General features: G+C 68.7%; 88 protein-coding genes and 1 tRNA gene (1 of these 89 running past the window's edge). 53 read left to right on the forward strand and 36 right to left on the reverse strand.

All coding sequences use genetic code 11. The features are described 5' to 3' along the window. Window positions 1–238: 238 nt before the first annotated feature. The 11 genes from J2Y70_RS03305 to J2Y70_RS03355 all read left to right on the forward strand — a co-directional run bounded on the left by J2Y70_RS03305 (window position 239) and on the right by J2Y70_RS03355 (window position 11,416). Entirely contained in the window at window positions 239–2,203 is a 1,965-nt protein-coding gene (locus tag J2Y70_RS03305; protein ID WP_309913290.1) for a peptidoglycan-binding protein, read from the forward strand. Window positions 2,204–2,552: 349 nt separating this feature from the next. Further along, a complete protein-coding gene (locus J2Y70_RS03310; RefSeq protein WP_309913294.1) occupies window positions 2,553–3,110 on the forward strand; it encodes a lysozyme inhibitor LprI family protein in 558 nt (185 codons plus the stop codon). 49 nt (window positions 3,111–3,159) lie between these two features. Beyond that, window positions 3,160–4,539 (forward strand): peptidoglycan-binding domain-containing protein, encoded by a 1,380-nt coding sequence (locus J2Y70_RS03315; protein WP_309913297.1) that lies wholly within the window; start codon window positions 3,160–3,162, stop codon window positions 4,537–4,539. A 311-nt stretch (window positions 4,540–4,850) separates the two neighbouring features. After that, window positions 4,851–5,522, forward strand: coding sequence for a M15 family metallopeptidase (locus J2Y70_RS03320; protein WP_309914657.1), 672 nt, complete (start codon window positions 4,851–4,853; stop codon window positions 5,520–5,522). 29 nt (window positions 5,523–5,551) lie between these two features. Next, window positions 5,552–5,749 (forward strand): CPXCG motif-containing cysteine-rich protein, encoded by a 198-nt coding sequence (locus tag J2Y70_RS03325; protein WP_309913299.1) that lies wholly within the window; start codon window positions 5,552–5,554, stop codon window positions 5,747–5,749. A 199-nt stretch (window positions 5,750–5,948) separates the two neighbouring features. After that, window positions 5,949–6,338, forward strand: coding sequence for a hypothetical protein (locus tag J2Y70_RS03330; protein ID WP_309913302.1), 390 nt, complete (start codon window positions 5,949–5,951; stop codon window positions 6,336–6,338). Window positions 6,339–6,563: 225 nt separating this feature from the next. Beyond that, window positions 6,564–6,920: an EF-hand domain-containing protein gene (locus J2Y70_RS03335; RefSeq protein ID WP_263395996.1), complete on the forward strand. Its 357-nt coding sequence runs from the start codon at window positions 6,564–6,566 to the stop codon at window positions 6,918–6,920. Between the two features lie 246 nt (window positions 6,921–7,166). Continuing rightward, on the forward strand, window positions 7,167–7,580 hold the full coding sequence (locus J2Y70_RS03340; protein ID WP_309913307.1) for an EF-hand domain-containing protein: 414 nt from the start codon (window positions 7,167–7,169) through the stop codon (window positions 7,578–7,580). Window positions 7,581–7,602: 22 nt separating this feature from the next. Next, window positions 7,603–8,370, forward strand: coding sequence for an HAD family hydrolase (locus J2Y70_RS03345; RefSeq protein WP_309913310.1), 768 nt, complete (start codon window positions 7,603–7,605; stop codon window positions 8,368–8,370). 608 nt (window positions 8,371–8,978) lie between these two features. Beyond that, a complete protein-coding gene (locus tag J2Y70_RS03350) occupies window positions 8,979–9,521 on the forward strand; it encodes a hypothetical protein (RefSeq protein WP_309913314.1) in 543 nt (180 codons plus the stop codon). A 533-nt stretch (window positions 9,522–10,054) separates the two neighbouring features. Then, entirely contained in the window at window positions 10,055–11,416 is a 1,362-nt protein-coding gene (locus J2Y70_RS03355) for a VOC family protein (RefSeq protein WP_309913317.1), read from the forward strand. 500 nt (window positions 11,417–11,916) lie between these two features. Here J2Y70_RS03355 and J2Y70_RS03360 read toward each other — a convergent pair whose 3' ends face one another. The 3 genes from J2Y70_RS03360 to J2Y70_RS03370 form a co-directional block, all read right to left on the reverse strand. Next, window positions 11,917–15,048 carry an efflux RND transporter permease subunit gene (locus J2Y70_RS03360; RefSeq protein ID WP_309913320.1) on the reverse strand — a complete coding sequence of 1,044 codons (3,132 nt, stop codon included), beginning with the start codon at window positions 15,046–15,048 and terminating at the stop codon, window positions 11,917–11,919. A gap of 160 nt (window positions 15,049–15,208) precedes the next feature. Beyond that, window positions 15,209–18,430: an efflux RND transporter permease subunit gene (locus tag J2Y70_RS03365; RefSeq protein WP_309913323.1), complete on the reverse strand. Its 3,222-nt coding sequence runs from the start codon at window positions 18,428–18,430 to the stop codon at window positions 15,209–15,211. Between the two features lie 141 nt (window positions 18,431–18,571). After that, the gene (locus J2Y70_RS03370) at window positions 18,572–19,825 is read right to left on the reverse strand and encodes an efflux RND transporter periplasmic adaptor subunit (protein WP_309913326.1); all 1,254 of its coding nucleotides are present in this window, start codon (window positions 19,823–19,825) and stop codon (window positions 18,572–18,574) included. 287 nt (window positions 19,826–20,112) lie between these two features. Between J2Y70_RS03370 and J2Y70_RS03375 the strand changes: the two genes are divergently transcribed. The 4 genes from J2Y70_RS03375 (at window position 20,113) to J2Y70_RS03390 (ending at window position 23,436) form a co-directional block, all read left to right on the forward strand. Beyond that, a complete protein-coding gene (locus J2Y70_RS03375) occupies window positions 20,113–21,423 on the forward strand; it encodes a M20 family metallopeptidase (RefSeq protein WP_309913329.1) in 1,311 nt (436 codons plus the stop codon). Window positions 21,424–21,622: 199 nt separating this feature from the next. Next, a complete protein-coding gene (gene queF, locus J2Y70_RS03380; protein WP_309913332.1) occupies window positions 21,623–22,441 on the forward strand; it encodes an NADPH-dependent 7-cyano-7-deazaguanine reductase QueF in 819 nt (272 codons plus the stop codon). Between the two features lie 111 nt (window positions 22,442–22,552). Beyond that, a complete protein-coding gene (locus J2Y70_RS03385) occupies window positions 22,553–22,846 on the forward strand; it encodes a LysM peptidoglycan-binding domain-containing protein (protein ID WP_263395986.1) in 294 nt (97 codons plus the stop codon). Window positions 22,847–22,905: 59 nt separating this feature from the next. Beyond that, window positions 22,906–23,436 carry a hypothetical protein gene (locus J2Y70_RS03390; protein WP_309913338.1) on the forward strand — a complete coding sequence of 177 codons (531 nt, stop codon included), beginning with the start codon at window positions 22,906–22,908 and terminating at the stop codon, window positions 23,434–23,436. A 32-nt stretch (window positions 23,437–23,468) separates the two neighbouring features. Here J2Y70_RS03390 and J2Y70_RS03395 read toward each other — a convergent pair whose 3' ends face one another. Further along, a complete protein-coding gene (locus J2Y70_RS03395) occupies window positions 23,469–23,897 on the reverse strand; it encodes a hypothetical protein (protein ID WP_309913341.1) in 429 nt (142 codons plus the stop codon). 186 nt (window positions 23,898–24,083) lie between these two features. Here J2Y70_RS03395 and J2Y70_RS03400 point away from each other — a divergent pair, with 186 nt between their 5' ends. Together J2Y70_RS03400 and J2Y70_RS03405 are read left to right on the forward strand one after the other, a co-directional pair. Next, on the forward strand, window positions 24,084–26,315 hold the full coding sequence (locus J2Y70_RS03400; protein ID WP_309913343.1) for an NADP-dependent isocitrate dehydrogenase: 2,232 nt from the start codon (window positions 24,084–24,086) through the stop codon (window positions 26,313–26,315). A 186-nt stretch (window positions 26,316–26,501) separates the two neighbouring features. Beyond that, window positions 26,502–27,158, forward strand: coding sequence for a dihydrofolate reductase family protein (locus J2Y70_RS03405; protein ID WP_309913346.1), 657 nt, complete (start codon window positions 26,502–26,504; stop codon window positions 27,156–27,158). A gap of 35 nt (window positions 27,159–27,193) precedes the next feature. Here J2Y70_RS03405 and J2Y70_RS03410 read toward each other — a convergent pair whose 3' ends face one another. Then, complete coding sequence (locus tag J2Y70_RS03410; RefSeq protein WP_263395982.1) at window positions 27,194–27,421, reverse strand: hypothetical protein; 228 nt, start codon at window positions 27,419–27,421, stop codon at window positions 27,194–27,196. A 95-nt stretch (window positions 27,422–27,516) separates the two neighbouring features. Here J2Y70_RS03410 and J2Y70_RS03415 point away from each other — a divergent pair, with 95 nt between their 5' ends. The 4 genes from J2Y70_RS03415 (at window position 27,517) to fos (ending at window position 31,581) form a co-directional block, all read left to right on the forward strand. Continuing rightward, window positions 27,517–28,449 (forward strand): LysR substrate-binding domain-containing protein, encoded by a 933-nt coding sequence (locus J2Y70_RS03415; RefSeq protein ID WP_263395981.1) that lies wholly within the window; start codon window positions 27,517–27,519, stop codon window positions 28,447–28,449. Window positions 28,450–28,458: 9 nt separating this feature from the next. Continuing rightward, a complete protein-coding gene (aceK, locus tag J2Y70_RS03420) occupies window positions 28,459–30,201 on the forward strand; it encodes a bifunctional isocitrate dehydrogenase kinase/phosphatase (RefSeq protein ID WP_309913352.1) in 1,743 nt (580 codons plus the stop codon). Window positions 30,202–30,286: 85 nt separating this feature from the next. Continuing rightward, on the forward strand, window positions 30,287–31,156 hold the full coding sequence (locus tag J2Y70_RS03425) for a TonB family protein (RefSeq protein WP_309913355.1): 870 nt from the start codon (window positions 30,287–30,289) through the stop codon (window positions 31,154–31,156). 8 nt (window positions 31,157–31,164) lie between these two features. Beyond that, window positions 31,165–31,581, forward strand: coding sequence for a fosfomycin resistance glutathione transferase (fos, locus tag J2Y70_RS03430; protein WP_309913358.1), 417 nt, complete (start codon window positions 31,165–31,167; stop codon window positions 31,579–31,581). Window positions 31,582–31,680: 99 nt separating this feature from the next. Here fos and rho read toward each other — a convergent pair whose 3' ends face one another. Together rho and trxA are read right to left on the reverse strand one after the other, a co-directional pair. Continuing rightward, window positions 31,681–33,525: a transcription termination factor Rho gene (gene rho, locus J2Y70_RS03435; RefSeq protein WP_309913360.1), complete on the reverse strand. Its 1,845-nt coding sequence runs from the start codon at window positions 33,523–33,525 to the stop codon at window positions 31,681–31,683. Window positions 33,526–33,767: 242 nt separating this feature from the next. Next, on the reverse strand, window positions 33,768–34,109 hold the full coding sequence (gene trxA, locus J2Y70_RS03440; RefSeq protein WP_263112168.1) for a thioredoxin TrxA: 342 nt from the start codon (window positions 34,107–34,109) through the stop codon (window positions 33,768–33,770). A gap of 201 nt (window positions 34,110–34,310) precedes the next feature. Here trxA and rhlB point away from each other — a divergent pair, with 201 nt between their 5' ends. The 6 genes from rhlB to rpoH all read left to right on the forward strand — a co-directional run bounded on the left by rhlB (window position 34,311) and on the right by rpoH (window position 40,493). Further along, the gene (gene rhlB, locus J2Y70_RS03445; protein ID WP_263395976.1) at window positions 34,311–36,089 is read left to right on the forward strand and encodes an ATP-dependent RNA helicase RhlB; all 1,779 of its coding nucleotides are present in this window, start codon (window positions 34,311–34,313) and stop codon (window positions 36,087–36,089) included. Window positions 36,090–36,162: 73 nt separating this feature from the next. Next, window positions 36,163–36,849 carry a cell division ATP-binding protein FtsE gene (gene ftsE, locus J2Y70_RS03450; protein WP_263112170.1) on the forward strand — a complete coding sequence of 229 codons (687 nt, stop codon included), beginning with the start codon at window positions 36,163–36,165 and terminating at the stop codon, window positions 36,847–36,849. Continuing rightward, complete coding sequence (ftsX, locus tag J2Y70_RS03455; protein WP_309913367.1) at window positions 36,846–37,793, forward strand: permease-like cell division protein FtsX; 948 nt, start codon at window positions 36,846–36,848, stop codon at window positions 37,791–37,793. The genes ftsE and ftsX overlap by 4 nt, the downstream gene beginning before the upstream one ends. A gap of 7 nt (window positions 37,794–37,800) precedes the next feature. Then, entirely contained in the window at window positions 37,801–38,643 is an 843-nt protein-coding gene (locus tag J2Y70_RS03460) for a response regulator (protein WP_263395974.1), read from the forward strand. A 22-nt stretch (window positions 38,644–38,665) separates the two neighbouring features. Next, entirely contained in the window at window positions 38,666–39,394 is a 729-nt protein-coding gene (gene ung / locus J2Y70_RS03465) for a uracil-DNA glycosylase (protein WP_263395973.1), read from the forward strand. Between the two features lie 220 nt (window positions 39,395–39,614). Beyond that, entirely contained in the window at window positions 39,615–40,493 is an 879-nt protein-coding gene (gene rpoH, locus J2Y70_RS03470) for an RNA polymerase sigma factor RpoH (protein ID WP_309913373.1), read from the forward strand. 135 nt (window positions 40,494–40,628) lie between these two features. On the opposite strand, the gene J2Y70_RS03475 is transcribed toward rpoH, so the two are convergent. Both J2Y70_RS03475 and J2Y70_RS03480 read right to left on the reverse strand, forming a co-directional pair. Next, window positions 40,629–41,249, reverse strand: a complete 621-nt coding sequence (locus J2Y70_RS03475) for a trimeric intracellular cation channel family protein (RefSeq protein ID WP_309913378.1) — start codon at window positions 41,247–41,249, stop codon at window positions 40,629–40,631. 55 nt (window positions 41,250–41,304) lie between these two features. Continuing rightward, window positions 41,305–42,612 (reverse strand): NAD(P)/FAD-dependent oxidoreductase, encoded by a 1,308-nt coding sequence (locus J2Y70_RS03480; protein WP_309913381.1) that lies wholly within the window; start codon window positions 42,610–42,612, stop codon window positions 41,305–41,307. A gap of 248 nt (window positions 42,613–42,860) precedes the next feature. On the opposite strand from J2Y70_RS03480, the gene J2Y70_RS03485 reads away from it, so the two are divergent. Beyond that, a complete protein-coding gene (locus J2Y70_RS03485) occupies window positions 42,861–44,528 on the forward strand; it encodes a VanW family protein (RefSeq protein WP_309913384.1) in 1,668 nt (555 codons plus the stop codon). 30 nt (window positions 44,529–44,558) lie between these two features. Here the strand turns inward: J2Y70_RS03485 and J2Y70_RS03490 are convergent, their stop codons facing one another. Further along, entirely contained in the window at window positions 44,559–46,748 is a 2,190-nt protein-coding gene (locus J2Y70_RS03490) for a primosomal protein N' (protein ID WP_263395968.1), read from the reverse strand. A 463-nt stretch (window positions 46,749–47,211) separates the two neighbouring features. On the opposite strand from J2Y70_RS03490, the gene J2Y70_RS03495 reads away from it, so the two are divergent. From J2Y70_RS03495 to sppA, 3 genes are all read left to right on the forward strand, one after another. Then, complete coding sequence (locus tag J2Y70_RS03495) at window positions 47,212–48,672, forward strand: hypothetical protein (protein WP_309913388.1); 1,461 nt, start codon at window positions 47,212–47,214, stop codon at window positions 48,670–48,672. Between the two features lie 163 nt (window positions 48,673–48,835). Next, window positions 48,836–50,203, forward strand: coding sequence for an MATE family efflux transporter (locus J2Y70_RS03500; RefSeq protein WP_309913391.1), 1,368 nt, complete (start codon window positions 48,836–48,838; stop codon window positions 50,201–50,203). Between the two features lie 75 nt (window positions 50,204–50,278). Continuing rightward, the gene (gene sppA, locus J2Y70_RS03505) at window positions 50,279–52,177 is read left to right on the forward strand and encodes a signal peptide peptidase SppA (RefSeq protein WP_309913394.1); all 1,899 of its coding nucleotides are present in this window, start codon (window positions 50,279–50,281) and stop codon (window positions 52,175–52,177) included. A gap of 79 nt (window positions 52,178–52,256) precedes the next feature. Here sppA and J2Y70_RS03510 read toward each other — a convergent pair whose 3' ends face one another. Further along, window positions 52,257–52,484, reverse strand: a complete 228-nt coding sequence (locus tag J2Y70_RS03510) for a hypothetical protein (RefSeq protein WP_309913398.1) — start codon at window positions 52,482–52,484, stop codon at window positions 52,257–52,259. Between the two features lie 63 nt (window positions 52,485–52,547). Between J2Y70_RS03510 and J2Y70_RS03515 the strand changes: the two genes are divergently transcribed. Continuing rightward, window positions 52,548–53,321: an SDR family oxidoreductase gene (locus J2Y70_RS03515; protein ID WP_263395963.1), complete on the forward strand. Its 774-nt coding sequence runs from the start codon at window positions 52,548–52,550 to the stop codon at window positions 53,319–53,321. Between the two features lie 177 nt (window positions 53,322–53,498). On the opposite strand, the gene J2Y70_RS03520 is transcribed toward J2Y70_RS03515, so the two are convergent. The 9 genes from J2Y70_RS03520 to J2Y70_RS03560 form a co-directional block, all read right to left on the reverse strand. Continuing rightward, entirely contained in the window at window positions 53,499–54,170 is a 672-nt protein-coding gene (locus tag J2Y70_RS03520; RefSeq protein ID WP_309913403.1) for a DUF4124 domain-containing protein, read from the reverse strand. Between the two features lies 1 nt (window position 54,171). Further along, entirely contained in the window at window positions 54,172–54,888 is a 717-nt protein-coding gene (locus J2Y70_RS03525; RefSeq protein ID WP_309913406.1) for a DUF4124 domain-containing protein, read from the reverse strand. Between the two features lie 64 nt (window positions 54,889–54,952). Beyond that, window positions 54,953–55,513: a Sua5/YciO/YrdC/YwlC family protein gene (locus tag J2Y70_RS03530; protein WP_309913409.1), complete on the reverse strand. Its 561-nt coding sequence runs from the start codon at window positions 55,511–55,513 to the stop codon at window positions 54,953–54,955. Between the two features lie 595 nt (window positions 55,514–56,108). After that, window positions 56,109–58,595 (reverse strand): DNA topoisomerase I, encoded by a 2,487-nt coding sequence (locus J2Y70_RS03535; RefSeq protein WP_309913412.1) that lies wholly within the window; start codon window positions 58,593–58,595, stop codon window positions 56,109–56,111. 275 nt (window positions 58,596–58,870) lie between these two features. Continuing rightward, window positions 58,871–59,809 carry an RDD family protein gene (locus J2Y70_RS03540; protein WP_263395958.1) on the reverse strand — a complete coding sequence of 313 codons (939 nt, stop codon included), beginning with the start codon at window positions 59,807–59,809 and terminating at the stop codon, window positions 58,871–58,873. Window positions 59,810–59,848: 39 nt separating this feature from the next. Further along, window positions 59,849–60,550, reverse strand: coding sequence for a pilin (locus J2Y70_RS03545; protein WP_309914660.1), 702 nt, complete (start codon window positions 60,548–60,550; stop codon window positions 59,849–59,851). Window positions 60,551–60,590: 40 nt separating this feature from the next. Further along, entirely contained in the window at window positions 60,591–61,064 is a 474-nt protein-coding gene (locus tag J2Y70_RS03550) for a DUF494 family protein (RefSeq protein ID WP_263395957.1), read from the reverse strand. A gap of 43 nt (window positions 61,065–61,107) precedes the next feature. Beyond that, on the reverse strand, window positions 61,108–62,262 hold the full coding sequence (gene dprA / locus J2Y70_RS03555; protein WP_309913417.1) for a DNA-processing protein DprA: 1,155 nt from the start codon (window positions 62,260–62,262) through the stop codon (window positions 61,108–61,110). A gap of 105 nt (window positions 62,263–62,367) precedes the next feature. Beyond that, window positions 62,368–63,504 carry a LysM peptidoglycan-binding domain-containing protein gene (locus tag J2Y70_RS03560; RefSeq protein ID WP_309913420.1) on the reverse strand — a complete coding sequence of 379 codons (1,137 nt, stop codon included), beginning with the start codon at window positions 63,502–63,504 and terminating at the stop codon, window positions 62,368–62,370. 135 nt (window positions 63,505–63,639) lie between these two features. Between J2Y70_RS03560 and def the strand changes: the two genes are divergently transcribed. From def to J2Y70_RS03600, 8 genes are all read left to right on the forward strand, one after another. Then, a complete protein-coding gene (gene def / locus J2Y70_RS03565) occupies window positions 63,640–64,152 on the forward strand; it encodes a peptide deformylase (protein WP_263395954.1) in 513 nt (170 codons plus the stop codon). 113 nt (window positions 64,153–64,265) lie between these two features. Then, the gene (gene fmt / locus J2Y70_RS03570) at window positions 64,266–65,189 is read left to right on the forward strand and encodes a methionyl-tRNA formyltransferase (protein WP_309913423.1); all 924 of its coding nucleotides are present in this window, start codon (window positions 64,266–64,268) and stop codon (window positions 65,187–65,189) included. A gap of 16 nt (window positions 65,190–65,205) precedes the next feature. Next, window positions 65,206–66,525 carry a 16S rRNA (cytosine(967)-C(5))-methyltransferase RsmB gene (gene rsmB / locus J2Y70_RS03575; protein ID WP_309913426.1) on the forward strand — a complete coding sequence of 440 codons (1,320 nt, stop codon included), beginning with the start codon at window positions 65,206–65,208 and terminating at the stop codon, window positions 66,523–66,525. A 25-nt stretch (window positions 66,526–66,550) separates the two neighbouring features. Next, window positions 66,551–68,266: a glycosyltransferase family 39 protein gene (locus J2Y70_RS03580; protein WP_309913428.1), complete on the forward strand. Its 1,716-nt coding sequence runs from the start codon at window positions 66,551–66,553 to the stop codon at window positions 68,264–68,266. Window positions 68,267–68,330: 64 nt separating this feature from the next. Next, window positions 68,331–69,362 carry a glycosyltransferase gene (locus tag J2Y70_RS03585; protein ID WP_309914663.1) on the forward strand — a complete coding sequence of 344 codons (1,032 nt, stop codon included), beginning with the start codon at window positions 68,331–68,333 and terminating at the stop codon, window positions 69,360–69,362. A 50-nt stretch (window positions 69,363–69,412) separates the two neighbouring features. Beyond that, the gene (locus J2Y70_RS03590) at window positions 69,413–70,717 is read left to right on the forward strand and encodes an O-antigen ligase (RefSeq protein WP_309913433.1); all 1,305 of its coding nucleotides are present in this window, start codon (window positions 69,413–69,415) and stop codon (window positions 70,715–70,717) included. A gap of 85 nt (window positions 70,718–70,802) precedes the next feature. Further along, the gene (locus J2Y70_RS03595) at window positions 70,803–71,636 is read left to right on the forward strand and encodes a glycosyltransferase family 2 protein (RefSeq protein WP_309913435.1); all 834 of its coding nucleotides are present in this window, start codon (window positions 70,803–70,805) and stop codon (window positions 71,634–71,636) included. Continuing rightward, a complete protein-coding gene (locus J2Y70_RS03600) occupies window positions 71,636–72,670 on the forward strand; it encodes a CDP-glycerol glycerophosphotransferase family protein (protein WP_309913437.1) in 1,035 nt (344 codons plus the stop codon). Before J2Y70_RS03595 ends, J2Y70_RS03600 begins: the two co-directional genes overlap by 1 nt. A gap of 31 nt (window positions 72,671–72,701) precedes the next feature. On the opposite strand, the gene J2Y70_RS03605 is transcribed toward J2Y70_RS03600, so the two are convergent. The 3 genes from J2Y70_RS03605 to ribA form a co-directional block, all read right to left on the reverse strand. Then, window positions 72,702–74,207 carry a PH domain-containing protein gene (locus J2Y70_RS03605; protein WP_309913439.1) on the reverse strand — a complete coding sequence of 502 codons (1,506 nt, stop codon included), beginning with the start codon at window positions 74,205–74,207 and terminating at the stop codon, window positions 72,702–72,704. Beyond that, window positions 74,204–74,656 carry a PH domain-containing protein gene (locus J2Y70_RS03610; protein WP_309914668.1) on the reverse strand — a complete coding sequence of 151 codons (453 nt, stop codon included), beginning with the start codon at window positions 74,654–74,656 and terminating at the stop codon, window positions 74,204–74,206. Before J2Y70_RS03610 ends, J2Y70_RS03605 begins: the two co-directional genes overlap by 4 nt. 265 nt (window positions 74,657–74,921) lie before the next feature. After that, the gene (ribA, locus tag J2Y70_RS03615; RefSeq protein WP_309913442.1) at window positions 74,922–76,046 is read right to left on the reverse strand and encodes a GTP cyclohydrolase II RibA; all 1,125 of its coding nucleotides are present in this window, start codon (window positions 76,044–76,046) and stop codon (window positions 74,922–74,924) included. 310 nt (window positions 76,047–76,356) lie between these two features. Between ribA and J2Y70_RS03620 the strand changes: the two genes are divergently transcribed. Then, a complete protein-coding gene (locus tag J2Y70_RS03620) occupies window positions 76,357–76,878 on the forward strand; it encodes an N-acetyltransferase family protein (RefSeq protein WP_309913444.1) in 522 nt (173 codons plus the stop codon). Window positions 76,879–76,887: 9 nt separating this feature from the next. Here J2Y70_RS03620 and J2Y70_RS03625 read toward each other — a convergent pair whose 3' ends face one another. After that, on the reverse strand, window positions 76,888–77,802 hold the full coding sequence (locus tag J2Y70_RS03625) for a lauroyl acyltransferase (protein WP_263395943.1): 915 nt from the start codon (window positions 77,800–77,802) through the stop codon (window positions 76,888–76,890). A gap of 174 nt (window positions 77,803–77,976) precedes the next feature. Between J2Y70_RS03625 and dtd the strand changes: the two genes are divergently transcribed. Continuing rightward, window positions 77,977–78,417: a D-aminoacyl-tRNA deacylase gene (dtd, locus tag J2Y70_RS03630; protein WP_309913447.1), complete on the forward strand. Its 441-nt coding sequence runs from the start codon at window positions 77,977–77,979 to the stop codon at window positions 78,415–78,417. Window positions 78,418–78,527: 110 nt separating this feature from the next. Beyond that, window positions 78,528–80,387, forward strand: a complete 1,860-nt coding sequence (gene rpoD, locus J2Y70_RS03635) for an RNA polymerase sigma factor RpoD (protein WP_309913450.1) — start codon at window positions 78,528–78,530, stop codon at window positions 80,385–80,387. 205 nt (window positions 80,388–80,592) lie between these two features. Here rpoD and J2Y70_RS03640 read toward each other — a convergent pair whose 3' ends face one another. From J2Y70_RS03640 to J2Y70_RS03650, 3 genes are all read right to left on the reverse strand, one after another. Further along, on the reverse strand, window positions 80,593–81,879 hold the full coding sequence (locus J2Y70_RS03640; protein WP_309913453.1) for an AGE family epimerase/isomerase: 1,287 nt from the start codon (window positions 81,877–81,879) through the stop codon (window positions 80,593–80,595). Window positions 81,880–81,966: 87 nt separating this feature from the next. Beyond that, entirely contained in the window at window positions 81,967–83,271 is a 1,305-nt protein-coding gene (locus J2Y70_RS03645) for a sugar MFS transporter (protein WP_309913455.1), read from the reverse strand. Next, window positions 83,268–84,317, reverse strand: coding sequence for a LacI family DNA-binding transcriptional regulator (locus J2Y70_RS03650; RefSeq protein WP_263395939.1), 1,050 nt, complete (start codon window positions 84,315–84,317; stop codon window positions 83,268–83,270). The genes J2Y70_RS03645 and J2Y70_RS03650 overlap by 4 nt, the downstream gene beginning before the upstream one ends. Window positions 84,318–84,448: 131 nt before the next feature. On the opposite strand from J2Y70_RS03650, the gene J2Y70_RS03655 reads away from it, so the two are divergent. Then, window positions 84,449–86,833, forward strand: coding sequence for a GH92 family glycosyl hydrolase (locus tag J2Y70_RS03655; RefSeq protein WP_309913459.1), 2,385 nt, complete (start codon window positions 84,449–84,451; stop codon window positions 86,831–86,833). 329 nt (window positions 86,834–87,162) lie between these two features. Here J2Y70_RS03655 and J2Y70_RS03660 read toward each other — a convergent pair whose 3' ends face one another. Then, window positions 87,163–87,567 carry a helix-turn-helix domain-containing protein gene (locus tag J2Y70_RS03660; RefSeq protein WP_309913462.1) on the reverse strand — a complete coding sequence of 135 codons (405 nt, stop codon included), beginning with the start codon at window positions 87,565–87,567 and terminating at the stop codon, window positions 87,163–87,165. 93 nt (window positions 87,568–87,660) lie between these two features. On the opposite strand from J2Y70_RS03660, the gene J2Y70_RS03665 reads away from it, so the two are divergent. Beyond that, window positions 87,661–88,605, forward strand: a complete 945-nt coding sequence (locus J2Y70_RS03665; protein WP_309913465.1) for an aromatic alcohol reductase — start codon at window positions 87,661–87,663, stop codon at window positions 88,603–88,605. Window positions 88,606–88,704: 99 nt separating this feature from the next. On the opposite strand, the gene J2Y70_RS03670 is transcribed toward J2Y70_RS03665, so the two are convergent. The 3 genes from J2Y70_RS03670 to J2Y70_RS03680 are packed head-to-tail and all read right to left on the reverse strand — an operon-like array spanning window position 88,705 to window position 90,658. Beyond that, window positions 88,705–89,496, reverse strand: coding sequence for an alpha/beta hydrolase (locus J2Y70_RS03670; RefSeq protein ID WP_309913468.1), 792 nt, complete (start codon window positions 89,494–89,496; stop codon window positions 88,705–88,707). A gap of 53 nt (window positions 89,497–89,549) precedes the next feature. Then, entirely contained in the window at window positions 89,550–90,332 is a 783-nt protein-coding gene (locus J2Y70_RS03675) for an SDR family oxidoreductase (RefSeq protein WP_309913470.1), read from the reverse strand. After that, the gene (locus tag J2Y70_RS03680; RefSeq protein ID WP_309913474.1) at window positions 90,329–90,658 is read right to left on the reverse strand and encodes a nuclear transport factor 2 family protein; all 330 of its coding nucleotides are present in this window, start codon (window positions 90,656–90,658) and stop codon (window positions 90,329–90,331) included. Before J2Y70_RS03680 ends, J2Y70_RS03675 begins: the two co-directional genes overlap by 4 nt. A gap of 100 nt (window positions 90,659–90,758) precedes the next feature. On the opposite strand from J2Y70_RS03680, the gene J2Y70_RS03685 reads away from it, so the two are divergent. From J2Y70_RS03685 to J2Y70_RS03705, 5 genes are all read left to right on the forward strand, one after another. After that, window positions 90,759–91,673 (forward strand): LysR family transcriptional regulator, encoded by a 915-nt coding sequence (locus J2Y70_RS03685; protein ID WP_309913476.1) that lies wholly within the window; start codon window positions 90,759–90,761, stop codon window positions 91,671–91,673. 684 nt (window positions 91,674–92,357) lie between these two features. After that, window positions 92,358–95,438 carry an alpha-1,4-glucan--maltose-1-phosphate maltosyltransferase gene (locus J2Y70_RS03690; protein WP_309914670.1) on the forward strand — a complete coding sequence of 1,027 codons (3,081 nt, stop codon included), beginning with the start codon at window positions 92,358–92,360 and terminating at the stop codon, window positions 95,436–95,438. Continuing rightward, the gene (gene treS / locus J2Y70_RS03695; protein ID WP_263395931.1) at window positions 95,435–98,791 is read left to right on the forward strand and encodes a maltose alpha-D-glucosyltransferase; all 3,357 of its coding nucleotides are present in this window, start codon (window positions 95,435–95,437) and stop codon (window positions 98,789–98,791) included. Before J2Y70_RS03690 ends, treS begins: the two co-directional genes overlap by 4 nt. Beyond that, complete coding sequence (gene glgB / locus J2Y70_RS03700) at window positions 98,788–100,974, forward strand: 1,4-alpha-glucan branching protein GlgB (protein ID WP_263395930.1); 2,187 nt, start codon at window positions 98,788–98,790, stop codon at window positions 100,972–100,974. Before treS ends, glgB begins: the two co-directional genes overlap by 4 nt. Before the next feature lie 240 nt (window positions 100,975–101,214). Then, window positions 101,215–101,290, forward strand: a tRNA-Ile gene (locus tag J2Y70_RS03705). A gap of 160 nt (window positions 101,291–101,450) precedes the next feature. On the opposite strand, the gene J2Y70_RS03710 is transcribed toward J2Y70_RS03705, so the two are convergent. After that, window positions 101,451–101,843 (reverse strand): hypothetical protein, encoded by a 393-nt coding sequence (locus tag J2Y70_RS03710; protein WP_309913479.1) that lies wholly within the window; start codon window positions 101,841–101,843, stop codon window positions 101,451–101,453. Between the two features lie 376 nt (window positions 101,844–102,219). Here J2Y70_RS03710 and J2Y70_RS03715 point away from each other — a divergent pair, with 376 nt between their 5' ends. The 3 genes from J2Y70_RS03715 (at window position 102,220) to J2Y70_RS03725 (ending at window position 111,088) form a co-directional block, all read left to right on the forward strand. Next, the gene (locus J2Y70_RS03715; RefSeq protein WP_309913481.1) at window positions 102,220–107,313 is read left to right on the forward strand and encodes a hypothetical protein; all 5,094 of its coding nucleotides are present in this window, start codon (window positions 102,220–102,222) and stop codon (window positions 107,311–107,313) included. Between the two features lie 530 nt (window positions 107,314–107,843). Beyond that, a complete protein-coding gene (locus J2Y70_RS03720) occupies window positions 107,844–110,318 on the forward strand; it encodes an AAA family ATPase (protein WP_309913484.1) in 2,475 nt (824 codons plus the stop codon). Further along, on the forward strand, window positions 110,315–111,088 hold the full coding sequence (locus J2Y70_RS03725) for an HNH endonuclease (protein ID WP_309913486.1): 774 nt from the start codon (window positions 110,315–110,317) through the stop codon (window positions 111,086–111,088). Before J2Y70_RS03720 ends, J2Y70_RS03725 begins: the two co-directional genes overlap by 4 nt. Before the next feature lie 340 nt (window positions 111,089–111,428). Here J2Y70_RS03725 and J2Y70_RS03730 read toward each other — a convergent pair whose 3' ends face one another. The 4 genes from J2Y70_RS03730 to J2Y70_RS03745 form a co-directional block, all read right to left on the reverse strand. Further along, window positions 111,429–112,535: a hypothetical protein gene (locus J2Y70_RS03730; protein ID WP_309913489.1), complete on the reverse strand. Its 1,107-nt coding sequence runs from the start codon at window positions 112,533–112,535 to the stop codon at window positions 111,429–111,431. A gap of 399 nt (window positions 112,536–112,934) precedes the next feature. Then, entirely contained in the window at window positions 112,935–114,164 is a 1,230-nt protein-coding gene (locus tag J2Y70_RS03735; RefSeq protein WP_309913491.1) for a TniQ family protein, read from the reverse strand. After that, window positions 114,161–115,186: an AAA family ATPase gene (locus J2Y70_RS03740; RefSeq protein WP_309913495.1), complete on the reverse strand. Its 1,026-nt coding sequence runs from the start codon at window positions 115,184–115,186 to the stop codon at window positions 114,161–114,163. Before J2Y70_RS03740 ends, J2Y70_RS03735 begins: the two co-directional genes overlap by 4 nt. Then, window positions 115,183–115,343, reverse strand: the 3' end of a protein-coding gene (locus J2Y70_RS03745) for a DDE-type integrase/transposase/recombinase (protein ID WP_309913498.1). 2,215 nt of this gene lie beyond the right edge of the window; the window shows 161 of its 2,376 coding nt (coding positions 2,216–2,376); its start codon lies beyond the right edge, outside the window; it ends in the stop codon at window positions 115,183–115,185. The genes J2Y70_RS03740 and J2Y70_RS03745 overlap by 4 nt, the downstream gene beginning before the upstream one ends.

The following is a 115,343-nucleotide window of genomic DNA, read 5'->3' on the forward strand; positions in this document are numbered from 1 at the left end:
GTTGGTGTCGGGGGTGTTGTAACACGCTAACCCCTGGCCTCCCCCACAAAACCAACAAAAACACCCCATTACACCCGGGGGTGCCCGTCGCGGGCCCCCGCCCCACGGCGGCAGCAAGAATGCATTACCCGCAGTACCCGAATTGTTTTGTTGACCGCGCACTAACAAGCTCACGGACGAGCTCGGTTGACCTTGTCGGCGCACGCCGCCGTATATCAACCTCAAGGAGTAACACGAGATGGCACGCGATTACACGAAGGCCGAGAACCTCGACATCATCGAGCGTGAGGCCAAGGAACGCCACATTCCGGTCGACGATTTCATGCGTTTCGCCTATATCGAAACCGGTGGCAGGTTCGACGAGCAGGCCAGCCGCGGCCCGAACAGCGCCAAGGGCCTGTTCCAGTTCACCCCCGGCACCGCAGCGGCCTACGGGATCAGCGGCCGCGAACTGGATGCGGTCGCCAACACCGATGCCGCGGCGCGCCTGTACCAGGACAACCAGCATTCGCTGACCCGTCAGCACGACCGCGACCACCGCCCGTACCTGTCCGGCAAGCCGCAGCCCGATGGCCTGGACATGTACATGGCGCACCAGCAGGGCGCCGGCGGCTACCGTTCGATCCAGGCCGCGGTCGCCACCGGCAACTTCGCACGCGAAGACACGCGCTCGAACATCCTCAACAACGTGCCGCGCGAACGGGATGCGGCCGGCGCGAGGCAGTTCGAGGCCTACACTGGCGCCTCGCTGGCCGAGTTCAAGAAGATGTCCGACCAGGACATGGCCAAGACCTTCCTGAAGTACTGGGACACCAAGTTCGACCACATCGCGATCCCGGAAAAGGGCATCAAGCCGGTCGCCGAAGGCCAGGCCCAGGCCACGCCGGGCCAGCACGCCGAGCAGCGCGCGCAGACGCCGCAGGCTGCCGCGCAGACCACGCCGGCCGCCGCCAAGCAGCAGGGCGACGGCGGCATCCAGCTCACCGCCGCGCACGCGATGGGCATCAAGTACGACGACGTGCAGTACGCGATCAACATCAAGGGCCACAAGCTCTACCACCCCGGCGCGGACGGCAAGCACCTGGAGCAGGGCTACATCGATTGCTCCGGCTGGGTGTCCGAGCTGCAGAACGCCACGATGCGCGAGATCAACCAGAAGGCCGGCCACACCGTCTTCGGTCGCCAGGACATGCTGGCGCAGGGCATGAACGGCTCCGGCGGCATCGTCAAGAAAGCGTTCGACAATTCCGGCGTGCTGCTGCAGGGCCAGGACGTGTTCAAGCCGGGCGCGCTGAAGGAAGGCATGGTGATCGGCGTGGATGCCGGCAACACCAAGCACGAGCACTGGAAGGGCATCGACCACATCCTGATGGTGGTGCGCGACCCGAAGAGCGGCGAACTGCAGGTCAGCCAGTCCAGCGGCAGCAAGGGCGTGAACACCATGCCGCTGGACGATTACCTGGCCGGCCACAAGAACGCCAAGCTGTTCGCGTCCGACCCGCTGGCCAAGGCGCGCGACCTGCTGCAGGACAGGCAGCAGACCCAGTCGCAGCACCAGGGCGGCGATGCGCGTACCGGGCTGAAGCCGGGCGAGCAGGGCCCCGACGTGAAGGCGATGCAGCAGGGCCTGATCGAGCTCGGGATCAAGGACAACAGCGGCAAGCTGCTGACCGGCACCGGCTACTACGGCGACAAGACCAAGGAAGTGGTGGCCAACCTGCAGCGCGAGAAGGGCATCGAGCCGACCGGCATCGCCGACAAGGTCACGCTCGATGCGCTGAGCAAGCTGCAGGCGCAGGGCAAGGAGGCCAAGCTCAACCCGGCGGCCGCCGAGGCGCAGCGTGCCGACAATCCGCTGTTCACCCAGGCGCTGGAGAAACTGCAGAAGCAGGGGCCGAACGGCGGTTTCAACAGCCGCGAGGAACTGCAGCGCGCGGCCGGGCAGGTGGCGTTCGAGGCCAAGGTGGGCGGCATGTCGCGCATCGACGACGTGGTGCACAGCACCGACGGCAAGGGCCTGATCGCGGTGGAGCGCAACCCGAACAATCCGCACGACGTGAACCGCGCCTACGTGGACAAGCAGCATGCCGCGACGGTGCCGCTGGAACAGAGCCAGCAGCAATTGGTGGCCGAGACCCAGCGGCAGGCGCAGGAGCAGCAGGCCCAGGACCAGCGTACCCAGACGCAGTCGCCGACGCGCTGATCCGCACGCCGGCAGCGGCTGCCGCCGACAAGTGTCGGACGGCAGCCGAGGCCGCTGCGGTTGCCGATCGCGCTGGCCGCCGGCGAGCGTGCTGCAAGCCGCATGGCGGCATGCCAGGCAACGCCTGCGTCAGCGACTAGGGTTGCTGCGCGCTTGCGGCGAAGCGCGAGGTTGAAGTGGACGTCCGATGCAAGACGCTCCACCGATCTTCGCGTTGCCTGCAGCATCGTGGCGTCGTTCGAACATCGCGTCGCGTGACGTCGCAACGCGACGCCGCGTTGGACATGGTTTCGACGATCGTTTAGAACTGCCCTCCCTCATCCGCATCACCACAAGGCGAATTCCGACAGTGGCCATCGTCAAGATTTTTCATGTTTCCTGCGTGCTGGCGCTCTGCGGCCTGACCGCTGCGTGCAACGGCGGATCTTCCGCGCCGGCGCCGGCATCGGCTTCTGCGTCGGCACCCGCCGCCAGTGCGCCGGCAACCGCACCGGCGGCGCCCGCAGGCGATGCGCCCGCGGCCGATCCGCAAGCGGCGAGCGCGACGTCCACCCAGGCGGATGCCGCCGCCGCACCAGCGAAACCTTCAGGAGAGACCGTCGTGCTGCGACCTTCCTATGACGCATGCATCAGCGCTGCCGCTGGCGTGACGCCGACGATGCAGGATTGCATCGATACCGAATACCAATACCAGGATGGCCGCCTGAACACCGTCTACAAGGCGCTGATGGCCAAGCTGGGCGATGCGGAAAAGAACGCGCTGCGCGAGCAGCAGCGCAAGTGGGTCGCCGATCGCGACGAACAGTGTTTCTACGATCCCGACAGCGGGCAGGCGGGGCGCGTGGACGCCGCCGAATGCCGGTTGGACATGACGGCCAAGCGCGCGGACGAACTGGAAGCGCGCTGATTCCTTCAGTGGTTTTTGCAATGCAACTTTTTAGACAAGGAGATGGACGATGAGCGACAAGGATTGGGAACTGGGTCAGACCTCCAAGCACTACGAGACCGGCGGCCGCGGGGCGAGCACGGTGTCTTCGGGCATCGACGATCCCGGCGGCGTGTCCTACGGTTCCTACCAGATGACCTCGCAGGTCAAGACCAAGGAAGGCACCGTCATCGTGGGCGGCACCGTCGCGGCCTTCGTCAAGGACAGCAAGTACGCCGACGACTTCGCCGGCCTGAAGCCCGGCTCGGCCGAGTTCAGCGCAAAGTGGAAGGACCTGGCCAGGACCGATGACACCTTCGCGCAGGAGCAGCACGACTACATCAAGCGCACGCACTACGACAGGCTGGTCGACCGGTTGCAGGACAAGGGCGTGGACCTGTCCGACCGCGGTCCGGCGGTGCAGGATGCGCTGTGGAGCACGGCGGTCCAGTACGGTCCCGGCAGCGACAAGAAGCCGGGCGGCTCGGGCGTGTTCCTGAATGGATTGGAAGAGAAGTTCGGCAAGGACTACGACCTGTCCAAGCTCTCCGACAAGGACATCGTCGGCGCGGTGCAGGATTACAAGGCCGACCACGTCAAGGGACTGTTCCCAAAGGTGGAGAGGCAGAGGACCCTGGATTCGCTGCAGAACCGCGCCGAGAACGAAAAGGCCGACCTGCTCAAGCTGGCGGACCAGGACAAGACGGTCACCCGGACCGGCGAGCAGCCGGCCAAGCATGAGCGGACGTCGCAGCCGGACAAGTCCCACGGCGGCAACAGCCCGCATGCCGACAATGGCGACGGCGTGCTCAAGCGCAACGAGCAGGGCGCCGCGGTGAAGGACATGCAGGAAAAGCTGTCCAAGCTCGGGTACCTGGACGCGAAGGACGCCATCGGCACCTACGGTCCGAAGACCGAGGCGGCGGTGGAGAAATTCCAGCAGGACCACCGGCTCAAGGGCGTGGACGGCAAGGCCGGCCCGGAGACGCTCGCCTCCATCGACAAGAACCTGCAACAGCAACAGGGCGTGGAGCAGTTGCGCCGCGACAATCCGATGTTCGACCAGGCGGTCAAGCAGATGGAGAAGCAGGGACCGAATGGCGGCTTTGGCAGCCGCGAGGAGATGCAGCGCGCGGCCGGGCAGGTGGCGTTCGAGGCCAAGCTGAGTGGCATGTCGCGCATCGACGACCTGGTGCACAGCACCGACGGCAAGGGCGTGATCGCGGTGGAGCGCAACCCGAACAATCCGCACGACGTGAACCGCGCCTACGTGGACCGGCAGCAGGCCGCGGCGGTGCCGCTGGAGCAGAGCCAGCAGCAGTTGGCGGCCGAGACCCAGCGCCAGGCGCAGGAGCAGTCCCAGGACCAGCAGCGCAACCAGGCGCAGTCCACGCCCTCGCCGACGCGCTGATCCGCGTCGCCCGATACCGGCGGCCGCCGACAGGAGTGTCGGACGCCGCCGGTGTCGGCTCGCTCGCGGGCACCGGGTCGATCGCGACCTCTATTGCCTGCAGACGCGCACCCGTGTGCCAGCCGTCGCAGCGCTGGCGCGCGCCCTCTCGAATCCACGGCGCACGCCGGCCGCCCTGCACGGCGATGGCCTATGCTGCGCGGATGCCGCACCGCGCCGCCACCGTTTCACGTTTCTTGCCGTGTGGCATTCGTCTGCTGCCGCCTGCGCGACGCTGCGTGTCCGCCTTGTTCGGCGCGTGCGCCGTCATCATGGCGAGCGCGGCGATGAATGCGGCGGCCGCTCCAGTCCTGTCGCCGGCGACCACGCCCGCGCAGGCCGGACTGGTGGACGTGCACGACGTCGCGCCGGAGATCGCGCTGGACATCCGCTATGCCGGCCACGACAACTTCACCGGCCGCCCGGTGCCCGGCTACGAGGCGCCGAAGTGCTACCTGCTGGCCCCGGTCGCGCAGGCGCTGGCACGGGTGCAGCAGGCGTTGCACGCCGAGGGCTACCGCCTGCAGGTGTTCGACTGCTACCGGCCGCATCGCTCGGTACGCGCGTTCGTGGCCTGGGCCGGCGACCTCGGCGACCAGATCGGCAAGGCGCGCTACTACCCACACCTGGACAAGCGGGTGCTGCTCGGCGACTACATCGCCGAAAGCTCCGGCCACAGCCGCGGCGCCACCGTCGACCTGGGCCTGCTCGACTGCCGCAGCGGCCAGTGCGCGCCGCTGGACATGGGCACCGGCTTCGACTTCTTCGATCCATCCGCGCATACCGACGCGCCCGGCATCGATGCCGCACAGCGCGCGAACCGTCAGCGCCTGCTGCGCGCGATGGCGGCGCAGGGCTTCGCCAACTATCCGCTGGAATGGTGGCACTACACCTTCCAGCCCGAGCCCAGCCCCGGCACCGCCTACGACGTGCCGGTACGCTAGGCGTCCCGTTTCGCTGCACAGGCCAAGACATGTCCGGCATGCAAAGCTTCATCGACCTGCAATGCCCGTATTGCGGCGAATGGATCGACCTGGCTCTGGATCCGTCGGTCGAGGCGCAGCAGTACGTGGAGGATTGCCAGGTCTGTTGCCGGCCGATGCTGGTGACGGTGCGCTGGGACGAGGACGGCGCGCCGATGGTGAGCGCCAGCGCCGAGAACGATGGCTAGCTAGCGCGTTCGATCCAGGCGCTGCTGGCCTGTAAGCGCTGCACAGAGAAAGACGGCAGCGCGGGGAGCCGGCTCCATGGGGCCAATGCCTGCGTACCGGCCCGATGCGTCCACGCGCAGCCGCGGCACGCGGCATCGTTCCCGCACATCGCAAGCGACACCGCCTAGACTGGCGCTCTCGACCACTGGAAGCACCGCAATGAACCTGCCGCTGCACTTCGGCCTGCTGGGCTCGCTCGAAGCCGGGCTGATCGCGCTCGCGCTTGGGTTCCTGATCTATGCGCTGTGGCATCGCCTGTGCCGCTGGCTGCAGTGGACCGACGGCCATGCGCTGGGCTGGTCGTGCCTGATCGCGGTCGTCGCGTCCGCCGGGATCGATTGCTGGAACCTGTTCTACACCGGCATCGTGCGCCTGGAGTCGCCGTTGTACGCGCGGCTGGCGCTGGCCAGCATCCACGATCCGAACGAACTGGGCACCCGCGTGGTGCTGGAAGTGTCAGGGGCGCTCGCCGGCGTGGCCGCCGGCTGGGTCGCGTTCAGTTCGCGTTCAAGCGAAAAATCCGGCGATGGCGACCGCGAAATCGTGTGAAAAACACGCTTTTTTTCCAGTTTGCGAACGGCTCGAACGAACGGCTTACCGCATGCTCACCGGCCGCTAACCAAGCCGGTAGCGCGTGTGTCCGGCGCAGTGGTTAACGAAGCGTTGCCTGCGATTTTTTGCAGGGGAATGGATTCAGCCTGGCACCGGCACGGTGTGGCCATGCACCGGATTCGACCGGGCATGCCACAACCGAGAGAGCAAAGGAGACCACCCATGAACATTCGCAACCGCACGCCGCTGATCGGTACCGCCGCCATTCTCGCCGCCGCACTGGCCCTGCCGGCCTTCGCCCAGGATGCGCAGAGCGATGCCGCCACCCAGGCGCAGTCGCCCACCAGCGCGACCGGCCAGTCCGCACAGTCCGGCGCCTCCGGCGGCGGCCAGACCTGGGCGGACGTGGATACCGACAGCGATGGCGCCATCAGCAAGCAGGAGGCGCAGGTCAACGCAGGTCTCAGCCAGATCTTTTCGCAGGCCGATGCGGACCACAACGACAAGCTGACGCCCGACGAATACAAGGCCTATGTCGCCAAGCAGCAGGGCGGCGCAGCCGGCAGCGACGGCAAGTAACGCGTCATCCGGCAACGCGCTGACGACGGCACGTGCATGACGAGGGCGCGTGCCGGTTCCGGCGGGTTGCTGCGGCGACACCGGTCGCCGCGCAGTTCTAGCGAGGCGCATGCGTGAGGAACATGCGCAAGGAAGGGCGGCCTGGGTGCCGCCCTTCTGCTGTGCGCACTTGCCAGGAACGGAACAGGCGCCCGTCAGCCGCAGCACAAGGTGTAGGGTAGCGGTCCGCCGACTGCCGAGGCTGCCATGGCCCTGTTCCGCCGTTCGCTGCGCCTATGCCTGGCGCCGTTGTCGATGAGTCTCGCCGTCGCCGGCGTGGCCGCGGCGCAGCAGGACCCGGCCGCGCCGGTGTTGCCGCTGCCGGTCCCGACGCCTGCGTCCGTTCCGACGCCGGCACCGCTGCCGCCGTTGCCCGCACCGCCAGCCTCGACCCTGCCGGTGCCGCCCGCGCCCGCCAGCGATGCCGGCGCCGCCGCCGGCGCGCGCAGTTTCGCCGCGCTGGACCTGGACCGCGACGGCCGTATCGGCCGCGCCGAAGCCGTGGCGGACCCAGTCCTGCGCGAGACCTTCGACACGTTCGATGCCGATGCCGACGGCGCGCTGTCGCGCGAGGAGTACGCGCATTACCAGCCCGGCCCCGGCGACCCTGTAGCGCAATGAGCCGCGCTGCTATGCTTTCGCGATGCCTACGCCTACCGCTCTGCGCTCCTCCGCCATCGCCCTGGTCGGCTTCGACGGCGACGACACCCTGTGGAAGAGCGAGGACTACTACCGCGACGCCGAAGCGGCGTTCGAAGCCATCCTCGGCCAGTACCTGGACCTGCGCGACGCCGGCACGCTGCAGCATCTGCTGACGGTGGAGCGGCGTAACCTGAAGGTGTTCGGGTACGGTGCCAAGGGCATGACCCTGTCGATGATCGAAGCGGCGATCGAGCTGACCGAGGCGCGCATTTCCGCACGCGATGTGCAGCGCATCGTCGAGATCGGCCGTGCCACGCTGCAGCATCCGGTGGAGGTGATCGCCGGCGTGCGCGAGGCGGTGGCCGCGATCGCCGCCGATTTCGAGGTGGTGCTGATCACCAAGGGCGATCTGTTCCATCAGGAAGCGAAGATCGAACAGTCCGGGCTTGGCGCGCTGTTCCCGCGCATCGAGATCGTCTCGGAGAAGGACCCGACGACCTACGCCAAGGTGCTGGCCGAATTCGGCATCGGCGCCGAGCGCTTCGTGATGATCGGCAACTCGCTGCGCTCGGACGTGGAACCGGTGATCGCGCTCGGCGGCTGGGGCATCCACACGCCCTATGCCACCACCTGGGCGCACGAGGCCGAGCATGGGCTGTCCGCCGATGAGCCGCGCCTGCGCGAGGTGGCCCTGGCCGCGGACTGGCCGCAGGCGGTGGCCGACCTGAACCGGCATGCGGCTGAGCAGGGAGCGTTGCCGCTGGCGTGATGGGCAGCCGCTGCGGCCGTCCCGGCGCCGTGATCGCTGCCGAGCGCTGCGCCGCGATGGGTTGCCAGCACTCGTTGCGCGGCCAGCGCCGGCTGGTCTGGGCAGCAGGTAGCGCGAACGCAGGTGCTGCCGTCCGACTCGCGCGGCATCGAATACAGCGTCTTGAGCTGTGGTAGGCGACCTGCGCGGCTTCGTCGAGCGGGGTGTAGAACTGGGTCGCCACGCCCGCAGCGATGCCGGCCGAACGGTTGGCCAGCGGGCTCGCGAACCGCGCCGGCCTGACCGTCGGTCAATTTGTTCTTGCCGCAACGGCGCTGCGCTGTCGGCGTCGATCTCCAGGCGATCTTGCGCCTTGCGCAAGCCAAGCGTTCCGCCAGATTGGCAGGCACGACGACGTCCATGGCGGGTTCGGTGCCTGGCGGCGGTGTCGGACCGTCAGCTGCAACTCCTTCTCGTCGTAGTGGCCTCGCACCGTCGGCGTCGATCTTCCATTCAAGCCGCTCTTGGGCTGGCGCCAGCCGCGCGCTGCACCAGATTGACGGATGTGGCGGCTTCCATGACGCCCGCAAAACCCTGACAGCGATGCCGGCATCCGGCAGAATCGGCGCATGCCGTCCCGCCTGCGCTCCGCCTGTCTGATCCTGCCGCTGGCGCTATGCATGGCCGGCGCGGCCGTGGCCCAGGACGCGCCGGCGCCGAGCGCCGCCGCCCCGGCTGCCGACGCACCCGGCAGCGACGATGCCTGGATCGACCGGCAGTTGCTGGACATCGACCGCTACGCCGCGCGTTATCAGGACAGCTTTCTCGACGAGGTCGCGCGCTACGCGCAGCTGCCGCGCGGCTACGCCGAGGCGCTGCTGCGCGAGCGTCGCTGGCCGCCGCGCGACATCTATTTTGCCGGCTTCCTGGCCAAGGCCGCGGGGGTGCCGTACCGCGAGGTGGTGCGTGCGCGGGCGGCCGCCGGCCCGGCAGCGAGCTGGGCCGACGTGGCGCGCGCGCTGCAGGTCGAGCCGGGCTCGCTGACCTACCGCAGGCTGCGCCACGCCATCGTCGCCAGCTACGACCACTGGGACCGCCCGATCGTGCTGGACGCGCTGCTGCGCCGCCAGCTCGGCGATCGCGCGCAGCGCGATCAGGCGGCGGCGCAGTAGGCGGCGAACCGCAGGGAACGCCCTGGATGGCCGGTGACGCGAACCGTCGCGCAAATGCTTTCGCAGCGCGCACGCAACCAGCGAAATCCCTTGTGGGAGCGACTTCAGTCGCGACGCGGCGATCTCGGCACACACCCACCTGGCCGAACGGATGTCCGAATGGCATGGGAAACCCCGCGAGCTTGTTGCTTCGCTCGTCGCGACTGAAGTCGCTCCCACATGGGTGTCGCAGCCGGCCTGTGGGTGATCATGGCCGGGCGGCAGATGCTGTCTTGCTCCGATACCGCCCCGGCCTGAATTTTCCCGTCCTGGACTTGTGCGCGGAGCATGCCCCGCGTTCCGCCCTCTCCGGCCCGATTTTTCCTGATCCGGCACCTCTCCTGGGCTTCGGTGCGGGCATGCGCCGAAGTCCGCCCTGGATGCTGCACACATGGCTTCAATCTCCCGCACGACTGGCCGCGCCGTCGCCGCGGCGCGAGAATAGGCGTTCTGCCGGACCCGTGTCCGGCGCTACCGCCGCTCCGGACCGCCCGATGACCACTGCCTTCGTTTCGCCCGATGCCATCCGCAGCCTGTTCGCGCAGGCCATGTCCGACATGTACCGCACCGAGGTGCCGCTGTACGGCACGCTGATGGAACTGGTGGCGCAGGTCAACGTGGCGACCCTGGCCGCCGATCCGGCGCTGGACGCGCAACTGCAGCGCAACGACGAGCGCGCGCGGCTGGACCAGGAACGGCATGGCGCGATCCGTGTCGGCAGCGCCGAGGAACTGGCCACGCTGCGCCGGCTGTTCGCGGTGATGGGCATGCATCCGGTCGGTTACTACGACCTGTCGGTGGCCGGCGTGCCGGTGCACTCCACTGCATTCCGCCCGCTCGACGCGGCGGCGCTGGCGCGCAATCCGTTCCGCGTGTTCACCTCGCTGCTGCGGCTGGAGCTGATCGAGGATCCGGCGCTGCGCACGCAGGCGGCGCAGATCCTCGCGCGGCGGCGCATCTTCACCGATGCCGCGTTGCAGCTGATCGAACGCTGCGAGCGCGACGGCGGCCTGGGCGAGGCCGATGCGCAGCGCTTCGTCGCCGAGGCGCTGGAAACCTTCCGCTGGCATGGCGACGCGACCGTGCCGCTGCCGACGTATCGGGCGCTGAGCGATGCGCACAAGCTGATCGCCGACGTGGTCAGTTTCCACGGTCCGCACATCAACCACCTGACCCCGCGTACGCTGGACATCGATGCGGCGCAGGCGGAAATGCTGCGCCGGGGCATCGACGCCAAGGCGGTGATCGAAGGCCCGCCGCGGCGGCGCTGCCCGATCCTGTTGCGCCAGACCAGCTTCAAGGCGCTGGAGGAAACGGTGCGCTTCCCGGCTGGCGATGGCGCCGCCGAGGCCGGCACGCATACCGCGCGCTTCGGCGAGATCGAACAGCGCGGGCTGGCCCTGACCGCGAAGGGCCGCGCGCTGTACGACGCCCTGCTGGAGCGCGCCCGCGCCGCCGATGGCAGCGCCGGCGGCGACTACGCGGCGCGGCTGCAGGCCGCGTTCGCCGATTTTCCCGACGATTACGCCACGCTGCGCCGCGAAGGCCTGGGCTATTTCCGCTACGCGCTGACCGATGCCGGCCGCGCCGCCGGTGCCGCGGCGTTGGCCGGCAAGCCCGCCGAAGCGCTGATCGCCGACGGCCTGGCCAGCGCCGACCCGATCGTCTACGAGGACTTCCTGCCGGTCAGCGCCGCAGGCATCTTCCAGTCCAACCTCGGCGGCGGCGAGCAGCGCGCCTATGCCGCGCACGCCAACCGCGCCGCATTCGAGCAGGCCCTGGGCGCCGCAGTGCACGACGAGTTCGCGATCTACGCCGGCATCGAGCGCGCCTCGCTGGACGCCTTGCAGAGCTAAGCACAAAGCCCCTCTCCCATTGGGAGAGGGGTTGGGGTGAGGGTACGGCGCGAAGCGTCTCGCTGGGTTTGGGTACACGAGGCTGCGCCCGGACCCTCATCCGCCCCTTCGGGGCACCTTCTCCCGAGGGGAGAAGGGGCGCAACCTAGCCCTTCTCCCGCCGGGAGAGGGGTTGGGTGAGGGTACGGCGCGAAGCGTCTCGCTGAGTTCGGGTACACGAGGCTGCGCCCGTACCCTCATCCGCCCCTGCGGGGCACCTTCTCCCGAGGGGAGAAGGGGGCGCAACCTGCCCCTCTCCCGCCGGGAGAGGGGTTGGGGTGAGGGTACGGCGCGAAGCGTCTCGCTGGGTTTGGGTACACGAGGCTTCGCCCGTACCCTCATCCGCCCCTTCGGGGCACCTTCTCCCGAGGGGAGAAGGGGAGCAACCTAGCCCTTCTCCCCTCGGGAGAGGGGTTGGGGTGAGGGTACGGCGCAAGCGCCGCGCCCATACCTCGCGGCGACTAGTGCGATGCGGCCGGTTGCCCCGCCGCACGCGCTAGGCGTCGCTCTCGGCGCCGGGCGCGGCGCGCCCGCCAGCGTTCGCGCAGGCAGGAGAAGATCACGTACAGCGCCGGCGTGCTGAGCAGGGTCAGGCTCTGCGAGATCAACAACCCGCCGATCATCGCGATGCCCAGCGGGCGGCGCAGCTCCGAGCCTTCGCCCAGCCCGACCGCCAGCGGCACCGCGGCCAGGATCGCCACCATCGTGGTCATCATGATCGGGCGGAAGCGCACCACGCAGGCCTCGCGCACCGCGTCCAGTGGCGACTTGCCGTGCTCGCGCTCGGCGACCACGGCGAAGTCGATCATCATGATCGCGTTCTTCTTGACGATGCCGATCAGCAGCACCAGCGCGATCATCGAGATCACCGACAGTTCGGTGTTGGTGACCCACAGCGCCAGCAGCGCGCCCATGCCCGCGGCCGGCAGCGTGGACAGGATCGTCACCGGATGCACCAGGCTCTCGTAGAGCATGCCCAGCACGATGTAGACCACCACGATCGCCGCCAGCACCAGGACCAGCATCGAGTTCGGCTGCAACTGCACGCCGAAACCGCCGCCGTCGGCGATGCGGATGTCGCCGGGCATGCGCAGGCCGTCGACCGTGGCCTTGATGATCGCGTCGCCTTCGCCGGTGCTCACCCCAGGCGCCAGGTTGTAGCTCAGGTCCATCGTCGTGTACTGGTTCTGATGGGTGATCTGCGGCGGCGCCAGGCCCGGCACCTGGTGCGCCACCGCGGTCAGCGGCACCATCGCGCCGCTGCGCGTGGGCACGTAGATCCGGTCCAGCGCCGCCGGCGTGGCGGTCTGCTCGGGCAGCGCGTTGACCACCACGCTGTACTGGTTGAGGTCCGAATAGATGGTGGAGATCTGGCGCTGGCCGAACGCGCCGTACAGCGCACCGTCGATCGCGCCGATCGACACGCCCAGGCGCGCGGCCTGGGCACGGTTGATGACGATGTTCTGGCGCAGGCCGGCGGTGTCCACGTCGGTACCGACATCACGCAGCTTCGGGTTCTGCTTCAGCGCCGCCTGCAGCTTGGGCAGCCACTCCTGCAATTGGGCGTTGTCGTTGCCCTGCAGCGAGACGCGGTACTGCGCGCCCTGGCTGGTGCCGCCGCCGCCGTCGCTGGGCAGGTCCTGGATCGCGCGCAGGCGCAACTGCAGGTCCGGGTAGCGGTCGGCCTTGGCGCTGAGCCGCGACAGCACCTGCGCGGTGGTCTCGGTGCGGCCCTCGTCGCGGGTCTTGAGCTCGATGTTGAAGCTGGCGCTGGAACCCTGGCGGCCGCTGCCCAGGCGCGCGCCGACGATCTTCACCGCCGGATCGGACATCAGCATGTCGGTGATGCGGCGCTGGCGGTTGACCATGTCGGCGAAGGACACGGTGGCGCTGGAACTGGCGCGGCCCCAGATCAGGCCGGTGTCCTGCGCGGGAAACGAACCCTTCTTCACCGCGCCGGCCAGGAACACCGTGGCGGCGATCAGCAGCAGCGGGGTCAGCGCCAGCAGCAGCGCGTGGCGCAGCGAGAAGTCCAGCGCGCGGGTGTACACGCGCAGCATGCCGGCGTGCACGCGGTCCAGCCAGGCGCCGAAGCGGCTCGGCCGTTCCGGTTCGGCGTGCGCGGACAGGAAGCGGCTGCACAGCGCCGGGGTCAGGGTCAGCGAGACCACCGCCGAGACGCAGATCGCCGCAACCAGGGTCACGGTGAACTCGCGGAAGAACGCGCCGATCATGCCGCTGGCGAACAGGAGCGGGATGAACACCGCCACCAGCGAGGCGGTGATCGAGACGATGGTGAAGCCGATCTCGCGCGCGCCGGCCAGCGCCGCGTCCAGCCGCGACATGCCCTCGTCGAGGTGGCGCATGATGTTCTCGATCACCACGATCGCATCGTCGACGACGAAGCCGATCGCGATCACCAGCGCCAGCAGGCTCAGGTTGTTCAGGGTGAAGCCCATCACGTACATCGCCAGCGCCGCGCCGGCCAGCGACAGCGGCACGGTGGCCGCGGCGATCAGCGTCGGCGCCAGCCGGCGCAGAAACAGCGCCATGGTCAGCACCACCATCGCCAGGCTGATCAGCAGCGTGGCCTGGACTTCGTTCAACGAGGCGCGGATGGTCGGCGTGCGGTCGAAGTAGGCGGACATCCTGGTGCCCGGCTGCAGGTAGCCGCGCAGCATCGGGATCTGCGCCTTGACCCGGTCCACCGTCTCCACGATGTTGGCGCCGGCGCGGGTGAACACGTACATCACCACCGCCGGCCTGCCGCCGAACCAGGCGGCCTGGTAGGCGTCCTGCTGGCCGTCGTAGACGTTGGCCACGTCGCGCAGGCGCACGGTGCGGCCCTCTTGCTGCGAGATCACCAACTGGCCGAAGTCGGCGGCCTTGGCCACCGAGTCGTTGGCCACGATCGCGGTGGTGGAGCTGCCGTCGCTGAGGAAGCCGGTGGGCGAGGTCACGTTGGCCGCGCGCACCGCATTGCGCAGGTCGTCCGGGGTCAGCCCCATCGCGTTGAGCGCGCGCAGGTTCACGTCCACCCGCACCGCCGGGGTGGAGGCGCCGCCGATGTCGACCGAGGCCACGCCGCTGATCTGGCGCAGACGCTGCGCCAGCAGCGAGTCGGCGACGTTGTACAGCTCGTCGGCCGATTGCGTGTCCGAGGTCAGCGCGATGGCGATGACCGGATCGTCGTTGGGATTGGCCTTCTGGTAGCGCGGCGTGGACAGGCCCGAGGGCAGGTCGGCCTGCGCGGCGTTGATCGCGGTCTGCACGTCCTGTGCGGCCGAATCGATGTTGCGGTCGTTCTGGAACACCATGAACACTTGGCTGTTCCCCTCCGAACTGGAGGAGCGCATGGTGTCGATGCCGGGCAGCTGGCCCAGGTGCCGTTCCAGCGGCGCGGTGACCGTGGCGGCCATGGTCGAGGCGTCGGCGCCGGCCTGGCTGGCCTGCACGAAGATCACCGGGATCGAGATGTTCGGCAACGCCGCCACGCCCAGGCGCAGGTAGCACATCATGCCGATCACGAACAGGCCGATGGCCATCAGCGCGGTGCCGATCGGGCGGCGGATGAAGGGGGCGGAGAGGTTCATTCTGTGGGGACCGGGGACCGGGTTGCCGGGACCCGGGACCGGGGACCGGGGACCCGAAGAACGGAAGTCGGTAGAGCCTCGGATCGCGATAGCGCGCTTTTCCGGGTCCCCGGTCCCCGGTCCCCGGTCCCGATGGCGGCAGCAGCGACAACGACCATGCTCATGCCTGCTGCCCCGCCGCCACCGCCCGCCGCTCCCGATATGCCCGCAGCCGCTCCGATGCGCGCTCCATGTACAGGTAGATCACCGGTGTGGTGTACAGCGTGACCAGCTGCGACAGCAGCAGGCCGCCGACGATGGCGATGCCCAGCGGGCGCCGCAGTTCCGAGCCGATGCCGTCGCCCAGCGCCAGCGGCAGCGCACCCAGCATCGCCGCGGCGGTGGTCATCATGATCGGGCGGAAGCGCAGCAGGCAGGCGCGGCGGATCGCGTCGTGGGCGTTGGCGCCTTCGCGGCGCGCGTCGATCGCGAAGTCGATCATCATGATCGCGTTCTTCTTGACGATGCCGATCAGCAGCACGATGCCGACGATGCCGTCCACCGACAGGCTCAGCCCGCACAGCATCAGCGCCAGCAGCGCGCCGACGCCGGCCGGCGGCAGCGTGGAGATGATCGTCAGCGGATGGATGTAGCTCTCGTAGAGCACGCCGAGCACGATGTAGATCAGCACCACCGAGGCCAGCAGCAGCCACACGATGTCGGTCTGGCTGCCGGTGAATTCGGCGGCCTTGCCGATGAACTCGGCATGCAGCTGCGGCGGCAGCTGCAGCTGCGCGTTGGTCTCCTCGATCGCCGCCACCGCCTGCGACAGCGAATAGCCCGGCGCCAGGTTGAACGACACCGTCACCGCCGGCAGCTGCTGCTGGTGGCTGACCACCAGCGGCGTGGTGGTGAGCTTGGCCTCGGCTAGCGCGGACAGCGGCACGGTGCCGCCGCTGCCGACGGCGATGCCGGTGTTCTGGTTGCCGATGCCGGTGGCGGTGGACGAGTTGCTGGAGGTGGTCTGGCCGAAGTTGGTGGCGTTGCTGGCGGTCAGCGCGCCGCTGCCGTTGCTGGCCACCGCCAGCTGCTGCAGCAGCGCGGTGCTGGTGCGGAACTGCGGCGCCACTTCCAGCACCACGCGGTACTGGTTGAGCTGGGTGAAGATGGTGGAGATCTGGCGCTGGCCGAAGGCGTCGTACAAGGTGTCGTCGATGGTCTGCATCGGCACGCCGAGCGCGCTGGCCTTGTCGCGGTCCACGGTCAGTTCCAGCGCGCGGCCCTGGTTGGCCAGGTTGTTGTCCACGTCGGCCAGTTCCGGGCGCTTGCGCAGCGCCTCGGTCAGGCGCGCGGCCTGGGTCGCCAGCTCGGCGCTGTCCACGTCCGACAGCGAATACTGGTATTCGGTCGCGGCCACGCGCGTGTCCAGGGTCACGTCCTGCACCGGCTTCAGGTACAGCGCCACGCCCGGCAGCCCGGCCACGGCTTTCTGCAGCCGCGGCAGCACCTCATCCAGGCTGTCGCGGTCGCCGCGGGTCTTCAGCACGATGCTCAGCTGGCCCTGGTTGAGGGTGGGGTTCATCGAGCCGGCGCCGATGAACGCGGCCACGCCGGTCACCGCCGGATCGCGGCGCAGCGCCTCGGCCACCGCCTGGGTGCGCTGCTGCATCTGCGGGAAGGCTACGTTCTGGTCGGCCTGGACCACGCCGGTGATCAGCCCGGTGTCCTGCTCGGGCAGCAGGCCCTTGGGGATCACCACGTACAGCACCACGGTCAGCACCATCGTCGCCAGCGCGATCATCAGGGTCAGCGGCTGGTGCCCGAGCACCCAGTCCAGGGTGCGCTCGTACAGCGCCACGGTGCGCGTCCACACGGTGGTCTTGCCGGCCGCGGCCGCCCGCTCGTGCGCGTCCTCGCCTTCGGGCAGCGCGTCGGGCTTGAGCAGGTAGGCGCACATCATCGGCGTCAGCGTCAGCGACACCAGCATCGAGATCACCACCGCGATCGACAGCACCCAGGCGAACTCGTGGAACAGGCGCCCGGTCACGCCCGGCATCAGCAGCAGCGGCAGGAACACCGCCACCAGCGACACGGTCAGCGACAGCACGGTGAAGCCGATCTGCTTGGCGCCGATCTCCGCCGCCTCGCGCCCGCTCTTGCCCTGCTCGATATAGCGCACGATGTTCTCGATCATCACGATCGCATCGTCGACCACGAAGCCGGTGGCCACCACCAGCGCCATCAGCGACAGGTTGTCCAGCGACATGCCGGCGAAGGCCATCATCGCGAAGGTGCCGGCCAGCGACAGCGGCACCGCCACCGACGGGATGATCGTGGCCCACAGCCGGCGCAGGAACACGAAGATCACCGCCACCACCAGGCCGATGGTCAGGATCAGGGTGAACTTGACCTCGTGCACCGAGGCGCGGATGGTTTCGGTGCGGTCGGAGAACACGTCCAGGTGCACGCCGCTGGGCAGCACCGCCTGCAGCTGCGGCAGGATCGCGCGGATCTGCTCCACCGTCTGCACGATGTTGGCGCCGGGCTGGCGGCGCACTTCCAGCAGCACCGCCGGCTTGCCGTCGGCCCAGGCGGCGAGCTGGTCGTTCTCCACCCCGTCCACCACCTGCGCCACGTCCGACAGCCGCACCGGCGCGCCGTTCGTGTAGCTGATGATGGTGTCGCGGTAGTCGGCGGCGCTGGACAGCTGGTCGTTGGTGCCGATGCTGTAGGACTGGGTCTTGCCGTTGAGCGAGCCCTTCGGCGCGTTGACGTTGGTCTCGGTCAGTGCGCTGCGCAGCGCCTCCATGGTCAGGCCCATGTTCGACAGCTGCGCCGGGTTGACCTGGATGCGCACCGCCGGGCGCACGTTGCCGGCGATCGACACCAGGCCCACGCCCGGCACCTGCGACAGGCGTTGCGCCAGGATCGAGTCGGCGTAGTTGTTGACCTCGCGCAGCGGCAGCGTGTCGGAGCTGAGCTTGAGGGTCAGGATCGCCGCGTCGGCCGGGTTCACCCGGTTGTAGACCGGCTGGTAGGGCAGCGACGAGGGCAGGGTGGACTGGCGGATCGCCGCCTGCACGTCCTGTGCGGCGATGTCGATGTCGCGGTCCATCGCGAACTGCAGGATGATCGTGGACAGGCCCGCCGACGAGTCGGAGGTCATCATCTGCAGGCCGGAAATCTGCCCCAGCTGCCGCTCCAGCGGCGTGGTCACCAGCGAGGCCATGGTGCTGGCGTTGGCGCCGGGATACTGGGTGGTCACCACCAGGCTGGGCGCGTCGATCTCCGGCAGCGCCGACACCGGCAGCTGCCGGTAGCCGAGGATGCCGAGCAGCAGCACGCCGGCCATCAGCAAGGTGGTGGCGATCGGGCGGCGGATGAAGATCGTCGAAAAGCCCACGGGGGTGTCCTTGCTCGGAAGTCGGGAGGAAGCGGGTCGATCTGCGGCGGGGGCGCGGCGCGCTCTGCTGCGGCAGCGGTGGCAGCCGCGCGGTGTGCGTACGCGCAAGCGGACGCGGGGCGCCAGGCCCCGCGCCGTGGCTCAGCGCGGTCCGCCGCCGCGACGGCCGCCGCCGTCCTTGCGTTGCTGCTTGTGTTCGGCCGCCTTCAGCTCGGCCTCGGTCGGCTGCGGCGGCGCCTGGCCCGGCTTCAGCGCGGTGACCTTGGCGCCCGGCTTGAGCCGGAACTGGCCTTCGGTCACCACCCGCTCGCCGGCCTTCAGGCCCTGCACCAGCTGCACCTGGCTGTCGCCCACTTCCACGCCCTGCTTGACCGTCTGCATCTTGACCGTGTTGTCGCCCTGCACCACGTACACGTAGTCGCCGTCCGGGCCGCGCTGCACCGCCTGGGTCGGCACCACCACGCCGTTGGCCAGCGTGCGCAGGGTCAGCCGCACGTTGACGAACTGGCCCGGCCACAGCGCGTTGTCGCCATTGGGGAACTCGGCGCGGACCTTGAAGGTGCCGGTGTCGCTGCTGATCTGGTTGTCGACCACGTCGACGCGGCCGTCGCCGGCGATCACGTGCGCGTCGGTGCGGTCCAGCGCCGCCACCGTCAGCGGTCCGGCCGCCTGCGCCTCGCGCAGGCCCTGCAGCTCGCGCTCGGCCAGGTTGAACACCACGTAGATCGGATGGATCTGGGTGATGGTGACGATGCTGCTGCTGGTGCTGACGATGTTGCCCACGTCCACGCCGCGCAGGCCGGTGATGCCGTCGATCGGGGACAGGATGCGGGTGTACTGCAGCTGCACCTGCGCCGCGCGCATCGCCGCGTCGTTGGCGGACACCGCCGCCTCGTACTGCGCCACCTGGTTGCGCTGCGTGTCCAGGTCGGTCTTGGCCACGTACTGGCGGTAGGCCGGCGAATCGGAGCGCTGGAAGGTGGAGCGGGCGGTCGCCAGCAGCGCCTGGTTCTGGCGCTTGCTGGCCGCGGCCTGGTCGTAGCTGGCCTGCAGCGAGCGCGGGTCGATCTGCGCCAGCAGGTCGCCCTTCTTCACTTCCTGGCCCTCGCGGAAGTTCAGGCTCATCAGCTGGCCGCCGACCTGCGGGTTGATGGTGACCGTGTTGAGCGCGGTCACCGTGCCGTTGGCGGTGGCGTAGATCGGCACTGCCTGGCTGCTGGCGGCGACCACGGTGACCGGGACCGGCGCGGCGTCGTCGCCATCGCCGGCCATGCCCGCCCCACCCCGGCCCTGGCCCTGGCCCTGGCCAGTGCCGCCGCGCAGGAAATGCGCGCCCACGGCCACGACGAGCACCGCTGCGACGATCAGCAGCGCAATCTTCCAGAAACGCGACATCCGGGGGAACTCCTGTGGCGAGGCGGGGTGGGGGACCCTCCCGCAGTGGCTGGTGCGACGAGCGGTGCAGCATATCGCTGGCGCACCGCGATTGGACCATGACTGAAGGGATGGGCGCGCCCGTCGGCGACAACGGGCACTGGCAACGGCAACGCACCGGTGCGGTCTCGGTTGACACGGATTTCTAAGGGGTTTTTTCGCCGCGGCCGGGCGCCGGCCGGTGTATGTCCGCCGCCAATGCAATACATTGACTGAACGCCCTGCGACCAACCCACCGGAGATCGTCCATGCCGCGCCTGTCCCGCCTGCTGTCCGCGATGCTGCTCGCCGTCCCTGCGCTGGCCTGCGCCCAGTCCGCCGAACGCCCGGAAGTGGCGGCCGCCGCCGCCAAGCTGCAGGCCAAGGTGGTGGACTGGCGACGCGACTTCCACCAGCACCCGGAGCTGTCCAACCGCGAGCAGCGCACCGCGGCCAAGGTCGCCGAGCGGCTGCGCGCGCTGGGCCTGAAGCCGCAGACCGGGATCGCCCACCACGGCGTGGTGGCGATCATCAAGGGCGGCCTGCCGGGGCCGAAGATCGCCCTGCGCGCGGACATGGACGCGCTGCCGGTGACCGAGCAGACCGGCCTGGCGTTCGCCTCCAAGGCCACCGCCGAGTACCGCGGCGAGACCGTCGGGGTCATGCATGCCTGCGGCCACGACGCCCACACCAGCATCCTGCTGGGCGTGGCCGAGGCGCTGGTGGCGATGCGCGCGCAACTGCCGGGCGAGGTGATGCTGGTGTTCCAGCCCTCCGAGGAAGGCGCGCCGGGCAACGAGGAGGGCGGCGCCTCGCTGATGCTCAAGGAGGGCCTGTTCCGCGACTTCAAGCCCGACGCGATGTTCGGCCTGCACGTGTTCTCCAGCGTGCAGGCGGGCAAGATCGCGGTGCGCGGCGGCCCGCTGATGGCCGCCTCGGACCGCTTCAGCATCAAGGTGATCGGCCGCCAGACCCATGGCTCGGCGCCGTGGAACGGGATCGACCCGATCGTCGCCAGCGCCGACCTGATCGGCGCGGCGCAGACCGTGGTCAGCCGCCGCGCCAACATTTCCCGGCAACCGGCGGTGGTCAGCTTCGGCGCGATCAAGGGCGGCATCCGCTACAACATCATTCCCGACGACGTGGAGATGGTCGGCACCATCCGCACCTTCGACGAGGGCATGCGCCAGCAGATCTTCGCCGACCTGAAGACCGTCGCCGAGCACACCGCCGCCGCGCACGGGGCCAAGGCCGAGGCGCACGTGCCCGACCAGGACGGCAACCCGGCCACAGTCAACGACCCGGCGCTGACCGCGAAGATGCTGCCCAGCCTGCAGGCGGTGGTCGGCGCCGGCAACGTCTACGAACCGCCGCTGCAGATGGGCGCCGAAGACTTCTCGTTCTATGCGCAGCAGGTGCCGTCGATGTTCTTCTTCGTTGGCGCCACCGGCCCCGGCATCGACCCGGCGACCGCGCCGAGCAACCACTCGCCGCAGTTCCTGCTCGACGAAGCGGCGCTGGACGTGGGCCTGCGCGCGCTGCTGCAGGTGTCTTTGGACTATCTGTCGATGAAGCCGTGATTCGGGAGTCGGGATTGGGGATTCGTCAAAGCGGTTGTCCGGGGCGGAGATAGCGCCGCACTCCCTGGCATTTTGGATTCGGATGGATTGGCCAAGCCGCAGCTCGCGCGGTGCGCTTTTACCAATCCCGACTTCCGACTCCCCAATCCCGGCCCTCCATACACCTTCCAGCCAGACCACCCCCGCTAGACTGACGGGCATGAACACCCCCCAGGATTCCAGTCTCGGCCGCGAGGTCGCATACCCCTCGCAGTACGATCCCGCGCTGCTGTTCCCGATCCCCCGCGCCGGCGGCCGCGCCGAGATCGGCCTGGACGCCGCGCCGCTGCCGTTCTACGGCCTCGACCGCTGGCATGCCTACGAACTGGGCTGGCTGGACGCGCACGGCAAGCCCTGCGTGGCCACCGCCACCTTGCAGGTGCCGTGCACCTCGCCGCAGCTGATCGAATCCAAATCGCTCAAGCTCTACCTCAACTCGCTCAACGCGATGCGCTTCAACAGCGCCGAAGCGGTGCGCGCCTGCATCGTCACCGACCTGTCGGCGCGTGCCGGCGCCGACGTGACCATGGAGTTCGGGTTGCCGCCGGTGGACCCGCTGGGCGACGGCGAGTCGCTGGATGTGTTGGACATCGCCATCGACTGCTACGGTCCGCCACGTCCGCAGTACCTGCTCGCCGCGGCCGACGACATCGTCGAGGAGACGCTGAGCAGCGCGCTGCTCAAGTCCAATTGCCCGGTCACCGGGCAACCGGACTGGGCCACGCTGAGCGTGCGCTATCGCGGCGGCCGCATCGACCGCGAAGGCCTGCTGCGCTACCTGATCAGCTTCCGCGAGCATGCCGGCTTCCACGAGCAGTGCGTGGAGCAGATCTTCCACGACCTGATGACCCGCTGCCGCCCGCAGTCGCTGCAGGTCGAGGCGCGCTACACCCGCCGCGGCGGCCTGGACATCAATCCCTGGCGCGCCACGCCCGACGTGGCCGAGCCGATCGCCTTCCACCGCGATCCGCGCCAGTAGCGCGCAGGCTGAATAGCGCCGGCGCCATTCACGGCTGCGCGATCCGCTTTTAACAAATCCTGTGCAACCGTGGCCGCATCCCATCCACGCACACGCACGGAGCCACACGCGATGAACAGCGACAAGCGCGCCGATTTCTCGGCAGTCACCGCCAAGGTGGACACCACCGCGGAGGTCACGCCGAAGGCGGATTTCTCCGCGGTGCAGTCGCACGTGGACACCACCGCCGAACAGGTGCAGCAGGTCTACGTGGTCAAGCCGGGCGATTCGTTGTCCAAGATCGCCAAGCTGCACTACGGCGACGGCAACGCCTGGACCCGCATCTTCGAAGCCAACCGCGACGTGCTCGACGACCCGGACAAGATCTATCCCGGCCAGACCCTCAAGCTGCCGCCGCGCGCTTAGCGCGGGCCGTGGCCGAACGCATTCGCCTTCCAGTCATTCCATCAAGGAGCGCCACCTACATGAAGATCCATTCGAAGACGTTGATGTCGCCGCTGCTGCTGGCCCTGGTCGGCACGCTGGCCCTGGCCGGTTGCAAGAAACAGGATCAAGACCAGAACGTATCGCAGGATCCCACCTCCTCCGCGCCGACCGAGGAGATGCCGGGCCCGTCCGACGTCGCCAAGACCCCCGAGCAGACCGCGCCCGCCGCGGCGAACGCCGGCACGGTGACCGTGTCCGCGGTGACCGTGGGCAACACCGCCGGCGCCGACAAGGCCGTCGCGCCGCTGACCACGCTGGGCAGCAAGGACAAGATCATCGTCTCGGTGAAGACCGAAGGGTCTTCCACCAACACCAGCGTCGGCGCCCGGCTGTTGTTCCAGGACGGCCAGACCGCCGGCGAACACAACGAAACGCTGACCACCGCCGGCGCGGAAACCACCAATTTCGAATTCACCAACGGCAACGGCTGGCCGGCCGGCAAGTACAAGGCCGAAGTCACCGTGAACGGCCAGCCGGCCGGCACGCCGCAGGAATTCGAAGTCAAGTGACGCGCACTGTGCATCGCTAAGTCACACCACGGTCACGGATCGCGCCTGCCGACTCTCTCCCGGCCGGCGCGGCACGCTGGGCGCAGCCGCGAGGCTGCGCCCTTTTTTATTTGGGCGATGCTGCGCCGGCGCAGCATCGCCAGCGCACCTGCAGCGCCGCGCGGTTGCGTGGCGCAACCGCACGCGATCCACGCCGCGCTGCGCAACACCGGAGTCGCGCGCGTGGCGCCCACCATGCGCCGGCGCATGGCGTCCCTGCTGCGCTTGCCCTTGATGGTGCCGGCACGGACCGCAACGCCGTGCGCCGCAGTGCGTTCCATACGCATGCGCAGGGAGCGCGCGCCGCCTTGCGCCGCAAGCGATGACGGAATTTGTCCCGCGAGCCAGCGCAAGCCATCGCGGCCATGCCGCGTCGCACGCAATGCGCACGCACCGGTTCGTGCGCTGCCGGCGATCTCCACCGTTCCATGCAAACGCTTTCTCCGGCCCGCGGAAAACGCGACAATCGGCGGCCGTCATGCCATCGCCGTCGCAGGATTTCCCTACGCCGGAAGCGCTGCGATCCGCACGCCGTCCGCGCCGTGCCACCCGCAGTCTTTTCCGCGGCACCGTGTCCTTCCCGAATCGCAAGAGAGCCTACGTCACTCATGTCGAATACGCCCAAGATCCTGTACACGCTCACCGATGAAGCACCGTACCTGGCGACGCAGTCGCTGCTGCCGATCGTCGCCGCCTTCGCCGGCACCGCCGGCATCGCCGTGGAAACCCGCGACATCTCGCTGGCCGGCCGGCTGATCTCGCAGTTCCCCGAATACCTGCGCGAGGATCAGCGCATCGCCGACGACCTGGCCGAGCTGGGCCAACTGGCGACCACGCCGGAAGCCAACATCATCAAGCTGCCGAACATCAGCGCCTCGGTGCCGCAGCTCAAGGCCGCGATCAAGGAACTGCAGCAGCAGGGCTACGCGCTGCCGGACTACCTGGACGAGCCGCAGGACGACAAGCAGAAAGAGGCCAAGGCTCGCTACGACCGGGTCAAGGGCAGCGCGGTCAACCCGGTGCTGCGCGAAGGCAATTCCGATCGCCGCGCGCCGCTGTCGGTGAAGAACTACGCACGCAAGCATCCGCACCGCATGGGCGCGTGGAGCGCGGAGTCCAAGTCGCACGTGGCGCACATGGACGCCGGCGATTTCTACGGCAGCGAGCGTTCGGTGCTGGTCGAGCAGGCCGGCAGCGTCAGGATCGAGCTGGTCGGCAACGACGGCACCACCACCGTGCTGAAGGAAAAGACCGCGGTGCAGGCCGGCGAGATCATCGACGCGGCGGTGATGAGCAAGCGCGCGCTGGCCAGCTTCGTGCAGGCGCAGATCGCCGATGCCAAGCAGCAGGGCGTGCTGTTCTCGCTGCACCTGAAGGCGACGATGATGAAGGTCTCCGACCCGATCATGTTCGGCGTGGTGGTCGGCGCGTTCTACCAGGAGGTGCTGGACAAGCACGCCGAGGCGCTGAAGCAGGTCGGCTTCGATCCGAACAACGGCATCGGCGACCTGTACGCGCGCATCGCCACGCTGCCGGACGCGCAGCGCAAGCAGATCGAGGCCGATCTTCAGGCGGTGTACGCGCAGCGCCCGGCGCTGGCGATGGTCAATTCCGACAAGGGCATCACCAACCTGCACGTGCCCAGCGACGTGATCGTCGATGCGTCGATGCCGGCGATGATCCGCGACTCGGGCAAGATGTGGAACGCCGAGGGCAAGCTGCAGGACACCAAGGCGCTGATCCCGGACCGCTGCTACGCCGGCGTGTACCAGGCGGTGATCGAGGACTGCAAGCAGCATGGCGCGTTCGATCCGGCGACGATGGGCAGCGTGCCCAACGTCGGCCTGATGGCGCAGAAGGCCGAGGAATACGGTTCGCACGACAAGACCTTCCAGATCGCCGCCGCCGGCACGGTGCGGGTCAGCGACGCCGGCGGCAACGTGCTGCTCGAGCATCCCGTCGAGCCCGGCGACATCTGGCGCATGTGCCAGGTCAAGGACGCGCCGATCCAGGACTGGGTCAAGCTGGCGGTCAGCCGTGCGCGCCTGAGCGACACCCCGGCGGTGTTCTGGCTGGATCCGCAGCGCGCGCACGATGCGCTGATGATCCAGAAGGTGGAGCGCTACCTGCAGGACCACGACACCAAGGGCCTGGACATCCGCATCCTGTCGCCGGTGGAGGCGACCGCGTTCTCGCTGCAGCGCATCCGCAAGGGCGAGGACACCATTTCGGTCACCGGCAACGTGCTGCGCGACTACCTCACCGATCTGTTCCCGATCATGGAGCTGGGCACCAGCGCCAAGATGCTGTCGATCGTGCCGCTGATGGCCGGCGGCGGCCTGTTCGAGACCGGCGCTGGCGGTTCGGCGCCCAAGCACGTGCAGCAGTTCGTCGAAGAGAACTACCTGCGCTGGGATTCGCTGGGCGAGTTCCTGGCCCTGGCCGCGTCGCTGGAGCATCTGGGCCAGCGCGAACGCAGCGCGCGCATCGGCGTGCTGGCGCGGACCCTGGACCAGGCCAACGGCCAGTTCCTGGACAACGACAAGTCGCCTTCGCGCAAGGTCGGCGAACTGGACAACCGCGGCAGCCATTTCTACCTGGCGATGTACTGGGCGCAGGCGCTGGCCGCGCAGGACGACGATGCCGCGCTGAAGGCACGCTTCGCGCCCCTGGCCAGGCAGCTGACCGAGAACGAGGCCGCGATCGTGGCCGAGCTCAACGGCGTGCAGGGCAAGCCGGTCGACATCCAGGGCTACTACCGCCCCAACCTGGAACTGGTCAGCCAGGCGATGCGGCCGAGCGCGACGTTCAACGCCGCGCTGGCGACGCTGACGGCCTGACGCTGTCGGCCTGACGCGGACGCGTGCCACGGGGACAGGCCATGCCGGCCTGTCCCCGCTGGCGACGGCGCGCCGAGCGCCGCAATCCCGAAAAAACATCGTGCGTGCTTGTCGAGACGCGGCGTCCTGGGACGTCGTGATTGGGTAACGTTGGCCGAGCGTGGCCACGCACCGAAGGAGCGCGGGATGAGAAAGATCATTGTGGGAGCGTTCGTCAGCCTCGATGGCGTCATGCAGGCCCCGGGCGGGCCGGACGAGGATCCCATCGGCGGTTTCAGGCACGGCGGCTGGGCCGCCCCGTATTTCGACCCGACGCTGGAAGGCTCGGTGGGCGAGATGTTCGCCAAGCCATTCGACCTGCTGCTCGGGCGCAAGACCTACGACATCTTCGCCGCGCATTGGCCGTATGTCGGCGCGGACGATCCGATCGGCCCGATGTTCGACCGGATCAACAAGTACGTCGCGACCCGCAACCCGGCGCTGGACCTCGCCTGGCAGAACAGCCACGCACTGCGTCCCGACGCGGTGGCCGCGGTCCGGCAGCTGAAGCGCGAGGACGGCCCGGACCTGCTGACCCAGGGCTCGACCGACTTCCTGAAGACCCTGTTCGACAACGACCTGATCGACGAGCTCAACGTGTCGTTCTTCCCGCTGGTGCTCGGCACCGGCAAGCGGCTGTTCGGCGGCGCCTTCCACGGCGCCTTCCAACTGGTCGCGTCGACGAGTTCCGCATCCGGCGTCACCGTCAACCGGTACGTCCGTGCCGGCGACATCGTCACCGGCTCGTTCGAATTCGAGCAGCCGACCGACGCCGAGCTGGAGCGCCGCCGCCGGCTGACCTGAGGCGGTTCGCCGCGCGGCCGCGCGTCTGCGGCGGATCAGCGGAACGGCGAGAGCGCGGTCATCGCCCGCAGCAGTGCCGAACGACGGCGCGCGCCCGCTGCCGGGGCCGGCTCGCCGGGCGTGGCCTGCGCTGCGTCGGCGGCAGGCGCCGGCGCTGCCGGTCCGGGTCCTGCCGGTGCGGCCTGCGCTGTCGCCAGCGAACGCGCCAGCTCGGCATTGGCGATGTGCCCGTGGTGGAACAACAGATCGCTGTAGATGCTCATCGTGGTGCTCCTGGCTTGAGTGGAATCGACGATAGGCGCAAGCTGAGGCTTGAAAAAGCGACCATTCCGCAAGTCAGACTTGAATTGGATTCAACATGGCGCGTCCGCCGCTGCACGCTCTGCAAGGTTTCGTCAGCGTCGCCCGGCTCGGCAATCTGTCGCGCGCCGCGGCCGCGATGCACCTCACCGTCAGCGCGTTGAGCCATCAGATGCGCGCGCTGGAGCAGCGCCTGGGCTATCGGCTGCTCGACCGGCACGCGCGCGGGGTGACCCTGACCGCCGACGGGCGGCGCCTGCTCGAGCGCATCGGTCCGCACCTGGACGCGATCGGCGAGGCGCTGCAGCCGTTCGCCGCGCGCCGCGACGACGTGCTGACGATCAGCCTGACCCCGTCGATGGCGTCGGCCTGGCTGGTGCCGCGCCTGGGCGATTTCCTGGCGCGGCATCCGCACATCGAGATCAATCTGCTGTCCGACCAGCGCCTGGTCGATTTCGAGCGCCAGCCGCAGATCGACGCGTCGTTGCGGATCGGCAACGGCCAGTGGCCGGGCCTGGCGGTCGAAGCCTTGTTCGACGAATGGCTGGTGCCGATGGCCAGTCCGGCGTTGATCGCGCGGATGGGCGCGCGCAAGCGCACGCCGCTGGCGCAGTGGCCGCTGATCGGCGATCCGGACGGCGAATGGGAGCGTTGGTTCGCCGCCGCCGGCGAAACGGCGCCTGCGCGCTATGTGGCGGTGTTCGACGATTCCGAGTCGCACCATCGCGCGGCCCTGGACGGCGTCGGCGTGGCCCTGGGGCGCATCACCCGCGCGCGGCTGATGCTCGACGCCGGCCAGCTGGTGTCGCTGTCGCCGCACCGGGTGAAGGCGACCTGGTCGCACTACCTGGTGTATCCGCCGCGCTCGGCCGCGCATGGCGGTTTCCTCGCGTTCCGCGACTGGCTGCGCGCACAGGCCGACGAGCACCGGCAGCACACCCAGGCGCCAGAGGCGGCGGCTGCGCCCAGGCGCCGCCGCGCGCGCGGGTAGACTGCGGCCATGACCATCGCGCCCGCTCCGCCCGTGCCCGCCGAACCCCGCGCCGACGCCGTCGCGCGCAGCATCCGCGACGCGTTCGAGGACTACCACGCGCGCTTCGCGCAGATCAGCGCCCGCGCCCGCCGCCGCTTCGAGACCCGCGACTGGAACGCCGCGCGCAACGACGCGGTCGAGCGCATCGCGCTGTACGACCAGTGCATCGGCGAGTGCATGCTGCGCCTGCGCGCGCTGCTGCTCGGCCAGGCCCACGACCGCGCGCTGTGGGCGCAGGTGCGCGACAGCTACGCCGCGCAACTGCGCGGGCTGATCGACCAGGAGCTGTACAAGACCTTCTACAACACGCTGACCCGGCGCTTCTTCCGCACCCAGGGCGTGGATACGCGGATCGAGTTCGTCGCGCTGGACATCGAGCCGACCGACGCGATCACCCATCCGGTGGCGCGGCACAACTACGTGGTCTCCGAGACGCGGCCGGTGGATGCGTTCGTGCGCGTGCTCGGCGACTACCCGTTCGACGTGCCGTACGCGCACCGCACGCGCTGCGCCGCGGCCATCGCGGTGCGCCTGCAGGACGACCTGGCGCACTGGGGCGAACATCCGGTGCGCGGCATCGAATTGCTGGAGACGGTGTTCTACCGCGAGCGCCGCGCCTATTTGGTCGGGCGCGTGTTCGGCGAGCATCGTTTCTCGCCGTGCGTGATCGCGCTGGTCAACGACGCCGACGGCCTGCGCGCCGAAGCGGTGCTGACCAAGCGCAACGACGTGGCGCAGCTGTTCGGCATCTCGCGCAGCTACTTCCAGGCCGACCTGCCCACCGTCGGCGATGCGGTGGTGTTCCTGCGCAGCCTGCTGCCGCACAAGCCGATCGACGAGCTGTACACCATGCTCGGCCGCGCCAAGCAGGGCAAGACCGAGCGCTTCCGCACCTTCTTCCGCCATTTCCAGGCGCAGCCCAACGAGCAGCTGGTGCATGCAGAGGGCACGCCCGGAATGGTCATGGCGGTGTTCACCCTGCCCAGCTACCCTCTGGTGTTCAAGCTGATCCGCGACCGCTTCGCCTACCCGAAGACGATGAGCCGCGAGCAGGTCGAGGACAAGTACGCGCTGGTGTTCAACCTGGACCGGGTCGGCCGCCTGCTCGACGCGCAGCCGTACCGTTCGCTGCGCTTCCCGCGCGCGCGCTTCGCCCCGGCGCTGCTCGCCGAACTGCTGCAGGGCTGCGCGCGCAGCCTGCGCGAGGACGGCGAGGACCTGATCTTCGAGCTGTGCTACGTGCAACGGCGGCTGCGCCCGCTGAACCTGTACCTGCGCGAGCAGACCGCCGAAGCGGCGCGCGAGGCGGCCCTGGACTACGCGCAGGCGATCAAGGACATGGCGCGTAACAACATCTTCCCCGGCGACATGCTGCTGAAGAACTTCGGCGTGTCGCGGCAGGGCCGCGCGGTGTTCTACGACTACGACGAACTGTGCCTGGTCACCGACTGCACGTTCCGCGACTGGCCGCAGCCGCGCAACGACGAGGAAGCGATGTCCGCCGAGCCCTGGTTCCACGTCGCCGCGCGCGACGTGTTCCCGGAGCGCTTCGCGCTGTTCATGGGCCTGCCCGCCGCCTCGCTGGATGCGGTCAGGCGCGCCCATGGCGAGCTGTTCGATCCGCAATGGTGGCGCGACCTGCAGGCGCGGCTGCGCGAGGACGACTACCCGGACGCGCCGCCGTACCCGGAGTCGCTGCGCCTGGCCTGACTTGCCCGGCGCCATGCCGCTGCGCTGTAATTGGCGGCTACGACCTCTCGCAAAGGAATGACGGATGCAAAGGAGCATGCAGGGTATGGCGCTGCGCGGATGGCTGTTGCTGGCGCTGGCGTTGTTCGCCGGCAGCGCGCTCGCCGCAGGACCGGGCGCGGTGCGCAAGCAGATCGAAAGCAGCCTGTTGCTGCAGGGCAAAGTCGACATCGAGGTGGACGGCTCGGTCAGCCGGGTCGTCCTGGACAAGGAGGACAGGCTGCCGTCCGGCGTCGTGAACTTCGTGCGCAGTTCGGCGCTGCAGTGGACGTTCGAACCGGTCACCCGCGACGGCAAGCCGGTGGCCGCGCGTGCGCCGATGAGCGTGCGCGTGGTGGCCAAGCGCCAGGAGGGCGACAGCTACCAGATCGCCATTCGCAACGTCAGCTTCGCCACCTACGACGAACGCGACCCGGCTGCGGTAGGCATGCTGGAGATGCGCCCGCCGGCCTACCCCGAAGCGGCGTTCCGCGCCGGCGCCGGTGGCATGGTCTACCTGATCGTCAAGGTTGGCCGCAACGGCAAGCCCGAACAGGCCTTCGCCGAGCAGGTCAACCTGCAGGTGGTGGCGTCGGGGAACGAAATGCAGCGGCTGCGCGACATCTTCACCAGGAGCGCGCTGGCGGCGGCCAAGAAATGGACGTTCCGCCCGCCGACGCAAGGCGAGGCGGCCGCCGAGCCCTACTGGATCGTTCGGGTGCCGTTGAGCTACTCGCTCGAGGGCAATCCCAACGAAGGCAATCCCGACGACTATGGCCGCTGGGTCAGCTACGTGCCTGGGCCGCGGCAACCGGCGCCGTGGCCGGTTCCGCAGGACCGCGCGCAGTTTTCGCCCGATGCGCTGCCCGGCAGCGGCGTGTACATGGCCGGGCGCAACGCCGGTCCGCGGCTGCTGACTGCGCTGGAAGGCGGCTGAGGTATCCGGTGCTTGCCGGTCTGAGCCATCTGACGCTGGCGGTCGCCGACCTGGAGCGGAGCGTGGGTTTCTACCGCGACCTGCTGGGAATGCGCCTGGCCGCACGCTGGGACAACGGCGCGTACTTGGAGTGCGGGCCATTGTGGCTATGCCTGGCCGTGGCGGCTGCACCCGGACGGCCGCGCCCGGCGGCCGACTACACCCACTATGCGTTCTCCATCACGCAGCACGCGTTCGCCGGCTTCGTCGAGCGGCTGCGCGCGCATGCGGTGGTGGAATGGCAGCGCAACCGCAGCGAAGGCGATTCGTTCTACTTCCTCGACCCCGATGGCCATCGGCTGGAAGCGCACGTGGGCGACCTTGCCTCGCGCCTGGCGCAGTGCCGGTTGCAGCCCTATGCGGGCATGCAATTCCATCCGGACTGAGCATCGCCCAGGCATGCGGCGACGGCGCCGCCTACCGGGACGCGCAAACGAAAACGCCCCGCCGAAGCGGGGCGTTTCGCGTTCGAAGCCGCGCCGGACTCAGCGCTTCATCGAACCGAAGAACTCGTCGTTGGACTTGGTGTTCTTCATCTTGTCCAGCAGGAATTCCATTGCCGCGATCTCGTCCATCGGATGCAGCAGCTTGCGCAGGATCCAGATCTTCTGCAGCAGCTCCGGCTCGATCAGCAGGTCTTCGCGACGGGTACCGGAACGGTTGATGTCGATCGCCGGGTACACGCGCTTTTCGGCGATACGGCGGTTCAGGTGCACTTCGCTGTTGCCGGTGCCCTTGAACTCCTCGTAGATCACCTCGTCCATCTTGCTGCCGGTCTCCACCAGCGCGGTGGCGATGATGGTCAGCGAGCCGCCTTCCTCGACGTTGCGCGCCGCGCCGAAGAAGCGCTTCGGGCGGTGCAGCGCGTTGGCGTCGACGCCGCCGCTGAGCACCTTGCCGGAGGATGGCACCACGTTGTTGTAGGCGCGGGCCAGGCGGGTGATCGAGTCGAGCAGGATCACCACGTCCTTCTTGTGCTCGACCAGGCGCTTGGCGCGCTCGATCACCATCTCGGCGACCTGCACGTGGCGCGCGGCCGGCTCGTCGAAGGTGGAGGAGATGACCTCGCCGCGCACGGTGCGCTGCATTTCGGTCACTTCTTCCGGCCGCTCATCGATCAGCAGCACGATCATGTGCACGTCGGGATGGTTGGTGGTGATCGCCGTGGCCACCTGCTGCATCAGCATGGTCTTGCCGGCCTTGGGCGGGGACACGATCAGCGCGCGCTGGCCCTTGCCCTGCGGCGCCATCAGATCGAGGATGCGCCCGGAGATGTCTTCCGAGGAACCGTTGCCGCGTTCCAGGGTGAAGCGCTTGCGCGGGAACAGCGCGGTCAGGTTCTCGAACAGCACCTTGTTCTTGCTCGCTTCCAGCGGCTCGCCGTTGATCGTGTCGACGATCGACAGCGCGAAGTAGCGTTCGCCGTCCTTCGGGAAGCGGATGCGGCCGGACAGGTGGTCGCCGGTGCGCAGGTTGAAGCGGCGGATCTGGCTGGGCGAGATGTAGGTGTCGTCCGGGCCGGCCAGGTAGCTGGCCTCGGCCGCGCGCAGGAAGCCGAAGCCGTCCGGCAGGATCTCCAGCACGCCGTCGGCGGCGACGCCTTCGCCGTGGCGGGTCAGCACCTTGAGCAGCGCGAAGATCACGTCCTGCTTGCGCGCGCGGGCCACGCCGTCCTGGATGTTGAGCTGCTCGGCGATGTCCAGCAGCTTCTGCGCCGGCATCCGCTTCAGGTCGCTCAGCGAGTAGATCGGGAAGCCTTCCGGCACGTTGGCGTGCGGCCGCGGCACGAACACTTCGTTGGCGCCGGTGTCGTTGGGCAGACCGTTGTCCGGGTAGCGCTCACGGCCACCGCCATTGCCACCACCACCGCCGCCGCCGCCGCGATCGCGGCGATTGCGGAAGCGGTCGCGGCGATTGCCCTGCTGGTTCTGGTTGTTCTGCGGGTTGTTCTGGTTCTGCGGATTCTGGTTGTTGAAGCGCGCATTGCCGCCTTCGCGCGCTTCGCCGCCGTCATTCTGGTTGCCGCCGCCCTGGCCCTGGGCATCGCCGCCGGAGGCGGGAGCGGGCTGGGGCTGGGACGACGAGGACGGAGCCTGCGCGTGTTCCTGCGGCGCGGCGCGTTCCTGACGTTCCTGGCGTTCCTGCGGAGCGGGGCGGGGCGCGTCGGCCTGGGCCGGCGCCTGGTTCAGCGGCAGGTTCGGCTGCGCCGGCGCGCCGTGCTCGGCTCCGCCGTCAGCGCCGGAGACGGCCTTGCTGACACGCGGCTTGCGCGCGCGCTTTTCGGCGGGGGCGTCGACGCTCCCGGGTTCGGTGGTGGTGTTATCGGACAAGTGGTGATTCCTCGCTATGAGTGCGAGCGCCCAGCGTGGGGGCAAACGGGTTGGGAAGGGGTCTAGAAGAGAATCTTCCAGAGGGGGTGCGGTGCGCGAATGCCACCGGATACGCCGACACTATCATCGCCGCGCAACCACGGCAAGCAGGCGTTACCGGGCGATTCAGCCGGCCGGCAGCGGCGCTGCGGGCCGGTATGGCAGCGGCCCGCTCCGATCCGGAGCGGCCGCGTGCCGGCGCCTCAGGCGGCCGCGCCGCCCAGGGTCTTGTCGATCATCTGGGTCAGCTGGCCCTTGCCGACGGCGCCGATCTGGGTGGCCTGGACCTGGCCGTCCTTGAACAGCAGCAGCATCGGGATCGAGCGCACGTGGTACTTGATCGCGGTGGCGCGGTTCTCGTCGACGTTGACCTTGGCCACCTTGAGCTTGCCGTCGTAGGTGTCGGCCAGATCGTCCAGGACCGGGGCGATCATCTTGCACGGGCCGCACCATTCCGCCCAGAAGTCCACCAGGACCGGCTCGCCGGATTGCAGCACGGCGGTATCGAAATCGGCGTCGCCGACGTGTAGGACCTTGTCGCTCACTAGGGTATCTCCTGGGGCAATGCGACGGGCCGGACCGGGTGGCCGCCGCTATTGCGGTAAACTGGGGCATTGCGCGGCGAAATCAAGGGATTCCCCCTGTCGCGCGACCCGGCATGGAAGTAGCCAGTGTGCGACGCTGCCGGGGCCGATGCAAGCCGCGACCTTACGCTTCGGGCGGGGTGGCCTGACGAAGATGGAATGATGAGCGACAAACCGCTGACCGATGTGACTTTTTCCGCGTTCGAGCTGCAACCGGCGCTGCTCGCCGGCCTCGAAGGCGCCGGCTTCACCCGCTGCACGCCGATCCAGGCGCTGACCCTGCCGGTGGCCCTGCCGGGCCGGGACGTGGCCGGCCAGGCCCAGACCGGCACCGGCAAGACCCTGGCGTTCCTGGTGACGGTGATGAACCGCCTGCTCAGCCGCCCGGCGCTGGCCGACCGCAAGCCCGAGGATCCGCGCGCGCTGATCCTGGCCCCGACCCGCGAACTGGCGATCCAGATCCACAAGGATGCGGTGAAGTTCGGCGCCGACCTGGGCCTGCGCTTCGCGCTGGTCTACGGCGGCGTGGACTACGACAAGCAGCGCGAGCTGCTGCAGCAGGGCGTGGACGTGATCATCGCCACGCCGGGCCGGCTGATCGACTACGTCAAGCAGCACAAAGTGGTGTCGCTGCACGCCTGCGAGATCTGCGTGCTCGACGAAGCCGACCGCATGTTCGACCTGGGCTTCATCAAGGACATCCGCTTCCTGCTGCGGCGCATGCCCGAGCGCGGCACCCGGCAGACCCTGCTGTTCTCGGCCACGCTCAGCCACCGCGTGCTGGAACTTGCCTACGAGCATATGAACGAGCCGGAAAAGCTCGTGGTCGAGACCGAGAGCATCACCGCCGCACGCGTGCGCCAGCGCATCTACTTCCCCTCCGACGAGGAGAAGCTGACCCTGCTGCTGGGCCTGCTGTCGCGCAGCGAGGGCGCGCGCACCATGGTGTTCGTCAACACCAAGGCCTTCGTCGAGCGCGTGGCGCGTTCGCTGGAGCGCAACGGCTACCGGGTCGGCGTGCTGTCCGGCGACGTGCCGCAGAAGAAGCGCGAGACCCTGCTCAACCGCTTCCAGAAGGGCCAGCTGGAGATCCTGGTCGCCACCGACGTGGCCGCGCGCGGCCTGCACATCGATGGCGTCAAGTACGTCTACAACTACGACCTGCCGTTCGACGCGGAAGACTACGTGCACCGCATCGGCCGCACCGCGCGGCTGGGCGAGGAAGGCGACGCGATCAGCTTCGCCTGCGAGCGCTACGCGATGAGCCTGCCGGACATCGAGGCCTACATCGAGCAGAAGATCCCGGTCGAGCCGGTCACCGCCGAACTGCTGGTGGCGCTGCCGCGGACCCCGCGCGCAGTGGTCGAAGGCGAAGCGGTCGAGGTCGACCCGGATGCCGACGAGAGCATCGGCGACATCTTCCGCGAGGCGCGCGCGCAGCGCGAGGCCGACGAGCAGCGGCGCGGCGGCGGCAGCAGCCGCGGCAAGCCCGGCGCCGGCCGTAGCGGTCCGGGCGGTGCTGGCCGCAGCGGCGAAACGCGCAGCGCCGACGGCAAGCCGCGGCGCCCGCGCACCCCGCGTCCGGCCGAGGGCGATGCCGCAGCCGCGGCGGTCACGGCGGCGCCCGTCGCTGCCGAGGCCGAAGCCGTCGCGGTCCCGGTCGCCGCACCCGCGCCGAAGCCGGTGCGCGCGGCCGCCGAGGGCGCGGCCGCCGTCGATGGCGAGCGTCCGCCGCGCAAGCGCCGGCGCCGCCGTGGCGGCCGTCCGCTGGAAGGCGCCGAAGGCGCGGCAGCGTCCGTGCCGACCGACGCGCCGGCCAAGCCGGTGCAGGTCAGGGCTGCGCGCCAGGGCGAGCGTGCCGCCGCGCCGGCCGCGGCGGCGAACGATTCGTTCCTGACCCGCCTCGGCCGCAAGCTGCGTTCGCTGGTCTCCAGCTCCTGATGAACCGGCGCTCCACCGTTCGCGGCGTGCGCACGGTGGACGAAAACCCGGGCCGCTCCGGCATAATCGCCGGATGAGCGTCCTGCGGTTCGACAATGTCAGCAAACAGTATGCCGGTGGCCACGAGGCGCTGGTGGACGTCAGCTTCCAGGTGGAGGAGGGCGAGATGCTGTTCGTCACCGGCCATTCCGGGGCGGGCAAGAGCACCTTGCTCAAGTTGATCCACCTCAGCGAGCGTCCGTCGCGCGGCGCGGTGCTGTTCGGCGAGCGCAACCTGCTGAAGGTGCGCGGGCGGCGCGTGCCGCTGCATCGGCGCGAGGTCGGTGCCGTGTACCAGGACCACCGCCTGCTGATGGACCGCAGCATCGCCGAGAACGTGGCGCTGCCGCTGATCCTGCGCGGCACCCGCCGCGCCGAGATCGGCAAGCGGGTGCGCTCGGTGCTGGAGCGGATGGGCCTGGGCCATCGCGAGAAGGCGCTGCCGTCGCAGCTGTCGGCCGGCGAGCAGCAGCGCGTCGGCATCGCCCGGGCGATGGTCGGCGAACCGCGCCTGCTGGTCGCCGACGAGCCGACCGGCAATCTCGACCCGACCCTGGCCGCGGAGATCATGCAGCTGTTCGCCGAACTGCCGGCGCGCGGCACCAGCGTGCTGGTGGTCAGCCACGACCTGGCGCTGCTCAAGCAGATGCGCAAGCGCGTGCTGATCCTGGACCACGGCCGCCTGGTCGACGACATCTCCCCGCAGGACCTGGCCGAATGAGCGCACGCAATGCCGCCGGCGCCGCCGCGCCCTCGCGCCTGGGCGTGTGGTGGGACCACCACCTGCACAGCATCGTCTACAGCCTCGGCCGCGCCATGCGCAAGCCGTGGGCGACGCTGCTGACGATGGCGGTGATGGCCCTGGCCCTGGCGTTGCCGCTGGGGCTGTCGATCGCGCTGGACAACCTCAAGCATTTCGCCGGCAGCGTGCAGCAGTCGCGCGACATCAACGTGTTCCTGAAGACCGGCGTCGACGCCGCTGCGGCGGACACGCTGGCGGCGAGCCTGCGCGGCCGGGCCGACGTCGCCGCGGTAGCGCTGCGCACCCCCGAGCAGGGCATGGCCGAGCTGCGCGACAGCGCCGGGCTCGGCGAGGCGCTGGACGCGCTCGACGACAACCCGCTGCCGACGCTGCTGATCGTCACCCCGGCCGCGGCCGACGACGCGCCGCTGGCGGCGTCGCTGAGCGCGCTGCCGCAGGCCGACCTGGTGCAGCACGACGCGCTGTGGCGCAAGCGCCTGGACGGCTGGCTGCGTTTCGGCGAGCGCCTGGTGCAGGTGCTGTCGGTGCTGCTCGGCGCCGGCGCGGCGCTGGTGGTCGGCAATACCGTGCGCCTGGACATCCAGTCGCGGCGCGAGGAGATCGGCGTGCTGCAATTGCTCGGCGCCAGCGACGGCTTCATCCGCCGCCCGTTCCTGTACCTGGGCGCGTGGTACGGCTTCGGCGCCGGGGTGATGGCGCTGGGCCTGATCGCCGCCTCCGGGCTGGCGCTGGGGCCGCCGCTGGCGGAACTGGCCGACAGCTACGGCAGCCATTTCGCCCTGCATGGCCTGGATGCCCTGCACTCGGCGTTCGTGCTGCTCGGCACCCTGCTGCTGGGCTGGCTCGGCGCCTGGCTGGTGACCGGGCACTTCCTGCGCCAGACGCGTCCCACCGACACCTGAGGCGCGCATGTCCCGGCACGATCTCAAGCACCTGATCAGCGACGCCCCGCGGGTGATGGTCGTGGACGGCTCCAAGCTGGTGCGCAAGCTGATCGCCGACGTGCTGCACCGCGAACTGCCGGACGTGGAAGTGGTCGGCTGCGCCAGTATCGCCGAGGCGCGCGCCGCGCTGGAGGCCGGCCCGGTGAACCTGGTCACCACCTCGCTGGCGCTGCCCGACGGCGATGGCCTGGCGTTGGCGCGCAGCGTGCGCGAGGCCGCCGGCCAGGCCTACGTGCCGGTGATCGTGGTCTCCGGCGATGCCCAGCAGCACCTGGTCGAACGCCGCTTCACCGAATACGTCACCGACTACTTCGACAAGGCGTTGGGTCACGAGGCGCTGGCGACCTTCATCCGCGGCTACGTGCAGCCGCAGCCGGTGGCCGGCGCCACCATCCTCTATGTCGAGGACAGCCGCGTGGTGGCCGAGGCGACCAAGCGCATGCTCGAGCGCCAGGAACTGCACGTGGTGCACGTGCTGACCGCCGAGGACGCGTTCGCGCTGCTGACCGCCGAGTCGCTGGGCCGCACCACCCGCCGCATCGACCTGGTGCTGACCGACGTCACCCTGAAGGGCGAGCTCAACGGCCGCGACGTGGTGCAGCGCATCCGTATCGACTTCGCCTACGGCAAGCGGCGCATGCCGGTGCTGGTGATGACCGGCGACAGCAATCCGCACAACCAGTCCGAGTTGCTGCGCGCCGGCGCCAACGATCTGGTGCAAAAGCCGATCGAGGAGCGCCTGCTGGTCACCAAGGTGCTGTTCCAGCTGCGCTTGGCCAAGCTCAGCGACAACGCCGTGACGTTCTGATCGATCGACTGCCGGACCCTGCATGAGTAGCGAAGACGACACCCGGATCCAACTGGAACCTTCATGGAAGGCGCAGGTCGGCGACTGGCTGCTGCGCCCGGAGATGCGCGAACTGGCCGTGTTCCTGCGCCAGCGCAAGGCGGCCGGCGCGCGCGTGTTCCCGCCCGGGCGGCAGATCTTCGCCGCGTTCGAGGCGACCCCGTTCGACCGGGTCGAGGTGGTGATCCTCGGCCAGGATCCATACCACGGCTACGGCCAGGCGCACGGGCTGTGCTTCTCGGTGCTGCCGGGGGTGCCGGTGCCGCCGTCGCTGCTGAACATCTACAAGGAGATCGAGGACGACCTGGGCATCCGCCGTCCCGACCACGGCTGCCTGCTGCCGTGGGCGCAGCGCGGCGTGCTGCTGCTCAACGCGGTGCTGACGGTGGAGGAAGGCCGCGCCGGCGCGCACCAGGGCAAGGGCTGGGAGGGCTTCACCGACCACGTCGTAGAGACCCTGAACCGCGAGCGCGAAGGCCTGGTGTTCCTGCTGTGGGGCAGCTACGCCCAGGCCAAGGGCAAGGTCATCGACACCCGCCGCCACCGCGTGCTGAAGGCGCCGCATCCCTCGCCGCTGTCGGCGCACCGCGGCTTCCTGGGCTGCAAGCATTTCTCCGCGGCCAACGAGTACCTGCGCCGCCGCGGCGCCCAGCCGATCGACTGGAGCCTGCCGCCGCGCGCGGCGCTGGACGCGGCGCTGGCCGGCGCCTGAACCGCGGTTCGCCGGAGGCGCGCGACACCCGCCGGATGTACGGAAATTTCGCAGGACAGGTGTTAGGTTTGCCCCTCGTAACCGGTTACGGCTGCCTCCCCACAGCGTTCCAGTGGTCTCTGTCACAGTCTCATTCCTGATCGAGTGTTCCACCAGCGGAACGCAGGAACTTTTTACTGTACCCAGCAGTCCAATTACTTGACTGCTAAGATGAGCCCCTATGAACCAGACCATGCCTGCCACCGCGCTGGTGGCCAACAACCTCCCGATCCCCAGTCCGCTCGGTTCGCTGGATGCCTATATCGGCGCCGTGCACCAGATCCCGGTGCTGACGTCCGAAGAGGAACGCGCGCTGGCGGTGCGCTACCGTGACCAGGAAGACCTGGATGCGGCGCGCGAACTGGTCCACTCGCATCTGCGCTTCGTGGTCCACGTGGCCCGCGGCTACAACGGCTACGGCCTGCCGCTGGGCGACCTGATCCAGGAAGGCAACATCGGCCTGATGAAGGCGGTCAAGCGTTTCGACCCGGAAATGGGCGTGCGCCTGGTCAGCTTCGCGGTGCACTGGATCCGTGCCGAGATGCACGAGTACATCCTGAAGAACTGGCGCATCGTCAAGGTCGCCACGACCAAGGCGCAGCGCAAGCTGTTCTTCAACCTGCGCAAGTCCAAGACCCGCCTGGGCTGGATGAACGCGGCGGAAGTGACCGCGGTCGCCAAGGACCTCAACGTGTCCGAGCGCGAGGTGCTGGAGATGGAGTCGCGCCTGTCCGGTCGCGACATCGGCTTCGATGCGCCGTCCGACGACGATGACGACCACGCGCCGCCGTCGCCGGCCGCCTACCTGATGGCCGCCGAGGAAGATCCCTCGCAGGCCTACGAGCGCGCCGACAGCGAGGACAACCAGCTGCAGCTGCTGCGCGAGGGCCTGGCCGAACTGGATGCGCGTTCGCGCGACATCATCAAGCGCCGCTGGCTGGATGCCGACAGCAAGATCACGCTGCAGGAGCTGGCCGACGAGTACGGCGTGTCGGCCGAGCGCATCCGCCAGATCGAGGCCAATGCGCTGAAGAAGATGAAGGCGTTGTTCGTGGCGTGATCGTCGGTATGGCGCGCATGGGCGGATGATCGATCCGCCAAGCGAAAAGGCCCGGGTTTCCGGGCCTTTTTCGTTGCGCCGCTGCGTGGCGCAGACCGGACTGAAGACCCGCCGTGCGAACGCGCGCGCTGCCGGTTACGGCTCCGGCGGCGGCCGTGCCACCGGCAGGTGCCAGCCGTAGCGGATCGCCATGAAGCGCAGGCCGAAGCAGAGCGTGGCGCCGACCGCCAGTCCCCACGGCTGCGGCAGCTGCAGGACATGCGCCGCGGCGACCACGCCGCCGCCGAGCAGCGCCGCCACCGCGTACAGCTCGGCCTGCAGCACCACTGGCGTACGCGCCACCAGCAGGTCGCGGACGATGCCGCCGCCGATGCCGCTGAGCATGCCGAGCAGGGTCGCGCTGAGCGGACCCAGGCCGAACGCCAGCGCCTTGCTGGTGCCGTACACCGCGAACAGCGCCAGGCCCAACGCGTCGAAGAGTTGCACCGGATTGCGCAGGCGTTCGACCGTGTTGTGGCTGTAGAAGGTCAGCAGCCCGGCCAGGCAGGCGACGCCGAGATAGCGGGCGTCGCCGAGCGCGGCCGGCGGGGTGGCGCCGATCAGCACGTCGCGGGCGATGCCGCCGGAGACCGCGGCCGCGCACGACAGCACCAGCACGCCGAACAGGTCCAGGCGGTGGCGCACGCCGACGGTGGCGCCGCTGATCGCGAACACGAAGGTGCCGAGCAGGTCGAGCAGGAACAGGAAGGTCGCCAAGACGGCACTGCGCAGCGGCAAGGGGCGGTTAGGATCGCAGCCGCGCCGCGGGGTGTCACGCGGCCGGCGGCGGCTTGGGCGTGGTCGGCGCCGGATCGGAATCGCGCGCGTCGTCGCCGAGGATGATCCGCGCCGCGCGCTGGTAGCTCCAGTACGCCCAGGCCCAGTTGAGCAGCACCACCAGGCGGTTGCGGAAGCCGATCAGGAAGAACACGTGCGCGGCCAGCCAGAACCACCAGGCCAGCAGGCCCGACAGCTGCAGGCGGCCGAGATGCACGATCGCGGCCATGCGTCCGATGGTCGCCAGGTTGCCGTAGTCGGCGTAGCGGAACGGCGCATCGCCGGGCAAGCCGCGCAGCCGCTTCGACAGGTTCTCGGCCACGTGCCGGCCCATCTGCTTGGCCGCCGGCGCCACCCCGGGTACCGGCTTGCCGTCGGCCTGCTGCAAGGCGGCCAGGTCGCCGGCGACGAACACCTCCGGATGCCCGGGAACGCTCAGGTCCGGCTGTACCTGCACGCGGCCGCTGCGGTCCAGCGGCACCTCCAGCGTCCGCGCCAGCGGCGAGGCGGCCACGCCGGCGGCCCAGACCACGGTGCGCGCGGGCACGAAGGTGCTGCCCAGCCGGTAGCCGCTGGCGTCGATGTCGGCGACCGGCACGCCGGTCAGCACCTCCACGCCGAGCTTTTCCAATTGTTTCTGCGCCTTGGCCGACAGCCGCTCCGGGAACGAGGCCAGCACGCGCGGGCCGGCCTCGATCAGCCGCACCCTGGCTTCGGCCGGATCGATGCGGCGGAACTCGTGCTTCAGCGTATGCCGCGCGATCTCGGCCAGGGTGCCGGCCAATTCCACCCCGGTCGGGCCGCCGCCGACGATGGCGAAGCTGAGCCAGGCCGCGCGCGCGGCGGGGTCGGTTTCGGCTTCGGCGCGCTCGAACGCCAGCAGCAGGTGGCGGCGCAGATGCAGCGCATCGTCCAGGGTCTTCAGCCCGGGCGCGTGCGCGGCCCACTCGTCGTGGCCGAAATAGGCGTGGGTGGCGCCGGTGGCGACCAGCAGGTAGTCGTAGTCCAGCGTCTCGCCGCCGGCCAGCTGCACCTGCCGCGCCTGCTTGTCCAGATGCACGACTTCGCCCAGTCGCACCTCCACGTTGTCCTGGCTGCGCAGGATCTGCCGCAGCGGCGCGGCGATGTCCGGCGAGGACAGCCCGGCGGTGGCGACCTGGTACAGCAGCGGCTGGAACAGGTGGTGGTTGCGGCGATCGATCAGGGTGATGCGCAGCGGCGCCTTGGCCAGCGCGCGCGTGGCCCACAACCCGGCGAAACCACCGCCGACCACAATCAGGTGCGGCACGGGCGCGCTAGCCATGTGGGATTCCAAGCGGACGGGAAGGCGAAACGCATGCTGCCGGCGAGGCGGCAGCGACGGCGGCATGCGCGGCGCGCGCCGCGCGAGCGGCGCGTTCGCGGCGGCCGACGCTGCATGCAGGAACTGGGGGTTGGAACCGCATGCCCCTATAGTAGCGCGATGGCAGGCGCAGGCAGGGATGCGGGGGGCGCATGGTAGTGCGAGCGACAGCAACAGCGACGGATCGACCTCTCGCATCGCCCGGCGCGGTGCCGTCGCGCTTGGGTGCGCTGCTGTTCGCGGCGAAGACCCGGGTGCTGCAACTGCGCCGCGCGCTGCGCGACCTGCGCGGCGGACCGCGCCGGCATCGCCGCGACATGGGGTTGCCGATCGCCGCGGCGGCGGTCTCCGAATCGGTCACCGCGCTATGGCCCGAGTCGGAAGAAACCTCGCCGCTGCTGGTCGCCGGCAAGATTCACAACCTGCGCGTGGCCGCACGCCTGCTGCACGGGGTCGAGGTGCCGGCCGGGGCGACCTTCGGTTTCTGGCGGCAACTGGGCCGGGCCACGCGCCGGCGCGGCTTCGCCGCCGGCCGCGAACTGCGCGAAGGCTGCCTGGTGCCGTCGATCGGCGGTGGCCTGTGCCAGCTGTCCAATGCGATCTACGACGCGGCGTTGCGCCAGGGCCTGGAGATCGTCGAGCGGCATCGGCACACGCAGGTGATCGCCGGTTCGCTGGCCGAGCGCGATCGCGATGCGGTGGTGTTCTGGAACTACGTCGATCTGCGCCTGCGCGCGGCCTCGGCATGGCGCCTGGAAGTGTGGCTGGATGGCGAGGACCTGCACGTGCGCATCCTCGGTGGCGCGCCGGCGGCCGCTGCGCTGCCGTTGTCGCCGCTGCGGCGCACGCCGGCAGCGACCGCGGCGAACGACTGCACCCGCTGCGGCCGCGAGGCATGCCATCGGCACGTGCCGGCCGCCGCCGCCGCCGGCGTGCGCCGCACCTGGCTGATCGACGAGGACTGGCCGGAATTCACCGCGGACCGCCGGCGCCGCATGCAGCCGGGCGATCGGGTGCTGGCGCTGCGCCGGAGCAGCCTCGCCGCCGTGCAGGCGGCCCTGCTGCAACGCTGGTGGCTACGGCGCGGGCTGCCGTTGCCGCAGGTGCGGCAGCGCGCGCAACGCATCCGCCTGCGCGCGCTGCAGCGCAGGCTCGGCGCGCAGGATGTCGAGCTGGTGGTGCCGCAGAGCCTGTTGCCGGGCCTGTGGCTGGCCGGCGAACTGCAGGGCCGGCGCTGGGACGTGTGCATGACCGCGTTGCCGATGCATCTGTTGCAGGCGCGGCTGGACGTGGCGGCGCAACGGCATCCCGACAGCGCCACGCTGCGCGATTTCCGTGCCGATCCGCTGCTGGTCGAGGCCGAGCGCGCGGCGCTGGCGCAGGCGCGGCACTGGATCACCCCGCATCGCGAATTGCTGGCCTTGGCCGGCAGTCGCGGCATCGCGTTGGAATGGCGACAGCCGCTGTCCGATCCTGCGCCATCCAGCGGCAACGGCGGCGCGGCGCAGGTCCTGCTGGCGGCGTCGGCGCTGGCGCGCAAGGGCGCGTTCGAACTGCGCGAGGCGCTGCGCGGTTTGCCGGTGCAACTGCTGTTGCCGCCCGGCGCGCAGGAGACGCCGCAGTTCTGGAGCGGCATCGACGTGCGCCGGGTCGCCTCGATGGCCGACGGCGTGCAGGCGGCCGCGGTGGTGGTGCTGCCGGCGTGGATCGAACAGCAGCCGCGCGGCGCGCTGCTGGCGCTGGCGCTGGGCAAGCCGGTGATCGCCACCGCCGCCTGCGGCCTGGGCGCGGACGCCGGCACGTGGCGTTGCGTGGAAGCCGGCGACAGCGCCGCGCTGCGCGCGCACCTGGTCGCCGTGCTGGGCTTGCCGGGCTGAGGCGAGCGTGTCGCGGACGCCGCGCTCGCCTCAGTACAGATCCTGCGGATCCACATCCAGCGACCAGCGCACGCGCCGCGCCTGCGGCAGCGCGTAGATCGCCGGCATCGCCGCGTCCAGCACCGCATGCAGCGCGCGCCGAGTCGGTGCCGATAGCAGCAACTGGGTACGCTGGAAACCGGCGCGGCGCGGCATCGGCGCCGGCATCGGCCCGAAACGTTGCACGTCTGCCTGCTCCGGCAGCAGCGCGCGCACCGCACTGAGGAAGGCGTTGGCGTGTTCGACCTGCTTGGCCTCGGCGCGCAGCAGCGCCAGGTGCGCGAACGGCGGGAAGCCGGCGGCCTCGCGCTGCGCCAGTTCGGCCTCGGCGAAGGCGTGGTAGCCACCGTGCACCAGGGTCTCCAGCAGCGCATGGCCGGGGTGGTGGGTCTGCAGCCAGACCTCGCCCGGGCGCGCGGCGCGGCCGGCGCGGCCGGCGACCTGGATCAGCTGCTGCGCCAGTTTCTCGCTGGCGCGGAAATCGGCCGAGAACAGGCCTTCGTCGATGCCGACCACCACCACCCGGGTCAGCTGCGGCAGGTCGTGGCCCTTGGCCAGGATCTGCGTGCCGACCAGGATCCCGGGCTGCGTGCCGAGCGTGGCCAGTTGCGTCTCCAGCGCATCGCGGCGCTGGGTGGTGCCACGATCGATGCGCAGTACCGGCACGTCGGGAAAGGCCTGCAGCAGGCGTTCTTCCAGGCGCTCGGTGCCGATGCCCTGCGGCTGCAGTGCCAGGCTGCCGCAATCCGGGCAGGCCAGCGGCGCCGGCTGCCGCGCGCCGCAGTGGTGGCACTGCAGGCGCCGGCCGCCGGCATGCACGGTCATCGGCGTGGCGTGCAGCGGGGTGCTGCAGCGCTGGCACGGCGCGGTCCAGCCGCAGTCGTGGCACAGCAGCACCGGCGCGTAGCCGCGGCGGTTCTTGAACACCAGCACCTGGCCGCCGTCGGCCAGCGCGCTGCCGATGCCGGCCAGCACCTCCGGCGACAGGCCGTCCTGCAGCGGGCGCTTGCGCACGTCGAGCACGCGCACCGTGGGCGGCCGCGCATCGCCGGCGCGGCGGGTCAGGCGCAGGTGCGCGTAGCGTCCGCCGGCGGCGTTGTGCAGGCTTTCCAGCGACGGCGTGGCGCTGCCCAGCAGCACCGGCACGTCCAGCGCCTTGCCGCGCACCAGGGCGAAATCGCGGGCGTGGTAGCGGATCCCGTCCTGCTGCTTGTAGCTGCCGTCGTGTTCCTCGTCGACCACGATCAGCCCGGCCTGCGGCAGCGGCACGAACACCGCCGAGCGGGTGCCGACCACCACCCGCGCCTCGCCGCGCCAGGCCGCGGCCCAGACCCGCGCGCGCTCGTTGTCGGTGAGCCCGGAATGCAGCGCGTGCACCGGCACGCCCAGGCGCGCGCGGAACCGCGCCAGGGTCTGCGGGGTCAGGCCGATCTCCGGCACCAGCACCAGCGCCTGGCGGCCGCGCGCCAGGCAGGCGGCAATGGCCTGCAGGTAGACCTCGGTCTTGCCGCTGCCGGTGACCCCGTCGAGCAGGAACGGGGCGAAACCGGGCGCGGCGACGACCGCGTCGATCGCCGCCTGCTGTTCCGCGTTCGGGGTGGGGCCGGGCTGCGGCTGCGGCGCCGCAGCGCTGGCCGGCACCGCGATGCGTTCGGCGAAGGCGCGCTTGGCCAGGCTGCGCGCGGCACTGCGCCAGTCGTCCATGGCCTGGTCGAGCCGGTCTTCGTCCACCGCTCCGGCCGCCAGCAGTTCGGCGAAGCGGTGCGGACGGGTCCCCGGGCGGGCGCGATGGCTGGCACCGGCCTCGGTCAGGCGCCAGGCCCAGGCGTGGGTGTCGGGCAGCGCCTCGCCGCGGCGCAGGGTCACCGGCAGCGCGGTCGCCAGCACCTCGCCCAGCGGAGCGTGGCTGTAGCGGGCCAGCCAATGCAGCGAGTCGGCCAGCTCGCCATGCAGCAGCGGCACCGGGTCCAGCCAGGCAAGCGCCTCGCGCAGGCCCTCGCCGTCCTCGACCTGGCCGAGCGCGGCCACCACCCCACTCAGCTCGCGGTTGCCGAACGGCACCCGCAGCCGGCGGCCGACGTCGCCGGCCACGGCGGCGCTGCCGGGCGGCGGCAGGTAGTCGAACAGCTGCGGCAGCGGCAGCGGCAGGGCGACGCGGAGGGTGGCGACGGGGGGCGACATCGACCCTAGTTTAGCGGCCGGGGAACCGGAGCCCGCGGTCTCCCGGCCGTGATCGGCGGCGCCGCCAGTTGGGCGCGACAGCTGCCGCCAAAGTGATAAACAAGTCGTAAATCGTTGCCCCGCTTGGAGAATCGAATTTATCCACACGTGCTGTGGATAAAGCTGTGCATGAAGGGGATGCTCCACGCCGTGAAGACGGATTCACAAGCTTCTGCCACAAGTTGGACAAAAAAGCGCCAATCGAATAAACGCTATGAATAACAACGACTTGGCCGTGAAACATGGCTGCAACATGATTTCACGCCGGGCTTGACAGGGGCTGTGGGCGTGCTCCCGGCACGCTGTGCACAACCCGCCGCCGCGATCCGCCCCGCTGGCGCCTGAAGCAGCCGATCGGCGCGCCCTTGTCAAGCGCGCGGTGCGGCGGCGGCATCGCTATCATCGCGCCGATGATGGAGTTCCGATGACCGCCGCGCCCCCCTCCGACGGCGCGGTCGCCGCGCCCGCCCTGGCCGCCTTCCTGCGCGGCATCGAACGCCGTGCCGCGGTGCTGGCCGAGCTGCAGAGCGGCAGCGTCGAGCGCGGCGCGCCGGCGCTGGCCGCGGCGATGCGCGCGTTCCGCAGCCATGCCGCGACCCTGCCGATGGCCGACTGGCCGCTGCGCTTCTGGAAGCTGCTCGCCGCCGTGCCGTCCCTGCGCCAGGCCGCCACCGCGGCCGGCAGCGGCTGGCCGGCGCCGCTCGCGCATCTGGGCGAGGTGGAGGCGGCCGACCGCCTGGCGCTGCTGCTGCGGATCGTGGCCGGGCTGGACGAGCCGATCGCGGCGCAGGTGTTGCACCAGTCCACCCAGGACTACCAGCAGGCGCTGGCACGGGCCTGTCCGCGCGATGCCGCCGGCCGCCCGGACGCCGCCGGCTGGCGCGCGCTGGCCGAGGCCGCCCAGCAGCACCTGCGCGAGCTGCCGCCGGCACGGCTGCAGGCCTTGGCACAGCTGCGCGACGCGGCCATCGCCAGCGCGGCACCGAGCGCGCCGACGGCGGCGCCCAGGCCCGCGCCACCCGCGCAGGTCCCCACGCGTCGCAGTGCAGGCAGGCGCAGCCCGACCCGGGCACGCCTGGCGGGGGCGGTGATCGTGGTCGTCGCCCTGGCGCTGGTCGGCACCCTGTGGTGGGACCGGTCGCCGTCGCGGCGCGCGGCCGCTGGCGCCGGCACAGATTCGGGGCTGGCGCTGGGCGATACCGGGCCGGTGCAGGTCGAGGAACTGCCGGCCGAGTCCGATGTGGCCACGGCGCCGCCGATGCCGGCCGCGCCGCCGGCGCCGCTGCCGGAACCGGCGGTCTACGACCTGGACTTCTTCGCGTGGTACGCCGCCGGCGCGCCGCCGGCACGGATCGAGCGCAGCGCACCCAGCGCGGAAGAGGCCGCCGAAGCCGCCGCTGCCAACCCGGCCAACCCGGCCACGGGCGTGGCGACCGCGCCGGCCACCACCGCTGCCGCCACGCCGCCGGCGCTGACCCCGGCGCAGTTGCGCGAGCGCCAGGCCGCCTGGGACGCGCTGCACGCCACGGTGCAGGCGCGCCTGCGGCAGGTGGCCAGCGCCTTCGCCGGCCTGCCGGTGGAGCAGCAGCACGCGCTGCGCGCGCAGTTCGCGGCGCTGGATGCGCTGGAGCGCCATGGCTGGCTGCTGGGGCCAGAACTGGGCAGCGAATACTGGGCGCTGCAGCCACTGTTCGGCTACGTGCCCGACGCCCAGCGGCAGACGCTGCTGGACCTGATGCGCACGCTGCCTGCCGATCAGCGCGAGCACCTGGCGCTGTTGTCGCAGCGCACCCCGCCGCAGGACCGCGCGGCGCTGCGCCACGAACTGCTGGCGCAAGCGGCGGAGACGCGCGCGGCCTGGCTGCGCCAACGCAGCGCCCGCTGAACTGCAGCGTCGGGCGGCGTCCTGCCGCTCCGCGCTCCGAATCCCCAATCCCCAATCCCCAATCCCCAATCCCTGCATCACAGGGTAAAATGCCGGCCCTCCGCCACCCGGCGCCGGCGCTTTCCTGCGCGGCCGCAGTCGGCGGGATCGCTAGAGTCTTGCAATGTCTTCGTCCTCCACCCCGGCCTCGGTCCGGGGCCGCGAACTGCGCAGCACGGCGCGGCTCGCCCTGCCGCTGGTCCTGGGGCACATTTCCGCCGGCCTGATCAGCTTCGTCGACAACGTCATCGCCGGGCACCACGGCACCCGCACGCTGGCCTCGGTGACGGTCGGCACCGCGCTGCTGTGGCTGCCGATGATGATCCCGATCGGCACCCTGATCGCGCTGACCGCGTCGGTCTCGCAGCTCGACGGCGGCAAGCGCCACGCGCAGATCGGGCCGATGTTCCGCCAGGCGCTGTGGCTGTCGCTGGGCCTGGGCCTGCTGATGTTCGCGTTCCTGAGCGTGACCCCGATGGTGCTGCCGCAACTGGGCATCGCGCCGGAGATCGTGCCCGGCGCGCGCGACTTCCTGCATGCGATCCGCTGGGGCGTGCCGGCGATGGTGCTGTACTTCTGCATGCGCTACCTGAGCGAGGGCATGCACTGGACGCTGCCGACCATGCTGCTCGGCTTCGGCGGGCTGCTGGTGCTGGCGCCGCTGGGCTACGTGCTGACCTTCGGCCTGTTCGGGTTGCGCGAGCGCGGCGCCGGCGGGCTGGGCATGGCCTCGGCGATCATGATGTGGCTGCAGGCGCTGTGTTTCGCGGTCTACCTGGCGCGTTCCAAGCGGTTCGCGCCGCTGCGTCTGTTCGCGACCTTCGAGGCGCCGGACCTGCGCGCGATCGGCGGGCTGCTGAAGACCGGGCTGCCGATCGGCATCACCATCCTGATGGAAGGCGGCCTGTTCATCGTCACCGCGCTGCTGATCGCGCGGCTGGGCGAGGTGCCGGCGGCCGCGCACCAGATCGCGATCAACGTGGCGCAGCTGTGCTTCATGGTGCCGATGGGCGTGGCCGAGGCGACCACGGTGCGGGTCGGCCGCGCCGCTGGCGGCGGCGATGCGGTGGGCGTGCGCGGCGCGGCCTGGGCCGGCTACACCATCGTGCTCGCCACCCAGGCGCTGTCGGCGCTGGTGCTGCTGTTCGGCCACGACGCCATCGTCGGCGTCTACACCCGCGACATCGCGGTGGCCGGGCTGGCCTCCACGCTGCTGCTGTACGCGGCCGCGTTCCAGTTCCCCGACGGGGTGCAGGTGCTGTCGGCCGGCGCGCTGCGCGGGCTCAAGGACACCCGCGTGCCGATGCTGCTCGCCCTGTGCTCCTACTGGGGCCTGGGCATGCCGCTGGGCGCCGGGCTCGGCCTGTGGCTGGGCTGGGGGCCGCAGGGCATGTGGATCGGGCTGATCCTGGGCCTGAGCGCGGCGGCGGTGATGATGGCCGCGCGCTTCCGGCTCAGCAGCGGGCGCCTGCTCGCCGCCACGGCACCCTGACTTCAGGCGCATGTGCGGCGCCGGCGCAGCCGGTATGCTGCACACGCGCAAGACGCTTCCCTTCCGGAGTTTTCCATGAACCAACCCGTGCGTCGCAGCCCCATCGCCAACTTCTTCGTTGGCCTATGGGATGTGATGAACTTCACCCGCCGGCTGATCCTGAACCTGGTGTTCTTCGGCTTCCTGCTGCTGCTCCTGCTGCTGATCGTGTTCGCGATGGGGCGCGGCGACGGCGCCAAGACGCTGCACGACCGTACGACGCTGCTGATCGCGCCGGAAGGCACCGTGGTCGAGCAGTTCAGCGCCGATCCGGTCAGCCGCGCGCTGACCAAGGCGATGGGCGACAAGGGCGCCGAGGAGATCCAGCTGCGCGACCTGTTGCGCGCGCTGGAAGCGGCCAAGACCGATCCGAAGATCGAGCGCGTGGCGCTGCGCCTGGACAAGCTGCAGCCGGGCGGTTTCGCCTCGGTGCGCGAAGTGGCCGCGGCGCTGCAGGACCTGCGCGCTTCCGGCAAGCAGGTCGTGGCCTACAGCGACAGCCTGAGCCAGTCGCAGTACCTGCTGGCCGCGCAGGCCAACGAGGTCTACCTGGACCCGATGGGCTCGGTGGTGCTGGAAGGCCTGGGCCGCTATCGCCAGTACTTCCGCGAAGGCCTGCAGGACAAGCTCGGCGTCGACGTGCACCTGTTCAAGGTCGGCGAGTACAAGTCCGCCGCCGAGCCTTACGTGCTCGACGCGGCGTCGCCGGCGTCCAAGGAAGCGGACCTGTTCTGGATGAACGACGTGTGGCAGCGCTATGTTGCCGACATCGCCAAGGCGCGCAAGCTGGCGCCCGAGCAGATATCCGCCGGCATCGACACGATGCCCGAGGGTATCGCCGCGGCCGGCGGCGACATGGCCAAGTTCGCGCTGCAGCAGAAGCTGGTCGACGGCCTGAAGACCCGCGAGGAGGTCGAGGAACTGCTGACCAAGCGCGGCGTCGCCGACGACGATGCCGACAGCGGCTTCCGCAACGTCAATCTGGACGCCTATCTGCAGCAGTTGGACCTGCGCCGTTCGCCGGTGGATTCGCGGCCGCAGGTGGCGGTGGTGGTCGCGGCGGGCGAGATCAGCGGCGGCGAGCAGCCGGCCGGGCGTATCGGCGGCGAGTCGACCGCGGAACTGCTGCGCCAAGCGCGCGACGACGAGGCGGTCAAGGCGGTGGTGCTGCGGGTGGATTCGCCGGGCGGCGAAGTGTTCGCCTCCGAGCAGATCCGCCGCGAGGTGGTGGCGCTGAAGGCGGCCGGCAAGCCGGTGGTGGTGTCGATGGGCGACCTGGCCGCGTCCGGCGGCTACTGGATCAGCATGAACGCCGACCGCATCTACGCCGATCCATCGACGATCACCGGCTCGATCGGCATCTTCGGCATGATCCCCAACCTGACCCGCAGCCTGGACAAGATCGGCGTGCACACCGACGGCGTCGGCACCACCCGGTTCGCCGGGGCGTTCGACGTCACCCGGCCGATGGATCCGGCGGTGGGGCAGGTGATCCAGTCGGTGATCAACAAGGGCTACGCCGATTTCACCGGCAAGGTCGCGCAGGCGCGCAGCAAGCCGGTCGAGGCGATCGACCAAGTCGCGCGCGGCCGCGTGTGGAGCGGTGCGCAGGCCAAGGAACGCGGCCTGGTGGACGCGTTCGGCGGCTTCAAGGACGCGGTGGCCGATGCCGCCGCGCGGGCCAAGCTGGGCGAGCGCGATAAGTACCGCGTGCGCTACATCGAGAAGCCGGCCACGCCGTTCGCGCAGTTCGTCAGCGGCTTCGCCAGCAGCCGCATGGGCGCCTGGATGCTGGGCGATTCGGCGCTGGCGCATGCGGTACTGGCGCGCAGCATGCCGGAGCTGGATACGCAGTTGCGCTTCGTGCAGGACGCCACCGACAAGCGCAACGGCGCACCGGTCAAGGCGCTGGCCTACTGCTTCTGCGGCTTGTGAGCCAGGCATGAGGCAAGCGCGTCCGCCCGCTGGCGGGCGCGCTGCGAGCGACCCAGAACGCCGGCCGATGCCGGCGTTTTTATTGCCCGGTAGCGGCGTCGATCGCCCCGTTCTGTGCGGCCGCGGCCTGCTCGGTGCCGGCCTGCGCCTGTTTGGCGCGGTCCAGCGGCTGCGCGATCGCCGCGCGCAGCGCGCCGGCCTGCGGCTCGGGCGGCTTGTCCGCCGGTTTCGGCGGTGCCGGCTTGCATGCGGCCAGCGCGACCAGCAGCGAGAGTGCCAACGTCAGCAAGCGCAATGATCCGTGCATAGGGGCGACCTCGTTGAGCGTGGGCGTTATCCTACGCCCACCCCGGCGCAGACAGGCAAGGCGATGCAGCAACGTTGGCGGCTGGACGGACAGACCGCATTGATCACCGGCGCCAGCGCCGGCATCGGCCTGGCGATCGCGCGCGAACTGCTCGGCTTCGGCGCCGAGCTGATGCTGGTGGCGCGCGACATCGACGCGCTGGAAGCGGCGCGCGACGAGCTGGCCGACGCCTTTCCCGAGCGCCGCATCCTGGCGCTGGCCGCGGACGTGGCCGACGACGAGGACCGCCGCGAGATCCTGGACTGGGTCGAGGACCATGCCGACGGCCTGCACCTGCTGGTCAACAATGCCGGCGGCAACCTCAGCAAGGCGGCGGTGGACTACACCGAGGACGAGTGGCGCGGCATCTTCGAGACCAACCTGTTCTCCGCGTTCGAGCTGTCGCGCTATGCGCATCCGCTGCTGGCGCAGCATGCGGCCGCGGCGATCGTCAACGTCGGCAGCGTGTCCGGGCTGACCCACGTGCGCAGTGGCGCGCCGTACGGCATGACCAAGGCCGCGTTGCACCAGCTGACCCGCAACCTTGCCGCCGAATGGGCCGAGGACGGGATCCGGGTCAATGCGGTGGCGCCGTGGTACATCCGCACCCGCCGCACGTCAGGCCCGCTGTCGGATCCGGACTACTACGAACAGGTGATCGAGCGCACGCCGATGCGCCGCATCGGCGAACCGGAGGAAGTGGCGGCCGCGGTCGGCTTCCTGTGCCTGCCGGCGGCCAGCTACATCACCGGCGAATGCATCGCGGTGGACGGCGGATTCTTGCGCTACGGGTTCTAGGGTTTTTCTCTTGCCTGCTCATTGCTGCAGCAGTGCCTCAACCCGGTTCCGGCCGCGCGCGGTAACCCTGTAGGAGCGGCTTCAGCCGCGACCGAGGCTTTCCCGGCAATGCCCGGTCGCGGCTGAAGCCGCTCCTACAGGGAGCATCGTCGGAATCGAAGTGCGCGATCGCGCGCGCTACTTCGGCGCGCCGCAACTGCTCGCGTCGAACAGTTGCTGGCGGCGCAGGAATTCCTGCCGCAGCTGCTCGGCGTGGTCGGGGACGGCGAAGCGCCAGTGCGTTTCGGCTTCGGCCACGTAGCTCGTCCAGGCATCGCAGGCGCCGGCCTCGGGCAGCGCTTCGCAGCGGTCGCGGATCACTTCGCAGGCGCTGCCGCCGGCCTTGTCGGGGCTGCCGTCCAGGCCGACGGTGCGCAACGGCACGCAGCGCGGGGTCGGCTCGGCGGCTTCGCCGACATAGCGCTGCTGTTCGCGGGTGACGCATGCATACAGCGGAGGCGGCGGCAGGCGCGGTGCGGCGTCTGTGGCCGGCGTGGGCGGCGTTGGTGGAGGATCGGATGGCGCGACGGCAGCGGCTGCGGCCGTCGCTGCGGGAGCAGCCGTCGTTGCAGATGCGGCTCCCGGCGCCGGCGAGGGTGCCGCCGCGGCGGGCGCAGCGCTCGGCACATAGGCGGGCGCGCGGCCGACGCCCTGCATGATCTTCTTTTCCTGGCGCACGCCCTTGGGGCAGGGCTGGTTCTGCAGGGTCAGGCCGCCGTGCGCATCGGTGCAGCGATAGAACACCACGTCCTCGGCATGCGCGACGCCGGCGCAGGCCAGCAGCGCCGCGAGGCAGGCGACGCTGCGCATCTCAGCTGCCGCCGCAGTCGCGGTCGAGGCGCGCATCGATGCCGCGCTGTTCGGTTTCCAGTGCGCGGCGCTCGCTCTGCAGCGCGCTGTTGTAGCGACGGATCAATTCCCAGCGGCGGTCGGCCAGGCGCGCGCACACTTCCTGCGGCGGCAAGGCGTTGCAGGTGTCGCGGACCAGGGTGCTGCCGGCCGGCACCACCACGCTGCCGCCGACTGGATACTCCGGCCGCGGCGGCCGCGGGCCACCGCCACCGCCGTGGCCATGGCGAGGGCCGCTGCCGTAGCCGCCGACATAGCCGATCGCCCACAGCGGCACCCAGCGCGGATTGCCCTCGTTGTCGTCGCTGGTATAGCGCTCGCCCTCGCTGGTGACGCATTCGTACATGGGCTGCGGCGGCTGCACGGTGACGATGCGGATCTCGCGCTGCGGCAGCGGCGCCGGCGCCGCCGCGGCGCTAGCGGGATCGGTGCTGAGCGTGGTGGTCGGGCGCGGCGGCGGATCGCGCGGACGCTGCATGTCCAGCACCTGTTGCTGGCGTGCGTTCTCGCAGGGCGCGTTCTGCAGGCTGACCGCGCCGGCGCTGCCGACGCAGCGGTAGATGCGTACCGATCCCTGGGCGCCATCGCTGCTGGTGGTCTGCTTGCTCTGCGCCCAGGCGGCAGCGGCCAGCGGCAACAGCGCGGTCAGGAGCAGGGCGGGGCGGGCGATGGCAGGCATGCGCGCATCTTGCGCGCCTTCGCCGGCCATGGAAAGCAGGGGCGGGCAGGCCCTCGTGACGCGCTCAGGCGCGCAGGATCTCGCCGCTGATCGCGTCGCGGATCGGCGTCGGCTGGGCCAGGTCGCCGGTCTGCCCATCGACCACGCCATCGAGCGCGGCCAGCAGCTGCGGGTCCAGGTCGGCGCGCTGCCGCGCCGGCGGCTCGCCGCCGCGGTTGGCGCTGGTCGAGACCAGGGCACCGCCCCAGGCGCGGCACAGCGCGGCCACCTGCGGATGCGCGCTGATCCGCACCGCGATGCTGCGGTGCGCGCCGGTGACCCAGCGTGGCGCCTGCGCCGCGGCCGGCAGCACCCAGGTATGCGCTCCGGGCCAGCTGCCCAGCACCGCGGCCAGGCGCGCCGGCGGCAGCGCCGCCAGGTCGAGCAGCGGGCGCAACGGTTCCAGTTCGGCGGCGACCACGATCAGGCCCTTCTCCACCGGGCGCTGCTTGATCCGCAGCAGCCGGGTCACCGCCGCTTCGTCGTGCGGATCGCAACCCAGGCCCCACACCGCTTCGGTCGGATAGGCGATCACTCCGCCCTGCTGCAGGACGGCGACGGCTTGGCTGAGCGACAGATCGGTCATGTGCGCATGATGCGGCAGGCGGTTGCCGGGGGGCAATGATGGGATGGGGACTCGGGACTCGGGACTCGGGACTCGGGATTCGCGAAGAGCGAAGAGCGAAGAGCGAAGCACGTGTTTCTGGTGGTTCGAGCTTTGTGGCGCGATGCGGGCAGGCGGGGGTTGCTTGCCGCGTAGCTGCAGCGATCGAGGGCTTTCTGTATCAGCCGCGGTGCAAGTGCAGGGCGTCCGGGGGGGCTTAGATTGCGGCGCTATTGAGCTCTTGCCGTGACGGATTGCCCGTGAGGCCATCCGAAGGCCCGTCGCTACTGAAGTCGCTCGTGCAGGTGCGTCGCCTGGATCGGTTGCGCCAGATCGCCTGGCGTCGTTCGCAGCGTGGCATGGGGTCATCCCGCATGGCAGTAGCGCGCTGCCGCGATGGCACGCACATGCGCCTTCGCCATGTGGGAGCGACTTCAGTCGCGACGGGTCTTCCCAGGAACGCCCGTCGCGACTGAAGTCGCTCCCACAAGGGGCGTTGTCGGGATCGGGTTTCGCCAAGTCGCCCTGGCGTTGCGTCGCTCCCGCGGATGTCGCATCCGGCGGGAGCGTGGCCGGATCAGGCCGGCTTGGCCGCGGCCTTCTTGACCGCTTTCTTGACGGCTTTCTTCGCGGTCTTCTTCGCCGCTTTCTTGACCGCCTTCTTCGCCGCGGGCTTGGCCGGGGCGTCGGCCGGGGCCTTCTTGGCCGCGCTCTTCTTCGGCGCGGCTTCCTTCTTGGCTGCGGCCTTCTTCGCGCCGAAGCCGCGCCGTGCCGGCTTGCCGGTCTCTTCCAGCAGCTTCTGCACCTCTTCCAGGGTCAGCGTGGCCGGTTCGCGATCCTTGGGGATCTTGCCGTTGAGCTTGCCGTCGCTGATGTACGGGCCGAAGCGGCCGTTGAGCACCTGGATGTCGCTGCCGTCGAATTCCTTGATGATGCGGTTGCGCGCGATCTCTTCCTTCTCTTCGATCAGGAACACCGCGCGTGCCAGGTCGATGGTGTACGGGTCGTCTTCCTTCTTCAGCGAGGCGTAGACGCTGCCTCGCTTGGCGAACGGCCCGAAGCGGCCGATGCCGACGCTGACGTCCTCGCCCTTGTCCTCACCCAGCGCGCGCGGCATCAGGAACAGCTCCAGCGCGTCTTCCAGGGTGATGGTGTGCATGCTCTGGCCCGGCCGCAGCGAGGCGAACTTGGGCTTGTCCTCGGCGTCCTCGGCGGTGCTGCCGATCGCCGCGTACGGCCCGAACCGGCCCAGCCGCACGCTGACCGGCTTGCCGGTCTTGGGATCGGTGCCGAGTTCGCGCGCGCCGGTGGCCTCGGAGCGGTCCACCGATTCCTTCTTCTCCTCGACCAGTTCCTTGAACGGGCCCCAGAACTTCTCCATCAGCGGCCGCCATTCCTCCTCGCCGCGCGACACCGCGTCCAGCTCGTCCTCGAGCTTGGCGGTGAAGTCGTAGTCGACGTAGCGGGTGAAGTGGCCGGACAGGAACTTGCTGACCGCGCGGCCCACGTCCGACGGGCGGAAGCGGCGTGCGTCCAGTTCCACGTACTTGCGGAACAGCAGGGTCTGGATGATCGAGGCGTAGGTCGAGGGACGGCCGATGCCGTATTCCTCGAGCGTCTTGACCAGCGAGGCTTCCGAGTAGCGCGGCGGCGGCTCGGTGAAATGCTGGTCGGCATGGATGCGGTCGAGCGGGATGCGGTCGCCGGGTTTCATCGGCGGCAGCTTGCGGCCTTCGTCCTCGTCCTCGGCGGCCTTCTGGTCCTTGCCTTCCTCGTACACGGCCAAAAAGCCCGGGTCGATCACCGTGGTGCCGCTGGCGCGGAAGCTGTGCTCGTTGCCGGCAGCCAGTTCCACGGTGACGGTGTTCATCGTCGCCGGCACCATCTGGCAGGCTACCGCGCGCTTCCAGATCAGCTCGTACAGGCGGCGGCCGTCGTCGTCCAGGTACTTGGCCATCTGCGCCGGCGTGCGCAGCGCGGCGGTCGGTCGGATCGCCTCGTGCGCTTCCTGCGCGTTCTTGGACTTGGTCTGGTACATGTTCGGCTTGTCCGGCAGCGCGCCGGTGCCGAAGTCGCGCGCGATCACGTCGCGGATCTCGGCCAGCGCGTCCTGCGACAGGTTCACCGAGTCGGTACGCATGTAGCTGATCAGGCCGACTGTGCCTTCGTCGCCCAGGGTCACGCCTTCGTACAGCTTCTGCGCCACGCGCATGGTGCGGCTGGTGGTGAAGCCGAGCTTGCGCGAGGCCTCCTGCTGCAGCGTGGAGGTGGTGAACGGCGGCGCCGGGCGGCGCTTGCGCTCCTTGCTGGCCACGTCGGTGACGTGCAGCGCGCCCTGTGCGGCCTTCTGCAGGCGCATCCGCGCGTCTTCGGCGGTGTCGCCGTCGGTGATGGTGAACTGCTCGAACTTCTGCCCGTCGAGCTTGACCAGCTTGGCCGCGAACGGCTGCGAGGGATGCAGGCAGTCGGCGCCGATGCTCCAGTATTCGCGGGCGACGAAGGCTTCGATCTCTTCCTCGCGCTCGACGATCATGCGCAGCGCCGGCGACTGCACGCGGCCGGCGGACAGGCCGCGCTGCACCTTGCGCCACAGCACCGGCGACAGGTTGAAGCCGACCAGGTAGTCCAGCGCGCGCCGCGCCTGCTGCGCATCGACCAGGTCCACGGCGATCTGCCGCGGGTTGGCCATCGCTTCCTTGATCGCGCGCGGGGTGATTTCGGTGAACACCACCCGGTGCAGCGGCTTGTCCTTGAGCAGCCCGCGTTCCTTCAGGATCTCCGCGATGTGCCAGCTGATCGCCTCGCCCTCGCGATCCGGGTCGGTCGCCAGATAGATGTCTTCGGCGACCTTGGCGGCCTTGGCGATGGCCTCGACGTGCTTCTCGTTCTTCTCGATCAGCGCGTAGCGCATCGCGAAGCCGTCGTCCGGATCCACCGCGCCCTCTTTCGGGATCAGGTCGCGCACGTGCCCATACGAGGCCAGGACGTGGAAGTCCTTGCCGAGGTATTTGTTGATCGTCTTGGCCTTGGCGGGCGATTCGACGATGAGCAGGTGCTTGGACATGATGAGGTGGGCTTCGAATGGGCGGGGCGGGCGCCCTGGGGGCGGTAGGGTGGCGCAATTGCTCCGGTTAGTGAAGCGTTGCGGTGGTTCAGAGCGGCCGACGCCCGGGGCGGACACCCCGGGCGTTCAGCTGCGTCTCTTTTTATTAGTGGACATGTCCGGCGGCGGCTGTCAAGCGCCCCCTCCCCGCCACGCCGGAATTGCCAAGCTCGCGGGGCTTTACCGACTTCCGTTCTTCCGGTCCCGAGTCCCGGGTCCCGAGTTCCGGCCGTCCGTCAGTGCCAATCGCCGCTGGCAGCCACCCCGATCAGCAACAGCACCACCAGCAGGACCCCGACCATCAGCACGCCGAACAGCGACAGGATCACCACGGTGACCGTGCCGAGCTTGCGTTGCTGCCATTCCGGGTGGTCGGTGTAGGCCCACTTGTCCACCACCAGGGTGTCGCAGAGCATGTCGTGCAGGGCCTGCTTGCGCTCGGTGAAGGCGGCCATCAGGAAGCCGATGAAGATGGTCAGGCTGCTCAGCAGGAAGCCGAAGTAGCGGCCGATGCCGCGGCCGACGCTGATCCGGCTGCCGTCGGTGCGCACCACCTTGATGCCGACCGCCATCTTGCCCAGCGTGGCCTGCTTGGTCGAGGCGTGGAACAGGCCGAAGTACAGCGCCGACATCGCCAGCGGCACCAGGTACACCAGCACCAGCATGATGATGCCGCCGGGCGTGCTGAAGTCCGGGCTGCCGCCCAGGCTGCTGAAGCCGAAGAAGGCCAGCATGATCGCGAACTGGATCACCTGCGCGACCATGCCGACCAGCATGCCGTCGATCAGGTAGGCGGCGGTGCGCTTCCAGAAGCCGGCCTGCACCACTTCGCCGCCGGCGACGAAGCGCGGTTCCTCGCCGAGCGTGGCGGCGGGAGCGGCATACGGCGAATGGACCGCGGCACCGGTGTCGGGCGAGGTCCAGGCCGCCGGCAAGGCCTGCGCGGGCGGCGCCGGCGGCGCTTCGGCGGGGTCGCTGGGCGGCAGCGCGGCCGGTGCCTGGGTCAGGCCCAGCTCGTCGACGAAATCGGCCAGCGGATGCCATTCGCTGAGGCCGTCGCGCCAGACCAGCGTGGTCAGGCCCACTTCGCCGCGCTGGAAGCGCTGCTGCAGTTCGTCGGCCGGCATCGGTCCATGGCGCTGCTGCGCAGCGTCGGCGTAGTACCACTCACTCATTCCTGTTCCCCAGGTTGCGATCGAAAAATCCGTTTCCGCTCAGCCGCCGCGGCAATGCGCGGGCAGGTAGCGGTCGTCCAGCTCGGAACTGCAGTTCCAGGCCGCAGCCTGCGCATCGTAATCCAGCCACAGCGCCTTGCCATCCAGCTTGTCCTTGCCGGGCGCGTGCAACGTGGCTTCCAGGCCGCAATGGCCGTTGTCGAAACGGCCGATGCGTACCTGTGCGACGAATTCGCTGGCGTAGCTTTGCGGGGTGCCGAAGCCGGCATCGCCGTTCACCGGACAGCGCCCCTGCTGCGTGGCGAAGCCCGAGATCTGGGGCTTCAGCGGGGTGATGCTGCCGATCGCCAGCGTCGCCTTGGTGCGCAGGGTGTAATCCTGGTACGCGGGCAAGGCGATGGCGGCGAGAATGCCCGCCACTGACAGCAACACCGCGCCCGCCACGACCGCCACGAGCGCGCCGACGCCGCAGCCGGACAGGCTGTTGCGCGGCGCCATGGTGGGCATGGCCGCGGCAGTGCTCGCTGCTGGAGGCAGTGGCGGCGGTGGCGGCGGCGTCACCGCCGCGGGCAGGCCCAGTTCCGCGGCGAGCGCCTGCAGCGGCTGCCATTCCGGCATGCCCTCGCGCCACACCAGGGTGGTGCGTTCCAGCAGCCCGTCGCGCACCCGCTCGCGCAGCTCGGCCGCGCTCAACGGGCCGTGCCGGTGGCGTGCCGCGTCGGCGTAATACCACGCGCTCAGGGCGGGGTCCTCGTGCATCCGTGCATGGCCGGTCAGTGGCTCAGTGCACCGGCTCCGGCTCGTCGACGAACATCTGCGTTTCCATCCACGCGTAGGCCGCCTCGGCGCCGGGCTGGTTGAACAGCACCATCAGCACCACCCATTTCAGGTCGTCCAGGTCCAGTTCGTCCTGGTCCAGCGCCATCGCCCGGTCCAGCACCAGCTCGCGCTGGTCGCTGTCGAGGATGCCGTGTTGTTCCAGGAACAGCAGGAAGCCGCGGCATTCCACGTCGAGCTTGTCCAGCTCGGGGCCGTGGAAGATGCGGATCGGACCGTCCACGCGCGGCTGCGCCACCGCCGGGCGCTGGTCGGCCAGGGCATCGAGCCAGTCGAACGCCTTGCTGATCTCGGTGGGGCTGAAGCCGGCCTGGATCAGGCCATTCTGGAGGGAGTCGCGATCGCGGACCGGGTCCGCATCCTCGCTGAAATAGTGTTCGAACAGGTACAGCAGGACATCCAGAATGCTCTCTTTCATTGCCCCTCGGCCTGCGTCGCTAGACGCTGTGGAGGTGAAGAAACTAGGGTTTGCGGGTGTAACGACCTCGTTCGACCGCCACGTAGCCATCCAGTTCCATGGCCAGCAGCATGGAGGAGGCCGCCGCGGCCGTCAATCCGGTGCGCGCGATCAATGAATCCATACAGGTGGGGTCGTGACCCAGCGCCTGCCACAAGCGCTGGTAGTCGGGATCTGGGAAGGACGGCGTGACGCCGGGGTCGTCGGCGAACCTCTCAGTGGGGGCGGCAAGGCGTCCGCGCAAGGCGTCGGCCAGTTCGGCGGCCAGCGGCGCGACCCCGGCCAGGACCTCCTCGGCGCTCTCGACCAGGCCGGCACCGTCGCGGATCAGGCGATGGCAGCCGCGCGCCAGCGGGTTGTGGATCGAGCCGGGCACCGCGAACACCTCGCGCCCGGCCTCTGCGGCCAGGCGCGCGGTGATCAGCGCGCCGGAACGGGCGGCGGCCTCGATCACCAGCGTGGCCAACGCCAGCCCGGCGATGATCCGGTTGCGCGCCGGGAAGTGGCTGGGCCGTGGCGGCGTACCCGGCGGATGCTCGCTGACCACCGCGCCATGCGCGGCGATGCGTTCGCGCAGGGCGGCGTGCTGGCGCGGATAGGCCAGGTCGGCGCCGGTGCCGACCACCGCCACGGTGAGCCCGTCCTGGCGCGACAGCGCGGCCGTGTGCGCGGCGGCGTCGACCCCGGCGGCCATGCCGCTGGTCACCGCGAGCCCGGCCGTGGCCAGCGCCAGGGCGAAGCGGGATGCGTTGTCGCGGCCGCCGGCGCTGGGCGCGCGACTGCCGACCACGGCCACCGCCGGATGCCACAGCGCCGCCGGATCACCTTCCAGGTACAGCGCCAGCGGCGGGTTGGGCGCGCGCAACAGCAGTGCCGGGTAGTCCGGGTCGTGGCAGCCGAGCAGGTGCCGGCGCGGCTGCGCCAGCCAGGCCAGCGCGGCGTCCATCGCGGCGCGGTCGGGGTGGCGCAGCGCCGCGATCTGCGCCGCATCCAGCCCGGCGTCGCGCCAGGCGGCCGCGCCGGCGTGCAAGGCGGCGGCGGGGCTGCCGCAGCGTTCGAGCAGGCGCCGGCGCGGAGCGCTGGCGCCGCCGGCCAGCGACAGCGCCAGCAGCGCCGGGTCGGCACCGGTGGAGGGGGCGTGGCTGGGCAGGGCGGGCATGGACCGGTTCCCGGGGCGGCGACGGTCCCCAGGCTAGGCCGCAAACGCAGACGGCGCCCTCGGGCGCCGTCTGTTGCGGATGTAGGACTTGCCCGCGTGCGCGGGTCAGCGCGCGTCCGGGTGTTTGGCGTCGTAGCCGATCCGGATCGGCTTGATCCCATCCATCACCAGCGCGTAGCTGACCTTGTCGAAGGTGCGGAACACCATCGCGTGCGCGGCGTACTCGTCGGGCAGGGCCACGGTGCCGCGGCCGCCGGTGAAGCCGTCGTCGGCACGCGAGGTGTTCGGGCGGTGCACGCGGTCGTTGACCCGGGTGCCGTGGCGCCACAGCGAGACCACGGTGCCGTTGTCGATGCCTTCGCGGGTGCCGCCGGAGAGCGCGATCACGTCGTGCGGGCCGGCGGCGCTGAACGCGTCGGCCACCGCCAGCACCCGCAGCCCGGCCTCGAGCGCCTGCGCCGAGGGCGGATGCGGCACGAACTGCAGGTCGTAGGGCTGCGCCTCGACCGCGATCAGGCGGTCGCCGGCGCGCACTTCGCGGGCGCTGTCCTGCAGCAGCAGGGACGTGGCCTGGCTGCCGTCGGCGGAGACGCGGGTGACGGTGCCGATGTTGACCTGGGCCAGTTCGTAGCCGAGGGTCTCGCGGCGCTTGTTGTCCGGCGCCACGAAGGTCTGCCACAGGTTGCCGGTGCCCGGGGTGCTGCGGCCTTCGTTGTTCAGGTCGTCGCTGAGCCTGGGCAACTCGTAGCGGACGGTCGGGCGGACCACCGCGTAGCGCTGCCCGGCCTGCGCGTCGCCGAGCCCGGTCGCGTAGACCGTTTGGCCGCTGGTGGCGCGCAGGCGGTTGTCCTCGACGCCGACCACGTAGGGCAGCTCGTCGATGCTGTCGGCCACGCGCAGGTTCTTCAGGAACGGCTCGACGTCGGACAGCGGGATCGCGTCGATCGGCGCGTCCTGGCGCGGGCCGGGCTTGACCGTGCCGCGGGCCACGCGGTCCAGGTAGGCCAGGCTGAGCACGTCGCCGGGGTAGATCAGATGCGGGTTCTGCACCTGCGGGTTGGCCTGCCAGATTTCCGGCCACAGCCACGGCTTGCCGAGGAAGCGCCCGGCGATGTCCCACAGCGTGTCGCCCTTGCGCACCACGTAGGTGTCAGGGTGTTCGGCAGCCATGCTCGCGGAAGCGGCATAGGTCGCCACGGTAAGCATCGCCACGGCGACGACCGTACGGAGTCGATTGAACATGAGTGCGAAGCCTGATTCCCCAACAGGTCCGCGCACTATAGTCCAGAACCCAGGGCGCGGCGCAAGCGCCGGCGAGAACGGAGTAGAATTGGCCGGCCTTGCCGAATTGTCCGGCGCCCCCAACTGGGTACCGCTATGGCCCTGCTCCCCATCCTCGAATTCCCCGATCCCCGCCTGCGCACCAAGGCGGTGCCGGTCGACCCTGCCGAAGTGACCACCCCGGCGTTCCAGCGCCTGCTCGACGACATGTTCGAGACCATGTACGAGGCTCCCGGCATCGGCCTGGCGGCCAGCCAGGTGGACGTGCACAAGCGCTTCATGGTCATCGACGTCAGCGAGGAGAAGAACACCCCGCAGGTGTTCATCAACCCGCAGATCGTGCAGCGCGACGGCGAGCAGGTGTACCAGGAAGGCTGCCTGTCGGTGCCCGGCATCTATGCCGACGTGGCCCGCGCCGACGCCATCGTGGTGCGCTACCTGGACCGCCAGGGCCAGCCGCAGGAACTGTCCAGCGACGGCCTGCTGGCGGTGTGCGTGCAGCACGAGATGGACCACCTGGACGGCAAGCTGTTCGTCGACTACCTGTCCCCGCTCAAGCGCGAGATGGTGCGCAAGAAGCTGGCCAAGGCGCGCAAGCACGTGGCTTGAAGGCCGGGATTCGGGATTGGGGAGTGGGGATTCGTCATAGCGAATCGGATCCCTTCCGGTCGCCGAGTCCTGCCGTTGCCAATCCCTAATCCCCACTCCCGAATCCCCGCCCAATGAAAATCGTCTTCGCCGGTACGCCGGACTTCGCCGTGCCGTCGTTGCGCGCGGCCGCGCAGCGCCATGAGGTGGTTGCGGTCTATACCCAGCCGGACCGGCCGGCCGGGCGTGGCCGCGGGCTGACTCCGTCGCCGGTCAAGCTGGAGGCGGTGGCGCGCGGCATCCCGGTGCTGCAGCCGGACACGCTGCGTTCGCCGGACGCGCTGCAGACCCTGCGCGCGCTGCAGCCGGACCTGCTGGTGGTGGTGGCCTACGGCCTGATCCTGCCCAAGGCGGTGCTGGCGATCCCGACCCATGGCTGTTGGAACGTGCATGCCTCGCTGCTGCCGCGCTGGCGCGGCGCCGCGCCGATCCAGCGCGTGATCGAGGCCGGCGACAGCGAGACCGGCGTGTGCCTGATGCAGATGGAAGCGGGCCTGGACACCGGCCCGGTGCTGATGTCGCAGCGCACGCCGATCGGCGACACCGAAACCGGCGGGCAGTTGCACGACCGCCTCGCCGCGCTCGGCGCGCAGGTGCTGGCCGACGGCCTGGGTCTGCTGCGCGCCGGCATCCGCCCGGTGCCGCAGCCGCAGCCCGAGGCCGGCGTCACCTATGCGCACAAGCTGGACAAGGCGCAGGCGCGGCTGGACTGGCAGCAGCCGGCGGCGCAGCTGGCGCTGCGGGTGCGCGCGTTCAATCCATGGCCGATCACCGAAGCGGTGCTGGCCGGCGAGCGCGTGCGCGTGCACGGCGCGATCGCCCTGGACCTGGCCCACGCGCAACCGCCGGGCACGGTGCTGGCCGCCTCCAAGCAGGGCATCGACATCGCCTGCGGCCAGGGCGCGCTGCGCCTGCGCGTGCTGCAGCGCGACGGCGGCAAGGCGATCACCGCCGCCGACTACCTCAACGCCCGGCGCGATCTGCCGGTGCTGGCCTGAACCGGCGCCACCGGCCATGACACAGGCGCCTGCCGCCGCCCTGCCGCCCGGCGTCGCGCCACGCGTCGCCGCCGCGCGCGTGCTGGCCGCGGTGATCGACCGCGGCCGTTCGCTGAAGGCCGAACTGGCCACGGCGTTGCCGGCGCTGCCCGATCCGCGCGATCGCGCCCTGGTCGAGGCGATCTGCTTCGCGGTGCTGCGCCGGCGTCCGGCCTACGAGGCGGCGCTGCGGCTGTGGCTGCAGAAGCAGCTGCCGCAGCGCGACGCCGAACTGCGCACGCTGCTGATGGCCGGGTTCGCCCAGCTCGACGTGCTCGGCCTGGCGCCGCACGCGGCGCTGTCGGCGACGGTGGAGGCGGCGCGGGCGCTGGACCGGCCGCGCCAGGCCGGCATGGTCAACGCCTTGCTGCGCCGCGCGCTGCGCGACGGCCTGCCGGCGGTCGCCGCCGACGCCGGCTGGCCGCTGTGGCTGCGCGATGCGCTGCATGCCGACTGGCCGCAACAGGCCGAGGCGATCTTCGCCGCCAGCCAGCAGGCGGCGCCGCTGTGGCTGCGGGTGAACCGCCAGCGCGGCACCCGCGAGGCCTATCTGCAGCAGCTGGCCGAGGCCGGCATCGGCGCGCAGGCGGTGCCGGACCTGGCCGATGCGATCCGCCTGGCCGAGTCGGTGGCGATGAGCGCCTTGCCCGGCTTCGCCGACGGCTGGGTCTCGGTGCAGGACGGCTCGGCGCAACGGGTCGCCGACGTGCTGGCGCCGGCGCCGGGCGCCCGCGTGCTGGACGCCTGCGCTGCGCCCGGCGGCAAGTCCGCGCACCTGCTCGAGCGCGATCCGACGCTGCGCCTGACCGCGCTGGACGTGGACGCGCGGCGCCTGGCGCGGGTCCGCGAGACCTTCGCGCGTACCGGCGCCGGGGCGCAAGCCGTGCTGCAGGTGGCCGATGCGGCGCAGCCCGACGCCTGGTGGGATGGGGTGGCGTTCGATGCGGTGCTGCTCGACGCGCCGTGCTCGGCCACCGGCATCGTGCGCCGCCAGCCCGACGTGCTGCTGCACCGGCGGCGCGAGGACGTCGTCGCGCTGCAGGCCTTGCAGGCGCGGCTGCTGGACGCCGGCTGGCAGGTGCTGCGGCCGGGCGGGGTGCTGGTCTACGCGACCTGTTCGCTGCTCAAGGACGAGAACGCGCGGCAGCTGCAGGCGTTCCTGGCACGCACCGCCGATGCCGTGGCCGAGGACCCCGGCGCCGCCTGCGGCCACGCGGATGGCGGCGGCCGCCAGCGCCTGCCTGGCGAGCAGGATCGCGACGGTTTCTTCTATGCGCGGCTGCGCAAGACGGCGTGAAGCGGCCCCGGTATCATCCCGTCCCATGCTGAAGACCCGCGCGTCCCGAGAATTCTGGTTGCTGGCCCTGCTCGCGCTGCTGGTGCTCGGCGCCGGGCTCGGCCTGCGCGACCCGCACCCGGCCGACGAACCGCGCTTCGCGCTGGTCGCCAAGCAGATGGTGGACAGCGGCAACTGGCTGTTCCCGCACCGCGGCACCGAGCTGTACTCGGACAAGCCGCCGATGCTGATGTGGCTGCAGGCCTCGTTCTATGAGTTGTTCGGCAACTGGCGGGTGGCGTTCCTGCTGCCGTCGCTGCTGGCCGGGCTGGGCACGCTGGCCTGCGTCTACGACCTGGGCCGGCGACTGTGGACGCGCCGGGTCGGCATGTACGCGGCGTACGCGCTGCTGTTCGCGTTCCACTTCACCTACCAGGCGAAGAAGGCGCAGATCGATCCGTTGGTGGTGTTCTACATCACCCTGGCCAACTACGGCCTGTTGCGCCACGTGCTGCGCGGACCGGACTGGCGGATGTGGGCGCTGGGCTGGTTCGCCGCCGGCCTGGGTACGATCACCAAGGGCGTTGGCGCGCTGGCGCTGCTGATGCTGCTGCCTGCCGCGGCCGCGTCGCTGGCGCAGTGGCGCGGGGTCAGGGTCGGTGCGCGCGATCCGCGCTTCTGGCTGGGGCCGCTGGCGTTCCTGGGCGCGGTGTCGATCTGGCTGGTGCCGATGGTGGCCACGGCACTGTCGGCGCACGAGCCCGAATACCGCGCCTACCTCGACGACATCCTGTTCCGGCAGACCGCCGGGCGCTACACCAAGTCCTGGGACCACCCGCACGGGCCGTTCTACTTCTTCGGGGTGATGCCGAGCATGTGGCTGCCGCTGCTGCTGGCCCTGCCATGGGCGATCCCGGCCTGGGCGCGGCGCCTGCGCCGGCGCGATCCGCGCTATCTGCTGCCGCTGGCGTGGTGGGCGCTGATCGTGCTGTTCTTCTCGATCCCGACCGGCAAGCGCGACGTCTACATCCTGCCGGCGCTGCCGATGCTGTGCCTGGCGATGGCGCCGCTGATCCCCGGGCTGCTGCGCAGGACCGGGGTCAAGCGCCTGCTGCTGGCGTTCACCGTGCTGCTGACCGTGGCGCTGGGCGCGGTCGGCGCGGCGGTCCTGGCCGGGCACGGCTTCCGCGCGCAGATGATGCAGGAGCGCGGCGTGGACCTGCCGACCGTGCAGGCGCTGGGCTGGATCCTGCTGGCGATCGGCCTGTGGGGCGTGGCCAGCCTGGCGGTGTTCGCGCGCCGCCGCCCGCACCTGGCGATGGCGTCGACGCTGAGCATGCTGTGGGTGCTGGTCGGGCTGATGGTGTATCCGTTGATCAATCTCTCCAGCTCCGCACGCGGAGTGATGGAAGCGGCCGGCCGCCGCATCGGCCCGGATGCCGAGCTGGGCCTGGTCGCATGGAAGGAGCAGAACCTGCTGATGGCCGACCGCGCCGCGACCACGTTCGGTTTCGTGGTGCCGTGGGACCAGCAGTTGCGCCGCGGCGTGGCCTGGCAGGCGCAGGCGCCGCAGCGCCGCTGGCTGCTGGTGCAGGAAGCGGCGATGCTCGGCTGCATCGATCGTGGCGCCAGCACCCTGGCCGGCGTGTCCAACCGCCGCAACTGGTGGCTGGTGCCGGCCGGCGCCGTGCACGGGCAATGCGTGGTCACCGGCAGCGACCGCGATCGCCTGCGCGAGCAGGATAAGGACCGCTTCGAGTGAGCCGCGGCCGCGCCTGCTTCGCTCGCAACGCAGGCGCCATGCGCGCAGGAGGGCGGGCGTGCCGATGCGCCTGATCCGGGTCATCAGCCGCGACAACGGCGGCGGCCTGAGCCGCGACCTGCAGGTGGTCGCCGAGACGCTGCGCAACGGCGGTCGCTATCGGGTGGAGGTGCTCGGCTTCGGCACCGTACGCTTCGCCAACCACCTGCGCGAACTGCGCCTGGCCCTGCGCAGCCTGCTGCGCGGCCGCGCCGACCTGCAGATCTTCCTGGAGCGGGTCTATCCGCGCTGCCTGGGCGCCGGCCGCCGCAACGTGCTGGTACCCAATCCGGAATGGTTCCGCAGCAAGTGGCTGCGCTGGCTGCCGCGCTTCGAGCGGGTGCTGTGCAAGACCCGGCAGGCCGAGCAACGCTTTTCCACGCTGGGCCCGGCGACCGCGTTCATCGGTTTCTGCAGCGACGACTGCTACCGCCCGCAGGTGCCGCGCGAGCGCGCCTGCCTGCACGTGGCCGGGCGCAGTTCGGCCAAGGGCACCGCGGTGCTGCTGCAGACCTGGGCGCGCCATCCGGAATGGCCGCGGCTGACCGTGGTGCAGAGCGCCAAGAAGTCGCGCCCGATCGAAGCCGCGAACATCGACTACCTGACCGGCTACCTGGACCAGCGCGAACTGCGCCGGCTGCAGAACGCGCATCGCTTCCACCTGTGCCCGTCCGAGGTCGAGGGTTTCGGCCACTACATCATGGAAGCGCTGAGCGTCGGCGCGGTGGTGATCACCACTGACGGTGCGCCGATGAACGAACTGGTGGGCGCCGAACGCGGCATCCTGATCGCGCCGGTCGGCGAGCGCGCGGACAATTTCGGCGTGCGCTACCAGATCGACGCGGCCGGCATCGAGCGGGCGATGGCGCAGGCGCTGGCGCTGGCGCCGATGCAGTGCGATGCGCTGGGCACCGCGGCGCGCAGCTTCTTCGAATCGCGCCAGCGCGAGTTCGGCGAGCGCCTGCAGGCGGCGGTGGCCGATCTGCTCGGCGATGCGCCGCCGCCGGCCACGTGTGCACCGGCCAGTAGCGGCCGCGTACAGGTCAGGTCGGGTTAGGGGTAGAGCTTGGATCATCGCCCACCACCGTCTTTCCGTCCGCTTTCCAGATGACCGAAGAAGCCGCATCGCATCGCGCCGCATCGCCGCTGGCCGCGTCCTCCTCCCCTCGCCATGTGCTGGTCGAGCGGGCGGCTGCGCTGGGCATGCTGTGCCTGCCGGCGCTGGTGGTCAGCATGCCGGGCGGGTTGTTGCCGTTCGGCCTGCTGCTGCTGGCGACCAGCCTGCTGGCGCTGGGCCGCATGCGCCGCGCCGCGGCCGGGCTGCAGCCGTCGCTGCGCTGGCTCGGCGTGCTGGCGCTGCTGGTGATCGGGCTGTCGGTGGTCTCGCTGCTGTACTTCGGCCAGCCGCTGAAGGACATCGACAACCGCACCCGCTTCCTGGTGCTGCCATGGGCCGCGCTGTGGGTCTACGCGCTGCGCCCGCCGCGGCAACTGCTGTGGTGGGGCGCGCTGCTGGGCATCTTCGCCACGCTGGCGGTGGCGGTCGTGCAGGTGCTGCACGGCGAGCCGCGCGCCGAAGGCTGGACCAACGCGATCGTGCTGGCCGACGTGGTGCTGATGCTGATGGTGGTGGCGGTGTTCTGCCGGCCGCACGGGCACTGGCCGTGGACCATCGTCGCGATCGTCGCCGGTTGCGCGACCATCCTGCTCAGCGGCAGCCGCGGCGTATGGCTGGGCATGTTGCTGCTGCTGGTGGTCACCGCGCTGTGCGTGCGCTGGCGCAGCGGCGGCGCGCGGCTGGTGATCCTGGGCGTGCTCACCGCACTGGCGGCGACCCTGGTGTTGAGCGTCCCGGCGCTGACCCGGCAGACCCGCCTGGCCGAGCTGCATCACGACGTGCAGCGCTACGAGCGCGGCGACAGTGATTCCTCGGCCGGCGCGCGCATCGAGCGCCTGCAGGTGGCCGCCGCGACCTTCGTCGAGCATCCGCTGGTCGGGGTCGGCGTGGGCCGCTTCGACAACGCGATGCTGCGCCTGCCGGATTGCCGCGGCAGCACATGGGTGGAGCGTTGCCATCTGGGCCATGCGCACAACGACCTAGCCGAATGGAGCGCGACCCAGGGCCTGCCCGGCACGCTGCTGATCGTGCTGGTCTACGGCGTGCCGCTGTGGCTGCTGGTGCGCCTGTACCGGCGCCGCCCGCACCGCGAGTTCCATGGTCCGGCCGCGACCGGGATCATGGTGGTCGCGGCCTACATCCTGTGCGGCATGACCCAGTCGATGTTCGCGCACCAGGTGACCACCGGCTTCTACGTGTCGCTGGTCGGCGTGCTGATCGGGCTGGCGGCCTGCGATGCCGCCGCGCCGCGCGTGCGCGACGGCGCCGCTGAACGGGCTGCCGGAAGCCGGTAGACTGCCGGTCCCGCATCGCCAAGCGGTGCGGCGCCGTCCGCGCCGCGACCGCAGCTTGCACCGCTCCTTTCGGATACCGAGCGCCATGGCCGACGCCGCCGCGATCACCCTGCCGCTCAGCCTGGTGGTGATGACCTACAACGAAGCCGCCAACATCGCGCGCTGCCTGGACAGCGTGCCGTTCGCCGCCGACAAGCTGGTGGTGGACTGCGGCAGCAGCGACGACACCGTGGCGATCGCGCGCGCGCATGGCGCGCGCGTGGTCGAACAGGCCTGGCTGGGTTTCGGCGCGCAGCGCAACTTCGCCTCCACCCAGGCCGCGCACGACTGGATTCTGGTGCTGGACGCGGACGAGTTCCTGTCCGATGCGCTGCGCGCCGAATGCCTGGCGCGGCTGCCGCAGGTGCTGGCCGAGGACCGGCTGGACGCGGTGTGGCTGCGTCGCAGCACCTGGTACATGGGCGCGCCGATGCGCTGGTACCGGCCGATGGTCGGCGAGCGCCTGGCACGGCTGTACCACCGCGGCCGCGCGCGCTGGAGCGATGCGCGGGTGCACGAATCGCTGCGCTTCGACGGCGCCAGCGCCGAATTCGCGCCGCCGTTCAACCACCTGCACAACCCGACCCTGGTGCACAAGCAGCTCAAGGTGCTGCGCTACGCCGAACTGAAGGCGCTCGGCTGGCGCGACAAGCGCAAGCCGGTGAGAATGTGGCAGAGCCCGTTCGTCTTCGTCGGCGCCTTCCTCAAGGACTACCTGCTGCGCCTGGCGGTGCTCGACGGCTGGCGCGGCTTCGTGGTGGCGCAGACCGCGGCCAGCTACGCGCTGTACAAGCGCATGCGCTACTACGAGATGCAGTACAACCCGGCCTCGGTGGAGCAGGCGCGGGCGCAACTGCAACGCCACGATCTGGAGCACTGATGAGCAAGCACTACCTGCTGTACGGATCGGAGCGTTATGCGCTGGCGATCCTGCGCCCGCTGCAGGCGGCGATCCGCGCGCGCGGCGACGAGGCGGCCTGGTTCTTCGACGGCCCCGGCGCCGCCGACCTGAGCGCCGACGAGCGCCATCTGGCCACGGTCGAGGAGGTGCTGGCGTGGAATCCGTACGCGGTGATCACCTCCAGCAACGCGGTGCCGCATTTCTTCCCCGGGGTGAAGGTCGAGACCTTCCACGGGTTCGATGCCGGCAAGCCGCGGCACATCTACGTGCGCGGCTTCTTCGACCTGTACTGCACCACCGGCCCGCGCGACACCGCCGCGTTCGGCGCGCTGGCGCGCAGGCTCGGCCACTTCGCGGTGAAGGAAACCGGCTTCCCCAAGATCGATCCGTTCATGCGCGAGATCGGCGGCGACTTGGCGCCGGTGCGGCAGCCGCCGGTGATCCTGTACCACTCCACGTTCTCGCCGTCGTGGAGCGCGGCCGGCATCCTCTACGACGAGGTCGCGCGGCTGTCGCGCAGCGGCGAATGGCGCTGGATCGTGACCTTCCATCCGAAGATGGATCCGGACGTGGTCGCGCGCTACCGGGCGCTGGAGAGCGAATACCTGCAGTTTGCCGACAACGACAACATCCTGGAGCTGTTCCCGCAGGTGGACATGATGTGTTCGGACACCTCCTCGGCGCTCAACGAATTCCTGCTCACCTACAAGCCGGTGGTGACGTTCAAGAACCGGCGCCCCGGCCCGCAGCTGATCGACATCGACGATCCGGCGCAGTTCGAGCCGGCCATCCGCCGCGCGCTGGCGCGGCCGCCGGAACTGATGGCGGCGATCCGCGCGTTCGCCGACGGCCTGCATCCCTACCGCGACGGCCAGTCCAGCGAGCGCGTGCTGCGCGCGATCGACGATTTCGTCGCCGAGGGCGCGCGCAACCCGCGGCGCAAGCCGTGGAATTTCTGGCGCAAGCTGAAGATCCGCCGGCGCATCGGCTACTGGGGCCGCGGCGCGCGTTGAGCCGGCGCGTGGCCGGGTGCGGCGCGCGCCGCTACCAGCGCAGCCGGCGCCGCGCCAGCGCGCGGCTCAGTTGCAGGTACAGCGCCTGCGCTTCGGTCTCGGGCAACAGACGCACCCGCAACGGCGGCTCGCCATGGCGGGCGCCGGCGGTATCCAGCCACAGCGTGGCGGTGCCGCAGCAGCGGTCCAGCGGCGAGCGGGTCAGCTGCAGCGCCTGCAGCTTGTCGATCTCGGCCAGCCGCCACCAGCGCGTCCACCAGCCGCCGCGCACCGCCACGTAGCGCGCGTCCACGGCATAGCCCATGCGTTGCGCCTGGCGCCAGGCCTTGAACGCCGACCACGGCAGCCACAGCAGCGACAGTGCGGCCCAGGCGCCGAACGGGCGCCACAGCGCGGCGCAGGCCAGCGGCACCAGGCACGCTGCCGGCAGGCACAGCCGCCACCAGCAGCGCGTGGCGATCGCATGCCACTGCGGCGGCGGCCACGCGATCTGCGGCAGCAACCGATGCAGCAGCGCATCGCAGGCGGCCGGGGTCGCCAGCGGCGCCAGTTCCTTCAGCGCGCGGCCCTGCTCGCCATGCCCGTCCATCACCGCGGTGTCGATGTGCAGGCTGCGCCGCCGCAGCAGGCGGTGCAGCATGCCCTCTTGCAGGGTCCAGGCCTGGATGCGGCGCCGCGCCACGCTGGTACGCAGCCGCGCCAGCAGGCCGCGCTCCACGGTCAGGCGGCGTTCGCTCTCGCTGAGCCGGAAACCGTGGTACTGCAGCAGCGCCAGCGCCATCGACAGCACGCGCATGCTCAGCAGCAGCGTCGCTAGCATCAGCGCCAGGGTCACCCCGCCGGCCATCCAGCCCAGGTGCAGGTGGCTGGCGTAGCCGAACAACTGCCGTCCGTAGTGCTCGATCGCGTTGGAGACCATGCGCTCGGGGAACAGTTGGTAGGTGGCGCCGAATGCGGCCGCCACCACCACCATACCGCGGTTGGAGATCAGTCCCTGGCGTAGCACTTCCGAAGTGGGCAGCGCCAGCAGCACGTCGCTGGCCGACGCGGCATCGGCGCTGGCCGGGTCGGCCTGAGCACGGTGGCGGATCTGCCGTTCCAGCGCCAGCGCCTGGTCCAGCCGTAGCACCCGCATCTCCGCTTCCGGCTTGGCCCCGCCGGCCGATTCCAGGCGGACCTCGGCCACGCCGAACAGGCGGTGCAGCAGCGACTGGTGCACGACCACGTTGTGGATGCGCGCGAACGGGATCTCGCGCAGGCTGCGCTGCAGCCAGCCGCTGCGGATGCTCAGGCTGTCGCGGCCGATCCGGTAGTGGTAGGTGAGGTAGCGCAGCAGCGAGACGGCGATCAGCGCGCTGCCCACCGCCAGCATCACCAACTGGTCGATGTGGTCGTTGCGCCCGTCGCGGCCGCCGAACACCGCCAGCACCAGCAGCGGCAGCAGGAACTGCTTGAGGTGCTGCAGCAGCACGAACAGCCACGACCACGGATGCAGGCGCCGGACTGCGATGTCCTCGGCGTCCAGGGCCGCGCTCACAGCGCGTCGTCGTCGTGGTCGAGCTGGTGCGCCAGGCGTTCGCGCAGGCGCTCGGCGTCGGCCTGGTCCAGGCCGGGTACCGCCACCGCGTTGTGGCGGGTGCCGGCGGTATGCACCACCAGCGTGGACAGGCGCGCGGCGCGCTGCAGCGGGCCGTGGCGCAGGTCCAGGTGCTGCACCCGCGAGATCGGGATGTGCGCCTCGCTCTGCCACCAGCGCCCGCGGCGCAGCGCCAGGCCCTGCGCATCGAGCCGCCAGCGGATCAGGCGATGGCGCTTGAACCCCACCCAGGCGCCGCCGAGCGCGCCCAGTGCCGCCGCCGCGGCGCCGATCGGCAGCGCCTGCGCGCTGTGCAGGCCAAGGCCGAAGATGGCCGCGCCGATCAGGATGCTGCAGCCGAGCATGCTGCCGCCGCCGAGCGCGGCCAGCCAGGCGCCGCGCACCGGCAGCGGCTGCCAGCCGTCGTCGGCCGGGCCCGCGTCGGCCGACGGCGCATCGGCGCCAAGCGCGGCGGCGGGAGGATCCAGGGACGGCGGTGCGGTCACGGCGGGTTCTCGAAGCGGTGGACGGCACGGCTTGCGCGCCGGCAGGCCCCGATCGTAACGCGGGCGGCGCCCGGCTGCGTTGTCGCCGGGCACGAACCGGGCAGGTGCCGGCATGGAACGCCCCTCGCCGGGCGGAAATGCCCCGCCATCGCGGGGCCGCGGCCTCAGATCAGCGCACGGCGCGGATCAGCGCGTCCACGTCCAGCGCATGCCCGGCACGGGCCGCCTTGGTGCGCAGATAGCCTTCGTTCTCGGCGGTGATCGCGCCGGTGATCGGGATGCGTTCGACCACCTCGATGCCGGCCGCGCGCAGGCGCTCGGCCTTGGAGGGGTTGTTGGTCAGCAGGCGCACGCGCTGGATGCCGAGCCCGCGCAGCATCGCCACCGCGCTGCCATAGCGGCGCTCGTCGGCGCCGAAGCCCAGTTGCGCGTCGGCGTCGATGGTGTCCAGTCCGTCGTGCTGGTAGCCGTAGGCGCGCATCTTGGTGGCGATGCCGGTGCCGCGGCCTTCCTGGTCCAGGTACAGCAGCACGCCGCCGCCGAGTTCCTGGAGCTTGGCCAGGCCATGCCGCAGCTGGTCGCCGCAGTCGCACTTCAGCGAACCGAACAGGTCGCCGGTGAGGCAGGAGGAGTGCACCCGTACCGGCACCGGTGCGGACAGGTCGGGCTCGCCGATCAGGATCGCGACCTGGTCGCGCTGCGCCACGCCGCCGCGGAACACCGCGAACTCGCTGTTGCCCAGGTCGCGCAGCGGCACTCGGGTGCGGGTCACCAGTTCGTAGTTGCCGGCGGCGCTCATCGCGCAGCCGTGCTCCAGGTCGTCCAGCTGCAGCGACTGGCAGCCCTGGAAGGCGCTGGTGTCCGCGCCCAGGTCCACCGCGATCATCGCCGGCAGCAGCAGGCCCAGGCGCGCGATCTCCACCGCGCCGGCGTCCAGCGCATCGCCCGGCACCCAGTGCGCCGGCACCGGGCCGTCGCGCAGGTAGGCCAGCGCCGCCAGCGCGTCGTAGGACTGGCCGGCGAGGGCGACGCGCGCGCCTTGCGGCGCGGCCAGGCCCAGCACCTGCGCGCGCGGCGGGGTCAGGAACAGGTAGTGCCGCTGCGCCGCCGCCTGCGCGAAGCTCTGGTAGGACTGCGCGGTGCTGCTGTCCAGCGCCAGCACCGCCCGCGCATGGCCGTGGCGGTCCTCGATGACCACCGGACGCCCGGCACGCAGTTCCGAGGCCGCGCGCTCGCTGCGGATCGCGGCGGGGTCGCCGAAGGCGTGCACGGAGGTGGGGACGGGGCTGGTCATGCACGACTCCAAATGGGGATCTCCGGCGCCGCTTCAAGGCTTGCCGGCGCCGCAGCGCCCGGCCCGCGCGGCTGTGGGCCGGGCGCGGCGGCGGTTCCGGCCGGCCATTGTCGCGTGGTTTGGCCGTGCCGCCAGCATGCGCAGGATGGAACGCACTGTGCGCCGCGCCGCCACGCATCGCATGCAACCGCTGGCCGGCGCGCGGTCACTCACTGGATCGTGGCCGCGATCGCCGGCAGGTGGGGGCGGGCATGTTCAAGCGCGGTCGATTGTTTTCTACTACGCCGGACCCGTTCTCCAGGACCTGCGCATGCACCTCGTCGAATGCACCGAACAGCGCCACGCCGGCGCGATCCTGGACATCTTCAACGAGGCCATCGTCCATTCCACCGCCCTGTACGACTACCGGCCGCGGCCGCCGGAGAGCATGGCTGGCTGGTTCGCGGCCAAGCGCGCCGGCGGCTTCCCGGTGATCGGGGTCGAGGACGTGGCCGGCACCTTGCTCGGCTTCGCCAGCTACGGCACCTTCCGCGCCTGGCCGGCGTTCAAGTACAGCGTCGAGCATTCGGTCTACGTGCATCGCGACCATCGCGGCAAGGGCCTGGGGCGGCGCCTGCTGCTGGCGCTGGTCGAGGCGGCGCAGGAACGCGGCGTGCACGTGCTGGTGGGCGGCATCGACGCCAGCAACGCCGGCAGCATCGCGCTGCACGAGCAACTGGGCTTCGTGCACGCCGGCACGGTGCGCGAGGCCGGCTTCAAGTTCGGGCGCTGGCTGGACCTGGCGTTCTACCAGCGCATTCTCGCCAGCCCGGCCGAGCCGCACGACGATTAGCGGCTGCGGCTAATGCGGATGTTTGGCCGTGGCGTAGGGATTGGGTTCGGCCGGATCCGGGCGCAGCGTGTAGCGCTTGTAGGTCCACTGGTATTGCGCCGGGTCGCGGCGCGCCACCCGCTCCACGCCCTCGTTCAGCGCGGTCGCGGCGCGCAGTGGGTCCGGGTCGGCGATCGCCTCCGGCGCCGGCTGCACTTGCAGCGCGAACTCCAGGTCGTTGCCGACCCGTTCGCACCAGGCGAACAGCACGATCGCGCCGGTGCGCTCGGCCAGCCGGTTGACCAGGGTCATGGTCAGCGCCGGCACGCCGAAGAACGGCGCGAACACGCCGTCGCCGGCCTTGGGCTGCTGGTCCGGCAGGATGCCGACCGCGCCGCCGTCCTTGAGCACCTTGAACAGTTGCCGCACCGCCGGGCCTTCGGCGCGCACCTGGCGCACGTTGTCGCCGCTGCGCACCTTCTGCAGGAAGGCGTCGCCGACGTCGGAGGCCGGCGCGCGGTAGACGATGGCGATGTCCCCGCGCGAGGCCAGCCACTGGTTGAGCAGTTCCCAGTTGCCGAAGTGCGGCGCGGCCACGATGACCCCGCGCCCGGAGGCCAGCGCCGCGTCGTAAAGCTCCTGGCCGTAGCGCTGGCGTAGCCGCGCCAGGTTCTGCGCCGGCGGCCGTGTCCACAGCACCAGCGTCTCGAACGCCTGCCTCGCAGTGGAGCGCAGCACGTCGTGGTGCAGCGCGATGCGCTCGCTGGGCAACAGGTCCGGATAGGCCAGCTCCAGGTTGCGGCGGGTGACCCGGCTCTCGCGCGCGTCCTGGCGCAGCCACAGCCAGGCCAAGCCGTCGGCCAGGCGCCGCAGCCACGGCCAGGGCAGGCGCGCCACGGCGGCGGCGCAGCGGTACAGCAGGGTCGCGAGCGTTGCAGGTTTCATCGCCCCAGTTTATCCGCTGCGCCGGTCGCGCCAGGCCGGCGCGGTCGCAGGGGCCGATCGGGGTCACGGATCGTGACGGCTCGCCAGCCGCCGCGACCCGGTCATCATGCCGGCGGGATGACAGCGCCGCGCCGAACCCGGATGCTCCCGAGTCCCGAGTCCCGAGTCCCGCCCATGCTCTCCCTGATTCAACGCGTCACCCAGGCCGCGGTCAGCGTCGATGGCCACGTCGTCGGACAGATCGGTCCCGGCCTGCTGGCGCTGGTCGCGGTGGAGCCGGGCGACGACGAGGCCAAGTTGCAGCGCATGGCCGAGCGCCTGCTCGGCTACCGCGTGTTCGCCGACGCCAGCGGGCGCATGAACCGCTCGCTGCGCGACACCGGCGGCGGCTTGCTGCTGGTCAGCCAGTTCACCCTGGCCGCGGACACCGGCTCGGGGATGCGCCCCAGCTTCACTACCGCCGCGCCGCCGGCCGAGGCTGAACGCGGCTTCAACCGATTGCTGGAAATTTGTCGGGAACGGCATCCGCTGGGGGTGGAAAGCGGGCGCTTCGGTGCCCATATGATCGTCAGCCTGGTCAACGACGGCCCGGTCACCTTCCTGCTCCGGCCTTAATCCGGGGCGCTCCTGGCGGAGCGATTCGCTCCTCGTCCGGCAAGCGGCGGTCCGGGCTGTTATAATGCTAGGTTCACTCATTCATCTACCTGCCGGTGGCGCGAGCACTCATGGCCAACGAACGTCCTGCCCAGCAATCCGACATCAAGCTACTGATCAGCAAGGGCCTGGAACAGGGCTATCTGACCTACGCCGAAGTCAATGACCATCTGCCCGACGACCTAGTCGATCCGGAGCAGATCGAAGACATCATCAGCATGATCAACGGCATGGGCATCGACGTCCATGAAGTCGCCCCCGACGCCGAGACCCTGCTGCTCAACGACGGCAACACCGGCAATCGCGAAGTCGACGACACCGCGGCCGAAGAAGCCGCCGCGGCGCTGACCGCGCTCGACACCGAAGGTGGTCGCACCACCGACCCGGTGCGCATGTACATGCGTGAGATGGGCACGGTCGAGCTGCTGACCCGCGAAGGCGAAATCGCCATCGCCAAGCGCATCGAGGAAGGCCTCAGCCAGGTCCAGGCCGCGCTGGGCGCGTTCCCGCTGGCGGTGGAGACCCTGCTCGAAGACTACGAACAGCACAAGGAAGGCAAGAAGCGCCTGGCCGAGATCGTGGTCGGCTTCAACGACCTGATCGAGGAAGAGCCGGCGCCGGCCGTGGTCGCCAGCGACGACGACAGCGCCGCCGATGCCGATGCCGACGACGACGACGAGGAAGTCGAAGCTGCCGAGGAAGAGGCCGGCCCGACCGGTCCGGATCCGGCCGAGGTCGCGCGGCGCATGGAAGTGCTGGCCACCGAGTACGCCAAGTTCAAGAAGGCGCACGCCAAGAACGGCGCCGAGCACAAGCTGGTCACCAAGCTGCGCACCGACATCGCCGAGGTGTTCGTCACCTTGAAGCTGCCGCTGCCGCTGACCGACGTGCTGGTGCGCAAGCTGCGCGACACCATGGCCCAGGTCAAGGATCACGAGCGTCGCGTGCTGCACCTGGCCACGCATGTGGCGCGGATGCCGCGCAAGGATTTCATCCGCTCCTGGGAAGGCAACCAGACCAACGTGGCCTGGGTCGACGACGCACTGAAGCGCAAGCAGAAGTGGTCTTCGGCGCTGCGCGACGTCAAGGACCAGATCGTCGCCGAGCAGGAAGCCACCGTGGCGGTGGAGCAGGCGACCTACCTGAGCCTGACCGAGCTGAAGGAAATCAGCCGGGCGATGGCCTATGGCGAAGCCAAGGCGCGCAAGGCCAAGAAGGAAATGGTCGAGGCCAACCTGCGCCTGGTGATCTCGATCGCCAAGAAGTACACCAACCGCGGCCTGCAGTTCCTCGACCTGATCCAGGAAGGCAACATCGGCCTGATGAAGGCCGTGGACAAGTTCGAATACCGCCGCGGCTACAAGTTCTCCACGTATGCGACCTGGTGGATCCGCCAGGCCATCACCCGTTCGATCGCCGATCAGGCGCGCACCATCCGTATCCCGGTGCACATGATCGAGACGATCAACAAGTTGAACCGCATTTCCCGGCAGATGCTCCAGCAGTACGGCCGCGAGGCCACGCCGGAGGAGCTGGCCAAGGAAATGGACATGCCGGAGGACAAGATCCGCAAGGTGATGAAGATCGCCAAGGAGCCGATCTCGATGGAAACCCCGATCGGCGACGACGAGGATTCGCATCTGGGCGACTTCATCGAGGACACCAACGTGGAGTCCCCGATCGAGAACACCACCAACATCAACCTGTCCGAGACCGTGCGCGACGTGTTGGCCGGGCTGACTCCGCGGGAAGCCAAGGTGCTGCGCATGCGCTTCGGCATCGACATGAACACCGACCACACCCTCGAGGAAGTCGGCAAACAGTTCGACGTCACCCGCGAGCGGATCCGGCAGATAGAGGCCAAGGCGCTGCGCAAGCTGCGTCATCCCAGCCGCTCCGAACAGCTGCGCAGCTTCCTCGATATCGACTGATCGAGCGCGGTTCGCGGCAACGAAAAAGCCCCGCATGTGCGGGGCTTTTTTGTGGGCGAAGGTGCCGAATCAAGCGGTGCGCAGCATCCCTGTAGGAGCGGCTTCAGCCGCGACCGGATCTCACCGGTAACGCCCGGTCGCGGCTGAAGCCGCTCCTACAGGAAGCAGCAGAGGCGCCGGATCGACGGCGCCTCGCGTGGTCCGCCTACGCGAACGCCCGGCTGCCGCGCATCACCGCCAGCACATCGTGGCAGGCGCCCATCGTGTGGTAGTCGGTCTTGCCGGCCGGGCTCTTCTCGTCGCTGTAGCTGCGGTTGTCGCGGCTGAGGATGCGGAACCAGGCGCCGTAGCGGTGATCGACCAGGTGTTCCCACGAATACGTCCACAGCCTGTCGTAGGCGGCGCGGTAGCCCGCATCGCCGCTTGCGGCCAGCAGCCGCGCGGCGGCGGCGATCGCTTCGGCCTGCACCCAGAAGTACTTGTCGTCGTCGCAGAAGTAGGTCGGGCCCTGCGCCACGTCGGGCACGCCGACCACCGGCTCGGCTTCGGTGCCGGAGGCGAAGCCATAGACGATGCCGCCATGCTGCGCGTCCCAGCCGTGCGCCAATGCGGTGTCGAACAGGTGCCGTGCGGTCGGCAGCAACCACTCCGGCGCAGCGCCATCGGCCGCCTGCAGATGCCCGTGCAACAGCACCAGCAATTTCGACCATTCCACCTGGTGGCCGGGCTGGAAACCCCATGGCCGGAACAGGTCCTTGGGGTTGTCGCGGTTGTAGTCCCAGTCCACCTGCCAGTTGGCGTCGTAGTGCTCCCACACCAGGCCGCCGGCCAGCGCCGCTTGGCGGCGGGTGATGTGGTCGGCGAGCAGCAGCGCGCGCTGCAGGTAGCGCGCCTGGCCGCTGGCCTCATAGGCGGCGATCAGTGCCTCGCACAGGTGCATGTTGGCGTTCTGCCCGCGGTAGCCGGAGAACTGCCAGTCGGGCGTGGCCTCGTCGCGGTACAGGCCGGCGGCCGCGTCCCAGTAGCGGGTTTCCAGCAACTGCCAGGTCTCGTCCATCCACGCGTCGGTATCGAGGCCGGCCTTCTTGGCGGTGGCGTAGGCCAGCAGCACGAAAGCGGCGCCATAGGCGTGCTGGGTGCGGTCCTCGGCGACGCCGTCGCGCAGGGTCCACACGTAGCCGCCGCTGGCGGCGTCGCGGTGCACCTCGCGCAGGTAGCGCAGGCCGTGGCGCGCGGCATCCAGGTACTCGGCGGCCAGCGCCGAATCGGCGAACTCGTTGGCCGCCATCGCGTAGTTGAAGACGAAACGGGTACTGCTGACCAGGTGGCGATGGCCGGCGTCGTACACGCTGCCGTCGTCGCGGAAGTAGTGGAAGAAGCCGCCGGCCGGATCGATCGCGCGCGGGTGGTAGAAGGCCATGGTGTCGGCGATATGCGCGCGCAGCACGGCGGCGTCGGCGAAGTCGGGCAGGGGCGTGGCGGGCAGATTCATGCGGTCGCTGGGAGTCATGTGGTGGGGGAAGGGGAGAACAGCCACGCGCAGGCGCGGCGGCAACGCGCCGCCGCACCGTTTCGCGCGTCAATGCATCGCGCGCGCCACCGGCGTGGCGCCCGGCGCCTCGGCCGGCAGGTTCGCCGACAGCCGCGAGCCGCGCAGGCCGTACCAGAGGATGTAGGCGTAGCACAGCAGCGGGATCACGAAGGCGTGCTGGATGCCGACCACGTCGGCCAGCGCGCCCTGCGCCAGCGGCACCAGCGCGCCGCCGACGATGCCCATGATCAGCAGGCTCGAGGCCTTGCTGGTCAGCGGGCCGAGGCGTTCGATGGCCACGGTGAAGATGGTCGGGAACATGATCGAGTTGAACAGGCCGATCGCGATCACGCTCCACATCGCCACGTGGCCGGTGCTGATCATGGTCACGATCAGCAGCAGCGAGGCGACGCCGGCGAAGGCGGCCAGCAGTTTGCGCGCGGGGATCACCTGCAGCAGCGCGGCGCCAGCGAAGCGGCCGACCATCGCGCCGCCCCAGTAGAACGCCAGGTAGCGGCTGGCGGTGGCTTCGGTCAGGCCGCCGGTGGTCGGGCCGGAGATGTAGTTGATCAGGAAGCTGCCGATCGACACTTCCGCGCCGACGTACATGAAGATCGCCACCACGCCCCACAGCAGGTGCGACTGGCGCAATGCGTCGCCGAAGCTGTGATGCGACTCGACGCTGCCGGCGTCGTCCTCGCGCAGCGACGGGATCCGCATCACCAGCACGAACACCGCCAGCAGCAACAGGCCGCCGGCCAACAGCAGGTACGGCACCTGCACCGATTGCGCCTGCGCGCCGCGGTAGGCGGCCTGCTCGAGCGCGCTCATCGCCGCGATCTTGTCGGCCGACAGCACCGCGCCGGCCAGGATCAGCGGGCCGATCAGCAGCGGGAAGATGGTGGTGCCCAGCGAATTCAGCGCCTGCGCGAAGTTGAGCCGGCTCGGTGCCTTGTCCGGATTGCCGATCAGGCTGATGTACGGGTTGGCCGCCACCTGCAGCAGGGTGATGCCGCTGGCCAGTACGAACAGCGCGGTCAGGAACAACGGATACGACGGCAGCCGCGCGGCCGGGTAGAACATCGCCGCGCCGATCGCCGCGACCACCAGGCCGATGACGATGCTGCTCTTGTAGCCCACCCGCGCCACCACCGCACCGGCCGGCAGCGACATCAGGAAGTACGCGCCGAAGAAGGTGAACTGGATCAGCATCGACTGCGCGTAGTTCATCTGGAACACGGCTTTCAGATGCGGGATCAGCACATCGTTGAGGCTGGTCAGGCCGCCCCAGGTGAAGAAGATCATGCTGACCACCGCGATGGCGGCAGTGTTGGACAGCGGACGACGGCTCATGCAGCGACTCCGGGAACGGGCGATAGGGCGACACGGCTGCTGGCACGCAGGCACAACCGGGACGGGGCGATGGTAAGCGCAGGCAGCGCCTGTTGCTGGCGCAGCGCGTCCAGCACCAGCCGTGCGGCCTGCATGCCGCATTCGCGCGGGGCGACGGCGACGGTGGACAGCGGCGGGGTGGCGACGGCGGCTTCGGCGATGTCGTCGAAGCCCATCAGCGCGTAGTCGCGGCCGGCGTGGCGGCCGCGTTCGGCCAGGCCGCTGGCCAGGCCCAGCGCGACCACGTCGTTGTAGCAGACCAGCGCGGTCGGCAATGGATCGCGCGCGCACAGCGCGCCGGCCTGGCGCGCCGCTTCCAGCCGGGTCGGCGCGCATTCGATCAGCCAGTCCGGATCGGCGGCGACGCCGGCGGCGGCGAGCGCGTCGCGGTAGCCGGCGCGGCGTTCGGCGCAGGAACTGGACTGGCGGTGGCCGCCGAAGAACGCGATCGCGCGGTGGCCCAGCGCCAGCAGGTGCTCGGTGGCCAGGCGCGCGCCGCGGCGGTTGTCCAGCGCCAGCAGCGGCCAGTCGCCGTCCAGCGCGCGGTTGAACAGCAGCACCGGCAGCCGCGTGCCCAGCAGCTGGCGCAGCCGCGCCGCGTCGGTGTTCTCGGTCGGCGACAGGATCAGCGCCGCCGGCTGGTGCTCGATCAGCGAGGCCAGTACGGTGTGCTGGCGCTCCGGCGATTCGCCGGTGCTGCCCATCAGCATCACGTAGCCGGCCTCGGCCAGCGCCGCGTCCACGCCGCCGGCGAATTCGGCGAAGAACGGATTGGCCAGGTCGTTGACCACCAGCGCCACCGCGTTGGAGGCGCGCCCGCGCAGGCTGGCCGCGCCGCGGTGGTAGACATAGCCCTGCCGCGCGATCTCCGCCGCTACCCGCGCGCGCGTGTCCGCATGCACCAGCGGACTGTTGCGCAGCACCAGCGACACGGTCGCCCGCGACACGCCGCAGGCGGCGGCGATGTCGGACACGGTGACGCGTTTGTCGGCGGGGGACGACGGCACGGCGATTAGACCGGTTCAAAAGGCCGCCCATCCTGCGCCGTCGTGACCCACCGCGCATTTTGCAGTGCAGCAAAAGGCGCGGCGGCTTTTGTGGTATCCGTTTTGGACCGATTCGATCCGGGGAGGACTCCATGCGTAGCACCTTGACCAAGCGCGCCGCCGCCGCGCTGCTGCTGGCCGTGCTGTGGCCGGCGGCGAACGCCGCCACCAAACAGGCCGCCACCGACCCAGGTGCGCGTGCGGTCGCCGCGGTGGACCCGTTCATCGGCACCGGCGGCGAAGGCCATACCTATCCCGGTGCCACGGTGCCGTTCGGCATGGTCCAGCTGAGCCCGGACACCCGCATCCAGCCGCGCAAGGAGGCCTACGGCTGGGCCGCCGGCTACCGCTACGACGACCGCAGCCTGGTCGGCTTCTCCCACACCCACTTCTCCGGCACCGGCCATTCCGACCTGGGCGACGTGCTGCTGATGCCGATCAGCGGCGCGGTGCGGCTGGAGCGCGGCGACCCGGACAAGCCCGGCAGCGGCTATAGCTCGCGCTTCCGCCACGACGACGAACGCGCCGAGCCCGGCTACTACGCGGTGACCCTGGACGACTACAAGGTGCGCGCCGAACTCACCGCCAGCGCCCGCGCCGGCGTGCACCGCTACACCTTCCCCAAGGGCCAGCCGGCGCACGTGCTGCTGGACCTGCGCACCAGCATGTACGACTACCCCGGCAAGATCAGCTGGTCGCGGCTGCGCCTGCGCGCCGACGGCACCGTCACCGGCTTCCGCGAAACCCGCGGCTGGGCGCCGGGCCGGCAGCTGTACTTCGCCATGCGCTTCTCGCAACCGCTGCGCGGCCACGCCTTCCACAACACCGAGCAGGACGTTGCGTACAAGGGCTTCCCGCCGCCGGGCGACAACGACCCGGCGCAGCGCGCGCAGATCGAAGGCCGCCAGCTGGTGGGCAGCTTCGATTTCGGCGACGCCGGCCGCGAGCCGCTGCTGGTGAAGGTGTCGATCTCGCCGGTCAGCGAAGACAGCGCCATCGCCAATCTCGAGGCCGAGGTGCCGGGCTGGGACTTCGACGGCGTGCGCCAGGCCGCACGCGCGCAGTGGGCGCAGGCGCTGGGTGCGGTCGAGGTGGACGCGCCGGCAACGCAGCGCACCCAGTTCTACACCGCGCTGTACCACAGCCTGCTCGGTCCCACCCTGTTCATGGACAGCGACGGCCGCTACCGCGGGCCGGACAACGCCGTGCACCAAGCGCAGGGCTATACCAACTACTCCACGTTCTCGCTGTGGGACACCTACCGCGCGCTGCACCCGCTGCTGACCCTGGTGCAGCCGCCGCAGCGCACCAACGACATCGTCAACTCGTTGCTCGCGCATCGCCAGCACAGCCCGTACGGGGTGCTGCCGGTGTGGTCGTTCCAGGGCCTGGAGACCTGGTGCATGATCGGCTACCACGCCGTGCCGGTGATCGCCGACGCCTACATGAAGGGCATCCGCGGCTACGACACCGACGCCGCGCTCGAGGCGATGGTCGCCAGCGCCGACTACGGCCCCTACGACGGCATCGCCCAATACCGCGAACTGGGCTACGTACCGATCGACGAGGAGGGCGAGGCCGCCTCCAAGACCCTGGAATACGCGTTCGACGACTGGACCATCGCACGCATGGCGCAGGCGATGGGCCGCAACGAGGTGGCCAGCACATTCGAAAAGCGCGCCGGCAACTGGCGCCACGCCTTCGACGCCAAGACCGGCTTCATGCGCGCGCGCAAGCGCGACGGCAGTTTCCGCGAGCCGTTCGATCCCAGCGCCAGCGGCTACGGCAGCGACTACACCGAAGGCAATGCCTGGCAATACTCCTGGTACGTGCCGCAGGACGTGGCGGGCCTGGCCCGCGCGCACGGTGGCGAAGACAAGCTGCTGGCGCGGCTGGACCAGGTGTTCGAGGCCAAGGTCGATCCCAAGGTGTTCGAACACATGGAAGACATCACCGGCTTGATCGGCTGGTATGCGCATGGCAACGAGCCCAGCCACCACGTCGCGTATCTGTATGCATACGCCGGGCAGCCCTGGCGCACCCAGGCGCGGCTGCAGCAGATCATGCGCAGCCAGTACGCAGCGCGTCCCGATGGCCTGGCCGGCAACGACGACCTGGGGCAGATGTCGGCGTGGTACGTGTTCACCGCGCTGGGCTTCTATCCGGTGGCGCCGGCCAGCAACCAGTACATCATCGGCCGCCCGTTCCTGCCGCACGCCACCCTGGCGCTGCCCAACGGCGAGCGTTTCAGCGTGGTGGCCGAGGGCCTGGACGATGCGCATCCCTACATCGGCAGCGTCACCCTCAACGGCCGTCCGCTGGACCGCGCCTTCCTGCGCCACGAGGAGATCATGGCCGGCGGTGAACTGCGCTTCACTCTGCAGGCCGAGCCGAACACCGCCTGGGCTGCGGGCGAGGGCGCGCAGCGCGCGTACTCGATGAGCGAAGGTGGGGAGGGCGCGCAGCGGGGCCAGTAACGCCCCGGCGAGTGCCCCGTGCCGAGGCCGCCCGCACCGTGCGTGCGGCCGCAGCGTGCCTATGGCGCAACGGTTAAAACAGAGGGCTCGTAGTCCTCAGGTGCGAATCCCGCCAGAGCCACCACAAGCCAGGCGCTTTGGCGTCCGCCCAGTGCCTTTTGTGCCATCGGAGAAGTGCCGGAAACTCGGCGCGTGCGAAGTGATTTCACGACTGGCACGCCGCGCGATTGCCGCGCCCGTCCTAGGCGGCAGCCGATGCCCGGCTGCGTCCTGCTGTCGCCACGGCTCTCATGCACGGCCGGCACTGCCGGCAACCGCCGCTGAGACTGTCACGCACTGCGTTGGGCATCGAAGTGCTGCCGGCATTGGCGAAAATCTTCGGCGCGTTCCACCACCCACGTCCACATGGGAATCATCAGTACCAGCAGGTCCTTGCCCAATGGGGTGATGCTGTACTCGACGCGAGGAGGCACCTCATTGAAATCGTGCCTGCCTATCAGGCCATCCCGTTCGAGTTGCCGGAGGGTGCGCGTGAGCATGCGCTGCGTGATCCCGGTCATCCTGCGCGCGAGATCCGCATGCCGCAGCGTTCCGTAAACGCCAAGCGCGTGGATGATGCCCAGGGACCAGCGATTGCCTGCGTGCGCCAGAACCTCGCGGCGTAGCCCATCGTCGTCGGCGCTCATCCCGTCGCATATCAGTTGGGAATGCTGCAGGAGTTCATCGGAACTCATGAATGGAGCGGTTGGTATCACGGGTGTGCCTTCTTCTGTGTGGTTTGTGCGGCAGGCAGAATCGCCGCCATCGTACACACACATGGTGATTCAATGGCTTCTCGCGCCAGCAATACGTCTTCCCAGTCGATCCTGGTCTTGGGAGCAGGAGAGCTTGGGATGCCCGTCATCCGCAACCTGTCACGGCTCGCGAAGGAACATGACGCGGCGCGCATCAGCGTCATGCTGCGTCCCGCGTCCATCGCATCGGAACTGCCCGAAAAGCGGCGCGTGGTGGAGGAGATCCGTTCGCTGGGAGTGGATATCGTCGCCGGTGATCTTGTCATGGCGAGCGCGGACGAATTGGCTGCTATCTTCGCCGGATTCGATACGGTCATTGGATGCACCGGCTACGCGGCCGGTCGCGATACCCCGATGAAGGTCGCGCGCGCCGCCGTGAAGTCCGGCATCCCCCGGTATTTCCCATGGCAGTTCGGTGTCGATTTCGATGCCATTGGACGCGGCGGTCCTCAGGATCTATTCGACGCGCAACTGGACGTGCGCGACTATCTGCGCGCGCAGACCGCGATGGAATGGGTCATCGTTTCCACCGGAATGTTCACCAGCTATCTGTTCGAACCGGCATTCGGCGTGGTCGATCTCCCTGGGCGGAAGGTCAACGCGTTGGGCTCGGCGACCAATGCCGTTACGCTGACCACGCCGGAGGACATCGGCGCAATGACCGCGCGCATCGTCTTCCACTCGCCCATGATGCGTAACGAGATCGTGTACCTCGCGGGCGATACGATCGGCTATGGCGAACTTCCGGGAATTCTCGAGAAGACGTTCGGCGCACCGTTCGAGCTCGCGGTATGGAGCGTTCCTCAGCTCATGCAGGAACTGGCGGAAGATCCGGCGAACATGATCAAGAAGTACCGCGCGGCCTTTGCGCAGGGGAAGGGCGTCTCGTGGGACATGGAGCGCACCTTCAACTTCAAGATCGGCGCCGAGCTGGAAAATGTCGAGGGTTGGTTGAAAGCCAACGTCCAGATTCCCTGACTGGTACCGGCGTCGTCTGTCCCGCCTGCGGATGCGGACGATGCCCCACTGGAAAGCGTATGCGCCGACGCCGGCAGGCGCACGCCGTGCACGGACGCGCTACTTCGCCTTCAGCGCGACGTCCTTCGCCGCGCGATCGATGGTATCGGCGACCACCTTCGGCTGGGTCATGAAGACCGCGTGGCTGGCGGCGACGCGGGTGATGGTCGCGTCGATGCGTTCCGCCATGTGCACCAGCATGGCTTGGTCGAAGGCCTTGTCCTCGGTGGCGATCACCGCCCAGCTGGGCTTGCTGCGCCATGCGGCGTGCGCGAGCGGGGTTTGGAAGGCCGTCATGTTGATCGGCACCTGCGCGTCGCGGAGGAAGGCCGCATCCGCATCGGTCGTGTCGTGGGCGAAGCCGGCCTTGAACGTTGCCGGACGGATGAAGCCGTAGCCGTCGCGACCGGTCTCGATGACGAACTCGGGCGTGGGCGCGAAACCGGCGTACTGCTGCGCCGTGGTTTCGCCCGCGTCCGGCGCCAGGGCCGAGACGTAGACCAGGCCGGCCACGTTGGCATGGACGCCGGCCTCGGTGATCACCGTGCCGCCCCAGGAGTGGCCGACGAGGATGGCGGGACCGTCCTGGCGGTCGAGCACGCGACGCGTGGCCTGGACGTCGTCGGCCAGCGAGGTCAGCGGGTTCTGCACGATGGAGACGCGGTAGCCGCGCGCGGTCAGGTCGTCGTGCACCGCGCGCCAGCCGGCACCGTCGGCGAACGCGCCGTGTACCAGGACGACGTTGTGCACGCCTCCGCGCAGCGGCGCGGACGCGTGATCGGCAGCGTGGGCCGAGGCAAGGCCGGCGACGGCGAGCGCGGCGGCCAGCATGGAACGGACGACCTTGAACATGGGCGTTTCCTCTCGAGTGGGTGTGGGCCGTCCTGCGACGTCGCCCGTACGCGTCAGACGGTCGGCACGGTGCCGCCATCGATGGTGTATTCGGCGCCCGAGATGGAGGCCGCGCGCGGCGAGACCAGGAAGGCGATCAGGTCGGCGACTTCGTCCGGCGTGGCGGGGCGCCCCAGCGGAATGCCGCCCAGTGAATCCATGACCAGTTGCCTGCCGCCGTCGCGATCCGTGCCCGCCTGGGCCGCGACGCGTTCGACCAGCGCGGCAGAGGCTTCCGTATCGATCCAGCCCGGCGACACGCGTACGACGCGCACGCCCTTGGGCGTGACCTCCTTGGACAGCGCCTTGCTGTAGGTCGACAGCGCCGCCTTCGCCGCCGCGTACGCCATGGTCGCCTCCGGCAGCGGCAACAGGCGCTGGATCGAGGTGACATGGAGGATCACGCCGGCGCCCTGCGCCAGCATCGCCGGCAGCAACGCGCGGTCCAGCCGCACGGCCGACATCAGGTTCAGATCGAGCGCCCGCGTCCATTGCGTGTCGTCCAGTGCGGCGAAGCCGCCCGCCGGCGCGGACGAACCGCCCACCACGTTGACCAGGATGTCGATCCCGCCGAGATGCTGGAGCGCCGCATCGGCGGCCCGGCGGGCGCCGTCGGCCGTGGCCAGATCGGCGGCGAGATAGTGGACGCCGGCGACCGGTTGCGCCGGCGGCGAGAGCGCCGTCGCCACCACCTGGGCATCGGCCTGGGTCAGCGCGCGGACCACGGCGGCGCCTGCCCCGCGCGTGCCGCCGGTGACCAGCGCGCGCCGGCCGGCGAGGCGCAGATCGAAGCTCATGGCGCGATCTCCAGCGAGGCGATCCTGCCGCGCTCGAGCGTGAAGACGTAGCGCAGGTCTATCGGGCTGCCGGGGAAGTCGCCGGCGACATGTCCGGTCACGATGTAGCGCTCGCCGTCCCGCTGCAACGTGCGCGGTTCGGTGGTGTAGGTGTAGCGGGTGGAGGTATCCGCTTTCCAGGCCTCGATCGCCGCTTGCCCCTGGTGGGTCTTGCCTTCGTCGCGCACGCTGCCGTTCGGGGTGAAGCAGCGGGCGACGGCTCGGCCGTCCTGGGTGTCCGCCTGGAAGTAGGCGGCGATCGGCTCGGGCAGGTTCAGTGCATTCATCGGTTGTGCTCCCTCTGGGTCCATGGACACAGAGTGGCGCGACCGTAGCGATAAGAAAATCGCCTACTATTCGATCAGGCCATGTAGAAACGGATGCACAATGCGCGGCGCGGAGTTTGCGGAACTGAAGGCATTCGTGGCCGTGGTGGAACGCGGCAGTTTCGCCCGCGCGGCCGATCATCTGGGCTTGTCGCGGTCCGCGCTCTCGCAGGTCATCCGGCAACTGGAATCGCGGTTGGGCGTGCGCCTGTTGAACCGGACCACGCGCAGCGTCTCGCCGACCGAACCGGGCCAACGCCTGCACGAACGGATCGCGCCGATGCTGCGCGAGATGGACGACGCCGTCGCGCAGGCGGTCGGCAGCAACGCGCGCGCTGCCGGCACCTTGCGGATCAACACGCTCAGCATGGCGGCGAAGAACGTGATCGCGCCGCGCCTGGGCCGCTTTGCGCGCGCGCATCCGCAGGTGGTGCTCGACATCGTGATCGACGACGGCCTGAGCGACATCGCCGGCGAGGGCTTCGACGCCGGCATCCGCGTGGGCGGACGCCTGCAGAAGGACATGGTGGCGGTCCGTCTCACCCCGGACGTCGCACTGCTCGCGGTGGCCTCGCCCGACTATCTCGCACGGCATGGCGAGCCGAAGACCCCGGCCGACCTGGCGCGTCACGCCTGTATCAACTGGCGCTTTCCCGGCAGCGGCAGGATCGCGGGCTGGGAGTTCAGGAAGAAGGGCAGGAGCACGGAGGTGTTCGGCGAAGGCCAGGTGATCGCCAATCACCAGGACATCGTCGTCCCCGCCGCCCTGCAGGGGCTGGGCATCACCTACGCCTACAACGACGACGGCATCGCCGAGGCCTTGCGGGACGGTCGCCTGAAACGCGTGCTGGCGGATTGGTCGCCGACGGTGCCCGGCTTGTACCTCTACTACTCCAGCCGCCGCTACATGCTCCCTGCATTGCGCGCGTTCATAGATTGCCTGCTCGATCGGGACCTGGGCCAGGCTGGAGCATGATCGAACGCGGATGGCGGTAGCATCGGATCAGCCGGCTGCCGAATCAGCCATGAGTGCCGCACTCGTCATCGGCCTCGTCTCTGGCAGCGCTTCTTCCCGCCGCGTACCCGCCCCGGCGCTGATCAGCGCTTGGTGATCGCCAGGGCCTGACGAGCGCATCCCTACAGCGGTCGCGCCATCCTGCCGCCACGCCGGCGCCGTGGTGCACGCGCCCCACAGCCCTACGGCAGTGACGCCGCGGTGCGCAACCCGTGGCGAGCGCGTGAACGTGCGATGACGTTAAGACATGGTCGCCGTTGCGGGCGCGCCTCGCTTTCCTTCGCAGACGTCCGGACAGCGGTGTTCTGGCGCCGACGTCGCTCCGTGCCGGTGGCGCATGCATCGGGCGCCGCGTATGCGTCTGCTTAATGCCATGAACACATTTCATTGGCATCGCCTGTGGTCTTGTGGCGCCGTCGCATCGCATCGAGCGGCATCGGCGCCCGGCACCGAATCCGATTTGCGGATGCGGCACATCGTGCAGATGCATTCCGTCTCCGTCCTGTGCGACGGCCGATCCGGCTGCCGATGGCAAGCGCCGCTGTCTGGATCGTGCACTCCCCATCACGCGAACGGGATCTCCGAATGCATGTCTGCCTGCTGTCCCCCTTGACCCACCACGATGCGGCCGCGCTGGAGGCGGCCATGGCGGCCGCACAGGCCAATGGCTGCGACCACGTGGTGCTGCCCAACCCGTTCGCGCAGGACCCGCAAGGCCGGCTGGCCGATCCGGCCGCCGACGATGCCGCCGGCGAAGCGCGACTGCAGCAGTGGTTGGCGCTGGCGCAGAAGCACGGCTTGAAGCTGCTGGTCGACCTGCGCATCGACGAGATCGGTGGCGGCAGCCGCCTGCTGCAGGAGCATCCGCACTGGTTCCGCGCGCGCACCTCGGCGCTGCCCGATCCGCGCGCCCAGCGCGGCACGCCGGAGATCGCCCAGGGCCGCTTCGCCTATGCCGAAGAAGGCGCGGGCCTGGCGCAGTGGTGGAGCGTGCGCCTGCGCGATTGGCTGCGCGGCGGCCTGGCCGGGTTCCGGGTGCTGCAGCCGCAGCGCGTGCCGGCCACGCTGTGGCGCAGCCTGATCGAGGACGTGCACGCGCAGCTGCCGGCGACGACGTTCCTGGCCTGGACCCCGGGCCTTGGCCTGGACGCCCTGCGCGGCTTGCATGGCGCCGGCTTCGATGCGGCGTTCTCGTCGCTGGCCTGGTGGGACGGACGCGGCAGCTGGTTCTTCGACGAGGACGTGGCATTGCGCAGCCTGGCGCGCCGGGTCGTCGCTACCATCGATCCCGATGCGCCGTCCGACGCGCCGCCGCCGCTGCAGCGCGCGCAACGCGCCAAGCTGGCCGCCGCCTTCGGCGATGCCTGGGCGATCGCCACGCCGACTGAACTCCCGGTGCCGATCGACGCCGACGATGCCGCCGATGCCACCCCGGTGGCGCCGGCCGAGGCCATGGCCGACCTGCACCTGCGCCCGCTGCTGCGCGATGGCGCGCTGACCGCTGTGGCGGTGGAACCGCGCGGCGCCGCGCCGTGGCTGGTGCTGCTCAACAGCGACCGCGACCACCTGCTGCCGGTGCCCGGCTCGGCGCTGCTGCGCCTGCTCGGCGACAGCGAGGCGCTGCTCAGCGACCAGGGCGAGCCGATCCAGGGCGATCAGGGCGGCACCCTGGAAGCAGGCGAAGTGCGCGTCTACCGCAGCGTGCCGGCGCGCCCGGTGCTGGCCGCCGCGCGCGCCCGCACGCCGGCCGATGTCGCCGCCGCTGCGGCGCGGGTGTGCATCGAGGCGGTGACGCCCTCTGTGGACGACGGCCGCTTCCCTGTCAAGCGCACCGTCGGCGACCGCATCTGCGTGGAGGCCGACGCGTTCTGCGACGGCCACGACCGTATCGCGGTGGCGCTGCTGTGGCGCGCCGCCGACGCGCGCACCTGGTCCAGCGCGCCGATGCGCGCGCTGGGCAACGACCGCTGGCGCGGCGAATTCCCGCTGGAGCGGCTAGGCCGCTACGAGTTCCGCATCGAGGCCTGGCGCGACGTGTTCGCCACCACCCACGCCGACCTGGAAAAGAAGCGCGCCGCCGGCACGCTGCTGCCGGTGGACGTGCAGGAAGCGTTGGCCCAGGTCAAGGCGGCGCGCGCGCGCAGCCGTGGCGCGCTGGCGGCACGGCTGAAGGCAATCGTTGCGCGCATCACCCGCAGCGACGATCCGGCCGCACGCGCGGAGATCCTGCTCGAACCCGGCACCGCTGAGGCGATGGCCCGCGCCGACGACAAGCCGTTCCGCACCGAATACCCGATGACCTTCCGCGTCGAGGCCGAGCGCCGCGGCGCGCACTTCTCCAGCTGGTACGAACTGTTCCCGCGTTCGCAGAGCGGCGATCTGGCGCGCCACGGCACTTTCGACGACGTGATCGCGCGCCTGCCGCATATCCGCGCGATGGGCTTCGACGTGCTGTACATGCCGCCGATCCACCCGATCGGCGAGAAGAACCGCAAGGGCCGCAACAACGCGGTCACCGCGCAACCTGGCGAGCCCGGCAGTCCGTACGCGATCGGCTCGGCCGAAGGCGGGCACACCGCGGTCCACGCCGAACTGGGCGGGCTGGAAGGCTTCCGCCGGCTGCGCGCCGCCGCCGCCGCGCAAGGCCTGGAACTGGCGCTGGATTTCGCGATCCAGTGCGCGCCGGACCACCCGTGGCTGCGCGAGCATCCGGACTGGTTCACCTGGCGCGCCGACGGCTCGATCCCGTACGCGGAGAATCCGCCGAAGAAGTACCAGGACATCGTCAACGTCGATTTCTACGCCAGCGGCGCGGTGCCGGAGCTGTGGAACGCGCTGCGCGACGCGGTGCTGTTCTGGGTCAACGAAGGCGTCAACCTGTTCCGCGTCGACAACCCGCACACCAAGCCGTTCCCATTCTGGGAATGGCTGATCGCCGAAGTGCGCGGCCGCCACCCGCAGGTGGTGTTCCTGTCCGAAGCCTTCACCCGGCCCAAGCCGATGTATCGGCTGGCCAAGGTCGGTTTCTCGCAGTCGTACACCTACTTCACCTGGCGCCAGCACAAGGCCGAGCTGCAGGCCTACATCGAAGAGCTCAACGCCGGCATTCCGCGCGAATGCTTCCGCCCGCATTTCTTCGTCAACACGCCGGACATCAACCCGGTGTTCCTGCAGCGAAGCGGCCGCGGCGGCCACCTGATCCGCGCCGCGCTGGCGACCACGCTGTCGGGCCTGTGGGGCATGTACCAGGGCTTCGAACTTTGCGAGGCCACGCCGCTGGCGCCGGGCAAGGAGGAATACCTGGATTCGGAGAAGTACCAACTGCGCGTGTGGCCCGAGCGTGCGCCCGGCGACATCGTCGACGAGATCACCCGCCTGAACCTGCTGCGGCGCCAGCACCCGGAACTGCAGTCGCACCTGGGCACGCGTTTCTACGTGGCGCACAACGACCAGGTGCTGTACTTCGGCAAGTTCCTCGACGAAGCGCATCTGGCGCGCAGCCGCAGCCTGGTGCTGGTGGCGATCAGCCTGGACCCGCACGCGGCGCAGGAGGCGCAGATCGAAGTGCCGCTGTGGGAACTGGGCCTGCCCGACCACGCCAGCGTCGCCATGCAGGACCTGTGGGACGGCCACGCCTTCGCCTGGCACGGCAAGCAGCAAACCATTCGCCTCGATCCGTCGCGGCCGTTTTCCCTATGGCGTATCCGCGCCGGAGCCACTTCATGAATGCTGCAGTTCCCTTGTCCGCCGACAGCGAGGCAAGCCCGCTCGCGCACGATGCACTCTGGTACAAGGACGCGATCATCTACCAGGTGCACGTCAAGTCGTTCTTCGATTCCAACGACGACGGCATCGGCGATTTCCCCGGCCTGATCTCCAAGCTCGACTACATCGCCGACCTCGGCGTAGACACCATCTGGCTGCTGCCGTTCTATCCCAGCCCGCGCCGTGACGACGGCTACGACATCGCCGAATACATGGCCGTGCACCCGGACTACGGCAGCATCGCCGACTTCGAACGATTGGTGGCGCAGGCGCACGCGCGCGGCATCCGCATCGTCACCGAACTGGTGATCAACCACACCTCCGACCAGCATCCGTGGTTCCAGCGCGCGCGCAACGCGCCCGCCGGCTCGCCGGAACGCGACTTCTACGTGTGGTCCGACAGCGACCAGGACTACGCCGGCACCCGCATCATCTTCTGCGACACCGAGAACTCCAACTGGACCTGGGATCCGGTCGCCGGGCAATACTTCTGGCACCGTTTCTACTCGCACCAGCCGGACCTGAACTTCGACAACCCGGCGGTGCTGGAGGCGGTGCTGGAAGTGATGCGCTTCTGGCTCGACCTGGGCGTGGACGGGCTGCGCCTGGACGCGGTGCCGTACCTGATCGAGCGTGACGGCACCTCCAACGAGAACCTGCCCGAGACCCACGCCATCCTGCGCCGCATCCGCGCCACGCTGGATGCCGAATACCCCGACCGCATGCTGTTGGCCGAGGCCAACATGTGGCCGGAAGACACCCAGCAATACTTCGGCGAGAACGCCGACGAATGCCACATGGCGTTCCACTTCCCGCTGATGCCGCGCATGTACATGGCCATCGCGCGCGAGGACCGTTTCCCGATCACCGACATCATGCGCCAGACCCCGGAAATCCCGGAGACCTGCCAGTGGGCGATCTTCCTGCGCAACCACGACGAGCTGACCCTGGAGATGGTCACTGATTCGGAGCGCGACTACCTGTGGCAGACCTACGCCGCCGACCGTCGCGCGCGCATCAACCTGGGGATTCGCCGGCGCCTGGCGCCGCTGCTGGAGCGCGACCGCCGCCGCATCGAACTGATGACCTCGCTGCTGCTGACCATGCCCGGCACCCCGGTGCTGTACTACGGCGACGAGATCGGCATGGGCGACAACATCCACCTCGGCGACCGCGACGGCGTGCGCACGCCGATGCAGTGGTCGATCGACCGCAACGGCGGCTTCTCGCGCGCCGACCCGGCCGCGCTGGTGCTGCCGCCGATCATGGATCCGCTGTATGGCTTCCAGGCGGTCAACGTCGAAGCGCAGCAGCGCGACCAGCATTCGTTGCTGACCTGGACCCGGCGCATCCTGTCGGTGCGCAAGCGCTACCGCGCCTTCGGTCGTGGCCAGCTGCGCTTCCTGTACCCGGGCAACCGCCGCCTGCTCGCCTACCTGCGCTGCCACGAGGACGAGACCGTGCTGTGCGTGGCCAACCTGTCGCACACGCTGCAGGCGGTGGAGCTGGACCTGTCCGAATTCGAAGGCCGCGTGCCGGTGGACATCATCGGCGGCGGCAGCTTCCCGCCGATCGGACGGCTGACCTACCTGCTCACCGTGCCGGCGTTCGGCTTCTATGCGTTCCAGTTGGTCGGCAACGCCACGCTGCCGGACTGGCACGTGCCCGCGCCGATGCCGCTGCCCGACTACCAGACCCTGGTGCTGCGCGGCGCGGTCGACGCCAATGCGCTGCTGCCGCACCTGGGCACGCTCGAACGCGACGTCCTGCCGACCTGGCTGTCCACGCGGCGCTGGTTCGCGGCCAAGGACCGCGCGCTGCGCGGCGTGCGCATCGCGCGGCGCACGCCGCTGCCCGGTCCCGACGGGCTGACCCTGCTGGAGATCGAGGCGGAGCTGGAGCACGGCGAACACGAGCGCTACATCCTGCCGCTGGGCATCGTCTGGGACCGCGAACAGCCAAGCGTGCTGGCCGAGCAATTGGCGCTGGCGCGGGTGCGCCACGGTCGCGAAGTCGGTTATCTCACCGACGGCTTCGCGCTGAAGTCGCTGACCCGCACCATGCTCGGCGCCTTGCGCGAGCGCACCGTGCTGTCGATCGACGGCGAGAGCCATGCCGGCGCCGATGCCGCGCCCGAGCAGATCCGCTTCTGCGCCACGCAGGCGCTGGCCGCCGTCGCGATTGCGGACGATGCCGAGATCCGCTGGCTGTCGGCCGAGCAGAGCAACAGCTCGCTGATCGTCGGCGACAAGGCGGTGTTCAAGCTGCTGCGCCGCGTCTCCGCCGGCATCAATCCGGAGATCGAGATTGGCGAGCGCCTGACCAGCATCGGTTATGCCAACGCCGCCCCGCTGCTCGGCCACGTCACCCGCGTTGACGTGCAGGGCGGGGAGACCACGCTGGCGCTGCTGCAGGGCTTCGTGCGCAACCAGGGCGATGCCTGGCGCTGGACCCTGGATCACCTGGCGCGCGGCGCCGAAGAGTACGCCGCCGCGCAGGACGATGCCGCGCGGCACGAAAGCGTGGCCGGCTACGACGCCTTCGCCGAGGTGGTCGGCCGGCGCCTGGCGGAATTGCACGACGTGCTGGCCCAGCCCACCGACGCCGCTGCGTTCGCGCCGCAGGCGGTGGACGTCGCCGCGGCGCAGCGGGTGGTTGCGGGCGTGGCGCACGAGGTGCAGGCGATGTGGGACACGCTGGTCGCGCATCGCGACGTCAGCGACGACGGCGAGCGCGCCGCCGTGGACGCGCTGCTGGCGGAACGGCCGCGCCTGGACGCGTGGCTACAGCAGGCGCCGGCCTTGCTCGACGGCGCGTTGCTGACCCGCGTGCACGGCGATTTCCATCTCGGCCAGATCCTGGTCGCGTTCGACGACGTAGTGCTGATCGACTTCGAAGGCGAGCCGGCCAAGTCGCTGGACGAACGCCGCGCCAAGGCCAGCCCGCTGCACGACGTGGCCGGCTTCCTGCGCTCGCTGGACTATGCCAGCGAAGTGTCGGCCCGCGGCGAAGAAGGTACCGCCGCGCGTGCCGGCGTCGGCCTGGACAGCGCGCTGGACGCGTTCCTGTCCGCATTCCGTAGCCGCGCCAGCGCCACCTTCCTGTCCGCCTACCGCAAGGTGCTCGACGCCAGCCCGCACCCGTGGGTGGCACCGGCCGCCTTCGAGGCCACCACCTTGTTGTTCCTGATCGAGAAAGCCAGCTATGAAATTCGCTACGAGGCTGCCAACCGCCCGGCCTGGATCATGGTGCCGATACAGGGACTGTTGCGCATACTCGAACGCTTTCCTGCGCCTGAGGAGGCGATTCGATGAGTGATGTCGGCCACACCTGGGACGAAGCAACGCTGCGTGCGTTCGCCAATGCCCGCCACGGCGATCCGTTCGCCGTGCTCGGTGCGCACCGCATCGGCGACGCGCGCGTGCTGCGCAGCCACCTGCCCGGCGCCGAAGCGGTGACCGCGGTACTCGAAGACGGCCGCGAGGTGCCGCTGCAGGAAGGCCCCAGCCCGGGCTTCTTCGCCGCCACGCTGCCCGACGACGGCCGCTATCGGCTGCGCATCCGCTGGCCCGGCGGCGAACAGGAGACCGAGGACGCCTACGCGTTCGGCCCGCAGCTGAGCGATTTCGACCTGCACCTGATTTCCGAAGGCCATCACCTGCACCTGGCCGACGCGCTGGGCGCCAACGTGGTCGAGGTCGACGGCGTGCGCGGCACCCGCTTCGCGGTGTGGGCGCCCAACGCCACCCGCGTGGCGGTGATCGGCGATTTCAACAGCTGGGACGCGCGCCGCCACCCGATGCGCCTGCGTCACCAGGCCGGCGTATGGGAGCTGTTTGTGCCTGGCGTCGAGGCCGGCGCGCACTACAAGTACGCCTTGCGCGGCCCGCGCGGCGAAGACCTGCCGGCCAAGGCCGACCCGGTCGCGCGCCGCGCCGAACTGGCGCCGGGCACCGCCTCGATCGTGCCCGATCCCGCCCCGTTCCAGTGGCGCGACGACGCCTGGATGGCCTCGCGCGCGCGCCGCCACGGCCCGAACGCACCGCTGAGCGTGTACGAGATCCACGCCGGCTCGTGGATGCACGCCGACGACGGCAGCATGCTCGACTGGGACGCGCTAGCCGAGCGCCTGATTCCGTACGTCGCCGACATGGGCTTCACCCACATCGAACTGATGCCGGTCACCGAGCATCCGTTCGGCGGTTCCTGGGGCTACCAGCCGCTGGGCCTGTTCGCGCCCACCGCGCGCTTCGGTTCGCCCGACGGCTTCGCCCGCTTCGTCGACCGCTGCCACCGCGAGGACATCGGCGTCATCGTCGACTGGGTGCCGGCGCATTTCCCCACCGACGCCCATGGCCTGGCCCATTTCGACGGCACCTCGCTGTACGAACACGCCGACCCGCGCGAAGGCTTCCACCGCGACTGGAACACGCTCATCTACAACCACGGGCGCCGCGAAGTCTCCGGCTTTCTGATCGCCAGCGCGCTGGAGTTCCTGCAGCGCTACCACGTCGACGGCCTGCGCGTGGACGCGGTCGCCTCGATGCTGTATCGCGACTACAGCCGCAATGCCGGCGAATGGGTGCCCAACATCCACGGCGGCCGCGAGAACTACGAGACCATCGCGTTCCTGCGCCGGCTCAACCAGGTCGTCGCCGAACACGCGCCTGGCGCCATCACCATCGCCGAAGAATCCACCGCCTGGCCCGGCGTCACCGCCGACCTGGCGCATGGCGGGCTGGGTTTCAACTACAAGTGGAACATGGGCTGGATGCACGACAGCCTGCACTACATCGAACTGGACCCGATCTATCGCCGCTACCACCACGGCGAACTGACCTTCAGCATGGTCTACGCGTATTCCGAGCGCTTCATGCTGCCGATCTCGCACGACGAAGTGGTGCACGGCAAGCGCTCGCTGCTCGGGCGCATGCCCGGCGACGACTGGCAGCGCTTCGCCAACCTGCGCGCCTATCTGGGCTACATGTACACCCACCCCGGGCGCAAACTGCTGTTCATGGGCTGCGAAATCGCCCAGCCCACCGAGTGGAACCACGACGCCGCGCTGCCCTGGCACCTGCTCGACGATCCGCGCCACCGCGGCATCCAGCGCCTGGTCCGCGACCTCAACCGCCTGTACGCCGAACACCCCGCGCTGCACGCGCGCGACGACACCCCCGACGGCTTCGCCTGGGTCATCGGCGACGACGCCAACAACAGCCTGTTCGCCTACCTGCGCACCGCCCAGGGCAGCGATACCCCGCTGCTGGTGGTCGCCAACCTCACCCCACTGGTGCACCACGGCTACCGCATCGGGGTTCCCCGCGGCGGCCGCTGGCGCGAACTGCTGAACTCCGACGCCGAGATCTACGGCGGCAGCAACACCGGCAACGGCGGCAGCGTGCGCACCGAAAACATCGGCGCGCATGGTCATCCGGCCTCGCTGTCGCTGACCATCCCGCCGTTGGGGGTGTTGGTGTTGGGGTTGGAAGACTGAGGATGGATTGAGGGCGGGGAAGGGGAGCCAGGTCCGGACGACAAGTGACGGCGCGGAGCCGTCCGACCCTCCGTCGCCGTCCCATCAGCAAAGGCGTCGTCCGCCGCGTCTACCGCGGCGGGCAGACAGCGCGCCACCGCGGACGTTAAACTCACGCCCGCCTCGGCGCCTTCCTCTGCATGCACGCCAGAGGCGCCAAGCCGGCGGCCGACGCATCGCCCGCCCGCTCCGGACGCTTCCGGGCCTATAGCTCAACGGTTAGAGCAGAGGACTCATAATCCTTTGGTTCCAGGTTCGAATCCTGGTGGGCCCACCAATAAGCCGTGGCGCGCGCAACGCCTGTTCTTGTAAGCATAAGTTGGCCAGATCGGACAACTTATGATGTCAATGCAGGCATAAGTTGTCCGGCAGGCCGCGATCGGGTTGCCGGTGCGGCGGCCGCGGGGCAAGGCTGGCCTCGACACCGGCAAGCGAAATCACAGCAAAAACAGCCGCTTACGATATTTTTTCCGACGAAACACGAACCCAAACGGCGAGTTCTGCACCAACGCATCCGCGTTGTGCCCACGAAACATCTTGGGGATCCGCCGGATAGGATCCTCCAAAATTCTCCGCCAAGCTTTGGCGTAATAGGGGCTGGCTACTCCCTGCGTTTCCCATACGCTAATGTTGCGCAAAGCCCGTTGGATGATCTTCGCGACTTTGTTCTGCTCCATCCGGGCGAGGTCTGAGGCGATCTGGCGATGGATGCTTCGCAGAACTCGATAGCGCGCCTTGGACTGCTCGACGGCAAGCCGACGCTCCGCCAGAGTGAGTGATAGGGCGCCAACACTCATCAACACTTCTTCTACTTCCTGCAGCGACTTCATCTCCTGCCCCTATGCTGGTGAGCTCGTAGGCCCCTCCTCGTGGATAGCGCATTGATAGCCCACAGACTGCTTTCGACTCAAGGCGGTCGTAGCGACTTGCTAACTTGACACCCGATTGTGGTCAGTCAAACGGTACTTCGCGCGCTCACTTGAAGTTGAATTTGCACCGTCTACGCAGAGTTGCAGTCGGCCACGAGTTTGCTGGAGAGTGTGCTGATTCCTACTGATGAACGCCTTCACCAGCTAGGCTGGACCGGTGTCGTAATGCTCCTCGCTGCGCGGTTTGCATAGGTCTGCTCCAGGTTCCACGAACCAGGCCGCTAACCCTTTATGATCGTCTGCAGCAGGCGCCGCGCAGCGGAGAGAGCTTTGGCAGATGAGCAAGAAGAAGGAAGTCACCCCGCGCGACCCGCTGCAGGGTACCCAAGTGATGAGTACTGTCGCTACTGGCGGCGGTGGCGGCGTCTTTCAGGCCCGTGTGGGCGCCCTGTACCTGGCCAACATGCTTACGGGCTTGCCTACAGCCTTTTGCTTGCACGGTGCCTGGGTTGAAGAACTGCGCTTTGAAGCTCGCTATAAAGGCGCTCACACCGACGACGTCTACTGTCGGCTCCGTGACCCCAAGGAAAGTTGGCTACAACTCGTCCAGTGCAAGCGAGGCCTCAATGCCACTGCTGGCAACACAGATTTTATCGACGGACTGCAGGGTGCCTGGCGCGACTTCCTCGGTATCGAGAAGAGCCCTTTTGACCGCGGCTGTGACGTGCTGGTTCTTGCGACCATCGCCCCGGCGACGGCCGCTAACCAGGCAGCAAAGCGTCTTTGCGAACTTTCCCGTGCATCAGTAGATCTCGCTGACTACTTGCAGAAGGTGAACTCCAAGCTCTTCGACAAAAAGCACAAGGAAACCTGGGAAGCGTTCAAGACGGTCTCGAAGGAGACGCTGACCGACAAGTACACCGAGGAGCTTGTCTTCCAGCTGCTACAGCGCCTTCGTGTTGACATTCATGACCTGGGCACCGAATCCTCACAGGAGCTCAGCCTCGTCCAAGCACTCTTGACTTCAGGGCAACCAAGCGACTCAGGAGAGCTGGTATGGGATGGCCTTGTCTCCTATGTGCAAGAGCAAGGCATTTCAGTAGGGACTGTCACTCGGACAACGTGGTCTCAGACTGCCAAAGAAGGACTGCAAGCGGCAATTAGCCGCCTGACCTCCTCGCGCGGACTGAGCAATGTTGCTGAGCGTTTGACTCAGCGAGCCCTACTTCAGCTCTCCCTCATCTCGACAAACCTACCCAATGGCGCACACATCCCTAGAGGCGAGTGCGTAGGCCGTGTGTTGTCAGCGCTCGATGACCGCCAACTCGTCATCATTACTGGCGGGCCGGGTGCAGGAAAATCGGCGGTCGTCTCTGAGCTCGCTTCTTTGCTTCGTGAGTCCGGCCCATTGTTCTTCTTCAGGGCTGATGAGCTGGATGTGCCGACTTTGGCAGCAGTCCAGTCCCTGAACGGGCTTCAAGACCCGGTGCTGGGCATCGATACACTGCTGCGCACAGGGGCACCCACTGTCATCATCGACTCGCTGGAGAAGGCTCTCGAGGCACAGAACCCAGGTGCGCTCGAAGAGCTGCTCGCACTTGTTCGCAAGAACAAGTCTTCGAGGCTCTGCATCACGACGCGCTCCTATGCTCTCAACGGCCTGTACACAAACTTCCTCTATAGCTTTTCCAGCCAAGTCATAGACGTTCCTCTGCTCACGGACGCGGAGATTGCCACCGCGGTAGTCGCAAGCCCGCTTGAAGAGATTGTCGCCAAAGACTCAGGTGTAAAAGAGGTTCTGCGCACGCCCTACTACCTGCAGCTTGCTTTCAAGTACGCCGCCGCGGGAACTGCACTACCAAGTGCTTCGGGCAACGACCTTAGGCGGGCACTTTGGACAGAGCGAATTGCGCCCAGCAGAGGCCTTTCTGCCGCCATGCGCACAAGCCGTCTAGCGACCTTCGACCAAATCTGCTACCTGCGCACCGAACGCTTTGCGCAGTTCGTCGAGCCCCCCCCGGACGCTGAAGCTGTCACGTCGCTCCTGCAAGACGCTGTGCTCGCGAAGGACGAGGCCGACCGAGTAGCCCCAGCACATGACGTCTTGGAGGATTGGTCGCTGTTCTTTCGAGTAGAACGTGAGGTGCGCTCCGCGGAGCGGGATTGGTTAGCATTGTTCACGAAGCTCGGCTCACATGCGGGCATGCGACGAGCTCTGCGCTCATGGACGGCTCAGAGATCGGCTGAAGGCGATGATGACGCCTACGCGCTCTTGGAGGCAGCTCTCCGTCCTGAATCGACGATTGCGCAGCTTTGGCGCGATGAGATAGCCATCGGGCTTCTGCGCTCTGAGCGAGTTGAGGAGCTGGTCACAAAGCTCGGAAGCAATGACACCTTCAGCAGCGCGGCTCTGCTTCAGCGCCTGTGCCACCTACTGAGGGTTGCTTGCAAGGGTCCGACTTCCATCGACTACTCGCATCTGGCGGCTGACTCTGCCAACAGAGAACTTCTTGCCCGGGTCGGGATGGCCGCGCCGGTAGGCAAGGCTTGGGACGTGATGATCGGGCTGGTCACGAGGGCATTCCCATCTCTGCAGCCGAAAGATCACTCATGGGTTGTCCAACTCGCCGAGGATTCGGTTGCGCACGACGACGCTTGGCACAAGCCCAGCCCACGTGTGACCGACGTCTTCACCATGGCTGCGCACTATTGCTGGCGAGACAACGACACTTGGTACAGAGAGAAGTCTATCGGCCGGCGGTTCTACGAGCTTCTGTGTCGTTGCTCTGGAGCTGACCCCGCCAAGTTCAAGGTGTTCATCGACGCACTTGTGAAACGGATCTCCGAGAACCCAGAAGATCGCGACGTCTACGCTGAAGAGCGCTTGGAATTTCTTACCAACATCAAGCACTGCAGGGAGCCGATTTACTTCAACGCGGATTTAGTTCGCACCGCGTTCTGGGCGCTCTACACCGAACCTGGGCCTCAAGCCGAACGTCGCTTCGGCATGGTCGGCTGGGAGGCAGCAATGGGCCTCAGTCAGAGGGCAGCCCATGCATTCTTCCCTCCCTCCGTTCTGCAAGGGCCTTTCCGGTGGCTTTTGCTCTACTCATTTGTCAAGAGCATTCGCTTTGTCGTGCAGCTCTGCAATCACGCAGCCGTGTCATTTGCCAAATCGCATCCGGAGGAAGTCACCGTTCTTCCGCCGGAGCAAAGTCCGAACGGACGGGCCCACATCCATGACTGGCGACTTTGGGCGGCCTATCGCGGCCACTCCGTTTCCAGCTACGTTTTGAACTGCGCACTTATGGCGCTGGAAGAAAGGCTGTTGGTCGAGGCGAAGGTGCAGCCGGAGATCATCTCGGGGGTCCTCGAGTTCATCTTGGAGAGCGGCGAGTCGAGCTTCACTACAGGATTGGTGGCTGGCGTACTAATGGCGTATCCGAGCCTCGTCACTGGGAAGCTGTTGCCACTCCTCAACTGCCCGCAGTTCTTCGTCGACGACATCGCGCGTTACGTGGGAGAGGCGAGTGCTTTGGCCATCCACGGCGGTCACGACGGACTGGACGACGAGAGGCAAAAGGAGCGCATCGTCAGCAACCAGCTACCGCACAGGAAGCAGCATTTGGAGATGCTCGTGCTTCAGTTGCAGATTATCCGCCCCGACCTCCGGGAGGGCATCTTTGCGATCCTCGATAAGCACATCGAAGATCTCAAGCATGCTGAAGACGTGCCTGACGGTTGGCGCATGGGGCTTAAGCGCATGGACGCTCGAGGTATGAAGTTCGGTGAGCCAGTTGGTGATGAGAAGTTCATACCTCTGGAAATCGTGAACCTCGAGCCCGAGCTTAAGCAAGTGAGTGACCAAGCGGAGTCAAGAAGTCAACTCATGAACCGTTTGGCGGCTGTCCGGCTTTGGGCGGTAGCCGTGACGCAGCCAATGCTCAGCTTGTCCCCGGGGGCCGCAGACCGCTTCTCCTCCTCGTCTGAGGTGTATGAAGAGTTCCAGCACCTTCTTGAAGAGGTTAAGGGGCAGGAAGAGCCCTTGCTGTTTGGGATGGATGACGACCTCCCTTGCGCGCTGATTCAGCGTTGGCCGACCGACAACTCGGAAGCGCTCCAATGGGCCAAGGACTATCTCCTCGATGTCACCTCGAAGCGTCTGGACAACGACGCTTGTGTCCGTCGTAGCACCGCGACAGGCGAGTTGAGAGCCAAGACGCTCGTCTTGCTTGCAAGCGTAGCCCCAAGCCATCCAAAACTGCCTGAGTGCCTCGCCAACATCATTACAGAGCCCGTCTGGAAGGTTCGCCGAGCAGGAGCTCTTGCCATCTCAGAAATTCTGCGGCCAACGCAGCCTTTGCTCGCCGACATCCTGACAACGGCGCTGGCGCAATACGCGGAAGCGCTCGACACCACAATCGGCGCTGCACGAAGACGCAGGCATGACTTCTACGAAGACGCACGGGACGCAACCAGCAAGCGGTTGGTGGCAGCCCTCACAGGCGGGAAGCTAGAACCTAGGCCTAGTCCTAGAAGCCTCGCCGCTGTCAAAGAATGGACGATAGCGCTCGATGCCGCCCGCAGCGAGATGCCAGAGACTTGGAGAGTCCAGGCGCTTACAGTGCTTGCCCGTCTGATGGCCGATCAGGAAGGCAAATCAAGGATTGACCGGTACGACCCAAACTATGTTGATTTTGAAGCGCGCTGGGAGGTGGGAGACCTCTTGGCGTCCGAACTGCTAGCTCAGAGCACTGACAAGACTCACATCTTTGAAACCCTTGACTACTGCATCGAGCACGGCCCAGAGCTCAGTGAAAGGGTGCTGGAGTCAACCCTTAGCGGGTGCATGAAGCAAGAGTACGCTAACACGGATGCCTTCTGGCAGGTATGGGACCGGGCCGCAGCGAAGATCCTTCCAGACGAGTCGTTGCGCACGCGCTCGCGGCGCGTGTACAGCAAGAACGAGAAGCCGCTCGCAGTGCTACTGTTTCAGTCCATTCCATGGACCAAGACCTTCCATGACTTGCCGCTGCTGCGAAACCGCCCTCGCTTCGTCGCCAACTGTCTTGTCGCAGCAGGTGACAGCTGGCACGCGCTCGAACATCTTCTTGCGCTAATGGCGGGTGTCGGAAGGTCAACGGCGGTGCCCTCCGCCTTAGGGCAATTGAGGGACGCGATAGCGAAGGCTCCGGCTGCCCTGTTCAACGACGGTAGCAGCCTTTGGAACGCTGAGACTGTTTGCCAAGCAGCAGTGCACGAGCATCGTCAGGCGCTCCTCCGTGACGTAACCCTCAGGCAGGCTACTCTGGAGGTGCTGGACAGGCTCGTAGACGCCGGTTCGTCCTTGGCCTTTCAGTTACGCGACTACCTGGCGACATCGTCGCCGGCTATACCTTCAACACCTCCAGTCTCGAGCTCAGCTGCGTAGCTTGTCAAATTTCGGTTGGCGGCGGACTCGCAGCGCCCAGATGTCCTTGAGCTTGAACGGCGCTTCTGTCCGATGATCTTGCACTTGTTCCACGGCTCGCCATGAGTGGCCTTGCTTACGGTTTCCATGATGGTCTCCCATCGAGTTGAGGGACCCGCAGAACGCGCTTCAGAGAGCCTCCCGTTGCCTAGACACCAACCAAGCGCGTGCCCACATGTGCCGAAGGGCAGGTTCTGGGCGTCGCAGCGAACTGGCATTTCCGGCCAGTAGCTGCCGGTCAGTACTTTTTCTTGGCCGGCCCTCCAGGCTAGGAGCGGATATTGAGCCGCGCCGCTCGACCCGCAGCTTCTGCCCCTTAAGAGAGAGACTGGCTGTCCAATCTGGCGCCGTGAAGTTTCCGGTCGAGCCCCCAGCACAGTCTCCGTCTCCGCAACACGCTCTCCTAGCTCGAGCGGTGCACAATGCCTTGATGATGTGAAACTAGGCTCATAAGCCAAGGCTGGAACCAGCCATCTTCCGAGGGAGGAATAATGTTTGACGAGCGGGCCGTACAGACGGCGAAGTACTGGGAGGCATTGCGCTCGCTGCGTGCGCCCTCCGGGCTGAGGGAGGACGAGTTCGAGCAGTTCGCACTGATGGTGATTGGTCTCACCTGCGTGGCGCAGTCGCCCGGGCCTTGGCCCGACGAGGTGACCGACCGGGCGAGGGAGAATTTTGAGGTGCTGAGGACTGCAGCCACATACCAGGACGAGAATCGGTTTCGTCGAGCATGGTTTGGTGCGTGCGATGCGTTGACCGGAATTTTCCGGGCCACAGGCCAAGCTGACATCCCGCGCGATGTCAGCTCCCTCCAAGCATTCGACGGCATCGTCAGCATATTCGATCACTTCGAGGATGCCTGGGGTTCCAGGCGGGAGTTCCTGCTGGACTGCTTCGACGAGGTGTTTCATCGAGTCGTTAGTCGCCTGACCGTGACCGGCTACCGCGGTGGCGACACGGCCGCGGCTTTGGCGGCTCACCTTTCGGCACCCGTCGACCGCATTTCGGAATATTTCGCAACAACGGGCGAGTTCGCCGTGTTGCGACGTATCCTCCTCAATTTGGAGACGTCCACGCGCATAGCGGTGATCGACCGTCTGAACTTCTTCATAGGTCTTCGGCTTGGCCTTCACGGCATTGATGTGGAGGACCAGCCACCGCGGGAAGACGATCTTGGGTCCTTCGTCGGTCGTCGCTTTTTGCTGGTTGATCATCCGCGTAGAAACTCCATTGGGCGGCGTCCTCATTCACCACGATGGGCCGATCACCAAACCTCGCTCGATGCCCTGGACTACTTGCTGCAGAATCGGTCTATTCTCGGAGTGAGTTTGATCATCGTTCCTGGTGCCGATCGATCGGCCGGGGGATGGCGAAGCAATCTGCGGGAGGATCTCGTGCGCAGCGGTCGGCTGCTGGCAGTGATTGACCTTCCCCAGGATCGCCGACATAGATCGCGCAAGCAGGTGTCGGCTTGGTTCCTCGGGGAAGGGGGGATGCCAAGCAACCATGTGCTGATGGTGGACGCGAAGGGTCTCGCCGGCAGAGGCGAACTTCGCGAGGCCGGCCTCCTGATGGCATTCGTGGCTGCGATTGTGTCGCTTGGCGCGCCGGATGGGTGGCCCTCCTTGAGCCTCCCAAGGCGGCGCCAACTCAGATCGGACGACGTAGAAGCAATGCTGGAGGCTTACTTCAAGGGCGGGTATCGGGACGTGGAGGGCGTCTGCCGGCACGTTCATATTAGCGAAATTGCCGAAAACGCCTACAGGCTCGCTGCGTCCGTCTATATCGAAGGGACAGACAGCGATGCGAAGCGCAAGACGCTCATGCCGTTGCTGAACAGCGACACCGTTTTGGAGGCCCTGCTGCAAAGACGTGACCATGGCAGGCGCATCTACGTCATCGGCAACAATGGCGAAGGCAAGAGCATTCTGCTCGGTGATCTGGCGGATCGTTTGGTAAAGGAAGGTCAGCGCGTCGTCGGCATCTCGTTTGGACTGACGGACAGATTTCCGTTCGAGCCACCAAAGCACGACGGACAGCAGTTCATCTATGTCGGCGCTCGCACTTCGGAACGCGGCATTGCGCTTGGCCGCACTTCGGCGGACATTAATCGCATGGTGCGCGAGATCCACGTGAGCGCCGAGCGGCTCAAGGTCTTCGACGCGGTCGTGAGGCACCTCGGCTTCGGCGAGCGTCGGTATCTGGTGCCATCTGGCTTGAACAGCTCTTCCGATGACGACCGAGAGCATTACGCCGAATTGCAGCAGCTCACGGAAAGTGCAGATGAGAATGCCCGTATCCTACAGCGAGCAGGTGCGAAGAGGTACGAGCTGGGCCTCATGCGACAGGAGTCCCAGCGTTCGATCACGACATTCGGCGAGTTGAGTTCGGGGGAGCAGCAACTGCTGACCCTGGCCCTCAAGCTCACGGCCTACGCCGGCGACAGCACCGTGATCCTGATAGACGAGCCCGAGTTAAGCCTTCACGTAAGCTGGCAGCGGGCCATTCCGGTGATGTTGGAGATCGTCGGCTCCCTCACGGGTTGCTCAATGGTCGTGGCGACGCACTCCCCCGTCGTCGTCGCCAGCGCGATCCATCGCGACGATCAGTGTTTCGTCGCCCGAAGACATGGGCTGACGGAACTCGGCATTCATCAGCGTCGATCGGTCGAGACGGCATTGTTCGATGGATTCCGGACCTACACGGCGAACAACCGGCAAGTGCACGAGCGCTGCGCCGCGATGGTGTCGCAAGCAATCCTGCGTCTCAACGCTCGGTCGCCCGTACAGGATGGGAATCTTCCGAGCTTGAAGTCGCTGCATGAAGAGCTGGAATTGATGGATCAGGTCATTCGGTCGGCCGACTCGGCGCAGTTGTCGCATGCGCGGGAAGATCGCGAGTTGGTCGGTCGCACCCGCGCCGCCATCGATGAACTCGCGTCAATCGAGCGAGGAGACGCCATATGAGTTGGTTCCAGGGAACACACCCCTCGCCGATAGAAATGCGCCGAGAGCTCAAGCTATACCTCGGAGTGGCGCATGGGACAAAAAAGCATGTCCCACGCACGCACGTGCTGCTTCGGCAGTTGTGGACCCAGTCGCGCCTACGTCCGTTTACTGATGTCTGGCCGACGCTGAACGCGATGGCCGATGTTACGGCACTGGGAACGATCACGGGAGCCTCCATCAAGTCCGCCTTCAGGCGCAGACTGTTGGAGTTGCAGGGTGGGCGGTGTTGCTATTGCCGTCGCTGGCTGGTCAGCACAGCGTACGCCAAACACATCGAGCACATCCTGCCGCGGCACCACTATGCGCAGTTCTCCGTCGAGTTCTGGAATCTGGCGGTGGCTTGTAGCGATTGCAACGGCGCCAAGACCGATGACGTGTGGGGTGCAATCTCGATAAAGCGGCGCGGATACCCTAAGGCCCGGGAATTCACCGAAACGTTTCACCCGAGGTTTCATCGATACGATGATCACGTCCGCTACGTGAGGCTTGAGACTAATGTGAGCGCGGTCGTGCTCTTCACCGGATTGACTCCCCAAGGTCAGCACCTTTGCAGCTCGCTGCTGCACCGCATTGCGGCCAAGGAAACTTTGGTCGAGAACAATCCGGCGTTGGCGCCGGCGATGGACCAGATCCGCAGCTTCGAGGCGAAAGCCAAAGGAATGCGCCTGAAGCGCTTCGACGCGTTTCGCGAAGCGCTTGACCAAAGCGTCATGCGCCTGCTCGAGTAGTTCGGCCCCTCGGACAATCATCATGCGCACCGGGGAGGATCCATGCGACCCAGCTACGTGCTGGTCGGTTACGAAAATGTGCATTGCTTGAGGGCAGGCGCTTTGACGCTGAGGCACTCGCGGACGTGCGGTAACGCCCCAAGAAGCGGCTCGCCCCAGCACAGGGGCGAACGTTCGGCCAATAGCCATCTGGCAGAAAGACAGTGCACCAAACCTGCTCGTCATCACTGACGGGAGTTGGCCGAAGGAGACTTGCATAGAAGCGTACCAAGCGAGTGCAATGCTTCGCGAGCTCTACACGCGGTCGCTTAGGCAGCAGCGATGGACTTGTTTCAGCGATCTATCGGAGTGCTCCTGTGGCAAAGTGCTCAATTGTCCGCAGCCCCACAGCAGAGTGTTGATGGCCGAAGAAGCCAAGGAGTTTTGTGAGCTCGCGGCAGCCGCTCGGCGCAAAGGTCAAGTTGTTCACCTGTGTCTGGACGCGATCGAACCTAGGCATCCAGCGGCCTACATCGATCTTCGTGCCAAGCTTGAACCACCCCCAACCAATGTTGAGCGTGGATGCGTCATCCGGCACCTTGCCGAGTGCCCGCTGGACCTCCCTGCCTAGGCCGTTGAGACGCCTACGTTCGGCGGCAATCGCCTTGAACTCGCCAGCGGACACGGCCTCCTGGAATTGGCTGAGCCAGGCGCGCAGTTCGGACAGTTGGTCTCGCATCTGTGAGGCCACTACGAATACGTCGCCAAGCGAGGTTGCATCTCGAAGGATCAAGGTCGGCAAGGCTGGGAGTAGGACACGAACACCAATCACTCCATCGTCAGCCGCCGATGTCGGGTAGAGCGCATCCCGGTGCTTGGCAACCTCGGCCTTGAACTCACCCAGCGCTATCGGAGGTACCGGTAGAGAAAGTCCGGCCCGCTGGAACAATCGCCTCCTGAGGGGATGAGGCGTGTAGGGGCTGGCATATACCCACGCTCGAGCCAACATACCTGCGCCTCCCCACACCAGCTGCGAAGTGAATACGTGGGGAGTTGTCCCGCTCTCCTTCCAAGCAGCTTCGTTGCTTGCCTGCTCTTTCACCATGACGTCGTTGAGGAGAAGCCTCCCAAGGAGATCGGCCCTCGGCCCCTCAAGCCGTTCCGGATGCTCAAGGAAGCCGTGAGGCCGTACGATCGAGCGCCGCGCGAGCTCGCTCAACGCGTCTCCACGGCCGAACCAGGCATTGTGGAACCGATCATCGACCAGGATCTGGTCGCGCAGCACGACATCAGTCAGCAGATCGAACAACGCCTCGAAATCGATGGCGGCCTGGGGTAGCGCCTTAGGCACCTGTCCAGGGTCAGTCAGCGGTGCAATGCCAGGGTTGTCATCTGGATCCAGACCCTTCGCCATGAGGTCGCTGACCGCCTGCAGCGACCAGTTGTCGGCGATAACCCGCTGTCCCATCAGCCATCCTTTGCTAGAAGAAAGTGAACCAAGAGCCTAAAGCCACCTCACCGCCGTCCGGCTAGGCAGGTCTGAACGCGACTTCTGCCCACCGCGCGCACTGCCATCGAGAACGCCGCCAGAGCTACCGCATCTATCGGCGCGCCCGGTGTGCGCTGGAGGTAAGATCCTAACTGTAGCCGAACTGGCGAACGATCATGGGCACCGGGCTGAAGGCAGAGGTGTTGCCACGGAGATAGCGGTGAGCCACGGCTATGGCTGACACTCGCCGCGCTTTGGGTTGGCAGTGGGCTTCGGCTTTTTTGTATTGTCGTGCTTGCGAAGAAAGCACTATGGATCCTGCCCCTATAGCGTCTGAAAATGAATAAAGAGAGCCGGAGACCGACATGGGTCAAAGCTTCACAACGAGCCATCTGAGCTGCAATCGACCAGTCCCCTGACCATGTGAACCGGCGCACCAGAGGCCGCGCACACCTGGGCCACGAACTCTTTGACGGTCAGCTGAGCACGCATATCAGCTCGCGCGGCGATAGCGGCGATTGCTCTCCTTCTGGAATTACTTGCCTTGCTCTTCTTCCACTCCAAGTACTTGCCGCTGAGTGCTGCGGTCAGCGCTGGGAAGGTGCCACGGGCAGCCGAAATGCTGAAATCATTGTTCCTACAAAGCTCTTCCGCAGACGAGAATGGCGGGCCGCTTTGAATCGCCAGCTCCAGCTTGGCTTTGAACCAGGCGGTTCGCTTCTGTCTTAGATGCGACGACGGGCGAGTCACACGCGTCTTAGGCGGCCGCTTTATGTCCAAGGCCGCCTGACGTGCGGCCTCTGTGGGGTCTGTGATGAGCTGCCGGACGTCGACACCAAAGTGTGTCGCCACCGCAATTAGCGTAGTCAGTTGCGGCTTGGCGGGCAGCCTTCGGTTGTGAATGATGTCTCCCAAGTGTTTGGCGACGTACTTGTCAGCGTCCTCTATACCCTGGAAGAACTTCCGGAGCGGCTGATTCTGTACCGCCGCTATCGAGCTGATGCCACGAACAAGCGTCTCGATCTGCTCCTCTCCAAATTCAGGCCGGGGTGCATATTCGGCTTTCGTGACCTTCGCAGCGAGGCTCTGCCGGCAGAACGTGCAGAGATGAAGCTCCTCCCGGCTTGCGTCTCTTGTTTGGTATCCGTCGCAATGCGGACAGCTAGAGCGCAAGCGAAGCCTATGCAAACTGCATCGTTGGTAGCCCTGCACCCGCCATAGCAAGCGATCGTACGTAGGCTCGCCTGACGTGATGTCATCATTGAAGCATCCAGGGCACCAGGAGCGTGAGTGGGCAATCGAGCCGATGCAGTTCGCCGCGCACACGCTGCTGAGTGGCAGCAACGTGCATCCCTTGAGGTCAACGCCCAGCGCGTCGCGGAGAGCCTCAATTGCCAATGAGACATTGGGGCTGTATCCGTCCCAACGTAGCTCTTCACATCGCGGTAGGTGTCTACCACGCTCGGCTTTCCACCAATCACGAAGACTTGTAACAAACTGGTGCCGGGTGACCCCGTGTGCCACAGCCAGACGCTGCAGGACAGATGAGAGGCATTCCACCTCAAGTGCCCCGACGGCGACAGGCCGCACAGAGAAGTAGCGTGTCATCTCGCCACCTCAGGATTCGTGATGGAGTCACGCATCGGGTTTCGCCTTCCTGGCTTATGCCGTCGAGATTTCGAGCCTGTTCCCTGGCTCGCTGTCGCACATCTGCTGCCTGCATCTTCTCCTTCGCGCAGACTCTCTATAGGCCTCAGAACACTCTCCCCATAGTCAATCTCACTGGCTATGGCATCGATTTGCTGCAGATAGCGCACCTTCCGAAAGTGCTCATTCCGCAGACGCGTGGCGCCTGACGCGTCCATCTTTGCGAGTGCGGCGAGCACCCAACTGCTGACAAGACCGCAAGAGCCCAGGGTGCCGTCGTAGACAAGGCCGCTCATAGAAAGGAGTGAGCTCCCTTTCGCCCATGGTAGGAGTTGATCGAACGTGGCCAGAATCGACTCGAACTGCTTCATCTGTGCATCGCTTCTTCCGTAGCGCGGGAACTCAATCAGCGTAAGCCTTCCATTGAAGTGGGCTGAGCAAAAGCAGCCTTTCAAAAGCTCATAGCCCCCAACGAGCACAATCACCGCACCAGTCTCGTTACCCAAGCACTTCAGTGACTCAAGCGCGGCTTCCCTGCTGTCGTGATTCTTGACCCTCAGTAGATGGTGCGCCTCGTCGATGATGATCAGCTTTGTTTCTCTGTGCTGGATCGCTTTGCGGAGCTGCAGCCGTGCGTTCGTTTCGGTCTGCGATACCCGGGACTTGCCGCTCGACGCGCCGTAGAACGGGTGCTCCAGCTGGCCAAGGAGGTCAAGCGTCAGATATCGCATCGACATGAAGCCAGCGTCGGTCCTACTGCAATCAACGACGACGTAGGGGATGTATCCATCCTTCATGCCCGGATACACCTGCTTCGCTGCCGCCCGAATAGCTGTGCTTTTTCCCACCCGCGTTGGACCGACAAGTGCCAGAACGGAGCCCGGCACGGCAAATGTCATTTGCGAAACGGCAGCCCTGATGGCCTGGTCGAAGTGAAGGTGCCTCACCTTGGCATTCATGATCCTGTTGCTCAGGGGCATCATGACCAGTACTCCGTCTTCAGCGTGGTCGCCTCGACATGTCGAGGCGGCGACTTGCTCCGTGCCTCCGGACGGCTAATTGGCTTCGTTTGCACCGCTTTGGGGCCCAGCGAGGCAGCGAGCTGCCTGGAGAGCTTGGCCGACGCCATCGCAGCCTCCT

It is taken from the genome of Xanthomonas sp. 1678 (assembly GCF_031455575.1).
Lineage (GTDB): Bacteria > Pseudomonadota > Gammaproteobacteria > Xanthomonadales > Xanthomonadaceae > Xanthomonas_A.

What these genes read in the sequence shown, in the direction of transcription:
- J2Y70_RS03305 (WP_309913290.1), top strand. Translation starts at nt 239, where the DNA reads ATGGCACGCGATTACACGAAGGCCGAGAACCTCGACATCATCGAGCGT.
- J2Y70_RS03315 (WP_309913297.1), top strand. Translation starts at nt 3,160, where the DNA reads ATGAGCGACAAGGATTGGGAACTGGGTCAGACCTCCAAGCACTACGAG.
- J2Y70_RS03320 (WP_309914657.1), top strand. Translation starts at nt 4,851, where the DNA reads ATGGCGAGCGCGGCGATGAATGCGGCGGCCGCTCCAGTCCTGTCGCCG.
- J2Y70_RS03325 (WP_309913299.1), top strand. Translation starts at nt 5,552, where the DNA reads ATGTCCGGCATGCAAAGCTTCATCGACCTGCAATGCCCGTATTGCGGC.
- J2Y70_RS03330 (WP_309913302.1), top strand. Translation starts at nt 5,949, where the DNA reads ATGAACCTGCCGCTGCACTTCGGCCTGCTGGGCTCGCTCGAAGCCGGG.
- J2Y70_RS03335 (WP_263395996.1), top strand. Translation starts at nt 6,564, where the DNA reads ATGAACATTCGCAACCGCACGCCGCTGATCGGTACCGCCGCCATTCTC.
- J2Y70_RS03340 (WP_309913307.1), top strand. Translation starts at nt 7,167, where the DNA reads ATGGCCCTGTTCCGCCGTTCGCTGCGCCTATGCCTGGCGCCGTTGTCG.
- J2Y70_RS03345 (WP_309913310.1), top strand. Translation starts at nt 7,603, where the DNA reads ATGCCTACGCCTACCGCTCTGCGCTCCTCCGCCATCGCCCTGGTCGGC.
- J2Y70_RS03350 (WP_309913314.1), top strand. Translation starts at nt 8,979, where the DNA reads ATGCCGTCCCGCCTGCGCTCCGCCTGTCTGATCCTGCCGCTGGCGCTA.
- J2Y70_RS03355 (WP_309913317.1), top strand. Translation starts at nt 10,055, where the DNA reads ATGACCACTGCCTTCGTTTCGCCCGATGCCATCCGCAGCCTGTTCGCG.
- J2Y70_RS03360 (WP_309913320.1), bottom strand. Translation starts at nt 15,048, where the DNA reads ATGAACCTCTCCGCCCCCTTCATCCGCCGCCCGATCGGCACCGCGCTG.
- J2Y70_RS03370 (WP_309913326.1), bottom strand. Translation starts at nt 19,825, where the DNA reads ATGTCGCGTTTCTGGAAGATTGCGCTGCTGATCGTCGCAGCGGTGCTC.
- J2Y70_RS03375 (WP_309913329.1), top strand. Translation starts at nt 20,113, where the DNA reads ATGCCGCGCCTGTCCCGCCTGCTGTCCGCGATGCTGCTCGCCGTCCCT.
- queF (WP_309913332.1), top strand. Translation starts at nt 21,623, where the DNA reads ATGAACACCCCCCAGGATTCCAGTCTCGGCCGCGAGGTCGCATACCCC.
- J2Y70_RS03385 (WP_263395986.1), top strand. Translation starts at nt 22,553, where the DNA reads ATGAACAGCGACAAGCGCGCCGATTTCTCGGCAGTCACCGCCAAGGTG.
- J2Y70_RS03390 (WP_309913338.1), top strand. Translation starts at nt 22,906, where the DNA reads ATGAAGATCCATTCGAAGACGTTGATGTCGCCGCTGCTGCTGGCCCTG.
- J2Y70_RS03400 (WP_309913343.1), top strand. Translation starts at nt 24,084, where the DNA reads ATGTCGAATACGCCCAAGATCCTGTACACGCTCACCGATGAAGCACCG.
- J2Y70_RS03405 (WP_309913346.1), top strand. Translation starts at nt 26,502, where the DNA reads ATGAGAAAGATCATTGTGGGAGCGTTCGTCAGCCTCGATGGCGTCATG.
- J2Y70_RS03410 (WP_263395982.1), bottom strand. Translation starts at nt 27,421, where the DNA reads ATGAGCATCTACAGCGATCTGTTGTTCCACCACGGGCACATCGCCAAT.
- J2Y70_RS03415 (WP_263395981.1), top strand. Translation starts at nt 27,517, where the DNA reads ATGGCGCGTCCGCCGCTGCACGCTCTGCAAGGTTTCGTCAGCGTCGCC.
- aceK (WP_309913352.1), top strand. Translation starts at nt 28,459, where the DNA reads ATGACCATCGCGCCCGCTCCGCCCGTGCCCGCCGAACCCCGCGCCGAC.
- J2Y70_RS03425 (WP_309913355.1), top strand. Translation starts at nt 30,287, where the DNA reads ATGGCGCTGCGCGGATGGCTGTTGCTGGCGCTGGCGTTGTTCGCCGGC.
- rhlB (WP_263395976.1), top strand. Translation starts at nt 34,311, where the DNA reads ATGAGCGACAAACCGCTGACCGATGTGACTTTTTCCGCGTTCGAGCTG.
- ftsE (WP_263112170.1), top strand. Translation starts at nt 36,163, where the DNA reads ATGAGCGTCCTGCGGTTCGACAATGTCAGCAAACAGTATGCCGGTGGC.
- ftsX (WP_309913367.1), top strand. Translation starts at nt 36,846, where the DNA reads ATGAGCGCACGCAATGCCGCCGGCGCCGCCGCGCCCTCGCGCCTGGGC.
- J2Y70_RS03460 (WP_263395974.1), top strand. Translation starts at nt 37,801, where the DNA reads ATGTCCCGGCACGATCTCAAGCACCTGATCAGCGACGCCCCGCGGGTG.
- ung (WP_263395973.1), top strand. Translation starts at nt 38,666, where the DNA reads ATGAGTAGCGAAGACGACACCCGGATCCAACTGGAACCTTCATGGAAG.
- rpoH (WP_309913373.1), top strand. Translation starts at nt 39,615, where the DNA reads ATGAACCAGACCATGCCTGCCACCGCGCTGGTGGCCAACAACCTCCCG.
- J2Y70_RS03480 (WP_309913381.1), bottom strand. Translation starts at nt 42,612, where the DNA reads ATGGCTAGCGCGCCCGTGCCGCACCTGATTGTGGTCGGCGGTGGTTTC.
- J2Y70_RS03490 (WP_263395968.1), bottom strand. Translation starts at nt 46,748, where the DNA reads ATGTCGCCCCCCGTCGCCACCCTCCGCGTCGCCCTGCCGCTGCCGCTG.
- J2Y70_RS03495 (WP_309913388.1), top strand. Translation starts at nt 47,212, where the DNA reads ATGACCGCCGCGCCCCCCTCCGACGGCGCGGTCGCCGCGCCCGCCCTG.
- J2Y70_RS03500 (WP_309913391.1), top strand. Translation starts at nt 48,836, where the DNA reads ATGTCTTCGTCCTCCACCCCGGCCTCGGTCCGGGGCCGCGAACTGCGC.
- sppA (WP_309913394.1), top strand. Translation starts at nt 50,279, where the DNA reads ATGAACCAACCCGTGCGTCGCAGCCCCATCGCCAACTTCTTCGTTGGC.
- J2Y70_RS03510 (WP_309913398.1), bottom strand. Translation starts at nt 52,484, where the DNA reads ATGCACGGATCATTGCGCTTGCTGACGTTGGCACTCTCGCTGCTGGTC.
- J2Y70_RS03515 (WP_263395963.1), top strand. Translation starts at nt 52,548, where the DNA reads ATGCAGCAACGTTGGCGGCTGGACGGACAGACCGCATTGATCACCGGC.
- J2Y70_RS03520 (WP_309913403.1), bottom strand. Translation starts at nt 54,170, where the DNA reads ATGCGCAGCGTCGCCTGCCTCGCGGCGCTGCTGGCCTGCGCCGGCGTC.
- J2Y70_RS03525 (WP_309913406.1), bottom strand. Translation starts at nt 54,888, where the DNA reads ATGCCTGCCATCGCCCGCCCCGCCCTGCTCCTGACCGCGCTGTTGCCG.
- J2Y70_RS03530 (WP_309913409.1), bottom strand. Translation starts at nt 55,513, where the DNA reads ATGACCGATCTGTCGCTCAGCCAAGCCGTCGCCGTCCTGCAGCAGGGC.
- J2Y70_RS03535 (WP_309913412.1), bottom strand. Translation starts at nt 58,595, where the DNA reads ATGTCCAAGCACCTGCTCATCGTCGAATCGCCCGCCAAGGCCAAGACG.
- J2Y70_RS03540 (WP_263395958.1), bottom strand. Translation starts at nt 59,809, where the DNA reads ATGAGTGAGTGGTACTACGCCGACGCTGCGCAGCAGCGCCATGGACCG.
- J2Y70_RS03550 (WP_263395957.1), bottom strand. Translation starts at nt 61,064, where the DNA reads ATGAAAGAGAGCATTCTGGATGTCCTGCTGTACCTGTTCGAACACTAT.
- dprA (WP_309913417.1), bottom strand. Translation starts at nt 62,262, where the DNA reads ATGCCCGCCCTGCCCAGCCACGCCCCCTCCACCGGTGCCGACCCGGCG.
- J2Y70_RS03560 (WP_309913420.1), bottom strand. Translation starts at nt 63,504, where the DNA reads ATGTTCAATCGACTCCGTACGGTCGTCGCCGTGGCGATGCTTACCGTG.
- def (WP_263395954.1), top strand. Translation starts at nt 63,640, where the DNA reads ATGGCCCTGCTCCCCATCCTCGAATTCCCCGATCCCCGCCTGCGCACC.
- fmt (WP_309913423.1), top strand. Translation starts at nt 64,266, where the DNA reads ATGAAAATCGTCTTCGCCGGTACGCCGGACTTCGCCGTGCCGTCGTTG.
- rsmB (WP_309913426.1), top strand. Translation starts at nt 65,206, where the DNA reads ATGACACAGGCGCCTGCCGCCGCCCTGCCGCCCGGCGTCGCGCCACGC.
- J2Y70_RS03580 (WP_309913428.1), top strand. Translation starts at nt 66,551, where the DNA reads ATGCTGAAGACCCGCGCGTCCCGAGAATTCTGGTTGCTGGCCCTGCTC.
- J2Y70_RS03585 (WP_309914663.1), top strand. Translation starts at nt 68,331, where the DNA reads ATGCGCCTGATCCGGGTCATCAGCCGCGACAACGGCGGCGGCCTGAGC.
- J2Y70_RS03590 (WP_309913433.1), top strand. Translation starts at nt 69,413, where the DNA reads ATGACCGAAGAAGCCGCATCGCATCGCGCCGCATCGCCGCTGGCCGCG.
- J2Y70_RS03595 (WP_309913435.1), top strand. Translation starts at nt 70,803, where the DNA reads ATGGCCGACGCCGCCGCGATCACCCTGCCGCTCAGCCTGGTGGTGATG.
- J2Y70_RS03600 (WP_309913437.1), top strand. Translation starts at nt 71,636, where the DNA reads ATGAGCAAGCACTACCTGCTGTACGGATCGGAGCGTTATGCGCTGGCG.
- ribA (WP_309913442.1), bottom strand. Translation starts at nt 76,046, where the DNA reads ATGACCAGCCCCGTCCCCACCTCCGTGCACGCCTTCGGCGACCCCGCC.
- J2Y70_RS03620 (WP_309913444.1), top strand. Translation starts at nt 76,357, where the DNA reads ATGCACCTCGTCGAATGCACCGAACAGCGCCACGCCGGCGCGATCCTG.
- J2Y70_RS03625 (WP_263395943.1), bottom strand. Translation starts at nt 77,802, where the DNA reads ATGAAACCTGCAACGCTCGCGACCCTGCTGTACCGCTGCGCCGCCGCC.
- dtd (WP_309913447.1), top strand. Translation starts at nt 77,977, where the DNA reads ATGCTCTCCCTGATTCAACGCGTCACCCAGGCCGCGGTCAGCGTCGAT.
- rpoD (WP_309913450.1), top strand. Translation starts at nt 78,528, where the DNA reads ATGGCCAACGAACGTCCTGCCCAGCAATCCGACATCAAGCTACTGATC.
- J2Y70_RS03640 (WP_309913453.1), bottom strand. Translation starts at nt 81,879, where the DNA reads ATGAATCTGCCCGCCACGCCCCTGCCCGACTTCGCCGACGCCGCCGTG.
- J2Y70_RS03645 (WP_309913455.1), bottom strand. Translation starts at nt 83,271, where the DNA reads ATGAGCCGTCGTCCGCTGTCCAACACTGCCGCCATCGCGGTGGTCAGC.
- J2Y70_RS03655 (WP_309913459.1), top strand. Translation starts at nt 84,449, where the DNA reads ATGCGTAGCACCTTGACCAAGCGCGCCGCCGCCGCGCTGCTGCTGGCC.
- J2Y70_RS03660 (WP_309913462.1), bottom strand. Translation starts at nt 87,567, where the DNA reads ATGAGTTCCGATGAACTCCTGCAGCATTCCCAACTGATATGCGACGGG.
- J2Y70_RS03665 (WP_309913465.1), top strand. Translation starts at nt 87,661, where the DNA reads ATGGCTTCTCGCGCCAGCAATACGTCTTCCCAGTCGATCCTGGTCTTG.
- J2Y70_RS03670 (WP_309913468.1), bottom strand. Translation starts at nt 89,496, where the DNA reads ATGTTCAAGGTCGTCCGTTCCATGCTGGCCGCCGCGCTCGCCGTCGCC.
- J2Y70_RS03675 (WP_309913470.1), bottom strand. Translation starts at nt 90,332, where the DNA reads ATGAGCTTCGATCTGCGCCTCGCCGGCCGGCGCGCGCTGGTCACCGGC.
- J2Y70_RS03680 (WP_309913474.1), bottom strand. Translation starts at nt 90,658, where the DNA reads ATGAATGCACTGAACCTGCCCGAGCCGATCGCCGCCTACTTCCAGGCG.
- J2Y70_RS03685 (WP_309913476.1), top strand. Translation starts at nt 90,759, where the DNA reads ATGCGCGGCGCGGAGTTTGCGGAACTGAAGGCATTCGTGGCCGTGGTG.
- J2Y70_RS03690 (WP_309914670.1), top strand. Translation starts at nt 92,358, where the DNA reads ATGGCGGCCGCACAGGCCAATGGCTGCGACCACGTGGTGCTGCCCAAC.
- treS (WP_263395931.1), top strand. Translation starts at nt 95,435, where the DNA reads ATGAATGCTGCAGTTCCCTTGTCCGCCGACAGCGAGGCAAGCCCGCTC.
- glgB (WP_263395930.1), top strand. Translation starts at nt 98,788, where the DNA reads ATGAGTGATGTCGGCCACACCTGGGACGAAGCAACGCTGCGTGCGTTC.
- J2Y70_RS03710 (WP_309913479.1), bottom strand. Translation starts at nt 101,843, where the DNA reads ATGAAGTCGCTGCAGGAAGTAGAAGAAGTGTTGATGAGTGTTGGCGCC.
- J2Y70_RS03715 (WP_309913481.1), top strand. Translation starts at nt 102,220, where the DNA reads ATGAGCAAGAAGAAGGAAGTCACCCCGCGCGACCCGCTGCAGGGTACC.
- J2Y70_RS03720 (WP_309913484.1), top strand. Translation starts at nt 107,844, where the DNA reads ATGTTTGACGAGCGGGCCGTACAGACGGCGAAGTACTGGGAGGCATTG.
- J2Y70_RS03725 (WP_309913486.1), top strand. Translation starts at nt 110,315, where the DNA reads ATGAGTTGGTTCCAGGGAACACACCCCTCGCCGATAGAAATGCGCCGA.
- J2Y70_RS03730 (WP_309913489.1), bottom strand. Translation starts at nt 112,535, where the DNA reads ATGGGACAGCGGGTTATCGCCGACAACTGGTCGCTGCAGGCGGTCAGC.
- J2Y70_RS03735 (WP_309913491.1), bottom strand. Translation starts at nt 114,164, where the DNA reads ATGACACGCTACTTCTCTGTGCGGCCTGTCGCCGTCGGGGCACTTGAG.
- J2Y70_RS03740 (WP_309913495.1), bottom strand. Translation starts at nt 115,186, where the DNA reads ATGATGCCCCTGAGCAACAGGATCATGAATGCCAAGGTGAGGCACCTT.